This window comes from Microbulbifer mixtoriginis (SeqCode) (assembly GCF_052466715.1).
Genome location: NZ_CP174288.1, coordinates 3,842,501 through 3,955,000 on the forward strand (window position 1 = coordinate 3,842,501; position 112,500 = coordinate 3,955,000).

The following is a 112,500-nucleotide window of genomic DNA, read 5'->3' on the forward strand; positions in this document are numbered from 1 at the left end:
GGAAAATCAATTGATTGGAGCCGCCCTCCACTGCCGTCTCAGGCAGCGAGGGCGCGAACTATACGGACTATTGTGCTTCTGCGCAAGTCTTTATTCAGCTGTTACGCAGCCCTCTTATTTTGAGGGGAGTATTGAGGCCGCATCCGACCTCCCGACGATCACATTTCCGTCTCAGTTCGCACTCCCGCATAACTACCTTAAGGTCGAAAGGTACAAATCCCAAAGAGAATCCTTAGAGACTAGTGCAGCTCCCTATCCTTCGCCTTATCACCAGCAGTTTCGCTACTTCGATTGGCGGGTTTTGGGTGTACTCTGCCCCATAGCCACAAAGCCGGACCCGAAAGTGTATAAAGAACAGCCAAAGTGAGGAGAACACCAGCGGGGTCGATGGTCACAAGGCTAAACACCAGGATTACTGCAAGCATCATCACAAAGGGTACTCGACCCTTGAAATCAAGTCCCTTGAAGCTTGTATAGTGGAAATTTGAGACCATTAAAAGCCCTGCCACGGCGGTTACCAATGCGGCGATCATTGCCATACCCGCGCCGACATCGAGATCGTGTCCAGCCCAAACCATGCTGGCAACAATTGCCGCAGCTGTTGGACTGGCAAGACCAATAAATACCCCTTTATCGACGGTATCTACCTGGGTATTAAATCGGGCCAAGCGCAGGGCGGCGCAAGCCGCATATAAAAACGCGATAGCCCAGCCAAATTTGCCCAAAGAATCCAGCCCCCAGCTAAAAGCTACCAGAGCTGGAGCAAGGCCGAAAGAAACCATGTCAGAGAGGGAATCATATTGCACGCCAAAGGCACTTTGAGTGTCGGTCAGACGTGCAACCCGCCCATCCAGGCCATCCAAAACCATAGCCACAAAAATTGCGATAGCGGCAGCCTCAAAGTTTCCGCTCATACCGGCAATAATTGCGTAGAAACCGCTAAAAAGGGCTCCGGTGGTGATTAGATTGGGCAAGAGATAGACACCGCGCGCGCGCACCTTTTTGCCATTCTCTGCAACCTCTTCCTCAATGTGCTCGTCGACGGGCAGACGAATTTCCTCATTCAGACCACTAATTGGGTCTTCGGGCTGCTTATCATCCCCTTGAACGCTCATAGACTCTCCGTTAATGCATTTTGCAGCCAGCGAGTGTACGCCATTGCCCTGTGTGGGCACAGGGCAAAAAAAAACGGCGGGGTATCCCGCCGTCTTTTTAGTTAAACAGTTCTCAACCGTTGCCTTCTGTCCGATCAATAATTTTATTCGCTTTGATCCAGGGCATCATGGCACGAAGCTTGGCACCCACCTGCTCAATTTGATGTTCTGCACCAATGCGGCGCTCAGCCTTTAAGCGCGGCTGTCCAGCGAGAGATTCCAACATAAAGTCCTTTGCGAATTTCCCGGTCTGAATATCCTTCAAAACGCGCTGCATTTCTGCTTTAGTCTCATCGGTAACAATCCGCGGCCCAGTGACATAATCACCGTACTCTGCAGTATTGGAAATAGAATAGCGCATGTCAGCAATACCGCCCTGATACATCAGATCGACAATCAACTTCAGCTCATGTAGGCACTCGAAATAGGCCATCTCAGGCGCGTAACCGGCCTCAACCAGAGTTTCGAAACCAGCGGTCACCAGGGCGGAAACCCCCCCGCACAATACAGCCTGCTCTCCAAAAAGATCTGTCTCAGTCTCCTCACGGAAATTAGTTTCAATAATTCCAGAACGGCCGCCACCATTTGCACTGGCGTAGGAAAGTGCCAGTTCTTTCGCATTGCCGGAAGCATTCTGATAAACCGCAATCAGAGTTGGCACACCGCCCCCTTCAAGATAAGTGGAGCGTACAGTATGCCCGGGACCTTTTGGCGCAATCATAATGACATCTATATCTGCCGGCGGCTCAATCAGTTCGAAATGCACATTGAACCCGTGAGCAAAGGCGAGTGCCGCACCAGATTTTAAATGGGGGGCCACTTGCTCTTTGTAAATATTGGCTTGGTACTCATCCGGTGCCAGAATCATTACCACATCAGCATCTTTGACCGCACTCTCTACCTCGGCAACACGCAGGCCGGCACTCTCCGCTTTGCTCCAGGAGCCAGAACCCTTGCGCAAACCGACAACAATATTTTCTACACCGGAATCCTTGAGGTTATTGGCGTGGGCATGCCCCTGAGAACCGTAACCGATAATCGCAACATTTTTCCCGCGAATTAAAGACAGTTCACAATCTTTATCGTAATAAACTTGCATGACTAAATTCCTATTTCCTGCTATCTAAACACTTAATACTTTTTCACCGCGGGCAATTCCAGAAACCCCGGAGCGCACGACTTCCATAATGGTGTGCTCTCCCAATGCCTGTAAAAATGCATCGAGTTTTTGACCGGTACCGGCAACCTGAACCGTGTACATACTGCTGGTAACATCCACTATCTGCCCACGAAAAATATCTACACTTCGTTTGACCTCATCGCGCTGGGCTCCATTGGCGCGCACCTTTACCAGCAATAATTCCCGCTCAATGTGAGAGCCTTCCGTAAGGTCAACCAGCTTCACCACATCAATTAATTTGTTGAGGTTTTTTGTTATCTGCTCGATCTTGTGATCATCACCTATGGTCACCATGGTGAGGCGTGACAAAGTGGCGTCTTCTGTAGGCGCCACAGTCAAGCTCTCAATGTTGTAGCCGCGCTGGGAAAACAATCCCACAACTCGGGATAGCGCTCCCGGCTCGTTCTCCATCAAAACCGAAATAATTCTCCGCATTTCCCTAACCCCTATGTCCGTTCGGTTTTGCTCAGCCACATATCACGCATGGAGCCACTCGGCATGACTTGCATCGGGTAGACATGCTCAGAGGGATCGACGTAGACATCGATAAACACCGTGCGATCTTTATGCGCAAAGGCCTCTTGCAGTTTTTCATGCAAGTCTTCTCTTCGCTCAATCTTCACACCCAGGTGGCCATAGGCTTCTGCAAGCTTGACGAAGTCCGGCAGAGACTCTTCGTAGACACTGTTGGAAAGGCGCCCTTCGTACTGCATTTCCTGCCACTGCTTCACCATGCCTAGTGCCTGGTTATTGAGACACAGAATCTTAACCGGCAGATGGTATTGAGTAGCGGTGGACAATTCCTGAATACACATCTGGATACTGCCCTCACCGGTCACACAGACAACTTCTTTATCTGGGTGGGCAATCTTCACTCCCAGGGCAGAAGGCAGACCAAAACCCATGGTGCCGAGCCCGCCGGAGTTAATCCAACGGCGCGGCTTGTCGAAATGGTAATACTGGGCGGCAAACATCTGGTGTTGTCCAACATCAGAGGTCACGAAGGCATCGCCCTCGGTGATATCGTAAACCGCACGAATGACCTCCTGCGGCATGATCAGGGCGCCGTCAGTTTTGTATCGCGGAACGGTATAGAGGCCGTGACGTTCACGCCAGTCGTCTATCTGACGCCACCAGTCAACGATTGCTGACTGGTCCGGCTGTTCCTCACTGGATTTAAAGGCTTCCAGCATATCAGCCAGTACTGACTGCACAGTACCAACGATGGGAATATCGGCGACGATGGTTTTGGAAATAGAAGCCGGGTCCACATCAATATGAATAATCTTGGCTCCCGGACAAAATTTGCTGGGAGTATTGGTAACGCGGTCATCGAAACGCGCTCCCACCGCCAGAATGACATCTGCATGATGCATAGCGGTATTAGCCTCGAAGGTGCCATGCATGCCGAGCATACCGAGAAAACTTTTATCGCTACCGGGAAAAGCGCCGAGTCCCATCAAGGTATTGGTCACGGGATAATTCAAATGGCGAGCCAACTCAGTGAGCAGTTCGGAGCCATCCCCTTGAACCACACCACCGCCAGCGTAAATTACCGGTCGCCGCGCCGATAGCAACAACGCCACCGCCTTGCGAATTTGTCCACTGTGGCCCTTGCCCGCCGGAGTATAGGAGCGCATGCGCAGCTTATCCGGGTAGCGGTAGGGAAAGCGCTCGGCGGGGTTGGTTACATCCTTGGGTACATCAATCACCACAGGGCCAGGGCGGCCAGTCGTGGCTATATAGAAAGCTTTCTTAACGATCTCGGGAATATCCTCGGCGTTCTTCACCAGGAAACTGTGCTTTACGATTGGCCGCGAGCACCCAACCATATCGGTTTCCTGAAAGGCATCTTCACCGATCTTATCGCTGGGCACCTGACCCGAAATCACCACCATAGGAATCGAATCCATATAGGCGGTAGCAATTCCGGTAATCGCATTCGTGGCCCCTGGACCCGAGGTCACAAGTACAACACCCGCCTTGCCTGTTGAGCGGGCATAGCCGTCTGCAGCGTGAGTAGCACCCTGTTCATGCCGCACCAAAATGTGTTTGATGGACTTCTGCCTAAAGATGGCGTCATAGATATGCAGTGCCGAACCGCCCGGGTAGCCAAAAATCAGATCTACCCCTTCATCCTGCAGCGCGCGAACCAACATATCGCCGCCGGAAAGTAATTCCACTTGAGTCTCCTCAATTCACCTAGTTGGTAGGATAGCCATCACCAAAGAACCGCTAACCGAACGAACAACAAGAATGTTGAACGGCAATTGTAAAGGAAAATGATGACAGATATCAGCCTGTTGCGTGTTTACATGCCGATTTTTAGGATGAGATCATCGCGCGCAGTAAAACACCCAGCCTGAAACCGACACGGCGGTGTCCGAATTGCAGGCTAGCAGGCCTCCAGGGGTAGGGAGAGCCTCTCGGCGGAATTGCGGCGGAGGGGTGGTCCACCTGTGCTAGTGTCCTGGCCGCGGGTGTGCGGAGACGACTACTCGCCGAGGAAACAGTCGATTTTGCCAATCCAACATTGACTGTCAATAGACATGACTGAAAGTGTTAAGAGAGTTACAGGAAAGTCCACCGTTACCGGTACAATATGTCGGGTGAGGAAAGATACAACGATAAGGGGTAATCCAATGCGCGTCGCACTCGCAATGCTATTCTCCGGCCTGGCACTGGCCGCTCAAGCCAACGGCATCTACAAGTGGGTGGATGAGAACGGCGTGGTGCACTTTGGGGAGCAGCCACCCAGTAGCACTAAAGTTGAAGTTATAAAGAAGCCGAAGTCGGAGCGCTACAAACAATGGGAAGCGGAACAACAGGCTGCGATAGCTGCAGAAAAAGCCAACCAAGTGGCTGCCAAGCCCACTCCCGAGAGAAAAAATACCACAAAACAAGAAGTCCAGAGCCCCTCAAAAGTGGATGAGCAAGTAGCCCGCGCCCAGGCAGCTGCACGCGCACAACGCTGTGAGTCCTCCCAGAAAAACCTGAAAGCCCTGACTACCCACGCTCGGGTACGTGAAATCGACGAACAGGGCAATCACCGTATGCTGGGAGAAGATGAACGCCAGGAACGCATTACCAAGGAAAAACAGAGTATTCGCGATAACTGCTAAGCCCTAGCTTTTAAAGCTCTTTATAGGGCGTTTCGTTAAACTGCTCCAGGCTGTAACGCTCGGTGTAATAGCCGGGTTCAAACAGCCTATCTGCCCTGGGCACCGTCACCCGCGCAATACTCAGCTGCTTAACCAGATAGGGGCCATCCTGATCGGCATCGCGGATCATCAGACCGTAAAATTCGAAGGGGATCCAGTGGCGCCCTGGAGAAAGCTCAACCGCATATTGGGTGCTGCCAATGGGCGTCTGCTCATCGTTGTAGAGGGAACCACGGAAGTAAAAACGGCCCTGTTGCAATATTTCCACTTCGGCTTCCACTAGTAAATTACCCTCACCGGTAAGCGAGTCCCGCAAGTTGCCGGTATAGCTGCCCGTATCCTCTGACAGTGTAAATGCCGCTGCATCGCGCAGGCCATCGATATCCGTATCCACGATGATCTTATAAATACCCGTTGGCAGCGACTGTCCTTGGTAAGCTCCCGCCTCTATCTCCGCCTCGTAAACCAAGTCCCCGTTGCCATCTTCAAAGGTCAGTGAACCCAGCACATGTTGGTCATCCAACACCATCAGGGCGGTCAGGTCCGCTGGTACCTTGACACCATCGCTATCGGTCTGAAAGGCGAAGACACGCACGGTATCACCATACAGATAGAACTTCTGATCAGTCCACAGGGTCAAGGTGTCTCCATTGTCACTGTAGGTAGTGCGCTGGTCTGGGGCATGGGTCTGGGAAATCGGATCCTGCGAAGCGCTCTTGATCGCGCGATTTTCCGGTGGATAGCGGTGAAATTTTGCCAGATCAGAGAGCAGTGACTGGTGCAACTCGGTCTTGACCGGCCGCGCCTGGATCTCCTGCCAAACCTGAACAGATTTATCCTCGACCGGTTTCTCTTCAACCAGCGCTACCTCTTGAAGCTCGGCCCTCTGTGGCTGTGGGGCATGGAGCCCGCCAGCTTCCGCCTTGGCAACAACCGCTGTGGATACTTCCCCACCCTCACCAGTGAACCAATAAGCCACGGCTGCGGCGATAAAGACAATGGATCCCAGGATGGCTAAGCGCCCCTTGAGGCGATTGTTGCTGACGGACATGGGCTAGCTCCCGCAAAAATTACTGAGTACAGGCGGCAATTCGGCCGGCGCTGTTTTTACCAACCCCACAATTCAAACCATCGGGAATGCCATCGTAATCCGGAGACAAAATACCGCCATTGCGCTGAGCATCGTGATCGGTATAAATGCTGGCCAGATTGTAGGAGCGAGCCGTACCCTTATTGTCGTTGTCACAGGAGAAAGTGGCACTACCGTAGGCAATACCCATGAAGGTGTCGTACTGCTTGAGGTTTGACCAGAGGCTTCGTTTGCCGGAACCAGAGCAGTTCATCTGGGAAGCGAGATTAATATAACCATCATCTTCACCATTCAACAGTGCCGAGGAAACGCTTTCTGCACCGGGAAAGCCCGCGTAGCCGCCAATGGTGTAGACAGGCGCACCCAGATTAGTGCCCACGTAATTACGCACGGTATAAATATCGTTGGTCTGCATATAGCGCACCGCGGCACACTCCCTACCAAAGAAGAGGTCATTGATCACCTCGTCATACCAAGTGCCATTACAGATACGATCCACGCCCTCGGTACCGGTGATTGCTCCACCAGTGGTGAAGATCGCAGCCACTCCGCTAATCGCACTATCAAAATCCACAGTAACCGCGTTGGCATCACTCAGGCTGGCAACCTGCACTTCCTCAGAAACGGTTTTACAGCTCTTGCTGCCCCACCAAGTTGTCGAGCACTTTTTAACATCCTGTACTTCAGTATCTGTGTCGTACTGATTGTAAGCACGGTTGTAGTAAGGTGATCCTTCAACAGCGTTACCAGCGATATACATCATCTGCGCAGCGCCCTGGCTGTGGGAAATAATCCAGAAGGTATCATCGGCAGAACACTGGTTTTCGTGTTCGAACCTGTCTCCGGCTCCACTGCGAATCTGAATAATTTGCCGTGCAATTTCACCGGAGGTTTTATCGTGCCAGTAGGGCAGCTCACCCTTATCGGTAGAGTTGTACCCCACTACTCCGTAATTACCGCCGCTGACTAGCAGCTGGTCGATAAAACTGCTGTTTTTATATTCATCGAAATAAGTTTCGCTCCAATAGTCCAGTGCCGGCTGCACTAAACTCCCATCGCTCGCTGTACTGGTTGTGTGCCCCTCGACTCCATGTCCATGGACCAGGATGTAGCAGTTCTCCGCTACCGCTGCAGAAGTGCCTACCATCGCAGCAAAAAAAACAGACAGGCCTGCGCCCAGTCGTTTAGACAGTGTCATGGTTATTGACCTTTATAATTTTATAAGTGGATATTTACTGACCGCAGAGTCTCGAGGTATCCGTTTCGCAACACACTGCAGACCCCTGCAACTTATCTGCTGAGGTGGGTGCCGCAATAGGATTTATGGCGCCACAGGATGATCAAGTGCGCCACATGAGGCGACCGGTTCGTCATAATTCACATTATTGTTTTCTTAGATTGATACGCCTTTGCTATGATCGAATTAACGCCACCCGGACGGCAAAGAGTCATGAGAGACCAGAATAAAAATATGTCCGGCCATGCCGGCGTGCCTAAAATATTTGCACCCTATTTCGTTACAGCTGCTGCGCGGCTGGGTATTCCTATTGGTACTCTAATTGAGCGGCTGCCTTTCGCATTTAGCTGGAATCCCCGCGAGAACGAGCGACTGAGTTACAGCGAGTTCAATGCACTGATTGAAAATCTGGTAGCACTTTCCCCAGTTTCTTCGCCGGGACTCAGTTTCAGTCGCTTTCCTATTATCTTGTGGCTGGAAGAAACCATTATCGAGGCGCAACCCTCTCTGCGGCGGCCACGGGAAATACTGCGCCCTGCGGAAATTGTTTTATCGCAAACCCTTGCGCCGCTACTAAGATTCGAAACAAGACAAGAAAAAGAATTTGAAGTCCTCACCCTGCAATGGCGCTTAGAATTATTTAGCGAACCGGTAAATCATTTCTTTGCCGAAATGTTAATGGCCCGAATCGCAGAATTATTGCGTACGCTGAATCCCCAGTTTACTGAGGTATGCGGTGTTAAGTTGCGCAGGCCAAAACCTGAGGATGATTCTATTTATGCCCGTATATTCCAAAGCCCAGTAGAATTTGACTGTGATACCAACGCCATTATTCTTGGCTCTGAAACACTGGATTTTCCTATCCCCAGCTACCACAAGTTACTGCGTAGCCAGAGCCGCAATGTTTTAAAAACTGTTTTACACAATACGCTATCGAGTTACAACTTAGCCGCGAGCCTGCGCTCATGGCTGGAAAAACACATTCTCCGCGAGGAAGTCACCATTAAACAGGCCGCCGCTCACTTTCGCACCAGCGGCCGCACCCTGCAAAGGAGATTGAAAGAACAGGGGGTTACTTTTCAGGAGCTAAAAGACAGTGTCACCCTGGCCCTGACCAAACGTCTACTGCTGTCCTCCAGTGAATCTGTCGAGAGTATCGCAATAAAGCTGCACTTTGCCGAGCGCGCGGTATTTACCCGCTTCTTTAAAAAACACGAGGGGGTTACTCCCAGTGAGTTCCGCCGTAGTAACACCACAAGAGGTATCCTCGACGCTTAAAAGAATCATGCACGAGGCCATTAATTGGCCTGCACTTGTGCCCTTATCTTTTCGTAATCCCGCCCCAAATAAAGATACATGGCAGGCACCACAAAAAGGGTAAACAATGTGCCAATCGTCATACCCGAGGCGACGACCAGCCCCATGGCAAAACGGGCCCCACCACCGGGCCCTGAAGCAATCAGCAGTGGCACCATTGCCAGCACCAGTGATGCCGTTGTCATCAATACCGGCCGCAGACGAATAGAAGTAGCCTCCTCTATAGCGGTACGCTTATCCACTCCCCCCATTTGTAATTTATTGGCAAACTCCACAATTAGAATTCCATGCTTGGAGATAACGCCGATTAGAGTCACCAGTCCCACCTGGGTGTAGATATTAAGTGTGGTTAGACCCAAGCTTACAAAGATCATAGCGCCGCACACACTCATTGGGACAGTCACTAACATAATGAGAGGGTCGCGCCAGGACTCAAACTGGGCCGCCAGCACCAGATAAATTACTATCAGTGCGAAGAAAAAAGTTATGACTAATTCAGAACCTTCCGTTTTGAATTGACGGGATTGACCGGAGTAGTCCACAGAATACTCGGCTGGCAGTATTTGCCTCGCCGCATTTTCCAAAACGTCCAACGCTTCACCTAGGGTGACACCCGGGCGCGGCACTCCGGATATCGTAACCGCATTAAGTTGCTGGAAGCGTTTTAATTGCTGTGGTTCAACGATTTGGCGTAGATTAATCAGAGTATTAATAGGAACCAGGTCCCCGTTAATCGCCCGGATATAATATTGCTTCAACTGGGCAGGAGTCAGGCGATCAACTCGCTCGACCTGGGGGATCACCTTATAACTACGATTATCGAGTGAAAAGCGATTAACATAAGCACCGGAAAGCATTGCCCCCAGGTCACGACTGAGGTTCACCATATCCACCCCCATAGTCGCAGCCTTCTCTCGGTCTATTTCAATAACGACCTTAGGCTTATCAATTTTCAGATCGGAGTCCAGAAAAATGAACTTCCTGCTTTGCAAGGCCTTTGCCATGATTTCACTGGCAACATCGGCGAGGTTCTCCACTGGTTCTGTTGCCCCGATAACAAATTCCACCGGCAGTTGACCACCTGCAGTGGGCAAACTCGGCGGCACAACCACAGCCACTTTAAGACCAGCGATGTTGCGCACATCCTCACTGATTAGTTCCTGCATTTGTGCGGTGTCACGTTTGCGCTTTTCCCAGGGCCCTAATACAAAACCCGCCGTAGCATTATTGACACCACTGCTAAAAGTACCGGCGCCATTGAGCAGGAAAATATTTTCCACCTCAGTATAGAGATCAGCAACATCCACCAACTCCCCTGTATATTGCTCAACATAATCCAGTGTGGCATAAGCATCTGCTGTGGATATAGTGAGGACCAAACCCCGATCTTCTGTAGGCTCCAGCTCCTGCGGTGAAGTAATAAAAAGAAAATAACAGCTCACCAAAACAATCAAACCGAAAAGCAAAATAACGCTGCGTTCCTCTAATGCGTTGTGCAAGCGTTTTTCAAAACCCTTCTGTAAATTCGCAAAGCGCCGCTCCAACCAGGCCTCCAAGCGTGTCCCCCCACCGTCACGCGGCTTCAGTATCCTAGAAGCCATCATTGGTGAAAGTGTTAGCGCAACCACACCCGATAGCAGCACGGCACCGGCGAGAGAAAACGCAAACTCGATAAACAGGGTTCCGGTAAGGCCACCGAGAAAGCCAATAGGAATATACACGGCGATCAAAGTGGTAGTCATGGCTACTACTGGCCATGCTAGTTCTCGAGCCCCTACAATGGCTGCTTCGCGAGGCGTGAGCCCCTCTTCAATATGGCGGTGCACATTTTCCAAAACGATAATCGCATCATCCACGACTATGCCAATAGCCAGCACCATACTTAACAGAGTTAGCAAGTTGATGGAAAAGCCCATCAACAGCATCAGAAACATTGCACCCACTAGGGAAAGAGGAAGCGCGATGGCAGGAATCAAAACACTGCGCAAAGACCCCAGAAACAGGTAGATAACCACGATAACGATGATCACTGCCTCGACAATGGTACGCACCACCTCAGAAATAGAGTCCTGAATATACTCAGTACTGTCATAGGGAATTTCTCCCTGCATCCCCTCCGGTAGCTGGGGAAAAATTTCACTCTCCAGCTTTTCCCGTACATGCTTGATAACATCCAAGGAGTTTGCATTGGGGGCGACTTCAATAGCAATAAAAGTTGCAGACTGCCCGTTAAATGTCACCGAGCTATCGTAAGTCTCCGCTCCCAACTCAATATCCGCTACATCTCTAAGTCTTACCAATTGATCGCCGCTCGCACGCACCACCAGATTTTGAAAATCCACTTGGCGGGAAATATCCGTGTCTGCACGTATTTCTATTGCTACTCTAGAGCCCTTGGTAGCCCCCGCTGCAGAAAGGATATTGTTATTCCGCAGGGCATTGGCTACGTCTTCAGGTGTCACCTCCAACGCAGCCATTTCTTTAGGCTTCAACCAGGCACGCATAGCAAAAGTACTGTCCCCAAGCAAACGTGCACGCTGTACCCCGGCTATAGTGGCCAGCTTGGGCTGCACAACCCGAACTAAGTAATCGGTAATTTGATTGTTAGCGAGGATCTCCGAGGAAAAAGAAAGGTACATGGCAGCGGTTGTTTCCCCCTGCTGCATCTCCACACTGGAATCCTCAGACTCTTCGGGCAAGTCGCTGCGCAATTTATTTACCTTGGCAACAATTTGAGTCAGCACCTCGTTGGGGTCGTAATCAAATCGCACATAGGCATTGATGGTCGAGAGCCCCTGTACGCTGGTAGATACCATGTAATCTATGCCATCTGCCGTTGCAATCTCCTGTTCAAGCGGCGTGGTAATAAATCCCTGTACAAGATCGGAGTCTGCTCCCACATAGACAGTAGTGACTGTAATAACTGCATTCTCCAGTTCCGGATACTGGCGAATATTTAATTCAGTTATTGAGCGCAAGCCCAGTAGAAAAATAAATAAACTGACTACTGAAGCTAATACCGGTTTACGAATAAATATCTCTGTAAAATTCACCGCAACACCCAGTAGAAATTAACTGTTTTCAGGAGTGGGAGATGGGTCCTCTGGCGGCTTGTTCTCATTGTTGATTACCGCAGCCTCACCGTTGCGCAATTTGAGCAAGCCGCTGCTAGCCACCTCATCGCCCTGTAGCAATCCTTCTACAATTTCCACCAGATCACCGCGCTCCTCCCCGGTTTTAACAAAACGCTTGTTTGCGGTGACACTGTTATCAGAGGCATCCGTTTCCAACACAAAGACCGATACGCCATAGGGAGCAAACAACAGGGCCGTTCGGGGGACCGAAAGTACTCGACGGCTGGCTTCAATTTTTACAGAAACCTGGGCAAACATACCTGGACGCAGGTGCTTCTTGGGGTTTTCGAGCGTAGCCTGTATCAGGAAATTGCGGCTGGCCCTATCTACTCTGGGGTCTACCGCGGTAATTCTCCCCAGATAGGTTTTACCGGGAAAAGCATCGGTAGTCAGGCTGATTGGCATCCCCTCCTTAACCAGAGAGTATTTCTGCTCTGGCAGGGAAAAGTCGACAAAGATAGGCGTGAGCTGTTGAAGAGTGACTACCGCGTCCCCCGGGCTGACATTCTGCCCAAGATCAATACGGCGTATTCCTAGAACACCATTAAAAGGCGCCAGCACTCTACGCTGATCCACCCTGGCGCGCTGTACCTCGATATTGGCCACTACCTGATCCAAGGTGCTACGTGCACTATCGAGCTCTGCTTCGGTGGTCACACCACGCGCGGTAAGCGTTTTAATTCTTGCATAATTGCGCCTTGCCAAACGCAGCTCAGCATCCAGAACCTGCAGCTGTGCTTTCTCCGGCTCGGCGAATATTTCCACGAGAAGGTCGCCTTTGTGTACATACTGGCCGGACTTGAAGTGGATAGCACTAACCACACCCTCGGCCTCTGTCGTAACCTCAACACCATTAACGGCACGGACTGTACCAACCCCGCTTAAATCCTCTGGCCAATTTTGCACCTGCGCCTTCGCCGAGGTCACTGTAGGAGCCGGCAAACGCATATTGTCCAGAAATTGGTTCACCATGCGCTGGGCAATAAATTTATACGCAAAAATACCGCCAAAAAGTACCAGGCACCCGAGCAGCATTAGCACCATGCGTTTACTGATAATTTACCCCCGATCATTCACAACAATGCCGCGGATCAACAAGACGGGAAGTCTGACTCTGGGAGCCACCAACTGAACAGACCACCAGATTTAGTTTATAAAGAAAATCCCGTGCGTATTGTTAGACTCTCATTGGATTAGCCTGAAATGATATTTGAACGCCATGGAAGGGACGGAAGTGACGATAATGGTGGAAAGATAGGTACCTGCACCCAATTTTTGAGCGAGATAAAGAAGGAGGAAGAAAACGAAATATTCTACTCTAAGAGTCGATGAAACAGATGTATAACTACCTGTTTCATCGACAGACAAACGAATAATACCGACTAGCGGAATACCGCCCGATCACCTTCGACATCCGCGTGGATAGTGGTGCCGGGAGTAAATTTACCTGCGAGCACATCTTGCGCCAGTGGGTTTTCCAGCCAGATTTGTATCGCCCTTTTCAGTGGCCGCGCGCCATAGACCGGATCAAAGCCCACCTCAGCAAGCTTATTCAACAGGCCCTCGGAAACCTCCAGCTTCAGATCACGCTCGCTCAGACGGCGGCACAATTGTCGCAACTGAATTTCCGCAATGGAGCGCACTTCCGCCTTATCCAGCGGGTGGAATACCACTACCTCATCAATACGGTTAATAAATTCTGGGCGGAAGTGATTGCCCACCACTTCCATCACCGCATTTTTCATCTGTCGATAACGAATTTCGGCATCCAAGTCATCTCCACTCTCGGCGCTGGCAAACTTTTGGATCAGGTCCGACCCCAAGTTGGAAGTCATCACTACAACAGTATTGCGAAAGTCCACGGTGCGACCCTGGCCATCGGTCAAGCGACCATCATCCAGCACCTGCAGCAGGATATTGAATACATCCGGATGTGCCTTTTCCACTTCATCGAGCAACACCACTGAGTAGGGTTTACGGCGCACCGCCTCAGTCAGGTAGCCGCCCTCCTCGTAACCCACATACCCCGGAGGTGCGCCTATCAGGCGGGCCACTGAGTGCTTTTCCATAAATTCCGACATATCGATGCGCACCATGGCATCTTCGGTGTCGAAGAGAAATTGTGCCAGCGCCTTACAGAGCTCAGTTTTACCAACTCCGGTGGGGCCCAGAAAAAGGAAAGAGCCGTTGGGGCGATTAGGATCGGCGAGACCCGCGCGGGAGCGCCGCACCGCATTGGCGACAGCTTCCACCGCTTCACCCTGGCCTATAACACGTTTGTGAAGCTCGTCTTCCATACGCAGCAATTTTTCCCGCTCGCCCTCCAGCATTTTGGAAACCGGGATACCTGTCCAGCGAGAAACAACTTCGGCCACTTCTTCATCGGTCACCCGATTACGCAACAGGCGCGGCTCTTCACTAGCCTCATGGGTTGCAGCAGACTTCAACTGCTGTTCCAGCTGTGGGATAACACCGTACTGCAGCTCCGACATTCGGGTTAAGTCACCGGCGCGGCGCGCCGATTCCATATCCAACTTGGCCTGTTCCAGTTTCTCTTTCAGGTCGTGGCTACCCGCAAGCTGGGATTTCTCCGCTTTCCAAACTTCCTCGAGATCGGAGTATTCCTTTTCCAGCTGGTGAATTTCCTCCTCCAACTTGGCTAAGCGCTTCTGTGTGGCCTCGTCATCTTTATCTTTTTTGACTGCCTCGCGTTCGATTTTAAGTTGGATTAAACGGCGCTCCAGTTTATCCATCGATTCCGGCTTGGAATCTATTTCCATGCGGATACGACTAGCCGCTTCATCGATCAGGTCTATGGCTTTGTCCGGCAGCTGACGATCGGTAATATAACGCTGGGACAATTTGGTGGCAGCAATGATGGCCGAGTCGGTGATATCCACGCCGTGGTGCACTTCGTAGCGTTCTTTTAATCCCCGCAATATGGCAATGGTATCTTCCTCGGTGGGCTCATCCACCAGTACCTTTTGGAAGCGACGTTCAAGGGCCGCATCTTTCTCGATGTACTGGCGATATTCATCCAGGGTTGTGGCGCCAACACAGTGCAACTCACCGCGCGCTAGAGCCGGTTTAAGCATATTACCGGCATCCATAGCACCCTCAGCTTTGCCCGCCCCCACCATGGTGTGCAGCTCATCAATAAACAGAATGATCCGCCCTTCCTGCTTGGAGAGCTCATTGAGAACAGCTTTTAAGCGCTCTTCAAATTCTCCACGGAACTTGGCGCCGGCTAGCAGAGCGCCCAAGTCCAATGACAACAGACGCTTGTCTTTGAGGCCCTCGGGAACCTCACCGTTCACAATTCTCTGAGCGAGCCCCTCGACAATCGCGGTTTTTCCCACACCGGGTTCACCGATCAGTACCGGGTTGTTTTTAGTGCGGCGCTGCAATACCTGTATCGTACGACGAATTTCATCGTCGCGACCAATCACCGGATCCAGCTTGCCGGCTATCGCGCGTTCGGTCAGATCCAAGGTGTACTTATCCAATGCCTGACGTGCCTCTTCCGCATTGGGATCGTCAATTTTTTCATCACCACGCACTTTTTGTATCGCTGCCTCTAATTGTTTTAAGTCGCCATTCGCATTGAGTATTTTGGCAATTTCCCCTGCAGCAGAATCAAACGCAGCGAGTAAAACTGTCTCACTGGAAATAAAACTATCACCATTTTTTTGCGCTTTTTTATCCGTGAGGTTCATCAGGCGCATCAGCTCCTGCGACATACCCACGTCCCCAGTGGGGGAACTGATAGTTGGCAGGTTATCAAGCCTTTTTGCCAGGTCATTGCGCAGACCATTTAGATTAAATCCGGCCTGCGACAAAAATGCAGGCACGCTGCCGTTATTTTGGTTGAGCAGCGCAAGCAATAGGTGCTCTGGATAAATTTGGTTGTGATCTCTGCCAACGGCCAGAGATTGTGCATCGGCAAAAGCTGCCTGCAGCGGGTTTGTCATTCTGTCTATACGCATGAATGCAACCTCTCCTACTCGGGGATTTTGTGTAGTACTGGGTCGATAGCAGCCAAGCGGCGCCACGCTTCAGTGTAGTGTTGGGAAATAAAATAGGGGCGAGAGGAAGGTTTTCAATGATTTAAATCAATTGGTGGGAATTCCTGACGTAAATCACTAATGCGCAAAATAATTTTTTCTTAAATCTAGTTTTAAATCCACACCTGAAGCTTGATTTTTGCAAGTAAGGCCCCAATAGAAATCAAAGGAAAAAGTGGTTCACTCTGCCATAGCCTTACCCCACCTCAGGCAAAGGAAGCGAAAGCGACGTAAGACATAGAAAGCACAGTAAAAATCACTCGCCTTCCTTTACTGTGCTCTCAGCTTTCATCATCCGCCAACCAGATTAATGAAGCCATTCGTCCGGTAGTTCTTTCCCTACGGTAAGAAAAAAAACGTTCGGCTTCATTCACTGTACAATATTCTCCCCCATAAATATTTTCTATGCCAAGTTCAGCCAATTCAGCTCGCGCCAGGGCATAGATATCAGCAAGAAAGTGCAAGGGTTTCTTACTGTGGGGACGAAAACTCTGAGCAATCGCCTCGGTATGCGTGCCACTTTGCGCATGCTCGAAAAAGGCTTCTAAAACATCGACGCCCGTTTCAAAAGCTTCGGGGCCAATCGCAGGCCCCAGCCAGACTAGTAATTCTTTTGGGTCGCAATCAAGCGCAGTAACCGTGTTACGCAAAATGCCCTCGGCCAAACCGCGCCACCCCCCATGTGCTGCAGCTACCCTGGTGCCCGTCTTGTCGCAGATAAGCACCGGCAGACAGTCGGCTGTGAGAACCGCGCAAGCAGCGCCACCGCCAAGGTTAAAGCTGGCATCAGCGGTACGCACAAGTTCATCGCTCTGTGCCTCAATGACCTTGTCACTATGAATCTGCTCCAGCCACTGAGGCACCGCCGGCAGCTTCAACTCCTCCGACAACTGCTGCCGATTGGCCATTACTGCAGACTCCTCATCCCCCACATGGGCGCCGAGATTGAAGCTGCTAAAAGCTCCGGTGCTAACACCGCCATTGCGCAAGGTAGTGACGGCACGCACCCTGGCTGGCGCCGGCCAAGAGGGAGTCAGGTAATGATCGAGGGACATAGTTTTTCTGCTTTATATCGATGTTGCGGAGCGGGCCGTGACTGCACACTCCACCTCCAGTGAAGATATAGTCACAGATTTCACTCACTCCGATCCCTATTGAGGAGCTCGAGCAACTGAAGCATATCCGTTGGCATAGGAGCACACCAGTGCATATTTTCCCCGGTGCGCGGATGAACCAGAGCCAACTCTGCAGCGTGTAGGGCCTGACGGGGAAACCCCTGAAGTGCCTCAACCAGCTCCCTGTTAGCTTCGGCGGGCAATTTAGGCCTCCCACCATAAAGCGGGTCGCCGACCAATGCATGACGTATATGGGCCATATGTACCCGAATCTGGTGGGTACGCCCGGTTTCCAGCTTGCAGCGCAACAGGGTGTGGGCACGGAAGCGCTGCTGTACTTGATAGTGCGTGATGGCTTCTTTACCACCAAAATCGAGTACCGCCATTTTCAGTCGATTCTGGCGATGCCGACCGATAGGTGCGTCAACGCGACCGGGGCCGGTGATATAGCCTTGTACTAAAGCGTCATACTGCCGACTGACCGTCCGCTGCTTCAATTGGTCTACAAGGTGTACCTGTGCCGGTAAAGTCTTGGCGACAACCATCAGGCCACTGGTGTCTTTGTCCAAGCGGTGCACAATGCCAGCACGGGGAATCATCTCCTGATTTGGGCAGTGGTGCAGCAAGCCGTTTAGCAAAGTGCCATCAGGATTACCCGCAGCCGGGTGAACCACTAGGCCTGCAGGCTTATTGATCACAATGAGACTATCGTCTTCATAGACAATATTCAGGTCCAGGGCCTGGGCGCTCCAGCTTCCCTGAGCCTCCAATTCCGCGCGTAGACTAAGCTGCTCACCGCCAAATAGCTTATCCTTAGGCTTGGCAACAGCACCATTCAAGGTGAGCTGGCCGCCTTTGATCCAGGATTGCAGACGAGCGCGGGAGTAATCGGGAATTAATTCGGCTGCTGCCTGGTCTAATCTTCGACCAGCCATACTGGCCGGAACTTCAATATCGAGTTTTAGGTGGTCATTCATCAAACAATTGCAAATACTTTGGGCAGCTCCGGGACTGTGTTTAAATGTCTGGAGCGCCAGATTAATCTTGGCGGATAGTTTAATAAGGTAGAGTGTGAGAATGATAGAGCGAGGGGCTATGCAAGCCTGGAAAATGCTGTCGCTGGCCTTGGTGTCGGTATTATTGGTTGCCTGTGCCAACACCGATGACTCAGAAGAGGGGCTGCCCACTGGCAACCGCACTGAACAAGCCTTCTACGAGGCTGCCCAGCGGCAACTTCGCACTAGCCAGTGGGATCTGGCGATCAAGAACCTGCGCGCCCTGGAAGACAACTTCCCCTTCGGCAACTATGCAGAACAGGCCCAGCTGGAGCTGATCTACGCCTATTACCGCAACTATGAAAACGATGCCGCCATCGCCGCAGCGGACCGTTTTATCCGGCTGCATCCGCAACACCGCAACGTCGATTACGCCTACTACATGAAGGGACTATCCTCCTTCACCGAGGGCGCCGGCCTGTTTGAGCGCTTTATGCCTACCGACCTCACCAACCGAGATCCAGGCGCTGCTCGCGAATCCTTCGCCTACTTCTCTCAGTTGATGGCCCGCTATCCGGAAAGCCGCTACGCCGCAGATGCGCAGAAACGCATGATTCACCTGCGTAACCTGCTGGCTCGCTATGAGATCCATGTGGCCAACTACTACTTCAAGCGCGGCGCCTACCTCGCCGCCGCCAACCGTGGCCGCTATGTTGTGGAAAACTTCCAGCAGACTCCGGCCGTACCCGATGCACTCGCAGTGATGGTACAGGGCTACCACATGATGGAGATGCCGGAGCTGGAAGCCAACGCCCTGAGCGTGCTGCGCAACAACTATCCCAAGCATCCAGCGTTCAATGAAGATGGCACCTTCAACTATGACTTCTTCAAAGGCGCCAGCGGCCGCAGCCTGGTACACCGTGTTACCCTCGGGTTGTTTGAAAAGTCTGATCCCGAAGGTTTCGATAGCCGCGAGCTGTATAACCCCGAGTACAACCGCGATGAAGCCCCTCTCCCTCCGGAGCTGATGTAATACCCTTACAGAACATAAAACGGCGCCTTTCGGCGCCGTTTTATGTTCTAGTCCAGCTTACTCGCCAGCCTTCCAGCCATTGGTTATCGGGTAGCGTCGATCTCGGCCAAAACCCCGCTCTGAAATCCGCACACCCACGGCAGCCTGGCGACGCTTGTACTCATTGCGTGATACCAGGCGCACCACACGCTCCACAATGCTGCGCTCAAATCCCTGCTTAACAATTTGCTCGGCACTGAAGTCTCTGTCGACATAGAGATTCAGAATCTCATCCAACACTTCGTAGGGAGGCAGACTGTCGGTATCCGCCTGATCTGGGGCCAACTCAGCACTTGGCGGTCTTGTGATAACAGTTTCAGGAATGACTTCCGAGACCGTATTTCGATAGCGCGCCAACTCAAACACCAGTACCTTGGGCACATCTTTTAGCGCGTTGAAGCCCCCAACCATATCTCCGTAAAGAGTCGCATAACCGACTGCCATTTCACTCTTATTACCGGTGGTCAGTACCATGGCCCCCTTCTTATTGGAGATCGCCATCAGCAGTACTCCGCGAGCTCGCGCCTGCAGGTTTTCCTCGGTGGTATCTCTCGCACTACCAGCAAATTCTTCCGCCAATGCCCCCATGAAGGCATCGAAAATGGGCTCGATTCCAATTTCCCGATAATTGACGCCAAGGCGCTGTGCCTGATCGGCGGCATCGGTCTTACTCAGATCTGAAGTGTAATGGAATGGCATCATCACTGCTTCCACCCGATCTTTGCCCAGTGCATCCACGGCAATCGCCAGGGTCAAAGCCGAGTCAATGCCACCTGAGAGTCCCAGTACCACACCGTTAAAACCATTTTTATTAACATAATCGCGTACTCCCAGTACCAGCGCCTGATAAACCGATGCCAGATCCCCCATAAAAGGCGCCACCTCACCGGGTAATAGGGTTACCCTTCCACTCTGCTGGGAAACCGATACGGGCAGTAACTGCTCGGCAAATTCTTCTGCCCTGGCGCAGATCTGTCCATCGGCATCCACAGCCATTGAACCCCCATCGAAGACCAGCTCATCCTGACCACCACACCAATTCACATACACAATTGGTGTTTCCGCTACACGTGCCTGAGTGGATATCAACTCCTGTCGCTGAAGAGATTTACCGCGATGAAAGGGAGAGGCATTGATATTCAGAATCAATTTGGCCCCTGCCTCTACGGTCTGCTGTATGGGTTCCCGATGCCAGATATCCTCGCAAATGCTAAAGCCTACTGAAATACCCTTGATATCCACGACACAAGGTCGATCACCTTTGGTGAAATAACGCTTCTCATCGAATACTTGATAGTTTGGCAATTTTTGCTTGGCATACTCCGCCACCAACTCTCCGTTGACAATCAGGCCCGCCATATTAAATAGCTTGCCGTTTAGATGGCGGGGATAGCCGATCAGAATTGCACAGGGCAGTTGAACAGCTTTCAATGCTTCCAGTGCAGCCTCAACGCGAGTTTGCATACTGGGACGCAGCAGTAAATCCTCTGGAGAATAGCCACACAAAGTCAACTCGGGAAAAAGGACCAGATCGGCACCTAATTCACGGTGGGCCCTGTTAGCCACCTCAATCACTCGAGCGGTGTTACCTGGAATATCTCCTACGAGAGAATTGATTTGTGCCAGCACTAGCTGCAAAGTAGACATGGTTAAACCTCGGACAAGACAGGCCGCCATTGTAACCCCTGTGGGCTATAACGGCAGCGGTCACCATAACAACATACCGGGAAACCACCTTGAGTAGTGCCAACGACACCAGTACAACCCCCTCTTTTCAACACCATGAGCTATTGCGAATTTGCGCAATTTATCGGCTATCTATCGCCCTAGTGTTACTTGGAATTTTCTATTCAGATATAGGAGCCGGCGCCCTTGGAGATACTGCACCGCTACTTTTCTTATATACAAGCGTGGTGTATTCCCTACTTAACTTTGGCTGGTTAATTTTTTTACGCCAGCAAGCCTATCAAGTAGGTACAGGCCAAATTGGTATCATTCTGGCCTGTGATATTCTGGTTTTCCTTCTTTTAATTGAATCCAGCGGTGGCTTGAACTCCGGTCTCGGCTATCTACTGCTAATCAATTGTTCAATCGGATCTATTCTTTTAGACCGCCGAATGAGTGCCTTCTTCGCGGCGCTGGCAAGTCTCGGGGTCATCGGCCTAGAGTTGTATAATTTGATCTCAGGTAAAGGCACCAGTCAGGATATTGTCGCCGCAGGAAGCTTAGGCCTGTTGCTATTCGCCACGGTGAGCGCATTACAGTATTTGTCTGTACGTATTCGTAGTGCCAATATTCGCGCCGACCAGCAAAGCCGCCAAGCTGCACACCTTCAGCGGCTGGCACAGCAGATTATTGAGCGTATGGGCACCGGAGTACTGGTAATGGGCCCTACTGGCCAGCCCGAGCTGATAAATCAGGCAGCCCGACGGCTCTTGGGAGAGCAGTTACACGCTGAGAGCCTCGCAAGGAGCTCACTACTCCAGTCGATTCGCCAGTGGCGCGATACTAAAGGACCCGATACTTCACTGTTACAAGGGGACAATGGTAGAGAACTGCACCTAAACTTCGCGAAGCTCGAACATGAAAGCGGCAACAGTACACTGGTATTCGTAGAAGATAATCGCAAGCTAGCCGTAGCTGCACAGAAATTGAAACTTGCCTCTCTCGGACATCTCACCGCCTCCATCGCCCATGAGATTCGCAACCCTCTCTCGGCTATCAGCCATGCTGCCCAACTGTTGTCTGAGTCCTCCCAATTGGCAGAGGAAGATCACTATCTCACCGAGATCATCTGTAGGCAGAGCCAGCGGGTTAATCAGATCGTCGAAAATGTTATGCAGCTCTCGCGGCGCCGAGCTGGCGATCCGCAGGAACATGACATCAGTAGCTGGCTACAACAGTTGATCCAAGACTATAACGCCGGATCCATTGGAGCAGATCAAGTTGAGCTCGACTTACCTGAGAACCCCCTCAAAGCCAGGTTTGACTCGGCACAAATGGCCCAGGTGGTTACCAATTTAACCGACAATGCCCTGCACCATTCTCAAGTAGCCTCCGGAAAGAGACATGCCTCAATTAGTGTGTACTACAATTCTGAGCGCGGTTGTACTCAATTGGATGTGAAAGACCAAGGGCCAGGGGTTCCACAGGAACACCAAGATAAGATTTTTGAGCCCTTTTTCACCACCGGCAGCCGCGGCAGTGGTCTGGGTCTTTATATTGCCCAAGAACTCTGTGAAACCAATCAGGCCAATCTCTACCACTGCCGTAGCAAGGATGATAAGAGTTGCTTTAGAGTTGAATTTGCTCACTAAAAGAATGTGACTTGATTCTGCTCAGGAATATTTCCCAAAATGTATGAGAATATTCGTAAAGAATTTCTGACATAATCAGAATCGGCACCTTTGCCCGCAATCTCCACAAAACAAGAAAAGACAGAGAATTGATGCTACCTCTGGCCCTGGTTGTCGATGACGAACCGGATATCTGCAAACTAATCACACTCACTCTGCAGCGCATGGATGTGAACTGTCACACCGCCGCCAGCTTAGCGGAGGCAACACGCCTGCTTAAAGAGAACCACTACGATTTTTGCCTGACCGACCTGCGTCTGCCAGATGGCGATGGTCTACAGCTAGTCGAGCATATCCAGAGTGGTGTTCTTCGAGACTTGCCCACCGCAGTGATTACCGCGCACGGCAATATGGATACTGCCATTAAGGCGCTAAAGCTCGGCGCATTTGACTTTGTCAGTAAACCGGTCGATTTAGAGCGGCTGCGCAACCTTGCTCAGCTGGCCCTACGCCTGAATAGAGAGCGAGATCCACAACAGAGCAAGAGCGCGAAACAGCTGCTTTTAGGAGAAGCCCCCAATATGCGTAAGCTGCGCGAACAGATAGCCAAAGTTGCGCGCAGTGATGCCCCGGTTTATATCAGTGGCGAATCGGGCTCAGGTAAAGAACTGGCTGCCAGGGCCATTCATTCCCAGGGAGCCCGTGCCGACAAACCTTTCGTCCCCATTAACTGTGGAGCCATTCCCGCTGACCTCATGGAGAGCGAGTTTTTTGGGCATAAAAAAGGCAGTTTTACCGGCGCACATAAAGACAAAGCAGGTCTACTACAGAGCGCTCAGGGCGGGACTCTATTTCTCGACGAAGTTGCCGACCTACCTCTGGATATGCAAGTCAAGCTTTTGCGTACGATACAGGAAAAACGCATTCGGGCTATAGGCGCAAGCCAGGAAACCCCTATCGATGTACGTATCCTCAGCGCTACTCACAAGGACCTGGCCAAAGAGGTCAGCGAAGGGCGCTTTCGCAGTGACCTCTATTACCGCATCAATGTAATCGAAATATCTACGCCCCCTCTACGCGAGCGCAGTGAAGATATACCCTTATTGATCGATGCCATTATGCAGCGTATTGCCCAGAATTCAGAGATAATACCCCCAAGTATCTCTACCGATGCCATGCGAGCCCTACAGGCTTTCCCCTTCCCCGGTAATGTTCGCCAACTCGAAAATATCCTCGAACGCGCCTTTACCCTATGCGATCATCATGAAATTTGCCTTGATGACCTGCTACTGGAGAAGGATGAGCAATCACAAGATCGAGAGGCTTCCTCTACCAGCAATAAAGGTGAAACCTTAAATAGAAACCAATCGGAAGAAAACAATCGCTTTGATCCCAGCCACTACAACTCCCTAGATGAATTCCTGCAGGATATTGAAAAAGAAGCAATTGAAAGCGCACTCACCAAGACTCGCTGGAACCGTACCGCCGCAGCTCAGAAACTTGGTATCAGTTTTCGCTCACTGCGTTACCGGTTGAAGAAATTGGGGCTGGAGACTTAAGGTGGTCAAGGGATATCACACTGATCCGTGTGATATCCCTTAGACATTCTTTTTAGCCATTAACAAAGTAAAGAGTAAAAAAAGAAGAGTCTCACCAGCACTCTGAAGTATTTGATCCAGTTGCCGTCCTAGCTCCTGCTTCATCCAACTTTAGCGCAGTGCATTCACTGTCTTTACTTTGGCTCTTTCCTGCAACAGGTTGCGCAGTAAGATCAAAAGTTGCTGCCGCTAAAACACCTGTGACTGTGTAGTAACCTTTCTCAGATTCAATACTGTTTCCCTCTGTGATTGATGCTGCGACGGCACAATTATCATTATTGTAAGTGCTATAAGTTGTAAAGCAGCGCTGTAACCTATGTGCAACGTCATTTAATACGGTTTGCGCATCAGTTCGATTCCCCTCTCTTATCATTTCCATATACGAGGGGATGGCTACAACACTGATGACCCCAATAATCATAACAACAACCATCAATTCCACTAGAGTAAAACCTGAATTTAGTTTTTTAACATTCATTTTCATAAGCTACTTTCACCTAACGTATCCGTCTCCAAGAGATCCTTTCAATACCCCCAATCCGAAAACCGCCAGTAGTTCCAGCATTCCCACCAACATCTATGTATGGAGCAATAATTTTTCTTCCCGCAATAATTACATCGGAAAAACCGATAATAGCCTCGTCAACTTTTTTAGATCCACCAATGATCGACTCTCCAGCAAATCTAGGATCACCCAATGCTACTAATTCCATAATCCAGCCTGAGGCACCGGCAACACAAGGATCATCCGAAGGGATCAAAGTTGGGAAAATCAAGCGGTCATTAATCAACAGGGGTTTACTAATTACTCTCTCTCCGTTTATTGAAGAACCAGTAGAATTAAAATCCAAATACCATCCACTTTTTGTCGGCCACCAACTAGTGTCCCCATCGTTGGTAACGCTCCTAGAATTACCAGTTTCAACTATTCTTTTTTGCATCAAATCAGAACGGTCGGTGCCTGACAAAACCACCCCTTTATCCACTATCCCATAAAAGCTATGAATAATGCTTCCAGCGGTTTGATCTGTTTGGCTTACATACTTCCCTGTACCAAAGTAAACCATAATCGCCCCGTCTACTTCCGCATTAGAACCAAGTACCGGGGTAGAAGTAATTGGTTGAACCTTTCCATTTGGGTCCCTGGCAGTAAATAAGGGAGCATTACCTGAAAAAGCTAACTGCCATTTGCTGCCGGAAATGTCGAACTTCCACATATTACCCATCAAGTCCCCAGCATAAGCAGCATGCACCACTCTATTTGAGTCAATCAGTAATGAGGGACCGGCCAATCCATTATCCGTATTAGTATTTGTGGCAATTACCTGGGTATCAGCTGGGTCAGCTAAATCAATCACCAGCAACTTAGCTTTATCATTGGCTGAATTATAACCATTACCAAATATAACTTTCCAACCATCCTCTGTAGGGGCAATTATTGGTCGCCCAAGAATATTGCCAATATCAGGATTAGAACCATCAATCTCAAATAGTATGTCAGGATTCTCAGGATCAGTAATATCTAAGGCAAATAATCCTTTAGCCCCTGCGCCATAGGTTCCAACGAGAACATTCATCCACTTTGGGCTACCACTTTTATTCTTGGCAAAGTAGGCATCACTGACAAACAAAGGACCATCAACAAGATATTGATGCGGGTTATCCTCAGTACCATAATCCAGCGCTGCAACATTCTTTAATTTTGAATATATAGCACTGGGGACATATGCAAACTTTTCTGATCCATCAGATGAGTCAAAGGCATGCAGCATGCCATCATTCGAACTTACATAGAGAATTTCACTGCGGTTATTTTTTCGACCTTCAAGGTAGTCCTGATAGCTATTCCCCCCAAGATTGTCTGGAAGTGTTTTAAATTTTTGATCTTTATTACTCGCCAATACAGGGCTTGCATTTACAACATCCCCTAGTAAAACAGCCCTGTCACGTAGACCATCAACGTCTTCACCACGCACCCAGTTCAATCTTTGCTTTGCCAAATCTTCATCGTCAGTACCAATTAAGGCAGCCTTCTGACTACTGGTTAAATTTGACCAAGAAAAATTAACTGTATCAGAACCATCAAAAGTTATGATATCTCGATTATTCGTTGGAATTTTTCCCGCTGTTGAGGTACTCCAAAGAGTCGTATCAGAAAGTGTTCCATCACTCTCCAGCCTAATAGATTTTATTTCTCCACTCCAATCACCCGAGTTGAAAATAGCTTGAAAGATTGCACTGTCTGTGCTCAACCTCGTTGAGTTGGCTGCAACAGATGAAGAGGAAGCCTCTCTCTCATTTATTCTGGTAAGTAGATCGGAAAGCTGAGATGCAAATACAGTCGCATTTGCTGCATTGTAAAACCCACCCCTACTGTTAACCCCAGCGTGGAGTAAATCATCTAGCTTCGCCGCATCACTATTATTAGGGTTTGGCCAGGAAATTGCCGCACCAGATTCAATAGCATTAAAAGCGGTATCAGAGTCAACACTACCTGTCACTCCTAAACCTACACCAAAAGTTACCATATGTTGCCAGTCTGCCGGATCAGCGTCCCCACTATCGACTTTATTATCGAGACTGCCATGTAAATCATTTTCCCAGTAGTACCTGGCTATATCTGCAAGAGTATTCGAACGAGAATCCTGAAATGGATTTCCATCATTACCATCTACATTACCAAAGCTAGATATACTGCTGTAATCATTACCATAACCATCTGTCATCAAAATGGTATAGCTCGCCCTACACGCAACTTGAGCACTGGAGTCATTAGTTCCAGGTTCCCCTGCCCAAGGACCATTCCTATCCGTTCGACTGTAATAGTCACCAACTCGCTTTAAGGCACTTAAGAGTGGAGTACCCGCCTGAGGAATATCTACACCGTAAAGATTTTCAAAAAAATCTTCACGATCATCTCCAGAAAAAGCGCGTACACCACTAATAATGGTACCCGTACTAACCTGATCTACATTGCTGGTTCCTTTATTTAGGGTTCCAAAACCCACTCTGAGACCTTCTGTTTGAGAAGAAAATGCCTTACCAATTCCAGCACGGGAAAGTAATACCCGGGAACGGTAATATGAATACCAATTAGCAAAATTCTGGATCTCCTCCTCATAACTACAAGAAGTAGTCGATAGTTTACAATCCGTTCGATCTTCGCTACGAGGGAAAGTCAGACCGGATCGAATCTCTTTACGGGTATAGTTTGACGAATCAAAAAGACTACCATTACCGCTATATTGGAAGTAAGTAGCCGGATAAAAATACAAATAGCCATTGCCACAAGCATCACTTTTATGGGAGTTCTTATTCGCAGAATCCCATAGCCAGCATTTTGCACGCTGATAATTATCAACCGTTAGATTTCTCCAACCTTTTGAAGTATTTGCTGGGTTATGGTAAGCCGCCTCTGGATTTGCCGCCGGCCAAAGAGAACCATCCTCCTTCGACCATGGTTCGTAGCGTATTTCTGGATTATAATATGTCTTATTATTATGGGCAGAACGGAAATAAGCCGCCCACTTATTATCATCTTCAAACCTTGGTATCGCCTGATCACCATTAGCCCAGTAATCACAACTTGATGTATCCCCATCTGCATATGGACAGGGTACAAATTTTACAGAGGAACTATTTGTTTCCGTATTTGGAAAAACATAGACGACCCGATCCAGCTTATTAAAGTAATTAGCCACTTCAGAAGGAGTAACCTCGAACTGCATTGAACCTGAGTCATCAAGAACAAACATAATATTCGGATCAGTACCCTGCTTTAAAAATAAAGGCTGTTGAGATAGCGTTAGGGACGCAGCACTATGGGCAATTCCAAGCGTTAGTGATGCGGCAATTACAGCAGAGAAACTTTTAATTTTTCTAGATATAAATGACATAGCTATTTTTCTCATCACTACTCAATCTTTCATAGTAGATTGCAAAATCACAACCGTATTTTCAGTACCGCCGACACCTCTACTGGTTATTCGGTAATAATTGGGAGGGACACCTTTATCCACAGACTCAAGATCAATAGCACCTCCAGTTTCACCTGTATTACTTGCTTCAGTCGTCACCTTCTCCACAATATAAATTGGCTGGCTGGCTATACTCTCTAGATCAAGATCAGCCTTTACCGACACACCAGACCAGCTAAAATCCAGCCAGAATCCACTATTTTTCGAACCATCTAACTCCTCACCATATCCAACAGTATCGCCATCAAAAATTGTACTAATAGGTTTATTAAGCTCGGTTATTATATTTTCTTCAGCAACTCGAAGAGCAGACTCTGCGGCCTGAAACGCCAATTGACGATCCCGCATATTGCCTGCCATAAGTTCCTGCATACCACTCCCACGGATAGCCGCAAGGCCAATAAATGTCATTAGCAACAACATGACCAAGCCAACTAACAAAGTGGCTCCTCGCTCCTGCTTGAAAGTACTGATTTCTTTATACATAGGAGACCTTATTATAATTAGGGCACACGGCTTCTTATTGTTACAACACTTGTAAACACCTGCCGAAGACGACGATCCCCTGGGTTATTTATAACTTTACCGTCAAAAGTGTATGGCTGGGCTTCTTGTAAAACACTGTCTTCAATACTAGCCACTAGTAAATCTAAGCGAACAGTTGAAACTTTCTTCCAATCAAGAATAGAACCGATTTTTTCTGCCGTTTGATAGGCATCAATAACATCATCATCATTGATATCCAAACCATAAGTGATCTGCATATCTTCAACACCTTCGAGCAACTCTTGTTGCTCTCCATTTACTTCCCTAAATAAGCTAGGGCGCCCGGAAGTTCCATTGGCAATATAGTAAAAAGTTGATTCCAAATTAATTACTTGAGCATCTTTTCCAAAAGAATTATGTCCGTCAGTAGTCTCAGCGCCCCAAACTGCTACTTTGTTACCTGGCTCAAAAGAGGCAATATCCGAATGTTGTATTCCAATAGTTTCACTGGAGCCGGCACCAACAAAACCGGTTGCCTGAAAAACTCTCACATAGCTACAACTTGATACTACAACGATATCACCTTCACAAAATCCACTATATTTATCTTTACCTTCATCACACTCTCCACTTTCCACCCCAGTATTCTCTACAAATATCTGGGTCGGATTACTCATATCAGCTACTCCAACGCCACTACCAAAGGCACTACGAATTAAAATCGCATCAGTGCCTGCCAATGCGCCATTTGGAAACCCAGCGACATCCTTGGAAGAATCCTCACCTTCTACAGCAACATCATATCGATAACTAATCAAGTCGCTGTCATTAAGGAAATTTTTCATATCTCCGCTACCTGAATGACGCGAAGGGTTTGCACATCCAACATAGCCAGCCATTCGAATATCTTCACTCAAAAACTCTATCGCCAAACGCCCAGTTTCCTGAACTCGCGACATTGCATTTTGCGTACTAAAAGTTAGGTTACTCGATAAAAATAGTTGGGTGACACCAGCTAGAAGCACTAGACCTACGGTAATTGATACCATAAGTTCCACCAGGGAGATCCCCGATTGTTCACGCATATACATCCCTCTAAATTCTCGTCATATACTGGAAGTTACTTTTATCCGCATTACCATCTGATCCAGTGGCATCATGTTCAGCCCATTGGATGACCACAGTACAAACATTATTTGTATCACATGAAATACCACCAGAGCCCTCTGGTAATAGCTCATTAAGAGCTTGTCGCCACTCGATCAGGTCAGATTGTGCCTGATTACCACTTGCCATCGGAGGAGCATCATTAATACCTAAATTATAATCAGCCAATCTGCCACGGCTCGCTCTCATTCGATCTAATAAATCGTAAGCAAGGATATTTGCTTGAGATCGCATGTAGGCACTATGATTGTACTGAAGTGCCCTGCTCTGTAGTGCGGCCAAACCAAGTAAAGATGTTGATAAGATCAATACGGTTACCATCACTTCAATTAAACCAACACCATACTGTGCATTAAATTTTTTCATATTATTCACAGCTTGTTTTAGATATTGAAATAACACCGGAGCTAGCGAGCACAATATTATTTGCGCTATCTCCTGTACAGCCAGATGTTTTTACACTGATATTCGTCTGGACAAACCGACCTAGTGTACCCATACCCGTAAACCGCACAAACTTTGTTGCCGCATTTTGCGTAACACCAATAACAGCTTCCTCACCCTTAAAATCCCAACTGCGCAAAACACTATCAACAACAGGGTCAATAGCCTTTTCTGTCAAGGCTCCATCAACAAAAACTATCCAACCATCAGACCATTTATTTTCTCCTGCACAACTAGAGCCATTACTACTTGCACAAATTGATACATTAGTACCGCGCTTTACCGCCTCACTACGAGAATAATGAAGCGCATTAATAAAATCATCGGCTAATGCAAATGACCTGTAATTATTAATCATATCTGTAAAGCTTGGGATAGCGACCGAAACTACAATCGCGAATACTGTCATAGCTACCAACAACTCAATTAAAGTAAAGCCGCTTTGAGTCCGCTTTTTCCCATGAGTACTTATAAATCGCTTACGATGCATTATTTCCTCAATTTACTCATAACTTACGTTCACTCATCCGCCAAACATCTAGCAGTTAAAAGTCACCCAACGGTATAGTTAACAATTTAGCATCCTTACTTTCTTATCTCTATTAGCGACCGACAAGCGGCTTTTTCTGGGGGCTTAATGGTTTTCATAAGGAGAACTACTTCAAGGAGTAGAGATATGTATGAATAATAAACAAGGGTTCACATTGCTTGAATTACTGATAGTACTCACTGTATTGACGGTACTAGTGATGATCGCAACACCAAGCTTTATTCCAATGATTCAAGAGACGCGCCTAAAAGCAGTAACCGAAGAACTGTTTAATGCTGTTCAATTGACTCGTACAAATGCTATTACCCACAATCAAAGAGTAACCATGAGAAACTTCGGAAGTTGGGAATTAGGCTGGGAGATTTTTCTGGATCCTGATAATGACGGTTTACGCAGTAACGATGAACACTTAATTCTCAAAAAAGAAGCCCTGAAGGAAGTGCAAATAGCACCTAACTCGCCAGTAAAGGACTATATTTCTTTTATAAGCTCAGGTGAAAGCCGGAAAACAGGCTCGCCATTGGGGGCGTTCCAAGCTGGAACACTACATGTCTGCGCTCAGGAAGTTCAGGCCGCACAGGCTCTAATCCTATCAAGAAGTGGGCGAATGCGGATTGAAAAGGCAGATATCGGCAACTGCCCCTAAAAAGGAAGTTACAATTATCAACATTTAGAAAGGCGCTAGCGCAGCTCCTTGGGCAAAGAGAAGCGAATATTCTCCTCACACCCATCCATCTCTTCAGGCACGGTGGCACCAAGCTGTTGCAATTTGCCAATCACCTCTTGTACCAACACCTCTGGAGCCGAGGCCCCGGCGGTGATGCCAATGGATTTCTTGCCTGTGAGCCAATCGGCATCAATATCAACAGCGCCGTCGATTAATTTGGCATCGGCACCACAGCGCTCAGCCAGTTCGCGCAGGCGGTTGGAGTTGGAGCTATTGGGGCTGCCCACAACCAACACCAGATCACTCTCCAGAGAAAGTTGGCGGACAGCATCCTGGCGGTTTTGGGTGGCGTAGCAGATATCATCCTTGCGCGGACCGCGGATGTTGGGAAAGCGCTGTCGCAAGGCATCGATTACCCGGGCAGTATCGTCCATGGATAAGGTGGTCTGGGTAACATATGCGAGATTATTCTCGTCATTCACCTTTAGCTTTGCCACATCCTCCTCGTCTTCGACCAAGTAGATAGCACCACCGGCAGTGCCATCATACTGACCCATAGTGCCCTCTACTTCCGGATGTCCGGCGTGGCCGATTAGTATGCACTCGGCGCCATCACTGCTGAATTTGCTGACTTCGATATGCACCTTGGTAACCAGTGGGCAGGTGGCATCGAATACACGCAGGTTGCGATCTTCTGCTTCCCTTTGCACAGCTTTGGATACACCGTGGGCACTGAAAATAACGATAACATCATCGGGCACTTCCGACAGCTCGTCCACAAACACGGCACCGCGCTCGCGCAGGCTTTCCACCACAAACTTATTATGTACCACTTCGTGACGTACATAGATGGGCGCACCAAAGACATCTAAGGCACGGTTAACAATATCAATCGCGCGGTCGACGCCGGCACAGAAGCCACGGGGATTAGCCAGTCGGATTTGCATTTTTACTTCAGCACTCTTTCGATAATCTATTCAAAGGGTGAAAAATTGCCCTTATTGAATCGAATCCACTGCGATAATTTTTACGTGGAAGCTCAGTGTCTGCCCTGCCAGAGGGTGATTGAAGTCAACGGTTACTTCATCTTCCTCAATCTCGCGAACTACACCGGGTAATTCGCCACTTCCATTATCAAAGGAAACTACCAAGCCAGGCTCCAGCTCAATATCCGGAGCGAAGCTGTCGCGGCGCACCTTTTGCATATTGGCCGGATTACGCTGACCGAAGCCCAGCTCAGGGGGGATTTCGATTTCCGCCTCATCGCCAGCTTTGAGACCGAAGAGGGCTTTTTCAAAGCCTGGTAGCAGGCTGCCATCCCCCACACTAAAAGAAGCGGGATCGCCTTTGAAAGTGGAGTCCACCTCGGTACCGTCATCCAGCTTAAGGCTGAAGTGCAGAGTTACGCGACTGTGCTCGCCGATAACGCTATTACTCATGGTTCGTTAAACTTCCGCGTTATTTTTTGTCTTGTCGCCGTCTTTTTCTGCAAAGAAAAGCAACTCTATAACCAGCATGGCCGCGCCGATACTGATACCCATATCCGCCACATTAAACACTGGGAAATGCCAACTGCCGTAGTACACGGAAATAAAGTCCCGCACATATCCCAGCAGAATGCGATCCCACAGATTTCCGAGAGCACCACCCAAAATCAGGGCCAGGGCACAGGGTTCCCAGCGCTTTAGCGCTGGCAAACGCCACAACCAGATAATCACAACAATGCTAAACACCATTGCGATCACACCAAAAAACCAGCGCTGCCAACCACCCGCATCAGACAGGAAGCTGAAAGCTGCACCGTAGTTTTCCGCATAGGTGAACTGCAGAAAGCCCGGAATAATTTGCACCGATGGGCCGTACATAAATTCGCCCACAGCCCAGACTTTAGTGGCAACATCCAGAACCACCACAGCCAGTGCCAGCCAATACCAGCGCCAGGGGTGGCCGAATAGCAGATTAGTCTTAGGCATAGCGCCTTACCTCGCCGTCACCAGCCACATTCTCTACACAGCGGCCGCAAATATCTGGGTAATCACTGTTTTCACCCACATCTGCACGATAGTGCCAGCAACGCTCACATTTGGGGTGATCCACTTTGCTCACACCAATTTTAAGACCTTCAAGCTCGGTGCTTTCAGCACCCGCCGCATCGCTGAGAGGCTGCACTGAAGTGGAAGAGCAAATCAATACAAAACGCAGTTCATTCTCCAACTCGAGCAATTTCTCGCGCAGATCATCATTGGCATACAGAGTAACTGCCGCCTGCAGAGACCCACCAATTGCCCCAGCAGCGCGCTGCTCCTCCAATACCTTGTTTACCGCCGTTTTCACTTCGGCCATTACAGCCCAATAAGCCGCACCCTTATCAGCTTCGGCTGACAATTTGGGCAACGGATACCACTCTTCGATAAACACGCTATCGGCATTATTACCAGGAATAAACTGCCACAACTCTTCCGCAGTGAAGCTGAGGATTGGGGCAATCCAGCGCACAAATGCCTGCACAATATGGTAGAGCGCGCTCTGTGCGGAGCGACGCGCGACACTATCTTCCTTGGTGGTGTACTGGCGGTCCTTGATGATATCCAGGTAGAAGCCACCCATTTCAACCACGCAGAAGTTATGCAGCTTCTGGTAAATCTGGTGGAACTGGTAATTATCGTAGGCTGCCAGGATCTCATCCTGCAGGTGTGCAGCTTTATCCAGCGCCCAGCGATCTAGTGCCAGCAACTCTTCCTCCGGCAACAGGTCTTTTTGCGGATCGAAACCGGCTAGGTTAGATAGGAAGAAACGGGCGGTATTGCGCAGGCGGCGATAAGAATCGGCGGTGCGTTTAAGGATTTCGTCGGAAACGGCCATTTCACCACTGAAGTCGGTGGCCGATACCCACAGGCGCAGTACATCTGCACCCAACTTATTAATTACATCCAGGGGAGCAACGGTATTGCCAATAGACTTCGACATTTTGCGCCCCTGCGCATCCACGGTGAAACCGTGGGTGAGTACCTGTCTATAAGGCGCGCAACCATTAATGGCGATAGAAGTCTTCAGGGAAGATTGGAACCAGCCGCGATGCTGGTCGGACCCTTCCAGATATAGATCGGCGGGGAAGCGCAGCCCTTCGCGGCGCTCCAACACCGCGTAATGGGTCACACCTGAGTCGAACCAGACATCGAGGGTGTCGGTAACTTTCTCGTAATGTTCCGCCTCATCACCCAGAAGATCCCGAGCATCCAGATCAAACCAGACATCCATACCCTTTTCGTCAACCAGGGCCGCCACTTTATCCATCAACGCAGGAGATTCCGGATGCAGCTCGTGGGTCTCTTTGTTCACGAACAAAGCGATAGGCACCCCCCAGGTGCGCTGGCGGGAAATACACCAGTCCGGGCTGCCATTGAGCATGGAGTCGATTCGGGCCTTACCCCAGCCGGGAATCCACAATACGTCATCGGCGGCTTTTTGCGCCTGATCCAGCAGGTCATTTTGGCGCATGCTGATAAACCACTGAGGAGTCGCACGGTAGATCAGCGGTGTCTTAGTGCGCCAGCAGTGCGGGTAGCTGTGCTCCAGCTTGCCCTTGTGCAGCAGCACACCGCGCTCCTCAAGTAATGCAACAATCTTGTCGTCCACTTTATAGACATGCTCGCCAGCAAATAGCGGCACACTGTCGCGATAAACACCATTATTATCAATGTAATTGAGGGTCTCGATACCGTAACGTTTGCCTACCTGGAAATCGTCCGGACCGTGGTCTGGGGCTGTATGTACACAGCCGGTTCCAGCATCGGTAGTGACATGATCGCCCAGGACAATGGGCAGCAACTTGTCGTAGAAGGGGTGATGCACTTTCAAGTGCTCCAGGGCCGCGCCGCGAATGCGACCCACAACTTCCCCTTCGAAGCCTGCGCGGGCCAGTACCGCATCCTTTAAGGCTTCTGCGATCAACAGGCGGCGCTTGCCTGCCTGCACCACCACATATTCCAGTTCACCGTTTACGGAGACCCCCTGGCTCGAAGGTAAGGTCCAGGGTGTTGTAGTCCAGATCACCACCGACAGTGGGCCTTCTCCAGCATGGCCACCAGAGGCATCGGCTATGGCCAGATCCGCCTCTTCACTCACCGGGTAGCAAACGTCAATGGAATAGGAGACTTTATTTTGATACTCCACTTCCGCTTCCGCCAGCGCAGAACCACCCACCACACTCCAGTAGACCGGTTTGAAGCCGCGTGCAAGATGGCCATTTTTCACCACACGGCCGAGGGCGCGAATAATATCGCCCTCAAACTGGAAATCCATGGTGCGGTAGGGGTTGTCCCACTCGCCAAACACTCCCAGGCGCACAAAATCTTTCTTCTGCCCATCCACCTGCTTGGCGGCATATTCACGGCACTTCTGACGGAAAGTCTTGTGGTCCACCTTGCTGCCAGCTTTGCCAATTTTCTTCTCTACGCGGTGCTCAATCGGCAGGCCGTGGCAGTCCCAGCCAGGTACGTAGGGAGCATCGAAACCGCTCAGGGTTTTCGACTTGATAATGATGTCTTTGAGAATCTTGTTAACTGAGTGACCAATATGAATATCACCATTCGCATAGGGAGGGCCGTCGTGCAGGATAAATTGCTCGCGCCCGGCACGCGCCTCGCGAATTTTTTCGTAGAGCTTGTTGTCCTGCCATTTTTTCAGAATTGCCGGCTCACGCTGCGGCAAATTGCCGCGCATGGGAAAATCGGTCTCAGGCAGATTCAGGGTCGCTTTATAATCAGTCATTGGGTGTCTACTTCAGCTCTAGTAGAAAAATAAATTAGGTCGTCTCAGTTTATTGGTGCGGTCTAGGATTTTGTTTAAACCACTGCCGGGCATTTTCAATATCCTCGGCGATACGAGCCTTGAGAATATCCAACGAGGCAAACTTCTCCTCGTTGCGCAACTTGTGGCAGAACTCCACGGCGAGTTCTCGCCCATAGAGATTGCCATTGAAATCAAACAGGTTCACCTCCAGCAGGGGGCGCGCGCCCTCGCCCTCTACAGTGGGGCGAAATCCCACATTGGCCACGCCATCTATGTCTTGGCGCCCCGTAGCAAGCTCAGAACCATCTGTGGCAGTGGTGCGCACCGTATAAACGCCAACTAGCGGGGAGCGGTAGCGCTGCAGGCGCACATTGGCCGTGGGCGCACCCAGCTGACGACCGAGTGAACGCCCAGGCGCCACCCTGCCGGTAATCTTGTAGGGCCGCCCCAAGAGGGTTTCAGCCAGCTCAAAATCACCATTCTGCAGGGCTTCGCGAATACGGGTACTGCTCACCCTGGAGCCGCGTATTTCCATAGTCGCGGTATCTTCCACGGTAAAGCCATGCTGGGCGCCCATCGTTTGCAGGAGGCTATAGTCTCCACTGCGGTCGCAGCCAAAACGAAAATCATCGCCCACCACCAGATGGCGAATGCCCAGGCCATCGAGCAGTATCCGCTGGATAAATGCCTCAGCACTGAGGCCGCGCAGGGTATCGTTAAACTGCAGGCACAAGACTCGCTCCACACCCACATCGAACAGCGCCAGCACTTTTTCCTTAAAACGCATCAGCCTCGCGGGAGCCTGCTCGCCAGAGAAAAACTCGTGGGGCTGGGGTTCAAATATAATGGCTACGGAAGGAAGGCCCTGCTCAAACGCACTTTGTTGCAACTGGGCAATGATCGCCTGATGACCAAGATGTACGCCATCGAACGAGCCGATCGTCGCCACGCATCCTCGGTGGCGGGGGCGCAGGTTGTGCAACCCGCGAATTAGTTCGCGTTCCTGGGCCAAAACGATCTTCCCATCCTCATAAAATCGAGCCGCACAGTATAGCGGATTCCCACAGGGCGGCCAGTAGCGACTGGCCGCATACAATTCATGCCATATTGGCTTCTGTTCAAAGTTAACTGGTGGCGCGGAAGTGACGTGGGCGCAGGCCTGACACAAACAGGGTAAACAGGTAGGCCAAGCCCCCTGCGGCTACTATTACACCCATACGCCAGGCCCGTTCAAACCAGCCCCAGGCACTCCAACTTTCCCAGACGTGAAGGAGCCCCATCAGCACAGCGACCATCGCCAAATTCGCCGCTATCAACCGCAATAGGAATCGCCCCCAACCCGCCTCAGGCATGTAAACGTCATCCCGGCGCAAACCCTTGTACAGTAACCAGGCGTTGATTGCCGCCTGGCAGGCGGTAGCCAGCGCCAGTCCCATATGACCGAGTTTAAAATAATGATTCAGCGGGATAACAAACAGAAGGCTCAACACCATCTTGGCCGAAATTGCGATCAAGCCGAAACGCACCGGTGTATAGGTATCCTGACGGGCAAAATAGCCCGGCGCTAGCACTTTGATCAACATAAAAGCCAACAACCCCAAGGCGTAAGCTCGCAGGGACCAGGCCGCCATCTGCATATCTCTGGGCTGCATCTGGCCGTATTGGAATAGCGTGGTCAATAGCGGCTCAGCTAATACCACAAGGGCTACCGCCGCAGGTAGGGAGATAAGGGTAACACTGCGCAGCGCCCAGTCGAGGGTATGGCGAAAGCGGCGCGGATCTCCATCGCTGTGCAGGCGAGACAAGCTCGGCAGTATCACCGTTGCCACAGCCACACCAAACACCCCCAGCGGTAATTCGGTCAGGCGATCGGAAAAATACAACCAGGAGACGCTGCCACTGGGCAGGAATGAAGCCAGCAGCGTATCCAATACCAAACTGATTTGAGTGACAGAGACTCCAAAAATTACCGGAGCCATCAGGCGCAGAATTTTACGCACCCCCGGGTGGCTCCAATCCCACTTGGGCCTTGGCAATAACCCCTCGCGCGCCAGAAAAGGCAGCTGAAACAGCAATTGCACCACTCCGGCCAAAAGCACACCCCAAGCCAAGGCCAGTATCTCCGGATCGAACCAAGCCGTACCTATAGTTGCCGCACCAATCAACACCAGGTTCAACATAATTGGCGTCAGTGCCGGGATCGCAAAGCGATCAAAGCTGTTCAGAATAGCGCCGGTGAAACCCGCCAGTGAGATCAACATCAGGTATGGGAAGGTAATTTGCAACATGCCGGTGGCGAGCTCAAACTTTTCCCTTTCGCTGCCATCCCACCACCAGCCAAATGCAAAGATCCCCGTCACCAGAGGCGCGCACAAAACGCCAAATAAAGTAACCAACAACAAAACACCGCCGAGTGCTCCCGCGACGCGATCATTGAGCTCTCGTGCTGCAGCAATGCCCCCCTTTTGGCGGTACTCCGCCAACACCGGCACAAATGCTTGGGCAAAGGCGCCCTCAGCAAACAAGCGGCGGAAAAAGTTAGGGATTTTAAACGCCACGAAAAAAGCATCGGCGGCATCCCCAGCCCCGGCAAAGCGCGCCAGGGCCATATCCCTGGCCAGGCCGGCAACCCGGGACAACATCGTTGCGGCCCCCACCACCGAGCTGCCGCGCAGGAGTCTGGATGTACCGGTTTTTTCGACGGGCTGGTCTTGGGTGGGCGGCGACTGGGGCAACGCTGTGACTCCTGGATTTGGGCTATATCTGCTGGCCGGCAAGTCTACCGCAATTCCACAAAAGTCATTGAGGGATGGATATCTTTATGCTCCTACGACCTGGAGCCCACGAGCCTATACTAGCTGTGAATTAGTGACGCGTCCCACGGAATCGGTGGCGCGGGGAGAAGACAGGATGACCATTAACGCTTTGATTATTGCCCTGGCACTGGCGATTGTGCTTTACATTGCGATAATGCGTGGCCCCCGCCCCCAGCGTGTGCGTGTCCGCGTAGATTCGCCCCGCGACCGGCGCTACCACCGCCTGAAATAACAGGACACACCGGTTGCCATCTTTCGCCACAATTGCGCAGCGATTTGCCACCACTGCGCCACGCCAGTGCCTCCTTGGAGCTTTTTAATAGCACTCAAACGGGCCACACACAGCCCCACCGAGTAAAAGAAAGCCTCCAAGGAGAGTAAGCAATGAAAAAAACATTAATGGTTGCAGCCCTGACTTCCCTGATCGCCTCTGGTACCCAGGCGAATGAACTCAACGAATCGAAACTGACCCCGGCCAAGCAGGCCACGGTCTTTACCACGGCAGCCGTTGCCGGTGCCGCTGTAGGGGGCCCTGTCGGGTTTATCGCCGGCGCAATCGGTGGAGCCTGGCTCGGCGAACAGGTCAAGCAAGCAGAAGAGGCTGATATGCTGGCAACACAACTGACAGAGAGCCGTGCAGAGCTCAGCAACCTGGCACAGCAACTGGATGCGGCTCGACTGTCCGCGAATGATGCCAGCCAAGTGGCACTGGATTCATTACAGTTCCAGATGCTATTCACCACCGGGGAAGACGAACTCCAGACCACCCAGCTTCAACAGCTGAATGCCATGGCAGACTTCCTGAAACGCCACCCCCACCTGCAGATTCAACTCGAGGGACACGCAGACCCACGGGGCAGCGATGGTTACAACAACGTGCTCTCTGACCAACGTGCCCTAAGTGTTGAACAGGCACTGATCTCTCTGGGTATTGACGCCTCCCGTATCAGCCGTCGCGCTATGGGCTCCACCTACTCAGAGGCCCCCAAGGGCGATGTCGACGCCTACGCCATGGAGCGCCGCGTAGATATCCGATTTTCCCTACCGGAATCCATGGCCGGACACTTCTAACAACTGCTAAACAGCCGCGATGGACTACAAATCCTCGCGGCTGCGCAAGGTGACTTCAAATCGCTATTGCGCCTGTGGACTGATTAAAAGTATGGCCACAAACTCTCCTCCGTGAAAAAAAACCTGTTGTGCTTGCGGGCCATTTGCGCCCGCCTTTTTGCCAATAAGCTGCTATTTCGTGCATGATTCTCCGCCACAAAGGAAGCAGCCGGAATCAGCCATGAGTGCAACTATCGCTATTGTCGAAGACGAGCGCGCCATCGCCGAAAATTACCGCGATGCATTGCGCCGCAGCGGTTATCGAGTCGATCTCTACAGCGCAAGGATTGAAGCCATGGAAGCCTTTCGGCAGCGACTGCCAGACCTGGCGGTAATCGACGTCGGGCTCGGCAGTGAAGTGGAAGGCGGTTTTGAACTGTGCAGGGAGCTGCGCGCTATGGCCCCCAGTCTGCCAATCCTGTTTCTCACCGCCAGAGATTCCGAACTGGATATTATTTCGGGACTACGCCTCGGCGCCGACGACTATCTCACTAAGGATATCTCCCTGCCCCATATGCAGGCGCGTATCAACGCGCTACTACGCCGGGTCAGCGTACTGCGCGACCAGAGCGATGAAGGGGAGAGCCTAACCCAGGGCAAGCTGGAATTGGATATTTCCCGGTTGCATTGCCACTGGGACGGAAAGGTAGTTGATCTCACTGTCACTGAATTCTGGATTGTCCACGCTCTAGCCAAGCGCCCCGGGCATGTGAAGTCCCGCAGTCAGTTGATGGAGGCCGCTCGGGTAGTTCTGGATGACAACACCATCACCTCCCACGTAAAGAGAATCCGCAAAAAATTTCAGGCCCTGGATAATGAATTCAACGCTATAGGTACAGCCTATGGCATGGGCTATCGCTGGCAGCTCTGATTGCCTCGGCAACATAGCAGCCGGTCTACAGCTTTTTGGGGACCCGTAGATGAAACTTCGCCGACAACTCCTATTGGTGAGCCTTGTGGCGCTGGCTCTGCCCTGGGCCGGCTGTCAGTATCTCCGTCAAGTGGATGCGGCACTGGCGCAGGGCCAACTACAGGCCCTCGAGGCCACAGCTGCTGCAATTGCCGCGCGCCTTGCCAGCGCACCAGAGTTAATCGCTCCCGATCCCGCACGCCATGCTAGACCGCCTGGCAGCCAGCTCTACTTAAACCCCCTCTCCCACCCTCCAGTTGTAGATGGTTACGGGGACGATTGGCGTCCCTGGGAGCTTACCCCCCGAGAACTGCTCAATGAGCAGCACATGCCCCAGGCCCAGATCACACTCGGCCAGTATGCTGATCAGATCTACCTACTGCTAACAGTAAGTGATGAGACCCCAGCCTACCGGGACCCTCGCACAAACCTGCTCGCCGGAGGGGATACCGTTCAACTGTTTACCAATGGGCGCCATTACCTGTTGCCAGTGGCGAGCCGGGGGCCTGTCGAGGCCTTTTGGTACAATCCACGCGAAGGCAACTACCAACGCGAATTGCGCCTGCGCGGGCGCTGGACCGCTTCACCGAAGGGGTATCAACTAGAACTCAGCCTTCCCTACACACTCACACGTGGCAGCCTGTCCATTCAAATACTCGACCGCACCAGTAGCAACGGTTCCCCACCAGTTCACAGTACCAGCACCCTTCCCGCCGATGGCCTGCCGGGGCACTTAGTTGCTCCACTGCCCAAGCTGCAGGCGGAATTGGACCACTTTGCCCGCCCAGACCTGCGCTTGGCAGTCGTAGACAGCGAGGGATTCCTGCTCGCCAGTAACGGCCAACCACAGGTGGCCATTGAGGAGCAGAGCACACCGCGGCCCTGGCTGCGCAGTTGGATTTATCGCAAACTGCTTGCCAGGGAAGAGCTACCAAAGCTACCCCAAAATGAACTGCCGCTAAGCAGTGGCATTGGACGTGATACAGCCGAGCAGTGGTTTGGCGGGCCACTACAGTCGCGTATAGGAGCAGTCAGTGTGCCCGTGATAACTCGGGCTGACGAAGTCGTAGAAAGGCCTCTGCTGGGACGAGTGCTTGTGTTGCAGTCCGCTGAGGCTATGCAGTCGATGACCGATAGCGCCGCACACAGGTTATGGTTGATTAGCTGTGCGGCAGCAGCAACCGCACTACTGTTTTTGCTCGGCTACGCCAGCTGGCTATCTTGGCGCATTCGCAAGCTGCACCGCGCTGCGCGCAATGCGGTCGACAGCAGTGGCAAATTGCGTGGCAACTTTCCCCTCTCCTCTGCCAGAGACGAACTGGGCGCACTTAACCGTGCCTTTGCCAGCCTGCTGGGCGAGCTAGATCAGTACCACCAATACCTGCGAACCCTCGCCAGCAAATTGTCCCACGAGTTGCGCACACCTCTCGCGGTGGTGCGCTCTTCACTCGATAACCTCTCCACCGGCAAACTGGATGAAGACAGCCGCCGCTATGCCGAACGCGCACTGGATGGCAGTGCCCGCCTATCCGGCATCCTCAACAGCCTCTCTGCGGCTAGCAACCTGGAAGCCAGCATTCATCAGGCAGAGCGCGAGCGCTTTGACTTGGCGGACCTGCTGGAAGTTATGGTGCAGTGCTATGGCGACGCCCACCCCCGCCACCAATTTTCTCTGAAAAAGCCAAATGGAGAGCTTCGCTGTGAGGGCGCTCCGGAGCTATTGGCACAGCTTTTAGATAAGCTGGTAGACAATGCCTGTAGTTTCGCCCCAAAGCACAGTGAGATTCAGCTTGCAGTCCACAGCGAAAAGGACGGCTACCTAATCAGTGTGAGTAACGACGGTCCATTGCTACCCAATGGCTATGCACACAAGCTGTTCGATTCCCTGGTATCTGTGCGTAAGGAAGGTGACAACGCTGGGCATTTGGGCCTTGGATTGCATATCGCTAAATTGATTGCTGACTTTCACCGAGCCCGCTTGGAGGCTCGAAATCGCACAGATAATAGCGGTGTGGAGTTCAGCCTAAAACTGCCGACCCGCTAATCACGCACCAGCACTGGCAGACAAAGCGCAAGCTATCTGCCCAGATGGTTGACAAACAACCAGCTGTGGGGATAATGTCGCGTCCCGATCGGGCCCCAGGGCCTGTTAGTTACAGATTTATAGATTCCAGACAGGAGCAACCGGTGGCCAACTCACCTCAAGCGAAGAAACGCGCGCGCCAGAACGACAAGCGCCGCATGCATAACGCCAGTCTGCGCTCCATGGTGCGCACCTACATTAAGAAGGTAGTTGCGGCCATCGATGCAGGCGACGCTGAAAAAGCAAAAACTGCATACGCAGAAGCGGTTCCCGTTATCGACCGCATGGCAGACAAAGGCATTATTCACAAGAATAAAGCCGCTCGTCACAAGAGCCGCCTGAACGCTCAGGTTAAAGCTCTCGCCGCCTAATTCTTTAGGTAGCAGACACAAAAAACCCCGCAATGCGGGGTTTTTTTATGCCTGAAAGCCAGCGCTTCTGCTAGAGCAAGATAAGGTTATCTCTGTGTATCAACTCATCGTCATCACGATAGCCGAGCAACTCAACAAAGCGCTCCGATGACTGCCCGAGAATCCTGGCACTCTCACTGCTATCGTAATTTACAAGACCACGGGCGATCTCATGACCCGCACCATCAAGACAGGAAACCAGGTCTCCCCGGTGAAAACGCCCCTGCACCGCAGTCACCCCCACCGATAGCAAACTCTTACCACCATCGCGCAAGGCCCTCTCAGCACCACTATCGAGAGTGAGATTACCGCGCACCTGTAGCTGCCCGGCAAGCCAGCGCTTCCTCGCCGCCAAGGGGTCCGCCTCCGGAAGCAGGAGAGTTCCCAAATCCTCGCCTTTCCATACCCGTGTTACCACTCCCTCTCTGGCACCCCCGGCAATCACAGTGCAGGCACCGGAACGAGCCGCCAGTTGTGCCGCACGCACTTTGGTGGTCATACCTCCTCGTCCCAGACCACTGCGGGAGTCCCCCGCCATCCCCAGTAGCCTCGGATCCAGCGCCGAGGCCTCACCAACGAGCTCCGCACCGGGGTTATCGCGAGGGTCTTCGGTAAAGAGCCCATCGGCATCGGTCAAAATCAACAGGGCATCCGCCTCGACAAGGTTAGCCACCAACGCCGCCAAAGTGTCGTTATCGCCGAAACGTATTTCATCGGTTACAACGGTATCGTTTTCATTGACGATCGGCACAGCTCCCAAGGAGAGCAGTGTTCGCAATGTACTGCGCGCATTGAGGTAACGAGTGCGATTGGAGAGATCATCATGATCCAGCAAAATCTGCGCGCTGCGTATATCGAAGCGACCGAAAGCCTGCTCATAGACCTGTACCAGATGGCTCTGCCCTATCGCAGCTGCGGCCTGCAACTGATGGATCGACTCCGGTCTGCGGTTCCAGCCGAGACGATCCATACCCGCGGCTACTGCCCCAGAAGAAACCAACACCACTTCAACACCCTGCTGGCGCAATTCGGCGATCTGCGCCACCCAGGCGCAGATCGCCGAATTATTGACGCCGCGACCGTTATCAGTAAGCAGGGCACTGCCAATTTTTACCACCCAGCGCTGCCCCTTAGAAAGCCCTCTACGGGACACTGATACGGAGCCCATACTTCCTCCCTGGACACCGGCCCCTAGGGGCCTATCGAATTATCATCACATTGCCGGTAAAGAGCCGGAGCTGACAGAAATTCTGCGCGGCAGCACAGATTTTTCACCAGAAACAAACGATTCAGGAGCGATACTCAATATCGACATCGTGATCGTCATCATCCCAATCTTCGTCATCATCGACATGCCCCTTGGCAGCCCTGCGTTTGGCGCGATGGCTATCCCGAAGTTCCTCGATACGCTCGCGGGCTTCGCGCTGCATCTGACGCTGCGCCTCCAGTTCAGCCTCAGCCAATTCCGGATCGCGATCCTCCTGTTCTTGGCGCTCCTCCAGGTAATCCATCAAGCGGCCGCTAAGCACATCCGTACCCTCACCGCGAATAGCCGCCACCCGGAACACCGGCCCTTTCCAGCCCAGCGCATCCACAACCGACTGACAGCGCTCTTCCAGTTCAGCAGCAGGCACCAGGTCGGTCTTATTCAGTACCAACCAGCGCTCTCGACCCGCCAGAGTATCGCTAAAACTAGCCAGCTCACGCTCGATAGCGCGGGCGTTCTCCACTGGGTCCGAACCATCAAATGGTGCCAGGTCTACCAAATGCAGGAGCACCCGGCAGCGAGTCAAATGCTTGAGGAAACGAATACCCAGGCCTGCTCCTTGAGCCGCCCCCTCAATCAAACCCGGAATATCGGCAATCACAAAACTGCGATGCCGCTGTACCTGTACCACGCCCAGGTTTGGCACCAAGGTCGTGAAGGGATAGTTAGCCACCTTAGGCTTGGCCGCCGATACCGCCCGAATAAACGTGGATTTGCCGGCGTTGGGCAACCCCAACATTCCCACATCCGCAAGCACCTTCAACTCCAACTTCAGGCTGCGAAGCTCACCCTCGCTACCATTGGTGGTCTGGCGAGGGGCTCGGTTAGTACTCGATTTAAAGCGCGTATTACCCAAACCGTGAAAGCCCCCCTGGGCGACCAGCAGGCGCTCACCGGCCCGGGTCATATCACCAACAGCTTCACCGGTATCCACATCGATTACTGTGGTACCCACAGGCACTTTAAGAACAAGGTCTTCCCCTTTGGCCCCAGTACAGTTACGCCCACGGCCAGGCTGGCCGCTCTCAGCGGCGTAACGGGGCTGGTAGCGGTAATCTACCAGAGTGTTGAGGGAATCATCGGCCTCCAGGTAGACGGAACCGCCATCACCGCCATCACCGCCGTCCGGACCACCCTTCTCTACAAACTTTTCCCTGCGGAAACTCAGGCAGCCATTGCCGCCTTTACCCGCCTGCACAAATATGGGCGCCTCATCGACAAACTTCATAATCACTCCACCGCCACAGCGGTTGTCTCATCCGGTGCGCACATACACACACCTACCATCATATTCATCATACCAGCCGACAAGCCGCCACTCGCAGGCATCTGCCGCCCCAACTTCCCACCACCCCTCTATTAGGGCTGCCCCAACAAAAAAGCCCCGCAATAGCGGGGCTTTTTATGAAGCTAGGGCTTGCGACCGCTTAAGCAGTTTCGATAGAAACGAACTTGCGGTTGTTGGGGCCTTTAACTTCAAACTTCACAACGCCGTCCGCAGTGGCGAACAGGGTGTGGTCTTTGCCCATACCAACGTTAACACCAGCATGGAACTTGGTGCCACGTTGACGAACGATGATGTTGCCTGCCGCTACAGCTTGGCCGCCAAAGCGCTTCACGCCCAGGCGTTTACTCTCGGAATCGCGACCATTTCGCGTACTACCGCCAGCTTTCTTATGTGCCATGAGTCGTTACTCCTCTCTTATGCCTTGATGCCAGTGATTTTAACTTCGGTGTACCACTGACGGTGGCCCTGGCGCTTCATGGAGTGCTTACGACGGCGGAATTTGATGATCTTCACTTTCTCGCCGCGGCCGTGGCTTACCACTTCAGCAGATACTTTAGCGCCGTCTACAACGGGAGCGCCGATGTTGATTTTGTCGCCATCAACGACCATCAGCACTTTGTCGAAATCGATGGTTTCGCCAGTAGCTACTTCCAGCTTTTCCAGGCGAAGTACTTCGCCTTCTTCTACACGGTGTTGCTTGCCACCGCTCTCAATAACAGCGTACATATTTCTATGCTCCGGTATGGACGACACGAAGCAGCGGGAGGACTATCGAGTCACTGCTCCGCATTTCGGGAGCTTGCGCCGTGTTGTTTAACATCTATTTCGCCGGCGGCACCAACAACAGTAAAGCCGCGGAGCCCGCAATCGACGGGGCGCAGATTCTAATCAATTCGCCGGGTTGATACAATAGCGGCCCTCTGCCGCCCGAGCCTTCGGGGGCGCCTGTCTAGTCGTATTAAGGAACTCTCAAATGCTGCCTTTTCACCGGGTCGCCGCCGAAGACTTTGCCGCGGTCAACCAGCGTATTCTCGACCAACTGCACTCGGATGTCCCCCTGGTGGAAAATATAGGCCACTACTTGGTTGAAGCCGGCGGCAAACGCCTGCGACCCCTTCTGGTGCTGCTATGTGCCAGAGCCTGTAACTACCAAGATAAGGGCCATATTGATTTGGCCACCATTATCGAATTTATCCACACCGCCACCCTGCTTCACGATGATGTGGTGGACACTTCCGATATGCGCCGCGGCCGCCTTACCGCCAATGCCAAATGGGGCAATGCACCCAGCGTCCTGGTGGGAGACTTTCTATACTCCCGTGCCTTCCAGATGATGATTACCCTACAGGACATGCGCATCATGGCAATCCTCTCTGACACCACCAACACCATTGCCGAAGGTGAAGTACAGCAGCTGGTAAACGCCGGCGACCCAGAGGTCGGCGAAGAAAACTACTTCAGTGTAATTTACAAGAAAACCGGAGCGTTGTTCGAAGCGGCCTGTGAGGCCGCCGCCGTTTTGGCCGACTGTTCCGCCGAGGAACAAAATGCCCTGAAACTGTATGGACGCCATTTAGGCCTCGCATTCCAGCTGGTGGATGACGCCCTGGATTATCGAGGCAACCCGGAAGAACTAGGCAAAAATGTCGGCGACGATCTTGCGGAGGGCAAGCCCACACTGCCCCTGATCTACACCATGGCCAATGGCAGCCAAAACCAGGCGGCTCTGGTAAAGGAGGCGATTGAACAGCGCAGTGCAGCAAAGCTGGTAGAAATTGTCGAGGCTATTGAGGCCTGCGGAGCACTGGATTACACCATGGAGCGGGCCCGCGCTGCCGTGGAGGATGCCAAAACTCAGCTGGATTTCCTACCCGAGAGTGATCAAAAAACCGCACTACAACAACTAGCCAGCTTTGCCGTGGAGAGAAATGTCTAGCAAGCTCGGAGTATCGTCCTAGCCCTGGATACGAGAAGGCCAGATGCCGTAAACCAGCACCCATCAAAAAAGCCCCATAAAATGGGGCTTTTTTAATTTCAAGGCGGCAGCTCATGAAGCCTATTCAGAGCTGATCAGGAAATCAATCATGAACGAATCAGCTTTAGTAGCTCTTCGGTCTTCTCACGCATCAAAGCCTTATCCCCGCGGGACTCAACATTGAGGCGAATCACGGGTTCAGTATTGGACATGCGTAAATTAAAGCGCCACTCGGCATAAGCCACGCTCAGACCATCCACGTGCTCGACACTGAGTGCATCTACACCATACTTTTCCTCTGCAGCTTTAATAACCGCTGCCGCATCCTGCACCTTGGAGTTGATCTCACCCGAGCAAGGGAAAGCCGCCATACGTTCTCCCACCAACTGGGACAGAGTCTTACCGCTTCGGCTGACCAGCTCCGCCACCAACAACCAAGGGATCATGCCACTATCGCAATAGGCGAAGTCACGGAAATAATGGTGTGCACTCATCTCACCACCATAAATGGCATCTTCTTTGCGCATGCGCTCCTTAATAAAGGCATGACCAGTTTTGCTCTGGACTGGCTCACCCCCAGCAGCACGCACAATATCTTCCGTATTCCACAGCAGGCGCGGATCGTGAACCACTTTGGCGCCTTTGTGCTTCACCAGAAAGGCCTCGGCAAGCAGGCCGACCACATAGTAGCCCTCGATAAAATCACCGTTTTCATCGAAGAAGAAACAGCGGTCAAAATCTCCATCCCAGGCAATACCAAAGTCGGCGCCACTCTCACGCACCGCCTCTGCAGTAGAGGCACGGTTTTCCGGTAGGATTGGGTTGGGGATACCGTTGGGGAAATTCCCATCTGGCTGATGGTGAACCCGCACAAACTCAAAAGGCAAGTGAGGGGCTAGCGCATCGACAACTGCACCTGCACCACCATTGCCCGCATTCACTACCAGCTTCAAAGGCTTCAGCGCTTTACTATCAACATAACCCAATAAGTGCTCAACAAAAGCCGGCCTGTGCTCAAAGCTCTGCAGTTCACCGCGCTCTGCAACAGGAGCGAAGTAGTTCTCCTCTGCCAGGCGCTTGATTTCCAATAACCCGGTATCCCCACTAATCGGCCTACTACCCGCACGAACAAACTTCATGCCATTGTAATTCATGGGGTTATGGCTGGCGGTAACACAGATACCGCCATCAAAATCACCATGGAAAGTAGCGAAATACACTTCTTCGGTGCCGCATTCACCAATGTGGAAGACATCCGTACCAGCGTCGCGCAAACCGTTCACCAGGGCATCCGTCAGCTCACCACTGGTGAGTCGAATATCATGACCAACCACAACACGTTTCGCCCCCAGAAATTGGGCAAATGCCCGCCCCACCCGATAAGCCACTTCGGTATTCAGCTCATCAGGCACGCGGCCACGCAAATCATAGGCTTTAAAGCAGGTCAGCTCTGACACTTATTTTTTCTCCTCGGCAGCCTGTTCCGGCAGATACACACTTTCAAAGACGTGGTTAGTAGCCTCAATAAACCCTTCCACAGAGCCACAGTCAAAGCGCCGCCCCTTAAAAGCGTAAGCAAGAACACAGCCCTGGCGCGCCTGGGTCAGCAACGCATCGGTAATTTGCACTTCTCCATTTTTGCCCGGCGGGGTATCGCGGATAAGATCAAAAATATCTGGAGTGAGAATATAGCGGCCTATGATTGCCTTGTTGCTTGGCGCATCTTCAGCGGCCGGCTTTTCCACCATATCCGTTACCTGGTATAGGCCCGGCTTGATTTCATTGCCGGCAATCACACCGAATTTATGAATCTGCTCCATAGGCACTTCTTCGACGGCCACTATGCTGCAGCGAAACTGCTTGTAAAGCTGCACCATCTGAGAAAGTACGCCAAGGTCATTATTTAGACACAGGTCATCCGCCAACACTACTCCAAATGGCTCATCCCCCACCAAGCGGCGTCCCTGTAATATCGCATCGCCCAAACCACGCATTTCGCCTTGGCGGGTATAAGAAAAGCTGGCACTTTCAATTACTTTGTGGACCGACTCAAGGTAGCGCTCTTTACCGGTGCCAGCGATTTGGTGCTCCAGCTCGTAATTGGTATCAAAGTGGTCCTCAATAGCGCGCTTACCGCGCCCAGTAACGAAACCTATCTCTGTCAGGCCGGCTTCGATGGCCTCTTCTACCCCATACTGCACCAACGGCTTGTTCACCAGTGGCAACATTTCCTTCGGCATCGCCTTGGTGGCTGGCAGGAAACGGGTGCCGTAACCGGCAACCGGGAATAAACATTTTTTGAGCATTATGCTCCCCCATGAACTTAAAACGAGCGCTCCCCCGCGCCCGACGGGAACCTAACATAGCTAAAAAGAGAGTTCACTTACAAAGGATGGCGTCAAATTCCCTCAATGTGTCAGCGCTCTACACAAATGATCATATAAGATGTTGTGAAGGTAATTACTACGACAGTCACAAAAATAATTTTGACTGACTGGACAAGCGACACACAGCGCTTAGAATGCCCGCTCTTACAAAAACGCTCAACATGAGTTGCGTAACCACCCAAAGCCGGGGAGAAGATGAGTAATTTTGTTCAAAAAAGTAGCTACAACAGAGAGGAGCTACTGACCTGCTCCAGCGGAGAGATGTTTGGCCCAGGCAATGCACAATTGCCCGCCCCCAACATGCTGATGTTGGACCGTATCACCCATATATCAAAAGAGGGGGGAGCATATGATAAGGGTGAAGTCATCGCCGAGCTAGACATACACTCCGACCTCTGGTTTTTTGATTGCCACTTTCCCGGTGACCCGGTAATGCCCGGGTGCTTGGGGCTCGATGCTATGTGGCAGCTCCTAGGCTATTTTTTGGCCTGGAAGGGTAATCCCGGACATGGCCGTGCCCTCGGCTGTGGGGAGGTAAAGTTTACCGGTCAGATTTTACCTACCAGCAAGAAGGTAACCTACCACATTCAAATGTCTCGGCTTGTTGAACGAAAGCTGGTTATGGGCATTGGCGATGGCACTGTGTCGGTGGATGGGCGTGAAATCTACACTGCAAAAGACCTTCGCGTTGGTTTATTTACTCGTACTGATAACTTTTAACTTTATTAAGCTCAGGCGGGCAAAACTTTAAAGGCCTTTACTACCAAGTACTGTTGGAGATCACTATGCGTCGGGTAGTCATTACCGGGATGGGCATCACATCCTGTATCGGTACCAATACAAAAGAAGTTACCGATTCACTAAGAGCAGGCCGCAGCGGTATCCGCTTCCAGGAGGAGTACAAAGAGCTAGGCCTGCGCAGCCAAGTTGCAGGCCCTGTGGATATCGATTTCAAAGAGCATATAGACCGCAAGCAACTGCGCTTTATGGGAGATGCTGCCGCCTATGCTTACATCGCCATGCGAGAGGCAATCGAAATGTCTGGCTTGGAGGAGAAAGACATCTCCAACCCTCGAACCGGCATTGTGATGGGTTCCGGCGGCACCTCCACCCAAAATATTATTGATGCCGCACACACGCTCAAGGAAAAGGGGGTTCGCCGTGTCGGCGCCTACCGAGTTCCCCAGGTGATGAACAGCACCGTTTCAGCCTGCTTATCCACACCCTATAAAATCAAAGGTGTGAACTACAGCATCTCCTCTGCATGTGCCACAAGTGCCCACTGCATCGGCAACGGTGCCGAGCTGATTCAGATGGGCAAACAGGATATTGTCTTCGCCGGTGGCGGTGAGGAACTGGCCTGGAGTCTCACGCACCTGTTCGACGCCATGGGCGCCCTATCGAGCAAGTTTAACAACGAACCCACTAAGGCCTCACGCCCCTACGATGCCGATCGGGATGGTTTTGTTATCGCCGGTGGTGGTGGCTGTCTGATTCTGGAAGAAATGGACCATGCACTCGCCCGCGGCGCAACCATTTACGCCGAACTCACTGGCTACGGCGCAACTTCTGATGGATACGATATGGTGGCCCCGAGTGGAGAAGGCGCAGTGCGCTGCATGCAGCAAGCCCTGGCAGGTATGGATGGCAAAGGGCTGCAAGGCGGTGTGGACTACATCAACACCCACGGCACCTCAACCCCGGTCGGCGATATCGCTGAGCTAAAAGCCATGAGCGAAGTCTTTGCCGGCAAAGTGCCCGCATTTGCCTCCACCAAGTCTCTAACCGGACACTCCCTCGGCGCTGCCGGCGTGCAGGAGGCCATCTACAGTCTGCTAATGATGCAAAATAACTTTATTGCCGCTTCTGCCAATGTGGAGCACCGGGACCCAGAAGCGGAAGGGATGGATCTAGTCACTGAATTGCGCGAGTGCGAGATTAAGCGTGCCATGTCCAACAGCTTTGGTTTCGGTGGTACCAACGCGTGCCTGATTTTCGATAAAGTTTAAAGCTGTTATCTTGATCCAAATAAAAAGGGCGCCACATTGGCGCCCTTTTTACAATCGCTCTAAAGCTATTCCTGCATCTCAGCATCCAGACGCTCCAACCACAGCTCCACCTGCCTAGTGAGGCCTTGGCGCCAGCTATGCTGCTGTATGCCAAAGACATCGCGCAACTTACCACAGGCCAACACCACCCCCCGGTTCTGGTCCGGCCCGGTTTCCAGTGCGCTGAATTGTGCGAATCTGCCCTCATCGTAGAGTGACTGGGCTCGCTCCACAACCTCAAGGGCAAACTCCACCGCAGTACAGTCATCCGAGCTGCCGTAGTGATAGATCCCTCTAGCCTCAGCGCCACTGGCTAGTTGCTGCGCCACTGCCACTGCAACACGAGCCAGATCCAGGGCCGTGACCGGGTTACCGCTATTGCAGCCATCCAGTGTGACCGGCTCACCCGTCACAAAACCCCGTAACACCCGCCCCAGCAGAGCATCCGGATTGCTATCCACCATCCAGCCAAAACGCAGAACTGTCAGATTCTCAAATTCTGATAAGGCTTCCTCACAAGCCAGCCATTGCCGCCCACTGTGAGATTGAGGTGCAGCTACCTCATCCTCGTCATATTTCCTCGGTTCACCACCGGCAAAGACCGCATAGGAAGAGAGGTGAATAACATGCTGACAGGAGCACTGTGCCAATGACTCAGCAACCTCCAGGGCTTCCGGCATGCCCTGGTCATCCACGCATGCCGACGCATTAATGACAATAGAGGCGGGGCGCAACTTATCGAGTTCTGCGGGTGCGAGCAGCTGTATACGGAAACCAGCACGCTGCAGGCGTTTCTGCAGCGCGCTATCGATATCGTTTCCGGCGCGAATCAGCGCAACCCGATCCGGCTTATATCCGGTATGTAGATCAGACACAGGACAGGCCTGTTTTAGAAGGGGATATCGTCGTCAAAGCTATTATCAAAACCACCGGCAGGGCCCTGGCTTTGCTGCTGCGCAGGTTGCTGTTGGTTACTGGGAGCCTGGCGCCCCTGATTACCCTGCTGATAGCCACCTTGCTGGAAACCGCCCTGCTGTTCGTAACCGCCTTGCTGACCGCCCATCTGGCTCCCCATAGCTGCACCTGCCGCACCCATTGCGGCACCGCCCATACCCTGACCAAAACCGCCCTGCTCTCCGCGACCATCCAGCATTTGCATTTCGCTGGCAACAATCTCCGTAGTGTAGCGATCCTGACCAGTATTCTTATCCTGCCATTTACGCGTGCGCAGCGAACCTTCTACATAGACCTTTGCACCTTTACGTAAATACTCACCGGCAATCTCTGCCAAGCGGTTGAAAAATACTACGCGGTGCCATTCAGTGCGCTCCTGTTGCTGGCCAGTCTGCTTATCCTTCCAGCTCTCGCTAGTGGCTAAGCTAATGTTGGTAACCGCACCACCGCTCGGCATATATTTGGTTTCCGGGTCATTACCCAGATTGCCAATTAAGATTACTTTGTTGATACCCCTGGCCATGGCCCTCTCCTCTCTTCGACCCGGGTCCCACCCGGAGCACTAATCATTCAATATTAAATTTCAGGTACGGTTTCACTCGTACTCTGAATATGTAAGTACACAGCCACTTACAGCTGCAGACAGTGTATTTTTATACAGCAGCATACAACAGACACCCACTGTTAGTAAGCGCTACCCTCACGGATATCGGAGAGCCGCTCGCGTAGAGCCCACCAAAGCAGTATCCAAATTGCCACTACAGCAAAACCGAGCCCCGCCACCGCACTGGTGCCACCGAGTCCGTACAGATATCCGCCCAGACTGCCGCCGACAAAGGTGCCAAAAAACTGTAGCGTCGCATACAGGCCCGAAGCTGCCCCACGGGCATCCTCCGGGGCTTTGCGAGTCAACTGGGCCGGCAGTAAGGCTTCCAACAGATTGAAGCCCACAAAGAAAATACTCAGCAGCAGTACAACTGCTATTGTCCCATTCATCGGCAGTAACGCCGCGCTGCCAGCCACCAGAGCAAGCGCCGCCAGGTTCAGCGCAAGCGGCACTTTGCCAGTGCGCTCGGCCATACGCATTAAGGGCAGCATAATGATAAAGGTGCCCAGCATTAGTGGACCATAAAGCTTCCAGTGCTCATCCGCCGGCCAATCCAGTCGATCGACTAGCACCAGTGGCAATGCCACAAACAGCGCCGTCAGTAGTAAGTGAGAAAAGAAGGCCCCGCTGACCAAGCGCCAAGTCAGGCCACTACCCAATACTTTGCGGAAACCGCCATTAAATACCGCAGGGCGCTTTGCTACTTGAGGTGTTGGCACCACCCGCCATACCAGCAACATGCCGAGTACGGCCAATACTGCTGTCAGCCAGAAAATGGCCGGCAGTCCGCCAACACCCGCGAGTGCCGGGCCCAGTATTACCGCCAACATAAAGGCCACACCGATCGAGGCCCCGATCACGGCCATGGCAATGCCGCGCTTCTCATCCCGGGTCAAATCAGCCACCAGCGCCATCACTGCGGCAGCGATCGCTCCACACCCCTGTAACACCCGGCCGACAATCAGCCCATATACGGAATCTGTCTGAGCAGCGACGATACTGCCTAGGGCGAATAGCGCCAGGCCGGTATAAATTACGGGTTTTCGGCCCCAGCGATCAGACAGAAGTCCCAGCGGAATCTGCAATAAGGCCTGACTCAAACCGTAGGCACCCATGGCCAACCCCAGCAGCATCGGAGTGCTATCACGATAGCCTTCACCGTACACCGTGAGCACCGGCAGCACCATAAACAGGCCGAGCATGCGAAACACATAAAGGGAAGCCAGCCCACCCAGGGCTCGGCGCTCAATAGAATTCATGCAGCTCCCGGAACAGCGTCAAAGTGGGCGCGCATTGTACAGCGAGTGAGCGCCGGGCTGTAGTGGGAGCAGTACAACTTTCGCGGAGATCTAGCCTCGACCATAGTGGTCATCGAAACGGACTATATCGTCCTCGCCCAGGTAGCTGCCGGACTGCACCTCGATCAGCTCCAGAGGGATGGTGCCGGGATTTTCCAACCGGTGCGTAACCCCCAGGGGGATATAGGTGGATTGATTCTCGGTAACCAGCAGCTCTTCATCACCGCGGGTCACCCTTGCGGTGCCACGCACCACAATCCAGTGCTCCGCGCGGTGGTGGTGCATCTGCAGTGAAAGCTGTTGTCCAGGCTTAACCACGATGCGTTTTACCTGAAAACGCGGACCCGCATCGATAGAGTCGTAGTAGCCCCAAGGTCTATACACCTTGCGGTGTCGCTGGGCCTCGCTGCGGCCGGAGCGCTTGAGGCTCCCCACCAGTTTTTTCACCTCCTGAACCCGCTGTTTGTCAGCAATCAGCAGGGCGTCGTCGGTATCCACCACCACCAGGTCCTCTACACCGAGTAAACTGACCAAGCGACTTTCCGCACGCACCAGGCAACCGCTGCTGTCTTCCTGCAACACATCTCCTTGCAGCAGGTTGTCGTCGTCATCCCGCTCGGCAAGCTCCCACAAACCCAGCCAGGAGCCCACATCGCTCCAGCCAGCATCCATAGGCACTACCGCCGCCGACTCCGTAGGCTCCATAACCGCATAATCCACAGATTCATCGGCACAAGCGGCGAAGGCCTCTCTATCCACCCGGGTAAAGTCGAGATCTCGAGCGGCCTTCTCGTAGGCAGTGCGACAGGCACCGAGAATATCCTCTCGATGCTGGCCCAGTTCCTCCAGATAACGGGAAGCGCGGAATAGGAACATACCGCTATTCCAGGAATAACCGCCATCGGCCAGATAGGTCTCAGCTGTCTCGGCATCAGGCTTTTCAACAAATTCTGCGACTGCCCAGGCGCCAGCAGAAAGCCCTTCTCCGCGGCGGATATAACCGTAACCGGTCTCAGCTCTTGTCGGAACAATGCCAAAAGTCACCAAATGTCCCTGCTCAGCCAAGGCCCGGGCAGGCTTGAGTGCCTTCTGAAAGGCCGCCACATCGGCCACCGCGTGGTCCGCCGGCAATATCAGTAGCAGGGGATCTTCACCAGATTCAAGCGCAGCTAGGGCCGCCAGAGCGATAGCGGGTGCCGTATTGCGCACGCAGGGCTCCAGCAAAATAGATTGGGCACCGTGACCAATCTCGCGCAACTGCTCCGCTGCAGCAAAGCGATGCTCCTCATTGCACACTAAAATCGGAGCCTGTAGCTGTGCCACGCCTTCCAACCGCCTCGCGGTGGCCTGCAACATGGTTTCTTCACCTGTTAGCGGCAAAAACTGCTTTGGGTAGGTTTCCCGGGACAGTGGCCACAGGCGCGAGCCAGTGCCGCCACAAAGAATTACAGGGATCATCAGCGCTATCTGTTCATCGGTTGGTTTTTTGCGGTATACGATTTTGGCACATTGGGTCGCGAGTTTATACTCGACTGTTTTCCCGGCACCGCAGTTGTGATCGCCCCGTGCGGAGCAAGTCCGTGGCCCGGCCCAGTATTAGCAGCAATATAGGTAGAGCGTGGACACGATTTATGTGAGGGGTGCTCGCACCCACAACCTGAAAAATATCGATCTGGACATCCCCCGCGACAAGCTGATCGTGATAACCGGACTGTCTGGTTCCGGTAAATCCTCCCTGGCCTTTGACACCCTTTACGCTGAAGGCCAGCGCCGCTATGTGGAATCCCTATCCACCTATGCACGGCAATTCCTATCGATGATGGAAAAACCGGATGTGGATACTGTTGAGGGACTGTCGCCGGCCATCTCCATTGAGCAGAAGTCCACCTCCCACAACCCGCGCTCCACCGTAGGCACCATTACTGAGATTTACGACTACCTCAGGCTGCTGTTCGCCCGTGTCGGCGAACCGCGCTGCCCGGAACACGACGAACCGCTACAGGCCCAGACCGTGAGCCAGATGGTGGATCAGGTACTGACCCTGCCGGAGGGCACTAAGCTGATGCTACTGGCACCTGTAGTACGCGACCGCAAGGGCGAGCACCAGCATGTATTTGAACAGCTGCGCCGTGACGGCTTCGTTCGAGCACGTATCGATGGCGTTATCTGTGATCTGGACGACACGCCCAAGCTGGACAAGCGACGCAAGCACACCGTAGAGGTTGTGGTAGACCGCTTTAAGGTGCGCGATGACCTGCAGTTACGCCTGGCGGAGTCCTTCGAAACTGCTTTGAATCTCACCGATGGCATCGCTTCCATCAGTTTTATGGAAGGTGACCAGGAAGACCGACTTTTTTCCGCACGCCACGCCTGCCCCGTCTGTGACTATTCACTGGACGAACTGGAACCGCGCCTGTTTTCCTTCAACAACCCGGCCGGCGCCTGCCCCAGTTGCGACGGCCTGGGGGTTAAGCAGTTCTTTGACGAGGATAAGGTGATTCTCGACCCAGAGAGCAGCATCTCCGAGGGTGCTATTCGCGGTTGGGACAGACGCAACATCTACTACTATCACATGCTCGACTCCCTCGCCGAGCACTACGGCTTCGATCTGGACAAACCCTGGAAGAAACTACGCAAGGGGCACCGCAAGATCATTTTACAGGGCAGCGGCGATGAGGAAATCGACTTCAGCTATGTGAATGATCGCGGTGATATTACCGTGCGACAGCACACTTTCGAGGGCATTATTCCCAACTTCCAACGCCGTTATCGGGACACGGAATCCCAATCTGTACGCGAAGAACTGGCCAAATACCTGAGCACACAAAAATGCCCTGAGTGCCATGGCACCCGACTGCGCCGCGAGGCCCGTCATGTCTTTGTGGACAATCGTACCCTGGCACAGATTACCGAGCTGCCCGTCGGCGATGCTTTCAACTATTTTGATCACGAGCTGACCTTCAGAGGTGCCCAAAAAGAAATTGCCGATAAAATTCTTAAAGAGCTGCGCGATCGCTTTCGCTTCCTGGTAGATGTGGGACTCAACTACCTAACTCTGAATCGCAGCGCAGAAACTCTATCTGGCGGTGAGGCACAGCGGATTCGCCTGGCCAGCCAGATCGGGGCCGGCCTGGTGGGCGTAATGTATATCCTCGACGAGCCTTCTATTGGCTTACACCAACGGGACAACGAACGCCTACTTAACACTCTTACCCATCTACGCGATATCGGTAACACAGTCATTGTCGTTGAGCACGATGAGGACGCTATCCGCAGTGCCGACTTTATTGTCGATATAGGCCCCGGTGCCGGTGTTCATGGTGGCGAAGTCGTCGCGGCTGGTACCGCGGATAAAATCACCAAGTGTAAAAAATCTCTCACCGGACAGTACCTGTCCGGAAAAAAGAAAATTGCTGTACCGGAAGAGCGCTATATCCCCAACGAGGACTATATGCTGCGCCTCGAAGGTGCCAGCGGCAACAATTTGCAAAACGTAGACCTGGAAATCCCCGTAGGCCTCTTTACCTGTGTCACTGGTGTCTCAGGCTCTGGGAAATCGACCCTAATCAATACCACCCTCTACCCTCTTGCTGCCACAGCACTCAATAAAGCCACCACCTTGAAGGCCTCCCCTTATAAGTCCGTTCATGGGTTAGAGCATTTCGATAAATGTGTGGATATCGATCAGAGCCCTATCGGCCGCACCCCAAGGTCTAATCCGGCCACCTACACAGGTATTTTTACCCCGATTCGAGAGCTATTTGCCGGTACCCAGGAAGCGCGCTCACGTGGCTACAAGCCAGGCCGTTTCAGCTTTAATGTAAAAGGCGGTCGCTGTGAGGCTTGTCAGGGCGACGGTGTGATCAAAGTGGAAATGCATTTTCTACCGGATATCTATGTGCCCTGCGACACCTGTCATGGTAAACGGTACAACCGCGAAACCCTGGAAGTACATTACAAAGGTAAAAATATCCACGAAGTATTAGAAATGACAGTGGAAGATGCGCGAGAGTTTTTTGACCCCGTGCCCGCAATTGCCAAGAAATTACAAACCCTGATGGATGTCGGTCTCTCCTATATCAAACTTGGCCAGGCGGCCACCACACTTTCCGGTGGCGAAGCGCAGCGAGTAAAACTCTCTCGTGAACTGTCCAAGCGCGACACCGGCCAAACCTTATATATCCTTGATGAACCCACCACTGGCCTGCATTTTGCCGACATCCAATTATTACTGGATGTCTTACATCGCCTGCGCGATCACGGCAATACCATCGTGGTTATCGAACATAATCTCGACGTCATTAAAACTGCCGACTGGATTGTGGACCTAGGCCCAGAAGGCGGCTCCGGTGGAGGACAGATTATTGCAGCAGGGACTCCAGAGGATGTGGCAGAAATGAAAGTTTCTCATACAGGGCGTTTCCTTAAACCCATGCTTGGATAAATTGATGGCCAGAACGTTTGGCCCCCTCGGCACTTTTCTGGCAAATCTCTATTCTGCTCTTAAAAGACTCTAAGTATTTTGTCTTGCTTCAGGGGGGCTATCCCCCTGAAGCAAGAGAAGTACCTCTGTGAATTACTCGAAGGCTCCCCTTACCTTTTAAAGACCTAAACAAATGAATTTTCTCAATAAAGAAAGGCTCAACTTAATAATTGCATTATGCGCAATTTTAATTTCTATAGCCTCTTTTTATGCCACTTATCTGCAAGCCAAGGCCGCAAACAAACAAGTCCGAGTTATGACTATGCCTGTGGTTAAATTTGACCAAGGAAACTTTGATGGAGCGACACAAAAACCAACTATAATTTTCTCATTACATAACGCCGGCTCGGGACCCGCAATCCTGAAGTCTCTAGAGTTCACTTATCATGATAAGACTTACTCAGATCTTGAAGCGTTTCTAACCTCTTGCTGCCACAAAGAAGAAAAAAATTTATATCAGACGATTCACGAGCTAGAAAATAAAGGAGAAAGCACTCTCGCGGCAAGGAGTGGCTTAAACACAGTAATATTAGAACAAGCCATTATCGCTTCACATTTCTCCCTAAAATTCTTGACACTTCAAAGAACAGCCGCCAATGAACCACTTTGGACAAAGTTAAATGCGTTAAGAAATGACATTGAAGTGAAAGCATGTTTTTGCTCACCTCTGGGCGACTGCTATGAATCAAAAGGTGTACAAATTTCTTCAGAGGTGAAGTCTTGCCCTACAAGTTGAAAATGACATAGTTTAGACCTAAAGATGAGTGCAAGTCGAAGGGACTGATATTATGCGCATAGACATCAACTGTGACCTAGGTGAAGGTAGCGATCTAAAAAGCTGCATTAAAGACACGCAAATCATGCCCTTTATTTCCCGCTGCAATATCGCCTGTGGCGCTCACGCAGGAAACCGGGACATTATGCGCCTTTCCATTTTCAACGCACAAAAACATCATTTAAAAATTGGAGCACACCCCGGTTATCCAGACCGGGAAAATTTTGGAAGAAAGTCTGTCAAACTCCCAATAAATCTATTACTTGACTCATTGTTTCAACAGATCGAGCAGCTGCAATTCCTGACTACTGAAGCAGGTGTACTGCTGGATCACGTTAAACTACATGGCGCTTTATATAACGATGCCGAAGCAGATAGGTTACTCGCTAAAGAAATTATCTCACTCTTCGCCAAAGAGTATCCCTCTCTGAAAATTATCGGTTTAGCCAACGGAGCGATGGAGTCTGTGGCAATAGAGAAGCAGTGCACCTTTTATCGGGAGGGTTTTATAGATAGGCACTACTTAAACAAAGACAAATTAGCCCCACGTAATCTACCTGGCTCAGTGCTAAACAATATTGAAAACTGCCTAGAACGAGCTGTCGCATTGGCAAAGGGTACAGACTTCACCAGCTATTATGGCACACCGCTGAAATTCTCTGTGGATACGATTTGTTTACATGGTGACAACCCTGCCGCTCTAAAAATCGCAAAAGCACTAGTCAAGCACCTACAACATCATGGCCTGAACATACAATCGTGACATCCTCCAAACAAAGAAATCACTCGACTATGCTCGATTTTAGTGTTTACCCAAATGGAGATAGTGCGTTAGATATCCGTTTCAACTCAGAGCCAAGTGAAAACCTTAGCCGTTATATTATTGAGCTTAAAGAATATCTCCTTAATAAAAACCCAAATAACTTTATTGAATTAATTCCTGCCTATCAATGTCTGACTCTGATTTTTAACCCTGCTTTATTTGATAGCGAGATACTCTCACAGAAAGTTCAACAATCAATTCAAGACTTCCTTAAAGCCCCCAAAAAAAATTCACAAAAATCCCGCACTATTCGCATTCCTGTGTGCTATGAATCAATTTTTGCTCCAGACATTTTAATATTGAGCAGGCACACCGGCTTATCCAGCAAAGAAATTATTAAGCTGCATACAGCACCCTCTTATCTCGTACATATGTTGGGCTTTACTCCCGGATTTTTGTATCTCGGCGGTCTCAACCCTAGACTGGAATGTCCTCGTAAAAAAAATCCACGAGTGCGCATTCCTGCAGGAGCTGTTGGCATCGGCGGCAGCCAGACAGGAGTTTACCCACAAGCCACACCTGGAGGGTGGCAAATTATCGGCCAGACTCCCATTCAATTATTCCAACCCTATAGCAGCCATCCATTTATTGCAGATCCATTAGATATCATTAAGTTCTATTCGATCAATCAAGCAGAATTTGACGATATTCATCAGTCTATAATGTGAAACTGATCCAACTATGAGTATCTATTTTATTCGTCCAGGCCTACAAACGAGCATTCAGGACTTTGGACGCCCAGGTCTAATGCACTGTGGAATTCCCCAGGGGGGCGCAGCCGACATCCTGTCCATGCAACTTGCCAACCTGCTATTGGGCAACTGCCTTAACAACCCTGTATTTGAATTAACGTTAACTGGTCCAGTTATTAGGTTCGAATGTGATATCTCAATAGCTATCACAGGAGCACAATTCAATGTCCTGTTAAATAAAATAACTGTAGAAAATTACAAGGTCATCAAAGTTAAGCGGGGAGATATTTTAGAATTTGGTCAACTACTAAGTGGCACCAGAGCATATATTGGCTTATCCGCCAAAATTTCTACCTCCCAGGCTTTCAACAGCGTATCAACACACTTAATCAGTCACTTTGGAGGCAACAAAGGAAAGGCTATCAGTTACGAAGAACGCTTTCATTTGAAAAATATTCGCATCGCAAAATCCGCTCACATAGATCGAAGCCTACAACCCTGCTATCAATCTCGACCACTTTTGAGAGTCATCTACGGACCAGAAAAAAAGCGATTTACAAAGTTAACATTAAATAATTTTTTTAGAAAAACCTTTCAAGTATCCGCCCAGAGCAATCGTATGGGGATTCGCCTATCCCCGTCAATCATTGTAGACTCTAAAGCTATTATGGACAGTTCGGATGAAATGATTTCCTCCGGACTTTACCCAGGCAGTATTCAGATACCTAACAATGGCGAACCCATTATTTCTTTTATTGAGGGGCAAACTATCGGCGGATATCCTCGTATTGCCCATATCATTCGAGCCGACCTGCATAGATTAGGACAACTCAAGGCTCAGGATAAAATTAATTTTCAACTAGTCAATCAAGCACAGGCAAGAGAGATACTATTAAAAAAAATGAAGTATCTTGAGAACCTTAAAAATAATCTAGCACCAGAAAATAATGAGTCTTTCATCCTCTAAAGCAAGGCTTAGGTTAACGTTTTTCACTTTATGTAAGAAAAACAATTAAACTACGAAAGTCGCCCCCTTATGTAGCAGCCTAGTCACACATTGTGACTAAGCAATATTTATCCAAACCAACCAACGCGCACTCCAAAAACCATCGACACTCCCAACTTAATAAAATATTTTTCACGAAATCTGTCAGACCAATTGGTCCAGCATGACTTAGTAGTTTTAATTAGTCTTTAGCTAGACCAAAAGTCCATTATTAACTAGTCTTCTTGGGTTTTACCTAAAGCGCGATTTGGACGAGTGTCCTACTTAGCTAACTGCAAGCGTTGAAGTGACGTTATTTTCTACAACTTGTGTTCGCGATGCGGCCTGGTCCAGAGAGAAAACACCAATTACCGGAAGGGGATTAATAATGATAAAAATTCTCCGTGGTTTAACTATGGCATTTATTGCCAGCTCACTCCTTATCACCTCATATGCACAAGCAGAACCAGGTGATTACAATTTTTGGAAAACCCTCAAACACCTCTTTGACCCTCCCAACGCTGATGCACCGGTCTCTACCCAGCAAGCTCAGGGGATGTATCCTCTGACCATGCACGACCCAAGCTTTAACGATGACTTCGAGCCTAAAGATTTTAATACTTGGCAAAAAGTAGATGTTCCTGCCAGTACCGGCGCCATGTGTGGCAATGGCTCCCCCTATAAATTTTTTGTTTATCGGGTGCCCGATACCAGCAATACCATTTTTTATTTTGAAGGTGGCGGTGCCTGTTGGGACTATGAAAGCTGCTCCGGCCAGGCTGGTATTCGCGGGGCACGCAACCCTAATGGCATCCCTGATGACTATCTCAGTAATGTACACCTCTTAGATTTCACAAATTTCGATAATCTCACTACCGCAGGTGTTTCACCCCTTATTTATACTCACCATCCTTACAACCAGTATAAAACTGGCGAGTGGAACATGGTTTACGTTCCATACTGCACTGGTGATATTTATGTTGGTGATAAGACAGAGATATATAAGGATAAGACTGGACAGAATTCGGATCTAATTTGGCATCATAATGGCCTGCGCAATGTGCAGGCAGTAACCTCATGGGTAAAGAATAATTTGCAGAAACCCAAGCAAATGCTTGCCGCTGGTTGCAGTGCAGGCAGCGTAGGGGCTCTGTTAAATTACACGAAGCTTCGTGAGGATATGGATGTCGAATACGGCTATCTGATAGATGATTCCGGCCCGCTTTACAAAGCGCCTCTGGACAGTGATAACAACACTCAATACCCATCCTTACCGTTACACAACGAAGTGCTTCATTCCTGGACTACTTATACAACTGATGGGGATCCCAATGAAGAGAACCCTATTAATGCGATAAAATCTTTTACTCCAGGATTTGACAGCAATCAGTTGGCTTCGATATACCGTGCACTGTCAGATAAATTCCCTACAGATCGCCTGGGTATCACGCACTTCCTGGCGGATGGTAACTTTTCTTCATACTCCTATGAGCGCTTCTACGAAGATATTTACAACGACCCAGATGCCAACTCTCGCTTAGATAAACTGCGCCAGCGCTGGCAAAAGGACACCCATGAAAATCTAATACCACTCTTGGATCAAACCAGTAATTGGGGCTACTACTTCCCAATGTTTCGCAACCTAAATGAGAGCCACTGCACCACGATTATTGATCTTAAATACGGCGAAATCGCCGAGCATGGACTGGAGTTAAAGGATTTTCTGGACAATATCGTGAACCACAACGGTGGCGGCATGATCCGCGCCTATGAGACAGACAAAGTCTCCGACTTTGAAAACAACAGTAATTGGTTCTATGACCTAATTGGCCTGTTTATGTAACTCGTATCAGGCGTAGGGCAGTGCTGCTGCTAAAAGTACTAAAAGTAGCAGCACTGTTTATTGATTAGCTTCCGTAAACCGTTTCCCGAGCTTCCTGTAAGCGTTGTCGCAAATATTCTTGCTTATTCATTCCATTGGGGAAAGATGTCATTTGCTGAACCTCTTCAACAATAGAACGCTCTAGATCTTTATAGGTAGAGAAGCCTGGCACTTGAGTATGTGGGTCATAGCGGCTAATCACTGACTGAGCCTTTTCTCGATAAATATTAAAAAGTTCTTCTGCGCGCTGCTTGAAATCAGCTTCGTTAAGGCTATTTTTTTCTAACCAGGCTAGTTTCATCGACAGCGCTTCATAACCCGTTACTCGTTTTTCATTCTCCACCCGCTCAATCGCGTCCCAGGCCTCAGCACTGGATAAGTTCCCAAGGTCGGCAAAGTAATCTTTTAACTCCTGCTTTAACTTCTCACGATCGAGATAGGCCTTCACCCGAGGATGGTCCAGTAGTTCCACCATCTCCGTTGTATCCAGCTCTGACCAAGGTATTTTTTCAGAGATATCCTGTGCCAACCTATTATTTTCCTTTAATGGCTGCACAAACTGTTGCACTCTCGCCACACTTTCTTTGACATTAATATCGTAATGATCAATGCCGACAACAGCTAGGCTTACTGCACCGGCAAGCAATATCAGTTTTTTCATATCCAATTACCGAGCAAATTTAAATTTATATTTCGTTATGTCGGTAACTATATAAGCAGAGAAAAGCGGGGGGATGAATGGGAAGGGCGTCCCAGCTGAAGAGATATGCGCCAATATCTATTAAACAGCTGGAAAGTAAGTAAATCAGCTAAAGCGACTTATACCCAGCTCAAAGGTTGTTCATCACCTTTTTTAGCAGAACAGGGGTCTTTGGAGGTCTTTGGTGCGACATAGCCTAGCTGCTGCTCTTTAGGCAGATTTTGGGCCTCCCAGCTGGCAACCGCCTCTGCACAGAGACTGCGTTGCTCTGCAGTAATCACAACACCATTGGGCCATTTGCCCAACTCAATTGCTCGTCGCAGACTGGCAACAATTTGCGGGTTCAAATTATTTAACAACTGCTCAAAAGACATACAAAATTCTCCCGTATATACAAAAAAGGCCGGTCTATGACCGGCCTTCCGTAGCAAAATTGCTAGTGCAACTTATGCTTCAGCAGCTTCGTCTTCAACTTGTGGACGATCCACCAGTTCAACGTAAGCCATCGGTGCTTTGTCACCAGCGCGGAAACCACACTTCAGGATACGGATATATCCACCTGGACGGGCTTCGTAACGAGGACCCAGCTCATCGAACAACTTGCGCACAGCATCCTTATCACGGATACGAGCGAAAGCCAGACGACGGTTGGCAACACTGTCTTTCTTAGCCAGGGTAATCAGCGGCTCGGCGACGCGACGCAGCTCCTTGGCTTTTGGCAGTGTAGTTTTGATCAGTTCGTGCTCTACCAGAGAAGCGGTCATGTTCTTGAACATGGCCTTGCGGTGAGCGCTGGTACGGCTGAATTTACGGCCACTATAGCGATGACGCATGACTCAATTCCTTACGACCACAGTTGCTGTCTCAGCAGGTCGTTCTGGAGCGGTGTCGCGCTAAGCTGTGGCACCGCTCGGGTTCTTTCTACTAGTCGCGACATCGCCGCGACTACCAAATGCTTACAGGGGGCTTAATTTGCTATCGCCTTTAAGGCTGGCCGGTGGCCAGTTTTCCAGACGCATACCCAGTGACAAACCACGGGAAGCCAGTACATCCTTGATTTCAGTCAGAGACTTCTTGCCAAGGTTCGGAGTCTTCAGCAGCTCTACTTCAGTGCGCTGAATCAGGTCACCGATGTAGTAGATATTTTCCGCTTTCAGACAGTTAGCCGAACGTACGGTGAGTTCCAGGTCGTCAACCGGGCGCAGCAATACTGGGTCAACTTCGGGCTCTTCCGCCTTCGGTTGCGCATCTTTCTCGCCTTCCAGGTCCACAAATACTGCCAGCTGTTGCTGCAGAATAGTGGCTGCACGACGAATAGCTTCTTCTGGGTCCAGAGTACCATTGGTCTCTAGGTCCAAAACCAGCTTATCTAGATCGGTACGCTGCTCTACACGCGCGCTTTCCACGCTGTAAGATACACGGCGAACCGGGCTGTAAGATGCGTCCAGTTGCAGACGGCCAATCGCGCGGCTTTCCTCTTCCTCATCACGGCGAGCGTCGGCGGGCTGATAACCACGTCCACGCGCAACAGTGAGTCGCAGGTTGAGTTCTACATCACCTGTGATATTGGCAATCACGTGTTCAGGATTCACAATCTCGATATCGTGATCTACCTGGATATCTCCAGCGGTCACTGCACCCGGGCCCTTCTTGCTCAGGCTTAATACCGCCTGATCTTTGCCGTGCATAACAACCGCGATTTCTTTCAGGTTGAGCAAGATTTCAATAACATCTTCTTGCACGCCTTCAATCGCGCTGTACTCGTGCTCGACACCGTCGATTTCTACTTCGGTGACGGCGCAGCCCGGCATGGAGGACAGCAGGATGCGACGCAGCGCATTGCCAAGAGTGTGGCCGAAACCACGCTCCAGGGGCTCCAGAACCACTTTGGCGTGATTCGGATTGTACTCGGTGACGTCAATACGACGCGGTGTCAAAAACTCGTTGACAGCAGTCTGCATAGCCATACCTGTTTACAGTTGCATTCCTTAAAGTGGACTAATTGTTACTTGGAGTACAGTTCCACAATAAGGTTTTCGTTGATCTCTGCCGGCAGATCGACACGATCCGGAGTGCGCTTAAAAGTGCCTTCCAGTTTGCTCGCGTTTACGTCTACCCACTCGACATCGCCACGCTGGGCAGCGAGGGAAACGGAATTCTGGATACGCAGCTGCTTCTTGGCTTTCTCACGTACAGCGATAACGTCGCCTTCTTTAACTTGGAAAGAAGGGATGTTAACGGTAGTGCCGTTTACAAGAATTGCTTTGTGGGAAACCAGCTGACGCGCTTCAGAGCGAGTTGAGCCGAAGCCCATGCGGTAAACCACGTTGTCCAGACGCTGCTCGAGAAGTTGCAGCAGGTTTTCACCTGTAGCGCCCTTCAGACGTGCTGCTTCCTTATAGTAGTTACGGAACTGCTTTTCCAGTACGCCGTAGATACGACGAACTTTTTGCTTTTCACGCAGCTGGATGCCGTAGTCGGACAGACGGCCGCGACCAGCGCCATGCTGACCGGGCTTAGATTCTGCGCGACACTTGGAGTCGTGCGGACGTACACCACTCTTCAGCTGCAGGTCAGTCCCTTCACGACGGGACAGTTTACATTTTGGTCCAATATAACGTGCCATTCTATCAGCCCCCTCTTACACGCGACGTTTCTTGGGCGGACGACATCCGTTATGCGGGATAGGCGTCACGTCGGTGATGTTGGTGATTTTGTAGCCGCAGTTGTTCAGTGCGCGAACAGCGGATTCGCGACCGGGGCCAGGGCCCTTCACTTCTACGTCGAGGTTTTTCAGGCCGTATTCCTGAGCTGCAGTACCTGCGCGCTCAGCGGCAACCTGGGCTGCAAACGGGGTGCTCTTACGTGAGCCACGGAAGCCAGATCCACCTGCGGTGGCCCAGCTGAGGGTATTACCCTGGCGATCAGTGATCGTCACGATCGTGTTGTTGAACGATGCGTGGATGTGGGCAATACCGTCGACAACGGTCTTTTTGACCTTTTTGCGAACAGTAGTTTTTGGCTTAGCCATACCAGTATCCTAAATCCTGTATCAAATCCCCTCGGCGATTAGCCGGCCGGGGCATCTTGAACCGCGATTTCGCGCCTTAGTTAAGGCTTACTTGCGAATCGGCTTGCGCGGACCCTTACGGGTACGAGCATTGGTCTTGGTGCGCTGACCACGCAGCGGCAAGCTGCGACGGTGACGCAGACCGCGATAGCAACCCAGGTCCATCAAACGCTTGATGTTCATGGATACTTCACGGCGCAGGTCGCCTTCTACGGTAAGCTTTGCAACTTCACCGCGGATGGTTTCGATCTGCTCTTCAGACAGGTCGCGGATTTTGGTGGATTCAGCGATACCAACCGCTGCCAAAATAGACTTAGCCGTAGTAAGACCTACCCCATAAATGTGGGTCAGGGAGATCACGGCGTGCTTGTGGTCTGGTACATTGACACCAGCAATACGTGCCATAGAGGCGTACTCCACGTATTGGGAGCCACTGCTTTATATTAAGTATGTGACTCTACTTTGATTTCGGCGCTGACAGCGACTAAAAAACCGACGGCGCCACCAAAAAGGCGCGCAAGAATAGCTTTTCAGACACCAAATTGCAATAGCCCACGCCCACCACGGCCTCCCGCAGCGGATGTGGACGACAGTCAACGCCCCCTAGCGGAGGTCCAACCTTTAGGCTGACCTCCCACCACAAAGAAATTCTTTATGGTGTTGCCATTCATTACGGGGCTGTAACAAATAGCGAATTTTTCCAGCTTTTACAGAGGCGCCCAACGGACGCTCTCTGTAAGGGGCTGGCCCCTATTAGCCTTGACGCTGCTTGTGACGTGGCTCAGCGCTGCAGATTACCCGCAGAACGCCCTTGCGACGCACGATTTTGCAGTTACGGCAGATCTTTTTTACAGAAGCGCGTACTTTCATGACCTTACCTCAATTCAATCAAACTGCGAGCAGGTGACGCACTAGCGACGACCGTAGCCTTGCAGGTTCGCTTTTTTCATCAAGCCTTCGTACTGGTGTGACAACAGATGCGATTGTACCTGTGCCATAAAGTCCATCACTACTACTACAACGATCAGCAGTGAGGTACCCCCCAGATAGAAGGGAACGTTAAACCCAACCACCAGGAACTGCGGCAGCAGGGATACCAGTGCGATATACACAGCACCTACCAGAGTGAGTCGGGTCAACACACTATCGATATAGCGGGCTGTCTGCTCACCTGGACGAATACCAGGTACATAGGCACCAGACTTTTTCAGGTTATCTGCAACTTCATTCGGGTTGAACATCAACGCCGTATAGAAGAAACAGAAGAAACCAATCAGCAGTGCGAACAGAATAATGTTCAGCGGCTGCCCTGGCCCCAGCTGCAATGCCATCCACTGCAGAATCTGGGCACCGACACCTTCACCACCCTGTCCAAACCACTGTGCCAGCGTCGCTGGGAACAGCAGGATACTGCTGGCGAAGATCACCGGAATAACACCGGCCATATTCACCTTCAGAGGCAGGTGGCTCGCCTGCGCAGCTGGTGCTGCGGAGTAGCGACCGGCTTGTCGCCTGGCGTGGTTGATCGTAATTCGGCGCTGACCGCGCTCCATTACTACAACAAAGAACACCACAGCTAAAGCGATAACACCGATGATAAGCAGCATAAGAATATGCAACTCACCCTGTCGGGCCTGCTCGAACGCCTGTCCGATAGCGCCGGGTAACCCAGCAACGATACCGGCAAAAATCAGCATGGAAATGCCGTTGCCCACACCGCGCTCAGTGATCTGCTCACCGAGCCACATCATGAATACGGCACCGGTCACCAGCGACGTTACCGCCACAAAGTAAAAACCAAACGCAGGCTCAGATGAGTAAGCCAGATTTTGCCCTGCCAACCCAAAGGTCATGCCGATACCCTGAATCAGGGCCAACACCACCGTCAGATAACGGGTGTACTGGTTGATCTTACGCCTTCCGGCCTCCCCTTCTTTCTTCAATGCTTCCAGAGAGGGAGTCACCGCACTCATCAACTGCATAATGATGGATGCGGAGATGTAGGGCATGATGCCCAGAGCCAGAATACTCATCCTTTCCAGGGCGCCGCCTGAAAACATGTTAAACAGACCAAGGATGGTTCCCTGATTCTGATTAAACAGATTTGACAGCTTTTCCGGATCAATGCCGGGCACCGGAATATGTGTTCCCAAGCGATAAACAAGTATCGCTAGAAACAGAAAACGAAGGCGAGCCCAGAGCTCGCCCAATCCCTTGCTGTTGCCCAGGGGATTTCCACCGGATCCTGGTCGTGCCATTGGCGCCTCGATTAGTCTTCTATTTTACCGCCAGCAGCTTCGATAGCCGCCTTTGCGCCTTTGGTCACTCCCAGCCCCTTTACGGTTACAGCTTTAGTCAGCTCACCTGAGAGAAACACTTTGGCGCGTTTAATATGGCTGCCGATGATATCGGCATTCTTCAGCGCTGCCAAATCGATTACGTCACTTTCTACCTTGGCCAGCTCTGCCAGACGTACTTCTGCGGTGAAGCGAGAAACACGAGCGGTGAAACCGTACTTAGGCAGACGCTTCTGCAAAGGCATCTGACCGCCTTCGAAGCCCGGACGAACGCTGCCGCCGGAGCGCGCTTTTTGACCTTTGTGGCCGCGGCCACCGGTCTTACCTAAACCACTACCAATACCACGGCCAACGCGCTTGGCGCTGTGCTTGTGGCCTTGTGCGGGAGACAGGTCATTCAAACGCATGTTATTCCCCCTCAACCTTAACCAGGTAGTTTACTTTGTTGATCATGCCGCGCACGGAAGGAGTATCTTCCACTTCCACTGTGTGGCCGATGCGGCGCAGGCCCAGACCCGCAACGCACGCCTGATGACTTTTCAGGCGTCCGTTGATGCTTTTGGTCTGGGTGACTTTAATGGTCTTCTTAGCCATGGTCTTAACCCACCAATAACCTTAAATCTGGGCTATGATTAGCCCAGAATCTCTTCGACTGATTTACCGCGCTTGGCAGCTACATCTTCCGGGCTCTGCATTTGATCCAGAGCTTTGAAAGTTGCACGTACTACGTTCACCGGGTTGGTAGAGCCGTAGCACTTAGCCAGTACGTTGTGTACACCAGCCATTTCCAGTACGGAGCGCATGGCACCGCCGGCAATTACACCGGTACCCTGGGAGGCGGGCTGCATGTAAACCTTGGAACCGCCGTGGCGACCATTGGTAGCGTACTGGATGGTGTCACCATTCAGCTCTACCTGGATCATATTGCGGCGTGCAGCTTCCATCGCTTTCTGGATCGCAACAGGCACTTCACGCGCCTTGCCACGCCCGAAACCGACACGGCCATTGCCATCACCAACTACGGTCAGTGCGGTAAAGGCGAAGATACGACCACCTTTAACAGTCTTGGCAACGCGATTGACCTGGACCAGCTTCTCCTGCAGGCCTTCGTCGTTGCTTTTGTCTTTCTCTCTAGCCATAACTCAACCCTTAGAATTTCAGACCGGCTTCGCGGGCAGCGTCAGCCAGAGCCTTTACACGGCCATGGAACTTGAAGCCACTGCGATCGAAGGCAACTTCTTCAACACCAGCGGCTTTCGCGCGCTCAGCGATCAGTTTGCCAACCGCGGAAGCGGCGTCGACGTTACCGGTTTTACCTTCGCGCAGGTCCTTGTCCAGGGTAGAGGCAGAAGCCAATACCGCATTGCCTTCGGCAGACAGGATCTGTGCGTAAATGTGACGCGGTGTGCGGTTCACGGTGAGGCGAACGGCGCCCAGCTCACGGATCTTGGCGCGGGCACGACGTGCACGACGCAAGCGAGATGCTTTCTTAACGTTCATATCTATGCCCTATTTACTTCTTCTTGGCCTCTTTGCGATACACGCGTTCATCGGCATAACGGACACCCTTACCTTTGTAGGGCTCCGGCGGACGGAACGCACGGATCTCAGCGGCCACTTGGCCCAGCAGCTGTTTATTGCTGCTCTTAAGTACGATTTCAGTCTGGGATGGCGTTTCCGCAGTCACACCTTCCGGCAACTGATAATCGATCGGATGGGAGAAGCCCAGGGTCAGGTTAACCGCTTTACCGGCGGCTTTCGCACGATAACCAACACCCAGCAACTGCAGCTTCTTCTCGAAGCCCTTGCTTACGCCTATCACCATGTTATTGACCAGAGCACGGGTAGTACCCGCCAGCGCTTTGGCCTGTTTGGAGTTATTGCGCGCGGCAAAAGTCAGCTGGCTTTCAGCCTGGCTTACTTCTACATCACCGTGAATAACCATATCCAGGTTACCGATACCGCCTTTAACAGCGATGTTCTGACCTTTCAGGTCTACGGTAACACCTGCGGGGAGAACTACCGGACTATTTGCTACTCGAGACATTGCAACCCCCGCTTAGAATACGGTGCAAAGCACTTCGCCACCAACACCAGCCTGGCGTGCAGCGCGATCAGTCATCACACCATTAGAGGTGGAAACGATCGCGATACCCAGGCCACCGCGTACGGTAGGCAGAGCTTTTTTACCAGTGTAAGCGCGCAGGCCCGGACGGGAAACGCGATTCAGCTCGGCAATAACCGGCTTGCCCTGGAAGTATTTCAGAGCAATGGTCAGTTCCGGCTTTGCGCCTTCGCTTACATTTAAATCAGTAACGTAACCTTCGTCTTTCAGGACTTTGGCCACTGCTACTTTCAGTTTGGATGATGGCAGGGTGACTTCCGCCTTTCCGCGTGCCAGGGCATTGCGGATGCGAGTCAGCATATCTGCCAACGGATCTTGCATACTCATCTTATGAGACTCCTCAAATCTGCCTTAAACCAGCTGGTAATTACCAGCTGGACTTCACGAGGCCAGGAACATCACCACGCATCGCAGCTTCGCGAAGCTTGTTACGGCACAGGCCGAACTTGCGGTATACAGCGTGGGGGCGACCAGTAATACGACAGCGGCGTTGCTGACGTACCGGGCTTGCATCGCGCGGCATTTTCTGCAGCTTGAGTTGAGCCTCCCACTGCTCCTCTTCGGAAGCAGTGGAACTGGCGATGATCGCCTTCAGCTCTTGACGCTTTTCGGCGTACTTAGCTGCGGTTCGAGCGCGCTTGTTTTCGCGCGCAATCATGGATTTCTTCGCCATGGAATCCTCTTAACCCTTAAAAGGGAAGTTGAACGCTTTCAGCAGCGCACGACCTTGATCGTCGTTTGCGGCTGTAGTGGTAATACAAATATCCAGACCGCGGAGCTTATCTACTTTGTCGTAGTCAATTTCCGGGAAGATGATTTGTTCAGTCACGCCCATAGAGAAGTTACCGCGGCCGTCGAACTGCTTCGGGCTAATGCCACGGAAGTCGCGGATACGCGGAATCGCGATATCAACCAAACGCTCCAGGAACTCATACATGCGCTCACCGCGCAGAGTTACCTTGCAGCCGATCGGCCAACCGTCGCGAATCTTAAAGCCCGCAATAGACTTGCGCGCTTTAGTAACGATGGGCTTTTGACCAGTAATTGCTGTCATATCGTTGACAGCGTGCTCCAGCACCTTCTTATCACCAATCGCTTCACCAACACCCATGTTGATGGTGATCTTGGTGATGCGCGGCACTGCCATCACATTCTCGAGACCAAGCTCTTCTTTTAGCTTGGCCACGAGGTCCTTAGTGTAGAGCTCTTTAAGCTTTGCCATGATCTACCAACCTGCTTTTGCGTCAAGAGCCTTAGATGGCTTCGCCGCTGGATTTGAAGACGCGAATCTTAGTGCCGTCTTCCAGTACTTTAAAGCCCACCCGGTCAGCCTTCTGGGTGTTAGGGTTGAAGATGGCTACGTTGGAAGCTTGGATAGCAGCTTCTTTCTCAACGATGCCACCCGCAATACCCATCTGTGGGTTTGGCTTTTGGTGCTTTTTGATCATCTGTATGCCGGAGACAACCAGGCGGCCGTCGTTCAGTACTTTACGTACTGAACCACGTTTGCCCTTGTCACGACCGGCGATAACGATCACTTCGTCGTCACGCTTGATCTTGCGCATAACTCTTCTCCGCTCGAGGCCTAGATAACTTCGGGAGCGAGGGAGATGATCTTCATGAACTTCTCACCGCGCAATTCGCGAGTTACCGGACCAAAAATACGGGTGCCAACCGGCGCCAGTTGCTGGTTCAGCAGCACCGCTGCGTTATCGTCAAATTTAATCAGGGAACCGTCCGCGCGACGCACACCTTTTTTGGTGCGAACCACAACGGCGTTCATTACCTGACCTTTCTTCACTTTACCGCGGGGAATGGCTTCCTTAACGGTTACCTTAATAATGTCGCCCACGCCGGCATAACGACGATGGGAGCCGCCCAGCACCTTGATGCACATGACGCGGCGAGCCCCACTGTTGTCAGCTACTTCTAAGTAGGATTCCGCTTGAATCATTGTCTCTCTCCGAAACCTTTCAATTCGGCAGTCAATGCGCTAGGTGTTATACCTTCGCCGCACGCTCTACAATTTTCTGCAAAGCCCAAGATTTGCTCTTGGACAGCGGACGAGATTCCTCGATGGTTACAACATCGCCGATGCTGCAATCATTGTTCTCGTCATGTGCCTTAAGCTTTGTGGACTTGTTTACAATTTTGCCGTAGATCGGGTGCTTAACACGGCGCTCGATCAAAACGGTGATGGTTTTATCCATCTTGTCACTCACGACCTTACCGGTCAGAGTACGCTTCAGTTTTGCTTCAGCCATGATTAGTTACCTGCCTTCTCGGTCAACACAGTCTTTATGCGAGCAATGTCGCGACGAGTCTGCTTCAGCAGATGAGTCTGAGCCAGCTGACCGGTGGACTTTTGCATACGAAGCTTAAATTGAGCTTCGAGCTGGTTCAGCAGTTCCTGGTTCAGCTCTTCAACTGACTTTTCGCGTAGATCTGCAGTCTTCATTACATCACCGAACGCTTAACGAAAGTTGTTTTTACAGGCAGCTTGGCCGCAGCAAGTGCGAAAGCCTCACGAGCCAGCTCTTCGGACACACCCTCCATCTCATAGAGGACTTTGCCCGGCTGGATCTGAGCTACCCAGTATTCAACGCCACCTTTACCTTTACCCATACGGACTTCGAGGGGCTTATTGGTAATTGGCTTGTCCGGAAACACGCGAATCCAGATTTTGCCGCCACGTTTAACGTGACGAGTCATTGCGCGACGAGCCGCTTCGATCTGGCGCGCAGTAATGCGACCGCGACCGATGGCCTTGAGGCCAAACTCGCCAAAGCTCACTTTAGAGCCGCGCTGAGAAAGACCGCGGTTGCGACCCTTCTGTACCTTGCGGAATTTTGTACGCTTTGGTTGCAGCATCTGCGTACCCCTTATTTAGCAGCTTTCTTGCGGGTCTTAGCCGGCTTCTCATCGGGCATTTCGTCACCGATGACTTCGCCTTTAAAGATCCACACCTTGATACCGATGATGCCGTAGGTAGTCATCGCTTCAGCAGTGGCGTAGTCGATGTTGGCACGCAGGGTGTGCAGAGGCACACGACCTTCGCGGTACCATTCGGTACGTGCGATTTCCGCACCACCGAGACGACCACTGACTTGAATTTTGATACCTTCAGCGCCCTGACGCATAGCGTTCTGTACGGCACGCTTCATCGCGCGACGGAACATTACGCGGCGTTCCAGCTGCTGGGCAACGTTCTGGCCAACCAGAGCGGCGTCCATATCAGGCTTGCGCACTTCTTCGATGTCGATGTGCACAGGTACGCCCATCTGCGCACTTACGTCGTTGCGCAGACGTTCTACGTCTTCACCTTTTTTACCGATCACGATACCCGGACGCGCAGTGTGAATAGTCACACGAGCGGTGTTCGCCGGACGTTCGATCTCGATACGGCTCACAGAAGCGTGGGCCAGTTTTTTGCGAATAAATTCGCGAACTTTCAGATCCGTGTACAGCTTGTCTGCGTACTCGTCGCTGCCGGCATACCAAACAGAGGTATGCTTTTTAACGATACCCAGACGAATGCCGGTAGGATGTACTTTTTGTCCCATGGTTTTCTCGCCTGCTCTCTTATTTCTCGGCCACTTTCACAGTGATGTGACAAGTACGCTTAAGAATGCGATCTGCACGACCTTTCGCACGCGGTTTAATGCGCTTCATGGTCATACCTTCGTCCACAAAAATTGTGGAAACCTTCAGCTCGTCAACGTCAGCACCTTCGTTGTGCTCGGCGTTGGCAATGGCCGATTCCAGTACTTTCTTGACGATCGCCGCACCCTTTTTATTGCTAAATGCAAGAATATCCAGGGCTTCTTCAACGCCTTTGCCGCGAACCTGATCAGCTACCAGTCGCGCCTTTTGCGCCGATAGACGTGCGCCGCGTAATTTTGCTGCTACTTCCATCTTTTTAACCTCGGCTTAGCGCTTCTTCGCTTTCTTGTCCGCAGCGTGACCGCGGTAAGTGCGGGTAGCAGCGAACTCGCCCAGTTTATGGCCAACCATTTCTTCGTTAACCAAAACGGGCACGTGTTGACGACCGTTGTGAACGGCAATCGTCAGTCCAACCATTTCCGGCATAATCATGGAACGGCGGGACCAGGTTTTAATCGGTCGACGATCGTTTGCTTCAATCGCCGCCTCCACCTTCTTGATCAAGTGCAGATCAATAAAGGGACCTTTTTTTAATGAGCGTGGCACTGTCGATTCCTCTCTAGCTGCTCAGACATCGCGCGGCTTACTTGCCGCGACGACGTACAATCATCTTATCGGTGCGCTTGTTCTTGCGCGTTTTCTTACCCTTGGTCGGAACGCCCCACGGAGTAACAGGGTGACGGCCACCAGAGGTACGACCTTCACCACCACCGTGCGGGTGATCTACCGGGTTCATCGCCACACCGCGAACGGTAGGACGAACACCACGCCAGCGTGCAGCACCAGCTTTACCCAGCTTGCGCAGGCTGTGCTCGGAGTTGCTCACTTCACCCAGGGTTGCGCGGCACTCAGCGAGAACCTTGCGCATTTCGCCGGAACGCAGACGAATAGTCGCGTACTGGCCTTCACGGGCTACCAGCTGTACAGAAGCACCCGCAGAACGGGCCAACTGAGCGCCTTTACCAGGCTTCAGCTCGATACCGTGAATTACAGAACCCACCGGAACGTTGCGCAGAGGCAGGGTGTTGCCCACAGCAATCGGTGCGGCATCGCCGGACTGAATGGTGGCGCCAGCCTTAAGGCCTTTCGGTGCGATAATGTAACGACGTTCACCATCCGCGTAACAAACCAGAGCGATATGTGCGCTGCGGTTGGGATCGTACTCCAGACGCTCAACTTTAGCGGGGATACCGTCTTTGTTGCGCTTGAAGTCGATTACGCGGTAGTGCTGCTTGTGACCACCGCCGATATGACGAGTGGTGATACGACCGTTGTTGTTACGGCCACCGCTTTTACTCTTGCTCTCTAAAAGAGGAGCGTAAGGAGCACCCTTGTGCAGGTCGGGGTTAACAACCTTAACCAGGTGTCGACGGCCGGCGGAGGTCGGTTTTGTTTTTACAATTGCCATTGTAACAGTCCCCTTTACTCAGCAGCTTCAAAGTTGATGTCGCTGCCTTCGGCCAGGCGAACGTAGGCTTTTTTCCAATCGCTGCGACGGCCCATGCCGTAGCGGGTACGCTTGGTTTTACCTTTAACGTTCACGGTGCGAACCTGCTCAACAGAAACGTTAAACAGCTTTTCAACCGCGGCCTTGATCTCAGCTTTTTCGGCATCGGTGGAAACCTTGAAAACTACTTGGTTGGCGCTATCGGCCAGCACAGCAGCTTTTTCGGAAATTACCGGGCCCAGCAGTACTTTGTAGAGTCGCTCTTGGTTCATCCCAGCACCTCTTCAATTTTCTTGAGCGCAGAAACGGTAACCACGACCTTATCAAAGCGAATCAGGCTTACTGGATCGATCGCCTGCACATCACGAACATCGATTTTGTGCAAGTTGCGAGCGGCCAGGTACAGGTTTTCGCTAACCTCTTCAGTCACGATCAGCGCATCGGACAGGTCAAACTGAGCCAGTTTGCTAACCAGTTGCTTGGTCTTGGGCGCGTCCACATCGAAGGACTCAACCACTATCAAGCGCTCCTGACGAGCCAGCTCAGACAGGATGCAGCGCAGTGCAGCGCGGTACATCTTTTTGTTCAGCTTAACGCTGTGATCACGCGGGTCAGCGGCGAAAGTTACACCACCGGAGCGCCACAGCGGGCTGCGGATAGTACCGGCACGTGCGCGGCCAGTACCTTTTTGGCGCCAGGGCTTTTTACCACCACCGGAAACATCAGAACGGTTCTTCTGCGCCTTGGTACCCTGACGAGCGCCAGCCATGTAGGCGACAACTGCCTGGTGTACCAGATCTTGGTTGAACTCACGTCCGAAAGTCACTTCAGAGACAGCTACTGTGCCTTTAGCGCCTTCGGGAGTAGCGATATTCAGTTCCATATCTAATTCCCCTCAGACTTAGGCTTTTACTGCCGGACGAACGATAACGTTGCCACCGGGAGCACCGGGAACAGCGCCTTTAACCAGCAGCAGGTTGCGTTCGGCATCGACACGAACTACTTCCAGGTTCTGCACGGTTACACGCTCAGCACCCATGTGTCCGGCCATTTTCTTGCCTTTCCATACGCGGCCAGGAGTCTGGCACTGACCGATAGAACCGGGAGCGCGGTGAGACAGGGAGTTACCGTGGGTTGCGTCCTGAGTACGGAAGTTCCAGCGCTTAACGCCACCCTGGAAGCCTTTACCCTTGGAAGTGCCGGTTACGTCGATCTTCTGGCCAGCTTCAAAGCTGCTTACAGTGATTTCAGAACCGATTTCGAAAGTCTCTTCGGAAGCGTCAGTACGCAGTTCGAAAAGATTAGTGCCAGCCTCTACATTGGCTTTGGCGAAGTGGCCCGCTTCGGGCTTGGAGACACGGGAAGCCTTACGGTTACCCACTGCTACTTGAACAGCGGCATAGCCATCGGTTTCCACAGTTTTCACCTGGGTGACGCGATTCGGAGCAACCTCAACAACGGTTACCGGAATGGATACGCCATCTTCAGTGAAGACGCGAGTCATGCCGCTCTTGCGGCCGACAATACCTATAGTCATCTTATTAACCTCTCAGTGCACGGGGCTTTAACCCACTGCGGCCGCCCAATTTCAGAGCGTTACACTACCCAGACCTTTTTCGCCTGGGGTTCGGTAGTTAGTTAAAAGTGTTTAGCCGAGACTAATTTGGACCTCAACACCGGCCGCCAGATCGAGCTTCATCAGCGCGTCGACGGTTTTCTCGGTAGGCTCAACGATGTCCAGCAAACGCTTGTGAGTACGGATCTCATACTGGTCGCGAGCGTCTTTATTAACGTGCGGGGAAATCAGTACGGTGTACTTCTCTTTGCGAGTCGGCAGCGGGATAGGACCGCGAACTTGTGCGCCAGTGCGCTTAGCCGTCTCTACGATCTCCTGAGTAGACGCGTCGATCAGCTTGTGATCGAAGGCCTTCAGGCGAATTCGGATACGTTGACCCTGCATGGAATCAAACTCCAACTTATGAACTAAAGAACGTCCTTTCTCGCAACCCCGAGGGCGGGCGAAAAGGAGCGCGAATTCTACGGGGCGTGCAAGAGGCTGTCAACTGTACAGCATGATCAAATTTCAATCGGCTCAAACTACAATGGAGTACCTTAGGTAAATCGAGGGTAACGACATGACTATTGCTGCGAGATTGAGTCAATACTTGAATGACCAGTCAGTTGACTACCACCTAATACAGCATCCCCACACTCGCACCAGTCGAGAAAGCGCCCACGCTGCTCATGTGCGCGAAGACCAGGTAGCCAAGGCAATCCTGCTGCGCGATAAGGAGGGGTTCGTGATGGCGGTAATTCCCGCCAGCAGCAGCCTGGATCTACGCGCAGTGCACACTGAAACCGGCCGCAACGACCTGGAGATGGTTGCAGAAAATGAGCTGGGGACAGTCTTCCCAGACTGCGAGCTGGGCGCCCTACCCCCTGTCGGCCAGGCTTATGGCATTACTACCCTGATAGACAGTGGGCTCAGCCGCTGTGAGACGATCTTTTTTGAGGCCGGTGACCACGAAGAACTGGTAGAAATGAATGGACCACAATTCAATAAACTGTTTGCCGGGTGTCGAAGCGCTGATCTTAGTAAGGACTGGCCATAAGCAGCCCCAGAAGCAGAAAGATTTGGAATATCTGCCTAAATAAGGCGCCACAAAGAAATGTAATCCTGTGGTGCTGCTCAAGCCAGAGCCACAGGATTCTGACCAGCAAACACTACATACATTTCTCTTCCACCAACCTATCAGATTAGATAAGTACCCTACCCAGCGACTAGGCTATACCAGCAAATCGATGGGCACAGGGATATTTGTTTTAACCACCCTAAATATTTCAACAAAACGCAAAACAAATACATACCCTGAAGAGGTTTTAGTTTGTAAAGCAGGACACCTACGCTACTTAAAGCCCTGCAGAGCCACAATGAGAACACAGCAAATGCTAACACTCAAAAAGCTATACACAAGATAAAACAACCCCCAATTTAACTCTCTCCAATACGCTATCGCGAATAAATACCTCTGAAATAAAGCCTTTATAAATCTTTATCAAATTGAACAACTACAGCAACGCTCATCATAAATTACGAGGCTAAACTTGAACCTCTCCGACAACTTTTTTTACGGTTTTTCTTTGCAAACACTTATCCATAAAACCCTCCCAAGTAGCCAATTAAAATAAACACTTAACAGGCTGTATTGGCGAGAAAAAACAAAAAAATATCAGGCAAAAAAAAACCGCAGCGCGTCCGCTGCGGTTTTTTATTTAGATCAAAAGTAACTATTACTCAATGATCTTGGCAACAACGCCCGCACCTACGGTACGACCACCTTCGCGGATAGCGAAGCGCAGGCCGTCTTCCATGGCGATCGGAGCGATCAGGGTAACAACCATTTGAATGTTGTCGCCCGGCATTACCATTTCAGTGCCTTCCGGCAGCTCAACCGCACCAGTTACGTCAGTAGTACGGAAGTAGAACTGAGGACGGTAGCCTTTAAAGAACGGGGTGTGACGACCACCTTCGTCCTTGGACAGGATGTACACTTCCGCTTCAAACTTGGTGTGCGGAGTGATGGAGCCCGGCTTAGCCAGTACCTGACCACGCTCTACTTCGTCACGCTTGGTGCCACGCAGCAGCGCACCGATGTTCTCACCAGCACGACCTTCGTCGAGCAGCTTGCGGAACATTTCAACACCAGTACAGGTAGTGGTGGTGGTTTCTTTAATACCAACGATCTCAACTTCGTCGCCAGTGTTGATTACACCACGCTCTACACGACCGGTTACTACGGTACCACGACCAGAGATGGAGAATACGTCTTCGATCGGCATCAGGAACGGCTGATCTACTGCACGCTCCGGCTCAGGGATGTACTCGTCCAGAGTTTCTACCAGCTTCTTAACAGCGGTAGTACCCATTTCGTTGTCGTCTTCGCCGTTCAGGGCCATCAGAGCGGAACCAACGATGATCGGAGTGTCGTCACCTGGGAACTCGTACTGGTCCAGAAGTTCGCGAACTTCCATTTCTACCAGCTCGAGCAGCTCTTCGTCGTCTACCATGTCCGCTTTGTTCAGGAATACAACGATGTAAGGTACACCTACCTGACGGGAAAGCAGGATGTGCTCACGAGTCTGCGGCATGGGGCCGTCAGCTGCGGAACATACCAGGATAGCGCCGTCCATCTGAGCAGCACCGGTGATCATGTTCTTAACGTAGTCGGCGTGTCCCGGGCAATCTACGTGCGCGTAGTGGCGAGTCGGGGACTCGTACTCAACGTGAGAAGTAGCGATGGTGATACCGCGCTCACGCTCTTCCGGAGCATTGTCGATACCGTCAAAAGCAACAGCGTCACCGCCCCATACTTCCGCACATACGCGGGTCAGAGCAGCGGTCAGGGTGGTTTTACCGTGGTCAACGTGACCGATGGTGCCCACGTTCACGTGGGGCTTGGAACGTTCAAATTTTTCTTTTGCCATCTTTAGATGTCCTCTAGCTAAAAGTTTGCCAAAGGGGCCCCAGCTGTTGGCCCAGCCCCCTTTAAGCAGAAGTTAATTAGGCTTTGTTCTTGGCGATGATCTCATCGGCAACGTTTTTCGGCGCTTCGGCGTACTTCAGGAATTCCATGGTGTAGGTAGCACGGCCCTGAGTAGCAGAGCGCAGGTCGGTTGCGTAACCGAACATCTCTGCCAGAGGCACTTCTGCGTTTACCACCTTACCCGCGGGGTTGTCTTCCATACCCTGGATCAGGCCGCGACGACGGTTGAGGTCGCCAACTACGTCACCCATGTTCTCTTCTGGAGTTACTACTTCCACCTTCATCATCGGCTCAAGCAGTACCGCGCCGCCCACAGAGGAGAGCTTCTTGGTCGCCATAGAACCGGCGATTTTAAACGCCATTTCACTGGAGTCCACATCGTGGTAGGAACCGTCATACAGAGTCGCTTTCAGGCCTAGCAGCGGGTAGCCAGCCAGAACACCGTTTTGCATCTGCTCTTCGATACCTTTTGATACCGCAGGGATATATTCCTTAGGTACTGCACCGCCAACGATTTCGTTAACGAATTCCAGTCCTTCTGCGGACTCATCCTCAGCGGGCTCAAATTTCACCCAAACGTGACCGAACTGACCGCGACCACCAGACTGACGAACGAACTTACCTTCGATCTCAGAGGTGTTACGGATCGCTTCGCGGTAGGCCACCTGAGGCTTACCGATGTTCGCTTCTACATTAAACTCGCGACGCATACGGTCGACGATGATGTCCAGGTGCAGCTCACCCATACCAGAGATAATGGTCTGGCCAGTTTCTTCGTCGGTCTTCACGCGGAAAGACGGGTCTTCCTGGGCCAGCTTGCCGAGGGCAATACCCATTTTTTCCTGGTCAGGCTTGGACTTGGGCTCAACCGCTACGGAGATTACCGGCTCTGGGAATTCCATGCGCTCCAGAACAATTTTGTTGCTCTCGGCACACAGGGTGTCACCAGTGGTCACGTCTTTCAGACCAATCGCAGCTGCGATGTCACCCGCCAGTACTTCTTTAATCTCTTTACGATCGTTGGAGTGCATCTGCACCATACGACCAACGCGCTCTTTCTTCATTTTTACGGAGTTGTATACCGCAGTACCGCTCTCCAGCTTACCGGAGTAAACGCGGAAGAAAGTCAGAGTACCAACGAAGGGGTCGGTAGCAATTTTGAACGCCAGAGCGGCGAACGGAGCGTCATCGTCGGCTTCGCGAGTCTCAACGGTTTCGCCGTCTTCCAGAGTACCTTCGATCGCCTTTACTTCAGTCGGCGCCGGCAGGTATTCGATAACCGCGTCCAGCATGGCCTGCACGCCCTTGTTCTTGAACGCAGAGCCGCCCAGAACCGGTACGATTTCATTGGCCAGGGTACGCTGACGGATAGCTGCCTTGATCTCTTCTTCGGTCAGCTCACCCTCTTCCAGGTACTTTTCCATCAGCTCTTCGCTGGCTTCAGCGGCCGCTTCTACCAGGTACTCGCGCATTTCGTCGCACTCGTCCTGCAGCTCAGCGGGGATGTCAGCGTAGTCGAAGGTCATGCCCTGATCGGCTTCATTCCACAGAATGGCCTTCATTTTCACCAGGTCAACAACACCCTTAAACTCGTCCTCAGCACCGATGGTCATTTGCAGCGGTACGGCGTTCGCGTTCAAACGATCTTTCAGCTGGTCCACAACGTTGCGGAAGTTCGCACCGGCGCGGTCCATTTTGTTCACGAATACCATACGCGGCACGTGGTATTTGTTGGCCTGGCGCCAAACGGTTTCGGTTTGCGGCTGAACACCAGAGGAACCACACAGTACAACAACCGCGCCGTCGAGTACGCGCAAGGAGCGCTCTACTTCAATGGTGAAGTCAACGTGTCCTGGGGTGTCGATGATGTTTACGCGGTGCTGATCGAACTGCTGCTGCATGCCAGCCCAGAAACAGGTGGTTGCAGCGGAGGTGATGGTAATACCACGCTCCTGCTCCTGCTCCATCCAGTCCATGGTTGCGGCGCCTTCGTGCACCTCACCAATTTTGTGGGACAGACCAGTGTAGAAAAGTACGCGCTCAGTAGTGGTGGTTTTACCGGCGTCTACGTGGGCACAGATACCGATGTTACGGTAGCGTGCGATAGGCGTTTTACGTGCCACAGTTGTATCCTCGATATAACGGCAAAAGGCAGCCTGGAAATTTCCGTGCTGCCTTTCGGTATTAATTTCCGATGTTGGTAATCATCAGACTTAGAAGCGGTAGTGAGAGAACGCCTTGTTGGCTTCCGCCATGCGGTGTACATCTTCACGCTTCTTGACCGCGCCGCCCTTGTTCTGAGCTGCATCGATCATTTCATTGGCCAGGCGCTGAGCCATAGACTTCTCGCCGCGTTTGCGGGAGAACTCTACCAGCCAACGCATTGCCAGAGCCGTACGGCGCGAGGGGCGCACTTCTACAGGCACCTGATAGGTCGCACCACCAACACGGCGGGATTTAACTTCCACCATAGGCGCGATGTTTTCCAAAGACTCTTCAAATACTTCGATCGGGTCTTTGTTCAATTTTTCAGAAATAGTATCAAGGGCACCGTATACAATGCGCTCTGCTACTGATTTCTTGCCGCTGATCATGACGTGGTTCATGAACTTGGCTAGGGTGACGTTCCCGAACTTGGGGTCGGGCAGTACTTCGCGCTTAGCGACTACTCGTCTTCTCGGCATGGGAATTGCCTCTCTTCAGGGTTATTCTGAGACGCCGCCGTAAAACCTTACAATCCGGCGAGCTCAGCCTTACTCCGGTTGGAAACCGAAACGCAAATCGTTAAAGGCGATTAACCTTTAGGACGCTTGGCGCCGTATTTAGAACGGCCCTGCTTGCGATCGTTTACGCCGGCACAGTCAAGTGCACCGCGTACAGTGTGGTAGCGCACACCCGGCAGGTCTTTTACACGACCGCCGCGAATCAGCACCACGCTGTGCTCCTGCAGGTTGTGGCCTTCACCACCGATGTACGAAGTTACTTCGTAACCGTTGGTCAGACGCACACGGCAAACTTTGCGCAGTGCGGAGTTCGGCTTTTTCGGTGTAGTGGTGTACACGCGAGTGCAAACTCCACGACGCTGCGGGCTAGCCTGCAGAGCGGGAACGTCGCTTTTTTCGACTTTGCGTTTTCTCGGCTTACGAACCAACTGGTTGATCGTTGCCATTAAAAATCACTCCAAAAATAAAATGCCCCCACCTCTAAAAGTGAGGGCCTGTCGTCTGTGTGTAGCGCCGACCCAGAGGTCGAACGAAACACCCCACATCAGCGGGGGCCGCATTCTATAAGCGACAACCCGCCTAGTCAATCGGCGACGGAAGTAAGTGCTTACATCACAGACAGTCGCCAATATCAGATTGAGCACCGAAGTGCCCCGACTTACCCCACTCCAACATAAGGATGGAGTGGGATACGCCTTATTCACCAGAGGACTTGAGAGCCTCGGTCAGCGCCGCTTCCACCTCTGCTGCGGAAGGACCTTCGCCAAAGGTTTCTTCCAGCTGCAGGTTGCGCTTGCGCTTGCGCTCTGCGTGGTAGGCCAGACCGGTACCAGCCGGAATCAAGCGGCCCACAACTACGTTCTCTTTCAAACCGCGCAGGCTATCTTCTTTACCGGTTACCGCCGCCTCGGTCAGAACGCGGGTAGTCTCCTGGAACGAAGCCGCAGACAGGAAGGACTCAGTGGCCAGAGACGCTTTGGTAATACCCAGCAACAGGCGCTCGAACTGAGCGGGCTGTTTGCCTTCGGCGCGCAACTGCTCGTTCTCTTCGATCACGCGCTGGTATTCCACCTGGTCGCCCTTAATCAAGCTGGAATCGCCCATCTCGAGGATTTCCACCTTGCGCAGCATCTGGCGCACGATAGTCTCGATGTGCTTATCGTTAATACCTACACCCTGGAGACGGTAAACTTCCTGGATCTCGTTAGTGATGTAGCGCGCCAGTTCTTCAACGCCTTTCAGACGCAGAATATCGTGCGGGTTGGACGGGCCATCGGAGATAACCTCGCCCTTCTCTACAGTTTCACCTTCGAACACAGTCAGCTGGCGGTGCTTCGGAATCAGAACCTCGTAGTGGTCCTTACCGTTGGCCAGTGGCTTGCCGTCGCGCGGGGTGATCTGCAGACGCACCTTGCCTTTGGTCTCTTTACCGAAGGAAACGGTACCGGAGATCTCCGCCAGGATGGACGGTTCTTTCGGTTTACGCGCTTCAAACAAGTCGGCAACACGTGGCAGACCACCGGTGATGTCCTTAGTACCGCCGGATTCCTGCGGGATACGTGCGATTACGTCACCCACGTTCACCTTGTCACCATTCTTCAGGCTGAGAATTGCACGCGCCGGCAGTGCGTAGTGCGCGGGGGCATTACTGTTGGCCAGAGTCAGTTCTTCACCGTTCTCATCCAACAGAGTTACCGCCGGACGCAGGTCTTTACCTGCCGCCGGACGCTCGGCTGGATCGATAATTTCGATCGAGGACAGACCGGTAATTTCATCGGTCTGCTTGCGGATGGAGAGGCCCTCTTCCATACCGGACAGTTTCACCCAACCGGCAACCTCAGTGATGATCGGGTGGGTATGCGGATCCCACTTGGCCACAATCTGGCCACCATCAACCTCAGCACCTTCATAAACGCTGATTACAGCACCATAAGGCAGTTTGTAACGCTCGCGCTCGCGGCCGGCGCTATCGGCAATCGCCAATTCACCGGAACGGGAAACCGCTACCAGGTTGCCAGCTTCGGTCTTAACGGTCTTCACATTGTGCAGACGGACGGTACCGCCCAGCTTCACCTGGATACTGTCTGCGGCAGAAGCGCGGCTCGCAGCACCACCAATGTGGAAGGTACGCATGGTCAGCTGGGTGCCCGGCTCACCGATGGACTGTGCGGCAACAACGCCCACAGATTCACCCGGGTTGGCGCGGTGGCCTCGGGCCAGGTCGCGGCCGTAACACTGGGCACAGATACCGTGTGCAGTAGTACAGGTGATCGGGGAGCGAACCAGAACCTCATCAATACCCATGGCTTCGATGCGCTCTACCCACTTCTCGTCGATCATGGTGCCGGCGGAAACGGCGATTTCATCGCTGCCGGGCTTCAATACATCGCGAGCCACAACACGACCGAGGATACGGTCACCGAGAGATTCGATAACGTCACCACCCTCGATTACCGGCGCCATGGTCAGGCCGTCGTCAGTGCCACAATCCAGTTCGGTAATTACCACGTCCTGAGCAACGTCCACCAGGCGACGGGTCAGATAACCGGAGTTTGCGGTTTTCAGTGCGGTATCCGCCAGACCTTTACGAGCACCGTGTGTCGAGATGAAGTACTGCTGTACGGTCAGACCTTCACGGAAGTTCGCGGTAATGGCGTTCTCGATAATGGAGCCGTCTGGACGGGCCATCAGACCACGCATACCAGCAAGCTGACGAATCTGTGCTTCGGAGCCCCGTGCACCGGAGTCTGCATACATGAAAACAGAGTTGAAAGAATCCTGCTGGGTCTCTTTGCCCTCTCGGTCAATCACCCTCTCTTTCTTAATGCCCGCCATCATCGCCTGGGTCACCTTATCGTTGGTACGGGACCAAACATCGATGACCTTGTTGTATTTTTCACCCTGGGTTACCAGACCGGAGGCAAACTGGCTTTCAATTTCCTTCACTTCCGCTTCCGCGGACTCGATCAACTGAGCTTTCTCTGCCGGGATTTCGAAGTCGTTCACACCAATGGAGGAACCGGACTTGGTAGAGAAATCAAAACCGGTGTACATCAGCTGGTCGGCGAAGATAACGGTCGCCTTCAGGCCCACCTTGCGGTAGCACTCGTTCAGTACACGGGAAATAGACTTCTTCTTCATCGGCTGGTTAACCAGCTCGAAGGGCAGGCCTTCCGGGACAATATTCCACAGCAGCGCGCGGCCTACAGTGGTGTCCTGTACAGAGATGGTTTCGTGTTTCTCACCATCTTCACCCACGATATTTTCGCGGATACGCACTTTAACCTTCGCCTGTAAGCCAACCTGCTTGGCATAAAAGGCACGGCTCACCTCTTTGATATCGGAGAAGGACATACCCTCGCCTTTATCGTTGACGCGCTCGCGGGTCATCCAGTACAGGCCCAGTACCACGTCCTGGGACGGTACGATGATCGGCTCACCATTGGCGGGCGACAGGATGTTGTTGGTGGACATCATCAGCGCGCGGGATTCCAGCTGCGCTTCGATGGTCAAAGGTACGTGTACCGCCATCTGGTCGCCGTCGAAGTCGGCGTTATAGGCAGCACAAACCAGCGGATGTAGCTGGATCGCTTTACCTTCAATCAGTACCGGCTCGAACGCCTGAATACCCAGACGGTGCAGGGTCGGTGCACGGTTGAGCAGTACCGGGTGCTCGCGGATCACCTCGTCGAGGATATCCCAAACGATGGCCTCTTCGCGCTCCACCATTTTCTTGGCGGCTTTGATGGTAGTGGCCAGACCGCGAGTTTCGAGCTTGCCGAAAATAAACGGCTTGAACAGCTCCAACGCCATTTTCTTGGGCAGACCACACTGGTGCAGGCGCAGGGTCGGGCCAACCACGATCACGGAACGACCGGAGTAGTCCACACGCTTACCCAGCAGGTTCTGACGGAAGCGGCCCTGCTTACCTTTAATCATGTCCGCCAGGGACTTCAGCGGGCGCTTGTTGGAGCCGGTGATAGCGCGGCCGCGTCGGCCGTTATCCAACAGTGCATCGACAGATTCCTGCAGCATGCGCTTTTCGTTGCGCACGATAATATCCGGCGCATTCAACTCGAGCAGACGCTTCAGGCGGTTGTTACGGTTGATCACACGACGGTAGAGGTCGTTCAGATCGGAGGTCGCGAAGCGGCCACCATCCAGCGGTACCAGCGGGCGCAGATCCGGTGGCAGAACCGGCAGAGCTTTCATTACCATCCACTCCGGGTTGTTACCGGATTTGTAGAAGGCTTCCAGCAGCTTCAGGCGCTTGGACAGTTTCTTGATCTTTGTTTCGGAATTGGTCGCCGGGATCTCTTCCCGCAGGCGCTGGATCTCAACCGGCAGTTCAATATCTGCCATCAATTCCTGGATAGCCTCGGCACCCATTTTCGCTTCAAACTCATCGGCGAACTCTTCCATCGCCTCAAAATACTGCTCATCGTTCAGTAGCTGGCCGCGCTCCAGGGTGGTCATGCCGGGCTCGGTTACCACGTAGGATTCGAAGTACAGCACGCGCTCGATATCGCGCAGGGTCATATCCAGCAACAGGCCGATACGGGACGGCAGGGACTTCAGGAACCAGATATGCGCAACCGGGCTGGCCAGTTCAATATGGCCCATACGCTCACGGCGCACCTTGGCTTTGGTCACCTCAACGCCGCACTTCTCACAGATAATACCGCGGTGCTTCATGCGCTTGTACTTACCGCACAAGCACTCGTAGTCTTTAACCGGGCCGAAGATCTTGGCGCAGAACAAGCCTTCACGCTCAGGCTTGAAGGTACGGTAGTTGATGGTCTCCGGCTTCTTCACTTCGCCGTAGGACCAGGAGCGGATCATGTCCGGCGAGGCCAGACCGATACGAATCGCATCAAACTCTTCCAGGTGCTCCTGGGACTTCACCAGATTTAATAAATCTTTCAAGGCCTTTCCTCCACTAGGGGGTAGTCAACCCGGCCGTTACGCCGGGCCGGGCGGGCCGGCAACCCCACTGCTTCCAGGGTGCCGGCGCTTGTCTCAATTCACCTGCGAACAGGCTTTTGCACCAATCGGTCTTACTCGTGCTCGAGCTCGAAGTTCATACCGAGAGAGCGGATTTCCTTAACCAGTACGTTGAAGGACTCCGGCATGCCAGGCTCCATACGGTGGTCGGAATCCACGATGTTTTTGTACATCTTGGTCCGCCCTTCCACGTCGTCTGATTTGACCGTGAGCATTTCCTGCAGGGTGTATGCGGCGCCGTAGGCTTCCAGCGCCCACACTTCCATCTCCCCGAAACGCTGACCACCGAACTGTGCCTTACCACCCAGCGGCTGCTGGGTAACCAGGCTGTAGGAGCCAGTGGAACGCGCGTGCATCTTGTCGTCCACCAGGTGGTTCAGCTTCAGCATGTACATGTAGCCCACGGTAACCGGACGCTCGAAAGCATCACCGGTACGACCGTCGTGCAGAGTGATCTGGCCGGAATCGGGGATATCGGCGAGGCGCAGCAATTGCTTGATCTCGCTCTCATCGGCACCGTCGAATACCGGGGTCGCCATGGGTACACCGCGACGCAGGTTCTGCGCCATGGTCATGACTTCCTGATCGGAGAACTGATCCAGTTCTTCCTTGCGACCGCCTGTGGAGTTGTAGACCTCTTCCAGGAATCCGCGCACCTTGGCGACTTCCTGCTGCTCCTTGATCATCTTGTCGATTTTGACGCCAAGACCTTTAGCAGCCATACCCAGGTGCATTTCCAGAACCTGACCAACGTTCATCCGCGAGGGAACACCCAGTGGGTTCAGAACGATGTCTACCGGCTCACCGTTTTGGTCGTAGGGCATATCCTCAACGGGCTTGATTACAGAGATCACACCCTTGTTACCGTGGCGACCGGCCATCTTGTCGCCCGGCTGGATGCGGCGTTTGATCGCCAGGTAGACCTTAACGATTTTCAATACGCCCGGAGCCAGGTCATCGCCGGACTCCAGTTTTTTCTTCTTGTCTTCGAAGGCTTCGTCGAGCAGCTTGCGACGCTCTTTCAGCTGTACTTCTGCCTTCTCCAGCTGCTCGTTGAGACCCTCGTCTTCCATGCGCAGCTTGAACCAGTCTTCACGCGGCAGAGTAGCGAGTACTTCAGTGGTGAGCTCCTGGCCCTTGCTGATACCTTTACCACCGGCAGCCTTCTGGCCCAGCAGTGCTTGCTGCAGACGCTCAAAGGTAGCGCCTTCGACAATGCGGTACTCTTCATTCAGGTCCTTGCGAACCTCATCCAGCTGCGCCTTCTCGATATCGATGGAACGCTGATCTTTCTGCAGGCCGTCACGGGTGAACACCTGAACATCGATCACGGTACCGCGGGTGCCACTGGGCGCGCGCAGGGAAGTGTCTTTAACGTCGGAAGCTTTTTCACCGAAGATTGCACGCAGCAGCTTCTCTTCTGGGGTCAGCTGTGCTTCGCCTTTAGGAGTAACCTTACCGACCAGGATATCGCCGGCACCTACTTCCGCACCGATATATACAATGCCGGACTCGTCCAACTTATTCAGCGCAGACTCACCCACATTGGGGATATCCGCAGTGATCTCCTCACTACCCAGTTTGGTATCTCGGGCAATACAGGTCAGTTCCTGGATGTGAATAGTGGTGAAGCGGTCTTCCTGTACAACGCGCTCACTAATGAGGATGGAGTCCTCAAAGTTGTAACCATTCCAGGGCATAAAGGCGATGCGCATATTCTGGCCAAGAGCCAGCTCACCCAGATCTACAGAAGGACCATCGGCGAGGATATCGCCGCGGGTTACGCGATCACCAGTGTTAACAATCGGGCGCTGATTGATACAGGTATTCTGGTTGGAGCGGATGTATTTGGTCAGGTTATAAATATCTACACCTGCATCACCGGCTTCCACCTCAGCGTCCGCCACGCGGACTACCACACGGCTGGAATCAACACGCTCAATCACACCGCCACGCTTGGCTACCACACATACCCCGGAGTCGCGCGCTACGGTGCGCTCCATACCGGTGCCTACTAGCGGCTTTTCAGCACGCAGGGTCGGTACAGCCTGACGCTGCATGTTCGAGCCCATCAATGCACGGTTGGCGTCATCGTGCTCAAGGAACGGGATCATCGCCGCAGCGACAGAAACCACCTGCTTGGCGGAAACATCCATATACTGGATTTCACCCGGTGCCTTCAGGGTAAATTCGCCATGGTGACGCACGCTGATCAGGTCATCAATGAAGTTGCCGTTGTCATCTACTTCCGCAGACGCCTGGGCAATAATGTAATTTGCTTCATTGATCGCTGACAGGTAAGCGATTTCGTCGGTTACCTTGCCATCAACCACTTTGCGATAAGCACTCTCGAGGAAACCGTAGTGGTTAGCGCGAGCGTAAGTGGCCAGGGAGTTGATCAGACCGATGTTCGGTCCTTCCGGCGTCTCAATCGGACATACGCGGCCGTAGTGCGTCGGGTGCACGTCGCGCACCTCAAAGCCAGCGCGCTCACGGGTCAAACCACCTGGGCCCAGTGCGGAAACACGACGCTTGTGAGTCACTTCCGACAGCGGGTTGTTCTGGTCCATAAACTGGGACAGCTGCGAGGAACCGAAGAATTCCTTCACTGCAGCGGCAACCGGCTTGGCATTGATCAGGTCCTGCGGCATCAGGCCTTCGGACTCCGCCATGGACAGGCGCTCTTTGACCGCGCGCTCCACACGTACCAGACCAACGCGGAACTGGTTCTCGGCCATCTCACCAACGGAGCGCACGCGGCGGTTCCCCAGGTGATCGATATCGTCCACCATGCCCTGGCCGTTACGGATATCGATCAAGGTCTTCAGTACATCGACGATATCTTCTTTGCTCAGGGTACCTTCGCCGGTCTCGTCTTCACGGCCCAGGCGACGATTGAACTTCATGCGACCAACGGCGGACAGATCGTAGCGCTCGTCGGTGAAGAACAGGTTTTCAAACAGGGATTCCGCAGACTCCTTGGTGGGCGGCTCGCCTGGGCGCATCATGCGGTAGATCTCTACCAGCGCTTCCAGCTGAGTGCGGGAAGGCTCTGCACGCAGGGTATCGGAGATAAACGGTCCACGGTCTAGATCATTGGTGTACAGCGTTTCGAAAGTCTTAATATTGAGTGTGCGTAACTGGGCGATTACTTCAGCGGTAATCTCAGCATTACACTCAACTGCAATTTCACCAGTAGACTCATCGACAATATCGTGAGCCAGAATACGGCCAAACAGGTATTCCAGTGGCGCGTCCAGCTTTTCTACGCCGGCTTTCTCCAGCTGGCGAATATGACGCGGGGTGATACGACGCCCCTCTTCCACAATCACCTTGCCCTGGCCATCTTTAATATCAAAAGAGGCCACGTCACCGCGCAAGCGGGAGGGAATCAGTTCCAGGCTAACGCGGTCTTCCTGCAGCTCAAACTTGCTGGTCTCGAAGAACATCTCCAGCATTTCCTGGGAGCTATATCCCAGTGCACGCAACAGAATTGTCGCAGGCAGTTTGCGGCGGCGGTCGATACGAACGAATACCAAGTCCTTTGGATCGAATTCGAAGTCCAGCCAGGAGCCACGATAAGGAATTACACGCGCGGCGTACAGCAGCTTACCGGAGGAATGGGTCTTGCCTTTGTCGTGATCGAAAAATACACCCGGGGAACGGTGTAGCTGGGATACGATAACACGCTCAGTACCATTAATTACAAAGGTACCGTTGTCGGTCATGAGCGGGATTTCGCCCATGTAAACTTCCTGCTCTTTGATGTCCTTAATGGACTTATTCGCAGACTCTTTATCGTAAATAATCAGGCGCACACGTACACGCAGCGGACAGGCGTAGGTCACGCCGCGCAGAGTACATTCCTTAACATCGAAAGCGGGCTTACCCAGTGTGTAGCTCACGTACTCCAGAGCGGCATTGCCTGAATAGCTGACAATCGGAAATACGGATTTAAACGCCGCCTGCAGGCCGACATCTAAGCGATCGTCGGGGCGCTTGTCGGCCTGTGTAAAATTGCGATATGAATCCAGCTGTATCGCAAGCAGGAAGGGCACATCCATGACCTTAGGCAGTTTGCCAAAATCCTTGCGGATACGTTTTTTCTCAGTATATGAGTAAGCCATTCAAATTCCCCAGCTTGATCAGTGACAAGACTTCGTGGGACTCCATTCGGGAGCCCCTCCGGGCGAGAAGCCTCTGAACAACACAGATTGCCTGTGCTGTTCAGAAACCTCTCCGCTTGCTTTCGGGCAGCGCAACTGCGCTATGGTTAAATGAGGTTTGCCACGGTTTTATACCGCCGGCACCGCTAAAACCTCAGTACCGCAAACGGCAAAAAGGCCGGCGGACAAAAGTCCACCAGCCTTACCGCTATGTGTCGTTTTAGGCGACCAATAGCGGGAATCGCAACAACCGAATTACTTCAATTCTACAGTTGCGCCAGCTTCTTCCAGCTCTTTCTTAGCGGCTTCAGCTTCGTCTTTGGTTGCGCCTTCTTTCAGCGGGCTTGGAGCGCCGTCAACCAGTGCCTTGGCTTCTTTCAAGCCCAGGCCGGTGATGCCGCGAACAACCTTGATCACGTTCACTTTCTTGTCGCCTGCAGAAGTCAGAACTACGTCGAAAGAGTCTTTCTCTTCAGCGGCAGCTTCGCCACCAGCCGGGCCGGCTACAACTGCTGCTGCAGCAGTTACACCGAACTTCTCTTCCATTGCTTCGATCAGCTCAACAACGTCTTTAACAGACATTTCGGCAACAGCGTTGATGATATCTTCTTTAGTCAGAGACATGAGTCATTACCTGAATTGGTTTGAGCAGTAGCTGCTCGTATTTCGTTTTGAAACCGCGATTCGCTCAAGCGAATACAATTACGCAGCTTCCTGCTCTTTTTGGTCGCGAACGGCCGCAATAGTGCGGACCAGCTTGCCAGCAGATGCTTCTTTCAACACGCTCATCAGCTTGGCGATCGCCTCGTCGTAAGTCGGCAGGCTTGCCAACAATGCGACGTCGGTGATCGCGCCTTCGAAGGCAGCACCTTTCAGTTCCAGCTTGTCATTGCCCTTGGCGAACTGGCTCAGGATGCGCGCGCCGGCACCTGGGTGTTCGTTAGAGAATGCAATGATGCTAGGACCTACGAATTTGTCAGTCAGACATTCGTAATCGGTTCCTGCCAGAGCGCGACGCGCCAGAGTATTGCGGACGACTTTCAACCAAACGCCGTTCTCGCGAGCCTCTTTGCGCAGGGCAGTCATGTCATTTACGGTAACGCCGCGGGAATCCGCAACTACCGCAGACAGAGCACCCTCAGCAGCTTGCTGGACATCTGCGACAATCGCTTTCTTGTCTTCGAGTCCAATAGCCATAGTGTCACTCCTGGATTTGAAAAAAACCGGGCTCAAAGCCCGATCCGTTCCGGTGCATAAAGCTCAAATCCAGTAAAAATACTGGTTTGGGCGACACCGTCTGCGTAGGCTCAAACCTCTCAACGGCTAACCTGGCCGAGATTTGGATTAAGCCAGACACGTTAAACCTCAACGCATCTGGCACCTACGGTCTTTGACGGCCCACATTTCTGCCTAAGCATCAAGTGGACCCCAAAGTTCGATTTACTATGCGCCAACAGTGTCAGCGCACAGCTTCAATTAGATGTTCAGGGAAGACTGGTCGATAACCAGACCTGGGCCCATAGTGGTGCTCAGGGTGATCTTCTTCAGGTACACACCTTTTGCAGAAGCCGGCTTGGCCTTCTTCAGGTCTGCTACCAGAGCTTCCAGGTTCTCTTTCAGCAAGTTCGCATCGAAAGCAACTTTGCCGATACCACCGTGGATGATGCCGCCTTTGTCAGCGCGGAAACGCACCTGACCAGCTTTGGCATTTTTAACTGCGGTAGCAACGTCTGGAGTTACAGTGCCAGTCTTCGGGTTCGGCATCAGGCCGCGCGGGCCGAGGATTTGACCCAGCTGACCTACAACGCGCATCGCATCGGGAGAAGCGATTACTACGTCGAAGTCCATCTTGCCCGCTTTAACGTCGGCAGCCAGCTCGTCCATACCGATCAGGTCAGCGCCCGCTTCTTTAGCGGCATCAGCGTTTGCACCCTGGGTGAAAACAGCTACGCGAACTTCTTTACCAGTACCGTGCGGCAGAGTGGTCGCACCGCGAACAGCCTGGTCGGATTTACGCGGATCGATGCCCAGGTTTACAGAAGCGTCTACAGTCTCTGCAAACTTAACGTTGGACAGCTCTTTCAGCAGAGCTACGGCTTCTTCGATGCCGTATGCTTTACCAGCTTCAACTTTCTCAGCGATTACGCGCTGACGCTTGCTCAATTTAGCCACTTAGAGACCCTCCACTTCGATACCGGCACTGCGTGCGGAACCGGCGATTGTGCGCACGGCCGCGTCCATATCGGATGCAGTCAGGTCAGCCTTTTTCATTTCTACGATCTCTTCGATCTGAGCGCGGGTAACCTTACCGACCTTGTCGGTATTCGGGCGACCGGAACCACTCTTGATCTTGGCGGCCTTGCGCAGCAGTACTGCGGCGGGCGGAGATTTCATGATGAAGGTGAAGGAGCGATCGCTGTATACAGAGATCACAACCGGCACCGGCAGACCCGGCTCAAGGCTTTGAGTCTGGGCGTTGAACGCCTTACAGAATTCCATGATGTTCACGCCGTGCTGACCCAGTGCAGGACCAACGGGCGGACTTGGGTTGGCCTGACCGGCCTTAACTTGCAGCTTGATATAAGCTTCTACTTTCTTAGCCATTACAGCTCTCCTCTAGATGGGTGGTAACGCCAGCCACAACTTACCTCTCGGCAGAGAGCTGGCTCCCCGCCCCAAAAAACAAAATATATTTTCCGGGGACGCGAAAACCCCCTTCCACCTTGCGGCGAAAGAGGGCAAAAAATTTACACTGGAATCAGGTCTTTTCTACCTGACTAAACTCCAGTTCAACGGGGGTGGAGCGCCCGAAGATCAATACGGCCACGCGCAGGCGGCTCTTCTCGTAGTTGACCTCTTCGACCACACCGTTGAAATCATTAAACGGACCATCGATAACCCGAACCATTTCACCTGGCTCAAATAGGGTCTTGGGCTTGGGCTTATCGGCGGAATCGTCGATTCGATTCAGGATAGCCTGCGCTTCGCGGTCAGTGATCGGGGCCGGCCTATCCGCCTTGCCTCCGATAAAACCGAGCACTCGAGGAGTTTCTTTTACCAAGTGCCAAGTATCGTCATTCAGTTCCATTTCCACCAGGACATAACCGGGGAAGAACTTGCGCTCACTCTTGCGCTTTTGCCCTGCTCGCATCTCCACCACTTCTTCGGTGGGAACCAGCACTTCACCAAACAGGTGATCCATTTCGTGCAGCTCAATTCGCTCCTTGAGAGAGCTAGCTACACGCTTCTCATAGCCCGAGTAAGCCTGGACCACATACCAATGCTTTGACATGTATCAACCTTTAGCCGATGAGTTTGGATGCCGCCCAACCTAAAGCGGAGTCCAGCGCCCAGAGAATTAGCGCCATAATCAACACAAAAACCACCACAATCACAGTCGTCTGGGTGGCCTCTTGACGAGTCGGCCAAACCACGCGCCTGACTTCCGTTTGCGCTTCGCGCAACAGTTGCCAGAGTGCATTACCCTTCGCAGTATTCACCGCGACAACCAGGGCAGCCAGGCAGATTGCAGTCACTGCCAGCACGCGGTAAATCAGGGGGAATTCGGCATAATAAGAATTGCCCGCTACAGCACCACCAACCAGCAGTACTATTAGCAGCCATTTCAGGCCGTCAAGACGAAAGGTTTTCGCTTCTGCTTTAGCATTCATATATGAAGCCCTTAGCGCACTACAGATAAGCCCTTAGTGCTCAAAAACACAAAAGCCCCACTGACAAGTAGGGTCTTGCGACACCCCTAAACTTATTTCAAGTGGAGTGTTTAAAATGGCAGGCCAGGAGGGACTCGAACCCCCAACACCCGGTTTTGGAGACCGGTGCTCTACCAATTGAACTACTGGCCTGTACAGCTTGGATGCCTTAGCACCCGAAGATAAAGAGGGCTACAGACCACCCTCTCATCTACTGCGCCGCCAGGGAACCCTGGCGACACGAAGATCAAAGATTACTCAATGATCTTAGCAACAACGCCCGCACCTACGGTACGACCACCTTCGCGGATAGCGAAGCGCAGGCCGTCTTCCATGGCGATCGGAGCGATCAGGGTAACAACCATTTGAATGTTGTCGCCCGGCATTACCATTTCAGTGCCTTCCGGCAGCTCAACCGCACCAGTTACGTCGGTAGTACGGAAGTAGAACTGAGGACGGTAGCCTTTAAAGAACGGGGTGTGACGACCACCTTCGTCCTTGGACAGGATGTACACTTCCGCTTCGAACTTGGTGTGCGGAGTGATGGAGCCCGGCTTAGCCAGTACCTGACCACGCTCTACTTCGTCACGCTTGGTGCCACGCAGCAGCGCACCGATGTTCTCACCAGCACGACCTTCGTCGAGCAGCTTGCGGAACATTTCAACACCAGTACAGGTAGTAGTAGTGGTTTCTTTAATACCAACGATCTCAACTTCGTCGCCAGTGTTGATTACACCACGCTCTACACGACCGGTTACTACGGTACCACGGCCAGAGATGGAGAATACGTCTTCGATCGGCATCAGGAACGGCTGATCTACTGCACGCTCCGGCTCAGGAATGTACTCGTCCAGAGTTTCTACCAGCTTCTTAACAGCGGTAGTACCCATTTCGTTGTCGTCTTCGCCGTTCAGGGCCATCAGAGCGGAACCAACGATGATCGGAGTGTCGTCACCTGGGAACTCGTACTGGTCCAGAAGTTCGCGAACTTCCATTTCTACCAGCTCGAGCAGCTCTTCGTCGTCTACCATGTCCGCTTTGTTCAGGAATACAACGATGTAAGGTACACCTACCTGACGGGAAAGCAGGATGTGCTCACGAGTCTGCGGCATGGGGCCGTCAGCTGCGGAACATACCAGGATAGCGCCGTCCATCTGAGCAGCACCGGTGATCATGTTCTTAACGTAGTCGGCGTGTCCCGGGCAGTCTACGTGCGCGTAGTGGCGAGTCGGGGACTCGTACTCAACGTGAGAAGTAGCGATGGTGATACCGCGCTCACGCTCTTCCGGAGCATTGTCGATACCGTCAAAAGCAACAGCGTCACCGCCCCATACTTCCGCACATACGCGGGTCAGAGCAGCGGTCAGGGTGGTTTTACCGTGGTCAACGTGACCGATGGTGCCCACGTTCACGTGGGGCTTGGAACGTTCAAACTTTTCTTTTGCCATTGCAGCCTCCTAATATAGATGAGCCGCTAACGGCACCACCCACGTACAGAACATGCGCATCCGACCCGGAAAAGCCCGACCCCGGACACAAACAACCGCAAGAGCTTTCACCCTTGCGGCTATTGAAAAATGGAGCTCATGGGCGGATTTGAACCGCCGACCTCACCCTTACCAAGGGTGTGCTCTACCCCTGAGCTACATGAGCAAATCAACGCCTTCCTAGGCGACCACAAGGCTTGCCATTTTGGAGAGCATTCCAGCCGAACCCATAGTTGGAGCGGGCAGCGGGAATCGAACCCGCATCATCAGCTTGGAAGGCTGAGGTTCTACCATTGAACTATGCCCGCTTGCGGGAGCCTCCAGACAAAACTACCTGTCTTGCCGGCAACACCTTACGGTGTAAAAAATGGTGCAGGGGGGTGGATTCGAACCACCGAAGCTTTCGCGTCAGATTTACAGTCTGATCCCTTTGGCCACTCGGGAACCCCTGCCTCAATGCGGGGTGCATTTTCTACACCTTCCGCCGCGCTGTCAACATTTTTTTCTTTAAATTTCACAGACTTAGCTGAAAAATCTAATGTCGAGCAGCGCCGGGATAAAAATGGAGCTGGCGAGAGGAGTCGAACCCCCGACCGGCTGATTACAAGTCAGCTGCTCTACCAACTGAGCTACGCCAGCCCTATCCCGTCCATTGCCGAAGTTGAATAGTCACCCTCGTCAATGGAGGCGGGATTCTATGGGAAGTTATCCCGACACGCAACACCCTTTTTGCAGAAAAATCAGAATTTTTATGTCGCCTGTTGCCACATATAGAAAAATGCGGCGAACCTTGTTTCGCGGCTGGGGACCTAGACCTCTAGCCCAACCCCATCAACCGGACACTTCTGCACAAAGATTACGGCGACGATCCAGCTCGGGATGCTCTTGCTGCAACTGCAACCAAAAATCCGGGGCTAAACTATCTGAGGCGCCTGGCGCCAATACGATCCAGCGTTCGGCGTGGGTCTGAGGCTCCTCGCGGAATTGAGCCCGTATGCCTTTCTCAATCAACTCACTTGTCAGAGATTCAGCACGCGAACGCTCGCTGAAAATGCCAAAGGAAATACCATCAGCCAACGCACCTTTGGGGATCACATAACTATCTATTCCCTGTGCCTGCAATTCTCGTAAACGGTTGTAGGCTTCTCGCCTGGAATTCAATGGTGGCAGAAAAACCCAGTAACGCATCTGCCCTTGCATCTCCACATCTCGCAATACGGCAGAAACCTGCAGGGACTTTAAGCGCTGTACTATCGCCTCTCCAAGCGACTCCTCCGCAAATGGGCCAAGCAAAGTGCAGAGCTGCTCAGTAGAGCTTGCCTTTGCTGGCGACATGGGAGCCATCGGCAGAGGAGACAGCTCCTGCGGAGATATTTCATTGACCAGGGCAATACTCTGGACCTGTACCTCCGCCCTTTTATCGGCAACCCTTATTCTCTCTTTATCAGAGGTTGAAGTACCAACAAACCAAGCAAAGACGCCGAAATTCAACAGTATTAAGAAAAGAGCTATCCAGCGCATAGGGTGTTATTTGTTTCAGGGATTACTTAACGCCAAGCCATCCATTACCAGCTCAGGAACCAAATGGTGCTCCCGCTGATAAAGAGCTGACAGCACTGGGGCATCGCCGCCTGTCAACCACAACAGCGGTTCTTCAGCACAGTATCCACGCAACTCATCCAGTGCACGATCGATGGCACCAAGCACCATAAGCAGGAGGCCTCGGTTTATGGCTTCATCGGTACTACGGCCTGCACCGAGGGACTCCGTTAGAGCAATATCCTGCGCACTTTTAGCCGCATGAGTATCCAGATACAAAGAACGTTGCATAAGGCCGACACCAGGGACAATGTAGCCCCCTAAGTGACGCCCGCTATTGTCGACCAAATCCAGAGTGACCGCGCTGCCACAGTCGACAATTAGGGCCGCCCGCCGCTCTCGATCATAGGCAGCCAGCATAGCCAGCCAGCGATCAGTGCCGAGCAGGCGGTGATTATCATAACCACAGGCTACCCCAGCGCACTCCAGCAGTACCTGAGAAAACTCCACCTCAAGTGAAAACAACTCCTGAATATGCCCGATCAGCGTCTCCGCAACTTGCGGTCCGGCCACATTGACCACGCGTACTCTCCGCGGATCCAACAGATCCCACCCATCGGGCAAATGCCCATCGCGCAGATCAGCAGTCATAAAGCTACCCCTGGCGCTCACCTGTAATTCATCTAACAGGCGCCACTTGCCCCGGGTATTACCGATATCCAGTTCGAGAATCAAACCTGCCCCCGTAAAGAAATCTCACCACCATGGAAGTGTTGCACTTGCCCGTCCATATTTAACTTCAAAGCACCCTTTTCACTAACGCCAACTGCAACTCCGCGCCAGGTTTGACTACCTGCCTGCAGAGTAACCTTTTGCCCAGCAAACTGATCCAGCTTCATCCAGGCTTCACGGTAAGCAACAAAACCTTGTTCGGTATAGCTGTATAAAAGCGGTAGCAGCTCAGTCAGAATCGCTGCCACCAATTGATTGCGAGATATTCCGGGCTTCACTTGTTGCAAGTCTGCCCATGGCTGATCTATTGCCGTGGCAATCTCACTTCGCAGGCCACTATTTAAGCCAATACCAATCACCACAGCACAGCGATCCGTAAGATCGCCTTTAAGCTCCAGTAAAACACCAGATAACTTTCGACCGCGACACCAAACATCATTTGGCCATTTGAGGCGAACATCTGGCACCGAAAAGCGCTCCAATGCCCGGGCAATAGCCACCCCAACGGCGAGGCTCAACCCTTCGAGGCATTGCACCCCCCCATTGAACTCCCACCCAATGGATAGGCTGATGCCCGTTCCATAGGGGCTTACCCATTGCCGACCACGACGACCGCGGCCGGCACTCTGCCGCTCGGAGAGCAGTGCAACCCCGTGCCCACTCCCTTCCTCCATAAGTGAAAGCAACTGGGTATTGGTGGAGTCGACCTCATCAAATAGTATCAACTCTCGCAATAGTACCCCGGCTTGCTCACCCAATGTGCTGTAAATTTTTTCTGCGGACAGGAGCTCCAAACCACCAGGCAAGCGGTAGCCTTGCCCCTTAATAGACTCCAAAGCCAATCCGTACTGCTCTAGCTTCTGTAACTGCTTCCAAACCGCAGCCCGGCTTACTCCTAGAGCCAATCCGAGCGCCTCGCCAGAGTGCGTCTCGCCATCAGCCAATAATTCCAAAACTGGGCGCAATGGTTCCAGTGGACTTTTCTTAATAGTGTCTAGCAAGGTAATTAACTTTTTATATAGCGACGGAAATAACGGTGCCCTAAGCTGGTCAGCACTTCATAACCTATGGTGCCAGCGTATTCAGCCACCTCATCTACCGTCAGGTCTTTATTCAGTATCTCAATTGACTGGAGGGATTCCCGCTCCTCTTGAGAGAGAGCAGAAATATCAAACGTTGTGGAATCCATGGAAATCCGGCCAATTATCGGCAGTTGGCGGCCATAGGCCCAGCCACAACCACGCCCTCCCTGAGCCCGGATTATCCCATCGGCATATCCACCACGGGCTACCGCCAACCAGCTGCCCGCTGCTATTTGTTGGGTAGCTCCATAGCCTACCCATTGTTCACGACTGACAAATCGCTTTTGCACGATAGGCAGACTGAGTGCCACAGCTGAGCGCATAGGATTTGTGGCCCCGGGTATTGGATTGACGCCATAAAGCGCAGAGCCCGGCCGCGCAATATCAAAGTGATACTCTTCACCTAGGAAAATACCCGATGAATTGGCGAGACTCAGCTGAACCTCAGGGCACAGGGCCCTCAACCTTTCCCCAGCCGCTTTAAAGCTACGCAACTGAATATTGTTTTGTGGATGCTGGGGTTCATCCGCACAGGCAAGGTGGCTCAGCAAAATACGAATATCTGCCGAGCGCAACAACTGACTATCTCTTAGCAGTAGGTCAAACTCTTCGGGAGACATACCCAGGCGAGTCATACCCGAATCTATCTTTAGCGCACAAGGCGCCTTAATCCCCTCACTAACGGAAATATCCACCCAGTTGCGCAACTGCTCTAGTGTGAAAAGTGTCGGCATTAATCCTGCGCGTGCACATTCCAGCTCTGCCCCGGTGCGCACCCCAGTCAAGATAACAATGCGAACGCTATCACCCAGCTCTTTACGCAGGCGCTCCCCTTCCGTTTGCGTTGCCACAAAAAAGTCTCGGCAACCCTGTCTATACAGAGCCGGCACTACCTGATTCATACCAAGGCCATAGGCATCCGCTTTGACTACTGCGCCACAGCGAGTACCCGCTGCCAGTCGCTTAGTCAGATCCAGGTAGTTGTCAGCAATGGACTGCAAATTGATACTCAGCAGACCCTCGCGAAAATCGTTCATGCCATTACAACTCTCAGTTCACCAGCTAGGTTGCCCCAAGTAAGCTTTCACGCCGTAAAGCACGGGCACCTATTAATATACACAGCCCGACCAAAGAAAGGGTGACCAGGGAACCAGCTATCACCAGGGAGACAGAAACGGACTCCCCAGCCATTAATGCACTCAACCACTGCTGCTGCCCGATAAGTGGAGTCAACTGCCACAAGGGCGAGTCCAGTTCAATATTGGACAATTTCAATACAATTAACAGTGTGACAGGTAGAGCCTGTAAAATACTCAGCTGAATCTGGGCATCTTTAAAGGAACGGGAACGCAGAGATAGCAGAATCTGTAATACCGCAACCAGAAGTGCTAAGGGCAGTAAAATAAGACTTATCGCCATCAGTTCATTGATGCCAGCTGAAAAGCGGACACCAATCTCAGCCAAGGGAAGCAAGCTCAGTGAAACAGTTAAAACTGCCAGAGAAAGAAGTGCACCAAACCAACCAATACTGGTAACGGCTACAGCTTTCGCCACCACAAGTTGCCAGCTGTTTATAGGCTGCTGTAATAATACCTCAATGGTCATGCGCTCACGCTCCCCAGCAGAAGTATCAATAGAGGGGGCCGCACTACACACTAGCAGTGCCATTATCAGTAACAAGGGAACCATCAGTCCCCAAATTGCCAATCCTCGACTGGACGGCGTACTGACATCCCGCACCTCAAGCTGCCACGGTGCTAAAACCTGAGTTGCTAAACCTCTGGCCGCTAAACGCTGCCGCACAATCACCTGCTGAAATAGCGCCAACTGCTGCTGCACCAGCTGTGCAGCACGCCCCGCAGTCTGATCGGCACTATTTACATACAGATAAATCTTAGGAGACAACAGGCTTCGATAATCTTCAGTAAAGTTTTGCTCTATTCGCAGAACCACATCATATGTATCTGCTAAAAGCGCTTGAGGAGCCCCTTCTTGCAAGCGCTCAATTCTCAAGTCCCCTGTCTGTAACTGCTCCTCCAACAGCGGCGCATACTCAGCCCCAATAATAGCTACATCAAAGGAGGTATCAGACATTACTTTCAAAGATAAAGCGCCACTACTAATGATCAGCACAGGGAACATTAAGGTGAAACCTAGCGTGATCATTAGGGCGCGTCGATCACGCCAAACTTCGCGTAACTCTTTAAAAAGTAATGCTCGCATCTGCAGAGAAAATAGATCTTTAAAAATCATCCTACCGGCTCACCGCATTTGTCTTTTTCTAACAAATTCCCATAGACAAGCTCCACAAAGCTATCCTCAAGGCTTGCGGAGCCAGTCTGTTGTATAAGTTCATCCGGGGTCCCGTTCCCCACTATCGAACCTCCCGCCAAGACTAGCACTCTGTCGGATAGCTCAAGCACTTCAGCCATAATATGGCTGGAAAATAAAACAGCAGTTCCCTCTGCCCTCAAGCGCAAAAGCGTCTTACGTAACAGGCGAGCAGCAAGTATATCCAACCCCCGGGTTGGCTCATCAAGCACCAAGTGACTCGGACGATGCACCAATGCTCTAGCGAGAGAAACTTTCATTCGCTCTCCCTGAGAAAACCCCTTGGTTCGGCGATTCCACAGGTTCGATAGCTCTAATTCTTCCTTAACCGATTGCAGTGCAAATTCTAATTCTGACCCAGTCAGCCCTTGAGCACAGGCAAAAAACGATAAATATTCTGCAACAGTGAGTCGCTCATAAAGCCCCTCCCTATCACCTACAATACCAAGCTGTCTACGAGCACCTTTAGGATTTTCACAAGGGTCTATATCACCAACAAAAACTTTACCGCTATCTGCCTTCAAAAGACCGGCAATAATTCGCAGGCACGTGGTCTTTCCTGCACCGTTAGCACCAAGCAAGGCCGTTATCTGGCTATTCGGCACAGAAAAGCTAAGATTGTGCAGTATAGAAACCCCAGAAAATTGCTTATTTACCCCTTCAACCTTAATCACGGTGCATTCTCCCCAAGCTTTCCACTCGCAGTGGTAGTCGTTACACCCTGCATTATCTCTGGCCCATAAATTCCACTCACAAACGGTGGCCTGTTGATTTCATCAACACAGGTCATTGCCAATTCTTTCCCTGAGGAGTTCAGGAACTCTTCGATTAATCTCGGCACACAACCTCTCATGGAATTAATATGACCACCGCTAGTAATGATTAAATGCTGTTTATTGGTCAAGTAGCCAAGTTGTTTTTCGGCATACCTTGGAGGTGTTATTGGATCGGCTTCCCCAGAAATTAGTAACACCGGGTGCTCTCGATGTTGTGGTTTTGCATAGTAGCGATCGGCTACAGGCCAAACTTCACAACCACGTTCAAATATCTCAAGAAAAGCATTTCCCGCAAAAGACCCATTAGTATCAGCTAAAACCTCCTCCTCACTGATACGGGATAATTCTTCCGCACAAGCAATAGAAAGCGTTAAGCCAAGGGACATACCTAAAGCTGACTCGGGAAATAAACCAGTAATACCCGCAAGCGGATAATAATTCCCCAAGCCAGCCTGCTGAATAGCAAAGGGTAATTGTGCAGCAGCTTCTGGAGAGTAAAGGGCGGCACGTATGGTATTTTGTAGCACCCAACGAGACATTAAGTGCTTCATTGGCTTTCCTGTCACAGGATCAGGGAAATCCATGGATTTAGACTCATCCCATTGACTTAATAATTTATCCAATACCTCCCTCCAGTTTCCAAACTTAGAGCAGCTAAACTCTAAGCTGCAATCACGCATCAGTATTTGAATAGCGTCTTCCGCAGCTGCCGCACTCAGAAAGACTTTAGTATCGATAGGTGCAACCGCATCGAGCACCAATGTTTTCAAACTGTTCGGATGCCACTGTTGATAAAGAAGCGCTGTTCGGGTCCCCCAAGATCCCCCCCAAAGAGATATTTGCTTGTGATTAAAATACTTTCGTACCTTTTCCAGGTCCTCAACCGCTTGTCGACTACTCAATGAATTAGCAAAATTAGCCTGCTGTAGATAACACTGCTCCAATTCTTTGGAAATCAGTGATAAATCCATTGGTGTATGCCGATCTATACCACAACCAAATGACCGAGAGTGCCCGGTTCCCCTCCGATCAACCATGACTATTGCCCGCTTCTGATTAATTTTTCGGAATGTGTGCAATAGCGGAATCAGACCACTCGCGGCCTGACCTGGACCACCAGCGAGAAGATATAAAGGTTCTCGCAGCGTCTCATCTAGAGCCGGTGAAACAAATACTGCTAAATTTACCTTGCTATCTCCGTGCCCCACTGAAATTCGCTCGCACCTTAATGGGTGCCGCCAACCATCCAAATAGCATTCCTGCGTATTAGGCAATTCCTTTGCAGTTATTACCGGCGCTAATAACAAGACGCTTAATATGGCGATAGCAGTTCGAAGACTGTTTACCCCTAACACGTTATTATTCTCCTTAACCTATGGTGCCAAGCATCGCAGTGTATCCAACTTCCAACATCTCTGTCCCCAGCCACTCAATCTCGAAGAATTGCATTAGCACCCATCTGCTCTGAGTGGTAAGGTTTAAGTTTTAGCTTGCCCATGACTGCACCCATGAGCTTTTCAGACCGTGAAAAACACTTAATTCGAGCCGCTTTTGCCTGGGGCCAGATCACCCAGCAGGAGGGCTATACACTTTCTGACCTTGAAATTGAGAAGTCTGTACTTTTCCGTCGCTTACTTGGTGGCCGGCCAGCACTGGCTTTTCCTCCCCCTCTGCGCCACGGTTTTCCCTGGTATGAAGTTATTGAGGGGCGTGCTGAGCATATCGTCAGTGCTTCTGAAGCATCACCCGAGTGCAGTATCATCGCGCCAGGATGTAAAATTGGTGAAACTTGCATACTGATTGATGGCGCTTTTTGGCGAGTGGTTGAAACCATTTCTGAGCGTGAAGAATATATCGTTGAGTGGGGACAATACCCCATGCAATGGCGATTAAAAAAACACTGGGAAGTCAATTATGAGATGACCCAACAACTACACAGCTTCCGCAGAGACAACCCCACCGCCAAAGTCTCCTTTGACAATTACCTTAGCCAAAGAGACTATCGAGAATTCCGTATTGATGACGATCAAACTGTCTGGTTATGTGAGTGGCAGCTTAGCCGTATAAGCCTCCCTGGCTGGGTTTGGGTAGGTACCTTACTATCCCCAACCGACACAGATTTTGCTCCTGTCGACGAAGACTCTCTCGGCCCTATAGTCTTTGGAGAACCAGGAAAGGAAGCCGGTATCGCCTGGCTCCGTATAGAAGAAGCTGGCGCCGAAGCTCGTTTTGTCAGGCTCAATGGCACACATGATTACCAATCCCTCTCCAATGCCTGTGCAACCCACCTGAAGGGCTTGTTACATAGCCTGCAGGAGACACAGGAGGATATTGAGATAATAGACTGCCAGGCAGGTACAGTTATTCGGCACTTTACTCTTCCCTCAGCTCTTGTTCCTCTCGATGAATTACGCTTGAAAGAAATGCAGTATGATCTAGTTCCGGACAATGCCTATGAGCAGGTAAATTAATTCAAGTTGTAAGTACTTTCTGAAGCCCCTCTCTAGGGGCTTTTTACTATCCCCCTTTTACACACACCCAAACATCCTTCCAAGTTACCCACAACACCAAGGCATATTTCTGTTTCCTGCTGATGACCATTCCATTAACAGGCTGTTACTAACAGAATCCATGGATAGAGCTGTGCATAACTCAGGGATATCCACGCTCAGGCCCCTGTTTCCGCGGGGCTCTTTTCAACGGGTAAAAAAACACCAGCCATTTATCCACTTTCCACCGCTTGGCGTTATTAACAGAAAGTCTGGATAGACTTGTGCATAACTGCGGTATATCCGCGCCAGGCCCCGTGGTTGCACAGGTTCATTAAAACGTGCAAAAAATCACCGGTATTTTTATTGGTATTTCTGCGCCGTTTTTTTCAGCGCAATGATTTTTCTAGGTTAAAGAGCACTTTTTAATTTCAGATGTTTTTTTGGTGGTGCTTGAGGTGCAGATTAAATAAAGCGCGCTATTTTTTTGTATCTTCATTTTTTCCTTATAGAAAAATTTAAGAAAGCGCTTTATTTATAGGAGGGAAGGCTCCTCGGAGCTTTTTAGAGCCTGCGCTTTTTTCATTGCCTTTTAGCGAGTTGGATTTTTCGGCGGGAGTGTTGCGAGTAAAAATTCGATTGGGCTTTTTATTTTTCTGTATTTTGAATTTTATTTTTTATTCTCTGTTTTTATTTTTTGATGCATTCAATATTTTTTTGCACATAAAAAAGGGCCACCCTATTGGGTGGCCCTTTCGGATTAGAAGCCTGACGATGACCTACTCTCACATGGGGAAGCCCCACACTACCATCGGCGATGTTGCGTTTCACTTCTGAGTTCGGCAAGGGATCAGGTGGTTCCACAACTCTATTGTCGTCAGGCAAACTGGCTTGGGTTGGCGTTGGTCTTATAAGCAATTTTGCTTGGCCTGCCGTGTTATCGCTGTTTGCCTCGGTCTGTTGACCGGCGATAACCCCAAATAAGTTGGTAAAACAATCTGTAGTAATACACCGCAAGCGATCATTGTGTGTCTTTCATTCCACAATCCGCTAGCTTAGCTAGTCGTTAGTAACCATCTCTGTTGTATGGTCAAGCCGCACGGGCAATTAGTACTGGTTAGCTCAACGCCTCACAACGCTTCCACACCCAGCCTATCAACGTGGTAGTCTTCCACGGCCCTTTAGGACTCTCAAGGAGTCAGGGAAATCTAATCTTGAAGGAGGCTTCCCGCTTAGATGCTTTCAGCGGTTATCCCGTCCGAACATAGCTACCGGGCAATGCCACTGGCGTGACAACCCGAACACCAGAGGTTCGTTCACTCCGGTCCTCTCGTACTAGGAGCAACTCTTCTCAAATTTCCAACGCCCACGGCAGATAGGGACCGAACTGTCTCACGACGTTCTAAACCCAGCTCGCGTACCACTTTAAATGGCGAACAGCCATACCCTTGGGACCGGCTTCAGCCCCAGGATGTGATGAGCCGACATCGAGGTGCCAAACACCGCCGTCGATGTGAACTCTTGGGCGGTATCAGCCTGTTATCCCCGGAGTACCTTTTATCCGTTGAGCGATGGCCCTTCCATACAGAACCACCGGATCACTATGACCTACTTTCGTACCTGCTCGACATGTCTGTCTCGCAGTCAAGCGCACTTATACCATTATGCTCATTGCATGATTTCCGACCATGCTGAGTGCACCTTCGTACTCCTCCGTTACTCTTTGGGAGGAGACCGCCCCAGTCAAACTACCCACCATACACTGTCCTCGATCCGGATAACGGACCAGAGTTAGAACCTCAAACATACCAGGGTGGTATTTCAAGGACGGCTCCACAGTAACTAGCGTTACTGCTTCAAAGCCTCCCACCTATCCTACACAAGTAGGCTCAAAGTTCAGTGCAAAGCTGTAGTAAAGGTTCACGGGGTCTTTCCGTCTAGCCGCGGGTACACTGCATCTTAACAGCGATTTCAATTTCACTGAGTCTCTGGTGGAGACAGCGTGGCCATCGTTACGCCATTCGTGCAGGTCGGAACTTACCCGACAAGGAATTTCGCTACCTTAGGACCGTTATAGTTACGGCCGCCGTTTACCGGGGCTTCGATCAAGAGCTTCGCCGAAGCTAACCCCATCAATTAACCTTCCGGCACCGGGCAGGCGTCACACCCTATACGTCCTCTTACGAGTTTGCAGAGTGCTATGTTTTTAATAAACAGTCGCAGCCACCTGGTCACTTCGACCGGCCTCAGCTTAGGGAGCAAGTCCCATCACCAAAACCGGCGTACCTTCTCCCGAAGTTACGGTACCATTTTGCCTAGTTCCTTCACCAGAGTTCTCTCAAGCGCCTTGGTATTCTCTACCTGACCACCTGTGTCGGTTTAGAGTACGATTCACTATTGCCTGAAGCTTAGAAGTTTTTCCTGGAAGCAGGGCATCAACCACTTCACCCACAAGTGGGCTTCGTCATCAGTTCTCAGCCTTAGGGACCCGGATTTGCCTAAGTCCCCAGCCTACAACCTTAAACATGGACAACCAATCGCCATGCCGGCCTAGCCTTCTCCGTCACTCCGTCGCAGCAATAGCGAGTACAGGAATATTAACCTGTTTCCCATCGACTACGGCTTTCGCCCTCGCCTTAGGGGTCGACTAACCCTGTCCCGATTAGCGTTGGACAGGAACCCTTGGTCTTCCGGCGGGGAGGTTTTTCACCTCCCTTGTCGTTACTCATGTCAGCATTCGCACTTGTGATACCTCCAGCAGACCTCCCGATCCACCTTCAACGGCTTACACAACGCTCCTCTACCATGCTCCTAAGAGCATCCGCAGCTTCGGTTACCAGTTTTAGCCCCGGTATATCTTCCGCGCAGGCCGACTCGACTAGTGAGCTATTACGCTTTCTTTAAAGGATGGCTGCTTCTAAGCCAACCTCCTAGCTGTCTGGGCCTTCCCACATCGTTTCCCACTTAACTGGTATTTGGGACCTTAGCTGGCGGTCTGGGTTGTTTCCCTTTCCACGACGGACGTTAGCACCCGCCGTGTGTCTCCCGCGATTGCACTCCTCGGTATTCGGAGTTTGCATGGGGTTGGTAAGTCGGGATGACCCCCTAGCCCAAACAGTGCTCTACCCCCGAGGGTGAGACGCGAGGCGCTACCTAAATAGCTTTCGAGGAGAACCAGCTATCTCCCGGCTTGATTAGCCTTTCACTCCGATCCACAGGTCATCCCCTAATTTTTCAACATTAGTGGGTTCGGTCCTCCAGTTGATGTTACTCAACCTTCAACCTGCCCATGGATAGATCGCCGGGTTTCGGGTCTATTGCCTGCAA

106 protein-coding genes, 5 tRNA genes and 2 rRNA genes (1 of these 113 running past the window's edge) are annotated in these 112,500 nt (G+C 51.8%); 22 read left to right on the forward strand and 91 right to left on the reverse strand.

From position 1 onward, the window contains the following. Positions 1-239 precede the first annotated feature (239 nt). The 4 genes from pssA to ACJJH9_RS17135 all read right to left on the reverse strand — a co-directional run bounded on the left by pssA (position 240) and on the right by ACJJH9_RS17135 (position 4,517). Positions 240-1,115 (reverse strand): CDP-diacylglycerol--serine O-phosphatidyltransferase, encoded by an 876-nt coding sequence (gene pssA, locus ACJJH9_RS17120; RefSeq protein ID WP_444903789.1) that lies wholly within the window; start codon positions 1,113-1,115, stop codon positions 240-242. 112 nt (positions 1,116-1,227) lie between these two features. After that, positions 1,228-2,253, reverse strand: coding sequence for a ketol-acid reductoisomerase (gene ilvC, locus ACJJH9_RS17125; protein WP_444891386.1), 1,026 nt, complete (start codon positions 2,251-2,253; stop codon positions 1,228-1,230). Between the two features lie 24 nt (positions 2,254-2,277). Continuing rightward, entirely contained in the window at positions 2,278-2,769 is a 492-nt protein-coding gene (gene ilvN, locus ACJJH9_RS17130) for an acetolactate synthase small subunit (protein ID WP_252084471.1), read from the reverse strand. 11 nt (positions 2,770-2,780) lie between these two features. Then, complete coding sequence (locus tag ACJJH9_RS17135; protein ID WP_444923487.1) at positions 2,781-4,517, reverse strand: acetolactate synthase 3 large subunit; 1,737 nt, start codon at positions 4,515-4,517, stop codon at positions 2,781-2,783. 459 nt (positions 4,518-4,976) lie between these two features. Here ACJJH9_RS17135 and ACJJH9_RS17140 point away from each other — a divergent pair, with 459 nt between their 5' ends. Then, positions 4,977-5,456 (forward strand): DUF4124 domain-containing protein, encoded by a 480-nt coding sequence (locus tag ACJJH9_RS17140; protein ID WP_444899114.1) that lies wholly within the window; start codon positions 4,977-4,979, stop codon positions 5,454-5,456. A gap of 10 nt (positions 5,457-5,466) precedes the next feature. Here ACJJH9_RS17140 and ACJJH9_RS17145 read toward each other — a convergent pair whose 3' ends face one another. Together ACJJH9_RS17145 and ACJJH9_RS17150 are read right to left on the reverse strand one after the other, a co-directional pair. After that, positions 5,467-6,546: a hypothetical protein gene (locus tag ACJJH9_RS17145; RefSeq protein WP_444923488.1), complete on the reverse strand. Its 1,080-nt coding sequence runs from the start codon at positions 6,544-6,546 to the stop codon at positions 5,467-5,469. Between the two features lie 19 nt (positions 6,547-6,565). After that, positions 6,566-7,783 (reverse strand): hypothetical protein, encoded by a 1,218-nt coding sequence (locus ACJJH9_RS17150; protein WP_444923489.1) that lies wholly within the window; start codon positions 7,781-7,783, stop codon positions 6,566-6,568. Positions 7,784-8,035: 252 nt separating this feature from the next. Here ACJJH9_RS17150 and ACJJH9_RS17155 point away from each other — a divergent pair, with 252 nt between their 5' ends. Further along, positions 8,036-9,100 carry an AraC family transcriptional regulator gene (locus ACJJH9_RS17155; RefSeq protein ID WP_252084466.1) on the forward strand — a complete coding sequence of 355 codons (1,065 nt, stop codon included), beginning with the start codon at positions 8,036-8,038 and terminating at the stop codon, positions 9,098-9,100. Between the two features lie 20 nt (positions 9,101-9,120). Here the strand turns inward: ACJJH9_RS17155 and ACJJH9_RS17160 are convergent, their stop codons facing one another. The 5 genes from ACJJH9_RS17160 to rluD form a co-directional block, all read right to left on the reverse strand. Continuing rightward, positions 9,121-12,192, reverse strand: coding sequence for an efflux RND transporter permease subunit (locus ACJJH9_RS17160; protein WP_444923490.1), 3,072 nt, complete (start codon positions 12,190-12,192; stop codon positions 9,121-9,123). Between the two features lie 18 nt (positions 12,193-12,210). Continuing rightward, entirely contained in the window at positions 12,211-13,308 is a 1,098-nt protein-coding gene (locus tag ACJJH9_RS17165; RefSeq protein WP_444887986.1) for an efflux RND transporter periplasmic adaptor subunit, read from the reverse strand. 347 nt (positions 13,309-13,655) lie between these two features. Then, positions 13,656-16,259 carry an ATP-dependent chaperone ClpB gene (clpB, locus tag ACJJH9_RS17170; RefSeq protein ID WP_252084463.1) on the reverse strand — a complete coding sequence of 868 codons (2,604 nt, stop codon included), beginning with the start codon at positions 16,257-16,259 and terminating at the stop codon, positions 13,656-13,658. 359 nt (positions 16,260-16,618) lie between these two features. Then, positions 16,619-17,392 carry a peptidoglycan editing factor PgeF gene (gene pgeF / locus ACJJH9_RS17175; protein WP_444923491.1) on the reverse strand — a complete coding sequence of 258 codons (774 nt, stop codon included), beginning with the start codon at positions 17,390-17,392 and terminating at the stop codon, positions 16,619-16,621. An 80-nt stretch (positions 17,393-17,472) separates the two neighbouring features. Continuing rightward, positions 17,473-18,429 carry a 23S rRNA pseudouridine(1911/1915/1917) synthase RluD gene (gene rluD / locus ACJJH9_RS17180; protein WP_444887984.1) on the reverse strand — a complete coding sequence of 319 codons (957 nt, stop codon included), beginning with the start codon at positions 18,427-18,429 and terminating at the stop codon, positions 17,473-17,475. A 118-nt stretch (positions 18,430-18,547) separates the two neighbouring features. On the opposite strand from rluD, the gene ACJJH9_RS17185 reads away from it, so the two are divergent. Then, positions 18,548-19,480 (forward strand): outer membrane protein assembly factor BamD, encoded by a 933-nt coding sequence (locus ACJJH9_RS17185; protein ID WP_444883721.1) that lies wholly within the window; start codon positions 18,548-18,550, stop codon positions 19,478-19,480. A 57-nt stretch (positions 19,481-19,537) separates the two neighbouring features. Here the strand turns inward: ACJJH9_RS17185 and ACJJH9_RS17190 are convergent, their stop codons facing one another. Then, the gene (locus ACJJH9_RS17190) at positions 19,538-21,166 is read right to left on the reverse strand and encodes an NAD+ synthase (RefSeq protein WP_444923492.1); all 1,629 of its coding nucleotides are present in this window, start codon (positions 21,164-21,166) and stop codon (positions 19,538-19,540) included. Between the two features lie 89 nt (positions 21,167-21,255). On the opposite strand from ACJJH9_RS17190, the gene ACJJH9_RS17195 reads away from it, so the two are divergent. Next, entirely contained in the window at positions 21,256-22,836 is a 1,581-nt protein-coding gene (locus ACJJH9_RS17195) for a sensor histidine kinase (protein ID WP_444923493.1), read from the forward strand. A 131-nt stretch (positions 22,837-22,967) separates the two neighbouring features. Then, positions 22,968-24,374 carry a sigma-54-dependent transcriptional regulator gene (locus tag ACJJH9_RS17200; protein WP_444923494.1) on the forward strand — a complete coding sequence of 469 codons (1,407 nt, stop codon included), beginning with the start codon at positions 22,968-22,970 and terminating at the stop codon, positions 24,372-24,374. A 91-nt stretch (positions 24,375-24,465) separates the two neighbouring features. Here the strand turns inward: ACJJH9_RS17200 and ACJJH9_RS17205 are convergent, their stop codons facing one another. From ACJJH9_RS17205 to ACJJH9_RS17230, 6 genes are read right to left on the reverse strand one after another with little or no spacing between them, the layout of a single operon-like run. After that, entirely contained in the window at positions 24,466-24,897 is a 432-nt protein-coding gene (locus ACJJH9_RS17205; protein WP_444923495.1) for a type IV pilin protein, read from the reverse strand. A gap of 13 nt (positions 24,898-24,910) precedes the next feature. Further along, positions 24,911-28,324, reverse strand: coding sequence for a pilus assembly protein (locus ACJJH9_RS17210; RefSeq protein WP_444925232.1), 3,414 nt, complete (start codon positions 28,322-28,324; stop codon positions 24,911-24,913). A 6-nt stretch (positions 28,325-28,330) separates the two neighbouring features. After that, positions 28,331-28,876 carry a pilus assembly PilX family protein gene (locus ACJJH9_RS17215; RefSeq protein WP_444923496.1) on the reverse strand — a complete coding sequence of 182 codons (546 nt, stop codon included), beginning with the start codon at positions 28,874-28,876 and terminating at the stop codon, positions 28,331-28,333. A gap of 17 nt (positions 28,877-28,893) precedes the next feature. Further along, entirely contained in the window at positions 28,894-29,961 is a 1,068-nt protein-coding gene (locus ACJJH9_RS17220) for a PilW family protein (RefSeq protein ID WP_444923497.1), read from the reverse strand. Between the two features lie 10 nt (positions 29,962-29,971). Then, on the reverse strand, positions 29,972-30,409 hold the full coding sequence (gene pilV / locus ACJJH9_RS17225) for a type IV pilus modification protein PilV (protein WP_252084453.1): 438 nt from the start codon (positions 30,407-30,409) through the stop codon (positions 29,972-29,974). Between the two features lies 1 nt (position 30,410). Next, positions 30,411-30,977, reverse strand: coding sequence for a GspH/FimT family pseudopilin (locus ACJJH9_RS17230; RefSeq protein WP_444891397.1), 567 nt, complete (start codon positions 30,975-30,977; stop codon positions 30,411-30,413). Positions 30,978-31,167: 190 nt separating this feature from the next. Between ACJJH9_RS17230 and ACJJH9_RS17235 the strand changes: the two genes are divergently transcribed. Beyond that, positions 31,168-31,683 carry a GspH/FimT family pseudopilin gene (locus ACJJH9_RS17235; RefSeq protein ID WP_444923498.1) on the forward strand — a complete coding sequence of 172 codons (516 nt, stop codon included), beginning with the start codon at positions 31,168-31,170 and terminating at the stop codon, positions 31,681-31,683. 35 nt (positions 31,684-31,718) lie between these two features. On the opposite strand, the gene ispH is transcribed toward ACJJH9_RS17235, so the two are convergent. The 6 genes from ispH to murJ form a co-directional block, all read right to left on the reverse strand. After that, on the reverse strand, positions 31,719-32,651 hold the full coding sequence (gene ispH, locus ACJJH9_RS17240) for a 4-hydroxy-3-methylbut-2-enyl diphosphate reductase (RefSeq protein WP_444923499.1): 933 nt from the start codon (positions 32,649-32,651) through the stop codon (positions 31,719-31,721). A gap of 51 nt (positions 32,652-32,702) precedes the next feature. Continuing rightward, positions 32,703-33,143 (reverse strand): FKBP-type peptidyl-prolyl cis-trans isomerase, encoded by a 441-nt coding sequence (locus tag ACJJH9_RS17245; protein WP_252084449.1) that lies wholly within the window; start codon positions 33,141-33,143, stop codon positions 32,703-32,705. A gap of 6 nt (positions 33,144-33,149) precedes the next feature. Continuing rightward, positions 33,150-33,677, reverse strand: a complete 528-nt coding sequence (gene lspA, locus ACJJH9_RS17250) for a signal peptidase II (RefSeq protein ID WP_252084448.1) — start codon at positions 33,675-33,677, stop codon at positions 33,150-33,152. Further along, on the reverse strand, positions 33,670-36,474 hold the full coding sequence (gene ileS / locus ACJJH9_RS17255) for an isoleucine--tRNA ligase (protein ID WP_444923500.1): 2,805 nt from the start codon (positions 36,472-36,474) through the stop codon (positions 33,670-33,672). Before ileS ends, lspA begins: the two co-directional genes overlap by 8 nt. Positions 36,475-36,523: 49 nt before the next feature. Continuing rightward, positions 36,524-37,507 carry a bifunctional riboflavin kinase/FAD synthetase gene (ribF, locus tag ACJJH9_RS17260; protein ID WP_444923501.1) on the reverse strand — a complete coding sequence of 328 codons (984 nt, stop codon included), beginning with the start codon at positions 37,505-37,507 and terminating at the stop codon, positions 36,524-36,526. A 112-nt stretch (positions 37,508-37,619) separates the two neighbouring features. Continuing rightward, positions 37,620-39,230, reverse strand: coding sequence for a murein biosynthesis integral membrane protein MurJ (murJ, locus tag ACJJH9_RS17265; protein WP_444923502.1), 1,611 nt, complete (start codon positions 39,228-39,230; stop codon positions 37,620-37,622). Between the two features lie 4 nt (positions 39,231-39,234). On the opposite strand from murJ, the gene ACJJH9_RS17270 reads away from it, so the two are divergent. The 5 genes from ACJJH9_RS17270 (at position 39,235) to rpsT (ending at position 43,785) form a co-directional block, all read left to right on the forward strand. Continuing rightward, on the forward strand, positions 39,235-39,543 hold the full coding sequence (locus ACJJH9_RS17270) for a hypothetical protein (protein ID WP_444923503.1): 309 nt from the start codon (positions 39,235-39,237) through the stop codon (positions 39,541-39,543). A 152-nt stretch (positions 39,544-39,695) separates the two neighbouring features. After that, the gene (locus ACJJH9_RS17275; RefSeq protein WP_252084444.1) at positions 39,696-40,382 is read left to right on the forward strand and encodes an OmpA family protein; all 687 of its coding nucleotides are present in this window, start codon (positions 39,696-39,698) and stop codon (positions 40,380-40,382) included. A 220-nt stretch (positions 40,383-40,602) separates the two neighbouring features. Further along, positions 40,603-41,292, forward strand: a complete 690-nt coding sequence (gene pdsR / locus ACJJH9_RS17280; protein WP_444923504.1) for a proteobacterial dedicated sortase system response regulator — start codon at positions 40,603-40,605, stop codon at positions 41,290-41,292. Between the two features lie 49 nt (positions 41,293-41,341). Next, positions 41,342-43,375, forward strand: a complete 2,034-nt coding sequence (locus ACJJH9_RS17285; protein WP_444923505.1) for an ATP-binding protein — start codon at positions 41,342-41,344, stop codon at positions 43,373-43,375. A 143-nt stretch (positions 43,376-43,518) separates the two neighbouring features. Continuing rightward, positions 43,519-43,785 (forward strand): 30S ribosomal protein S20, encoded by a 267-nt coding sequence (rpsT, locus tag ACJJH9_RS17290; protein WP_020411431.1) that lies wholly within the window; start codon positions 43,519-43,521, stop codon positions 43,783-43,785. Positions 43,786-43,855: 70 nt separating this feature from the next. Here rpsT and proB read toward each other — a convergent pair whose 3' ends face one another. From proB to rplU, 4 genes are all read right to left on the reverse strand, one after another. Continuing rightward, the gene (gene proB, locus ACJJH9_RS17295; RefSeq protein ID WP_444923506.1) at positions 43,856-44,992 is read right to left on the reverse strand and encodes a glutamate 5-kinase; all 1,137 of its coding nucleotides are present in this window, start codon (positions 44,990-44,992) and stop codon (positions 43,856-43,858) included. A 121-nt stretch (positions 44,993-45,113) separates the two neighbouring features. Next, on the reverse strand, positions 45,114-46,319 hold the full coding sequence (gene cgtA, locus ACJJH9_RS17300) for an Obg family GTPase CgtA (protein ID WP_444899127.1): 1,206 nt from the start codon (positions 46,317-46,319) through the stop codon (positions 45,114-45,116). A 199-nt stretch (positions 46,320-46,518) separates the two neighbouring features. Further along, positions 46,519-46,776, reverse strand: a complete 258-nt coding sequence (gene rpmA, locus ACJJH9_RS17305) for a 50S ribosomal protein L27 (RefSeq protein WP_067086922.1) — start codon at positions 46,774-46,776, stop codon at positions 46,519-46,521. Between the two features lie 17 nt (positions 46,777-46,793). Further along, on the reverse strand, positions 46,794-47,105 hold the full coding sequence (rplU, locus tag ACJJH9_RS17310; RefSeq protein ID WP_252084438.1) for a 50S ribosomal protein L21: 312 nt from the start codon (positions 47,103-47,105) through the stop codon (positions 46,794-46,796). A gap of 247 nt (positions 47,106-47,352) precedes the next feature. Between rplU and ispB the strand changes: the two genes are divergently transcribed. Next, the gene (gene ispB, locus ACJJH9_RS17315; protein WP_444923507.1) at positions 47,353-48,315 is read left to right on the forward strand and encodes an octaprenyl diphosphate synthase; all 963 of its coding nucleotides are present in this window, start codon (positions 47,353-47,355) and stop codon (positions 48,313-48,315) included. A gap of 146 nt (positions 48,316-48,461) precedes the next feature. Here the strand turns inward: ispB and ACJJH9_RS17320 are convergent, their stop codons facing one another. Together ACJJH9_RS17320 and galU are read right to left on the reverse strand one after the other, a co-directional pair. After that, entirely contained in the window at positions 48,462-49,811 is a 1,350-nt protein-coding gene (locus ACJJH9_RS17320) for a phosphohexomutase domain-containing protein (RefSeq protein WP_444923508.1), read from the reverse strand. Next, positions 49,812-50,660 (reverse strand): UTP--glucose-1-phosphate uridylyltransferase GalU, encoded by an 849-nt coding sequence (gene galU / locus ACJJH9_RS17325; protein ID WP_444923509.1) that lies wholly within the window; start codon positions 50,658-50,660, stop codon positions 49,812-49,814. 276 nt (positions 50,661-50,936) lie between these two features. On the opposite strand from galU, the gene fabA reads away from it, so the two are divergent. Together fabA and fabB are read left to right on the forward strand one after the other, a co-directional pair. Continuing rightward, a complete protein-coding gene (gene fabA / locus ACJJH9_RS17330) occupies positions 50,937-51,461 on the forward strand; it encodes a 3-hydroxyacyl-[acyl-carrier-protein] dehydratase FabA (protein ID WP_444923510.1) in 525 nt (174 codons plus the stop codon). A gap of 65 nt (positions 51,462-51,526) precedes the next feature. Next, positions 51,527-52,750 carry a beta-ketoacyl-ACP synthase I gene (fabB, locus tag ACJJH9_RS17335; protein ID WP_444923511.1) on the forward strand — a complete coding sequence of 408 codons (1,224 nt, stop codon included), beginning with the start codon at positions 51,527-51,529 and terminating at the stop codon, positions 52,748-52,750. Positions 52,751-52,815: 65 nt separating this feature from the next. Here the strand turns inward: fabB and ACJJH9_RS17340 are convergent, their stop codons facing one another. From ACJJH9_RS17340 to ACJJH9_RS17355, 4 genes are all read right to left on the reverse strand, one after another. Beyond that, positions 52,816-53,664, reverse strand: a complete 849-nt coding sequence (locus tag ACJJH9_RS17340; protein ID WP_444923512.1) for a sugar nucleotide-binding protein — start codon at positions 53,662-53,664, stop codon at positions 52,816-52,818. A gap of 14 nt (positions 53,665-53,678) precedes the next feature. Next, complete coding sequence (ssb, locus tag ACJJH9_RS17345) at positions 53,679-54,266, reverse strand: single-stranded DNA-binding protein (protein WP_444883695.1); 588 nt, start codon at positions 54,264-54,266, stop codon at positions 53,679-53,681. Positions 54,267-54,427: 161 nt separating this feature from the next. After that, positions 54,428-55,609 (reverse strand): MFS transporter, encoded by a 1,182-nt coding sequence (locus ACJJH9_RS17350; protein ID WP_444923513.1) that lies wholly within the window; start codon positions 55,607-55,609, stop codon positions 54,428-54,430. A gap of 90 nt (positions 55,610-55,699) precedes the next feature. After that, positions 55,700-57,106, reverse strand: coding sequence for a mannose-1-phosphate guanylyltransferase/mannose-6-phosphate isomerase (locus tag ACJJH9_RS17355; RefSeq protein WP_444923514.1), 1,407 nt, complete (start codon positions 57,104-57,106; stop codon positions 55,700-55,702). 160 nt (positions 57,107-57,266) lie between these two features. Between ACJJH9_RS17355 and uvrA the strand changes: the two genes are divergently transcribed. The 6 genes from uvrA to ACJJH9_RS17385 all read left to right on the forward strand — a co-directional run bounded on the left by uvrA (position 57,267) and on the right by ACJJH9_RS17385 (position 65,249). Then, positions 57,267-60,092 (forward strand): excinuclease ABC subunit UvrA, encoded by a 2,826-nt coding sequence (gene uvrA / locus ACJJH9_RS17360; protein ID WP_444923515.1) that lies wholly within the window; start codon positions 57,267-57,269, stop codon positions 60,090-60,092. A 172-nt stretch (positions 60,093-60,264) separates the two neighbouring features. Next, positions 60,265-60,867: a hypothetical protein gene (locus ACJJH9_RS17365; RefSeq protein ID WP_444923516.1), complete on the forward strand. Its 603-nt coding sequence runs from the start codon at positions 60,265-60,267 to the stop codon at positions 60,865-60,867. A gap of 52 nt (positions 60,868-60,919) precedes the next feature. Then, positions 60,920-61,669 (forward strand): 5-oxoprolinase subunit PxpA, encoded by a 750-nt coding sequence (gene pxpA, locus ACJJH9_RS17370; protein WP_444923517.1) that lies wholly within the window; start codon positions 60,920-60,922, stop codon positions 61,667-61,669. A 29-nt stretch (positions 61,670-61,698) separates the two neighbouring features. Further along, a complete protein-coding gene (gene pxpB / locus ACJJH9_RS17375) occupies positions 61,699-62,397 on the forward strand; it encodes a 5-oxoprolinase subunit PxpB (RefSeq protein WP_444923518.1) in 699 nt (232 codons plus the stop codon). A 13-nt stretch (positions 62,398-62,410) separates the two neighbouring features. Further along, complete coding sequence (locus ACJJH9_RS17380) at positions 62,411-63,388, forward strand: 5-oxoprolinase subunit C family protein (protein ID WP_444923519.1); 978 nt, start codon at positions 62,411-62,413, stop codon at positions 63,386-63,388. Positions 63,389-63,794: 406 nt separating this feature from the next. Further along, a complete protein-coding gene (locus ACJJH9_RS17385; RefSeq protein WP_444923520.1) occupies positions 63,795-65,249 on the forward strand; it encodes a pectin acetylesterase-family hydrolase in 1,455 nt (484 codons plus the stop codon). A gap of 64 nt (positions 65,250-65,313) precedes the next feature. Here ACJJH9_RS17385 and ACJJH9_RS17390 read toward each other — a convergent pair whose 3' ends face one another. The 30 genes from ACJJH9_RS17390 to rpsJ all read right to left on the reverse strand — a co-directional run bounded on the left by ACJJH9_RS17390 (position 65,314) and on the right by rpsJ (position 80,550). Next, a complete protein-coding gene (locus tag ACJJH9_RS17390; RefSeq protein WP_444923521.1) occupies positions 65,314-65,949 on the reverse strand; it encodes a hypothetical protein in 636 nt (211 codons plus the stop codon). Between the two features lie 158 nt (positions 65,950-66,107). Then, positions 66,108-66,362 (reverse strand): YeaC family protein, encoded by a 255-nt coding sequence (locus ACJJH9_RS17395; protein WP_444887953.1) that lies wholly within the window; start codon positions 66,360-66,362, stop codon positions 66,108-66,110. 72 nt (positions 66,363-66,434) lie between these two features. Beyond that, the gene (rplQ, locus tag ACJJH9_RS17400) at positions 66,435-66,821 is read right to left on the reverse strand and encodes a 50S ribosomal protein L17 (protein WP_152451171.1); all 387 of its coding nucleotides are present in this window, start codon (positions 66,819-66,821) and stop codon (positions 66,435-66,437) included. 123 nt (positions 66,822-66,944) lie between these two features. Continuing rightward, positions 66,945-67,949, reverse strand: a complete 1,005-nt coding sequence (locus ACJJH9_RS17405) for a DNA-directed RNA polymerase subunit alpha (protein WP_252084420.1) — start codon at positions 67,947-67,949, stop codon at positions 66,945-66,947. A 44-nt stretch (positions 67,950-67,993) separates the two neighbouring features. Continuing rightward, positions 67,994-68,614 carry a 30S ribosomal protein S4 gene (gene rpsD / locus ACJJH9_RS17410; protein ID WP_108731669.1) on the reverse strand — a complete coding sequence of 207 codons (621 nt, stop codon included), beginning with the start codon at positions 68,612-68,614 and terminating at the stop codon, positions 67,994-67,996. A gap of 15 nt (positions 68,615-68,629) precedes the next feature. Further along, complete coding sequence (rpsK, locus tag ACJJH9_RS17415; protein WP_020411406.1) at positions 68,630-69,019, reverse strand: 30S ribosomal protein S11; 390 nt, start codon at positions 69,017-69,019, stop codon at positions 68,630-68,632. A gap of 87 nt (positions 69,020-69,106) precedes the next feature. Then, positions 69,107-69,463, reverse strand: a complete 357-nt coding sequence (gene rpsM, locus ACJJH9_RS17420) for a 30S ribosomal protein S13 (RefSeq protein WP_152451165.1) — start codon at positions 69,461-69,463, stop codon at positions 69,107-69,109. A gap of 348 nt (positions 69,464-69,811) precedes the next feature. Beyond that, the gene (gene rpmJ, locus ACJJH9_RS17425; RefSeq protein ID WP_010133825.1) at positions 69,812-69,928 is read right to left on the reverse strand and encodes a 50S ribosomal protein L36; all 117 of its coding nucleotides are present in this window, start codon (positions 69,926-69,928) and stop codon (positions 69,812-69,814) included. 41 nt (positions 69,929-69,969) lie between these two features. Continuing rightward, a complete protein-coding gene (secY, locus tag ACJJH9_RS17430) occupies positions 69,970-71,316 on the reverse strand; it encodes a preprotein translocase subunit SecY (RefSeq protein ID WP_444883684.1) in 1,347 nt (448 codons plus the stop codon). An 11-nt stretch (positions 71,317-71,327) separates the two neighbouring features. Further along, positions 71,328-71,762 (reverse strand): 50S ribosomal protein L15, encoded by a 435-nt coding sequence (rplO, locus tag ACJJH9_RS17435; protein ID WP_020411403.1) that lies wholly within the window; start codon positions 71,760-71,762, stop codon positions 71,328-71,330. Position 71,763: 1 nt separating this feature from the next. Continuing rightward, positions 71,764-71,949: a 50S ribosomal protein L30 gene (rpmD, locus tag ACJJH9_RS17440; RefSeq protein WP_020411402.1), complete on the reverse strand. Its 186-nt coding sequence runs from the start codon at positions 71,947-71,949 to the stop codon at positions 71,764-71,766. A 38-nt stretch (positions 71,950-71,987) separates the two neighbouring features. After that, positions 71,988-72,494, reverse strand: a complete 507-nt coding sequence (gene rpsE, locus ACJJH9_RS17445) for a 30S ribosomal protein S5 (RefSeq protein ID WP_252084418.1) — start codon at positions 72,492-72,494, stop codon at positions 71,988-71,990. Positions 72,495-72,504: 10 nt separating this feature from the next. Continuing rightward, on the reverse strand, positions 72,505-72,855 hold the full coding sequence (gene rplR / locus ACJJH9_RS17450) for a 50S ribosomal protein L18 (protein WP_252084417.1): 351 nt from the start codon (positions 72,853-72,855) through the stop codon (positions 72,505-72,507). Between the two features lie 13 nt (positions 72,856-72,868). Beyond that, positions 72,869-73,402 carry a 50S ribosomal protein L6 gene (gene rplF, locus ACJJH9_RS17455; protein WP_252084416.1) on the reverse strand — a complete coding sequence of 178 codons (534 nt, stop codon included), beginning with the start codon at positions 73,400-73,402 and terminating at the stop codon, positions 72,869-72,871. 12 nt (positions 73,403-73,414) lie between these two features. Then, positions 73,415-73,807, reverse strand: coding sequence for a 30S ribosomal protein S8 (rpsH, locus tag ACJJH9_RS17460; protein WP_252084415.1), 393 nt, complete (start codon positions 73,805-73,807; stop codon positions 73,415-73,417). Positions 73,808-73,847: 40 nt separating this feature from the next. Beyond that, entirely contained in the window at positions 73,848-74,153 is a 306-nt protein-coding gene (rpsN, locus tag ACJJH9_RS17465) for a 30S ribosomal protein S14 (protein WP_020411397.1), read from the reverse strand. 9 nt (positions 74,154-74,162) lie between these two features. After that, positions 74,163-74,702 (reverse strand): 50S ribosomal protein L5, encoded by a 540-nt coding sequence (gene rplE / locus ACJJH9_RS17470; RefSeq protein WP_020411396.1) that lies wholly within the window; start codon positions 74,700-74,702, stop codon positions 74,163-74,165. A gap of 31 nt (positions 74,703-74,733) precedes the next feature. After that, positions 74,734-75,045 carry a 50S ribosomal protein L24 gene (gene rplX / locus ACJJH9_RS17475; RefSeq protein ID WP_444923522.1) on the reverse strand — a complete coding sequence of 104 codons (312 nt, stop codon included), beginning with the start codon at positions 75,043-75,045 and terminating at the stop codon, positions 74,734-74,736. A gap of 20 nt (positions 75,046-75,065) precedes the next feature. Then, on the reverse strand, positions 75,066-75,434 hold the full coding sequence (gene rplN / locus ACJJH9_RS17480) for a 50S ribosomal protein L14 (protein ID WP_067151032.1): 369 nt from the start codon (positions 75,432-75,434) through the stop codon (positions 75,066-75,068). Between the two features lie 46 nt (positions 75,435-75,480). Further along, positions 75,481-75,744, reverse strand: a complete 264-nt coding sequence (rpsQ, locus tag ACJJH9_RS17485) for a 30S ribosomal protein S17 (protein WP_108731660.1) — start codon at positions 75,742-75,744, stop codon at positions 75,481-75,483. Between the two features lie 2 nt (positions 75,745-75,746). Beyond that, positions 75,747-75,938 carry a 50S ribosomal protein L29 gene (gene rpmC, locus ACJJH9_RS17490; RefSeq protein ID WP_020411392.1) on the reverse strand — a complete coding sequence of 64 codons (192 nt, stop codon included), beginning with the start codon at positions 75,936-75,938 and terminating at the stop codon, positions 75,747-75,749. Continuing rightward, a complete protein-coding gene (gene rplP, locus ACJJH9_RS17495; RefSeq protein WP_020411391.1) occupies positions 75,938-76,351 on the reverse strand; it encodes a 50S ribosomal protein L16 in 414 nt (137 codons plus the stop codon). The genes rpmC and rplP overlap by 1 nt, the downstream gene beginning before the upstream one ends. 11 nt (positions 76,352-76,362) lie before the next feature. After that, positions 76,363-77,043, reverse strand: a complete 681-nt coding sequence (rpsC, locus tag ACJJH9_RS17500; RefSeq protein ID WP_444887952.1) for a 30S ribosomal protein S3 — start codon at positions 77,041-77,043, stop codon at positions 76,363-76,365. 19 nt (positions 77,044-77,062) lie between these two features. Next, positions 77,063-77,395, reverse strand: a complete 333-nt coding sequence (rplV, locus tag ACJJH9_RS17505; protein WP_020411389.1) for a 50S ribosomal protein L22 — start codon at positions 77,393-77,395, stop codon at positions 77,063-77,065. A 15-nt stretch (positions 77,396-77,410) separates the two neighbouring features. Then, a complete protein-coding gene (rpsS, locus tag ACJJH9_RS17510; RefSeq protein WP_020411388.1) occupies positions 77,411-77,689 on the reverse strand; it encodes a 30S ribosomal protein S19 in 279 nt (92 codons plus the stop codon). A 37-nt stretch (positions 77,690-77,726) separates the two neighbouring features. Beyond that, positions 77,727-78,551, reverse strand: a complete 825-nt coding sequence (rplB, locus tag ACJJH9_RS17515; protein ID WP_020411387.1) for a 50S ribosomal protein L2 — start codon at positions 78,549-78,551, stop codon at positions 77,727-77,729. 14 nt (positions 78,552-78,565) lie between these two features. Continuing rightward, positions 78,566-78,862, reverse strand: a complete 297-nt coding sequence (rplW, locus tag ACJJH9_RS17520) for a 50S ribosomal protein L23 (RefSeq protein ID WP_152451143.1) — start codon at positions 78,860-78,862, stop codon at positions 78,566-78,568. Continuing rightward, positions 78,859-79,473, reverse strand: coding sequence for a 50S ribosomal protein L4 (gene rplD, locus ACJJH9_RS17525; RefSeq protein WP_252084413.1), 615 nt, complete (start codon positions 79,471-79,473; stop codon positions 78,859-78,861). Before rplD ends, rplW begins: the two co-directional genes overlap by 4 nt. 18 nt (positions 79,474-79,491) lie before the next feature. Next, positions 79,492-80,127 carry a 50S ribosomal protein L3 gene (rplC, locus tag ACJJH9_RS17530; RefSeq protein ID WP_252084412.1) on the reverse strand — a complete coding sequence of 212 codons (636 nt, stop codon included), beginning with the start codon at positions 80,125-80,127 and terminating at the stop codon, positions 79,492-79,494. Between the two features lie 111 nt (positions 80,128-80,238). Next, positions 80,239-80,550, reverse strand: coding sequence for a 30S ribosomal protein S10 (gene rpsJ, locus ACJJH9_RS17535; RefSeq protein ID WP_010133849.1), 312 nt, complete (start codon positions 80,548-80,550; stop codon positions 80,239-80,241). Between the two features lie 175 nt (positions 80,551-80,725). Between rpsJ and ACJJH9_RS17540 the strand changes: the two genes are divergently transcribed. After that, positions 80,726-81,202: an aminoacyl-tRNA deacylase gene (locus ACJJH9_RS17540; protein WP_444923523.1), complete on the forward strand. Its 477-nt coding sequence runs from the start codon at positions 80,726-80,728 to the stop codon at positions 81,200-81,202. Between the two features lie 679 nt (positions 81,203-81,881). Here ACJJH9_RS17540 and tuf (ACJJH9_RS17545) read toward each other — a convergent pair. From tuf (ACJJH9_RS17545) to ACJJH9_RS17665, 25 genes are all read right to left on the reverse strand, one after another. Then, on the reverse strand, positions 81,882-83,075 hold the full coding sequence (gene tuf, locus ACJJH9_RS17545) for an elongation factor Tu (protein ID WP_252084404.1): 1,194 nt from the start codon (positions 83,073-83,075) through the stop codon (positions 81,882-81,884). 76 nt (positions 83,076-83,151) lie between these two features. After that, a complete protein-coding gene (gene fusA / locus ACJJH9_RS17550; protein WP_444883680.1) occupies positions 83,152-85,257 on the reverse strand; it encodes an elongation factor G in 2,106 nt (701 codons plus the stop codon). A 90-nt stretch (positions 85,258-85,347) separates the two neighbouring features. Further along, complete coding sequence (gene rpsG / locus ACJJH9_RS17555; RefSeq protein ID WP_143729448.1) at positions 85,348-85,818, reverse strand: 30S ribosomal protein S7; 471 nt, start codon at positions 85,816-85,818, stop codon at positions 85,348-85,350. A 110-nt stretch (positions 85,819-85,928) separates the two neighbouring features. After that, a complete protein-coding gene (gene rpsL, locus ACJJH9_RS17560) occupies positions 85,929-86,303 on the reverse strand; it encodes a 30S ribosomal protein S12 (protein ID WP_067150990.1) in 375 nt (124 codons plus the stop codon). 250 nt (positions 86,304-86,553) lie between these two features. After that, positions 86,554-90,783, reverse strand: a complete 4,230-nt coding sequence (rpoC, locus tag ACJJH9_RS17565) for a DNA-directed RNA polymerase subunit beta' (protein WP_444891418.1) — start codon at positions 90,781-90,783, stop codon at positions 86,554-86,556. A gap of 131 nt (positions 90,784-90,914) precedes the next feature. Then, entirely contained in the window at positions 90,915-94,988 is a 4,074-nt protein-coding gene (rpoB, locus tag ACJJH9_RS17570) for a DNA-directed RNA polymerase subunit beta (RefSeq protein ID WP_444887950.1), read from the reverse strand. A 294-nt stretch (positions 94,989-95,282) separates the two neighbouring features. Then, positions 95,283-95,651: a 50S ribosomal protein L7/L12 gene (gene rplL / locus ACJJH9_RS17575; RefSeq protein WP_252084407.1), complete on the reverse strand. Its 369-nt coding sequence runs from the start codon at positions 95,649-95,651 to the stop codon at positions 95,283-95,285. A 78-nt stretch (positions 95,652-95,729) separates the two neighbouring features. Continuing rightward, entirely contained in the window at positions 95,730-96,224 is a 495-nt protein-coding gene (gene rplJ, locus ACJJH9_RS17580) for a 50S ribosomal protein L10 (protein ID WP_020411124.1), read from the reverse strand. A 279-nt stretch (positions 96,225-96,503) separates the two neighbouring features. Then, positions 96,504-97,199 (reverse strand): 50S ribosomal protein L1, encoded by a 696-nt coding sequence (gene rplA, locus ACJJH9_RS17585; protein ID WP_152451120.1) that lies wholly within the window; start codon positions 97,197-97,199, stop codon positions 96,504-96,506. After that, positions 97,200-97,631 carry a 50S ribosomal protein L11 gene (gene rplK, locus ACJJH9_RS17590; protein ID WP_152451118.1) on the reverse strand — a complete coding sequence of 144 codons (432 nt, stop codon included), beginning with the start codon at positions 97,629-97,631 and terminating at the stop codon, positions 97,200-97,202. Positions 97,632-97,785: 154 nt separating this feature from the next. Continuing rightward, positions 97,786-98,319 (reverse strand): transcription termination/antitermination protein NusG, encoded by a 534-nt coding sequence (gene nusG, locus ACJJH9_RS17595; protein WP_252084405.1) that lies wholly within the window; start codon positions 98,317-98,319, stop codon positions 97,786-97,788. Positions 98,320-98,329: 10 nt separating this feature from the next. Next, on the reverse strand, positions 98,330-98,698 hold the full coding sequence (secE, locus tag ACJJH9_RS17600) for a preprotein translocase subunit SecE (RefSeq protein WP_152451114.1): 369 nt from the start codon (positions 98,696-98,698) through the stop codon (positions 98,330-98,332). Between the two features lie 116 nt (positions 98,699-98,814). Next, positions 98,815-98,890: transfer RNA gene (locus ACJJH9_RS17605), tRNA-Trp, on the reverse strand. A 101-nt stretch (positions 98,891-98,991) separates the two neighbouring features. Continuing rightward, positions 98,992-100,185 carry an elongation factor Tu gene (gene tuf, locus ACJJH9_RS17610; RefSeq protein ID WP_252084404.1) on the reverse strand — a complete coding sequence of 398 codons (1,194 nt, stop codon included), beginning with the start codon at positions 100,183-100,185 and terminating at the stop codon, positions 98,992-98,994. A gap of 130 nt (positions 100,186-100,315) precedes the next feature. Further along, positions 100,316-100,390, reverse strand: a tRNA-Thr gene (locus ACJJH9_RS17615). Between the two features lie 68 nt (positions 100,391-100,458). Further along, positions 100,459-100,532: transfer RNA gene (locus ACJJH9_RS17620), tRNA-Gly, on the reverse strand. A gap of 60 nt (positions 100,533-100,592) precedes the next feature. Next, positions 100,593-100,676: transfer RNA gene (locus ACJJH9_RS17625), tRNA-Tyr, on the reverse strand. Positions 100,677-100,787: 111 nt separating this feature from the next. Then, positions 100,788-100,863: transfer RNA gene (locus tag ACJJH9_RS17630), tRNA-Thr, on the reverse strand. 192 nt (positions 100,864-101,055) lie between these two features. Continuing rightward, complete coding sequence (locus ACJJH9_RS17635; protein ID WP_444923524.1) at positions 101,056-101,745, reverse strand: SPOR domain-containing protein; 690 nt, start codon at positions 101,743-101,745, stop codon at positions 101,056-101,058. A 15-nt stretch (positions 101,746-101,760) separates the two neighbouring features. Next, a complete protein-coding gene (locus ACJJH9_RS17640; protein ID WP_444923525.1) occupies positions 101,761-102,498 on the reverse strand; it encodes a type III pantothenate kinase in 738 nt (245 codons plus the stop codon). After that, positions 102,495-103,496, reverse strand: coding sequence for a bifunctional biotin--[acetyl-CoA-carboxylase] ligase/biotin operon repressor BirA (gene birA / locus ACJJH9_RS17645; RefSeq protein WP_444923526.1), 1,002 nt, complete (start codon positions 103,494-103,496; stop codon positions 102,495-102,497). The genes ACJJH9_RS17640 and birA overlap by 4 nt, the downstream gene beginning before the upstream one ends. 5 nt (positions 103,497-103,501) lie before the next feature. Beyond that, entirely contained in the window at positions 103,502-104,614 is a 1,113-nt protein-coding gene (gene alr, locus ACJJH9_RS17650; RefSeq protein WP_444923527.1) for an alanine racemase, read from the reverse strand. Between the two features lie 25 nt (positions 104,615-104,639). Next, the gene (locus tag ACJJH9_RS17655; RefSeq protein ID WP_444923528.1) at positions 104,640-105,830 is read right to left on the reverse strand and encodes an ABC transporter permease; all 1,191 of its coding nucleotides are present in this window, start codon (positions 105,828-105,830) and stop codon (positions 104,640-104,642) included. Next, positions 105,827-106,582, reverse strand: a complete 756-nt coding sequence (locus ACJJH9_RS17660; protein WP_444923529.1) for an ABC transporter ATP-binding protein — start codon at positions 106,580-106,582, stop codon at positions 105,827-105,829. Before ACJJH9_RS17660 ends, ACJJH9_RS17655 begins: the two co-directional genes overlap by 4 nt. Then, positions 106,579-108,039: an alpha/beta hydrolase gene (locus ACJJH9_RS17665; protein WP_444923530.1), complete on the reverse strand. Its 1,461-nt coding sequence runs from the start codon at positions 108,037-108,039 to the stop codon at positions 106,579-106,581. Before ACJJH9_RS17665 ends, ACJJH9_RS17660 begins: the two co-directional genes overlap by 4 nt. 153 nt (positions 108,040-108,192) lie before the next feature. On the opposite strand from ACJJH9_RS17665, the gene ACJJH9_RS17670 reads away from it, so the two are divergent. Next, on the forward strand, positions 108,193-109,155 hold the full coding sequence (locus ACJJH9_RS17670) for a hypothetical protein (RefSeq protein WP_444903754.1): 963 nt from the start codon (positions 108,193-108,195) through the stop codon (positions 109,153-109,155). A gap of 784 nt (positions 109,156-109,939) precedes the next feature. Here the strand turns inward: ACJJH9_RS17670 and rrf are convergent. Beyond that, positions 109,940-110,055 (reverse strand): 5S ribosomal RNA (gene rrf / locus ACJJH9_RS17675). A gap of 204 nt (positions 110,056-110,259) precedes the next feature. Further along, positions 110,260-112,500: ribosomal RNA gene (locus ACJJH9_RS17680) — 23S ribosomal RNA — on the reverse strand (it continues 640 nt past the right edge of the window).

Bases quoted from the DNA above. Each gene is read 5' to 3' on its own strand.
- pssA (WP_444903789.1), bottom strand. From the start codon at position 1,115: ATGAGCGTTCAAGGGGATGATAAGCAGCCCGAAGACCCAATTAGTGGT.
- ilvC (WP_444891386.1), bottom strand. From the start codon at position 2,253: ATGCAAGTTTATTACGATAAAGATTGTGAACTGTCTTTAATTCGCGGG.
- ilvN (WP_252084471.1), bottom strand. From the start codon at position 2,769: ATGCGGAGAATTATTTCGGTTTTGATGGAGAACGAGCCGGGAGCGCTA.
- ACJJH9_RS17140 (WP_444899114.1), top strand. From the start codon at position 4,977: ATGCGCGTCGCACTCGCAATGCTATTCTCCGGCCTGGCACTGGCCGCT.
- ACJJH9_RS17145 (WP_444923488.1), bottom strand. From the start codon at position 6,546: ATGTCCGTCAGCAACAATCGCCTCAAGGGGCGCTTAGCCATCCTGGGA.
- ACJJH9_RS17150 (WP_444923489.1), bottom strand. From the start codon at position 7,783: ATGACACTGTCTAAACGACTGGGCGCAGGCCTGTCTGTTTTTTTTGCT.
- ACJJH9_RS17155 (WP_252084466.1), top strand. From the start codon at position 8,036: ATGAGAGACCAGAATAAAAATATGTCCGGCCATGCCGGCGTGCCTAAA.
- ACJJH9_RS17165 (WP_444887986.1), bottom strand. From the start codon at position 13,308: ATGCTGCTCGGGTGCCTGGTACTTTTTGGCGGTATTTTTGCGTATAAA.
- clpB (WP_252084463.1), bottom strand. From the start codon at position 16,259: ATGCGTATAGACAGAATGACAAACCCGCTGCAGGCAGCTTTTGCCGAT.
- pgeF (WP_444923491.1), bottom strand. From the start codon at position 17,392: ATGTCCCTCGATCATTACCTGACTCCCTCTTGGCCGGCGCCAGCCAGG.
- rluD (WP_444887984.1), bottom strand. From the start codon at position 18,429: ATGAATGACCACCTAAAACTCGATATTGAAGTTCCGGCCAGTATGGCT.
- ACJJH9_RS17185 (WP_444883721.1), top strand. From the start codon at position 18,548: ATGCAAGCCTGGAAAATGCTGTCGCTGGCCTTGGTGTCGGTATTATTG.
- ACJJH9_RS17190 (WP_444923492.1), bottom strand. From the start codon at position 21,166: ATGTCTACTTTGCAGCTAGTGCTGGCACAAATCAATTCTCTCGTAGGA.
- ACJJH9_RS17200 (WP_444923494.1), top strand. From the start codon at position 22,968: ATGCTACCTCTGGCCCTGGTTGTCGATGACGAACCGGATATCTGCAAA.
- ACJJH9_RS17205 (WP_444923495.1), bottom strand. From the start codon at position 24,897: ATGAAAATGAATGTTAAAAAACTAAATTCAGGTTTTACTCTAGTGGAA.
- ACJJH9_RS17210 (WP_444925232.1), bottom strand. From the start codon at position 28,324: ATGAGAAAAATAGCTATGTCATTTATATCTAGAAAAATTAAAAGTTTC.
- ACJJH9_RS17215 (WP_444923496.1), bottom strand. From the start codon at position 28,876: ATGTATAAAGAAATCAGTACTTTCAAGCAGGAGCGAGGAGCCACTTTG.
- ACJJH9_RS17220 (WP_444923497.1), bottom strand. From the start codon at position 29,961: ATGCGTGAACAATCGGGGATCTCCCTGGTGGAACTTATGGTATCAATT.
- pilV (WP_252084453.1), bottom strand. From the start codon at position 30,409: ATGAAAAAATTTAATGCACAGTATGGTGTTGGTTTAATTGAAGTGATG.
- ACJJH9_RS17230 (WP_444891397.1), bottom strand. From the start codon at position 30,977: ATGCATCGTAAGCGATTTATAAGTACTCATGGGAAAAAGCGGACTCAA.
- ACJJH9_RS17235 (WP_444923498.1), top strand. From the start codon at position 31,168: ATGAATAATAAACAAGGGTTCACATTGCTTGAATTACTGATAGTACTC.
- ispH (WP_444923499.1), bottom strand. From the start codon at position 32,651: ATGCAAATCCGACTGGCTAATCCCCGTGGCTTCTGTGCCGGCGTCGAC.
- ACJJH9_RS17245 (WP_252084449.1), bottom strand. From the start codon at position 33,143: ATGAGTAATAGCGTTATCGGCGAGCACAGTCGCGTAACTCTGCACTTC.
- lspA (WP_252084448.1), bottom strand. From the start codon at position 33,677: ATGCCTAAGACTAATCTGCTATTCGGCCACCCCTGGCGCTGGTATTGG.
- ileS (WP_444923500.1), bottom strand. From the start codon at position 36,474: ATGACTGATTATAAAGCGACCCTGAATCTGCCTGAGACCGATTTTCCC.
- ACJJH9_RS17275 (WP_252084444.1), top strand. From the start codon at position 39,696: ATGAAAAAAACATTAATGGTTGCAGCCCTGACTTCCCTGATCGCCTCT.
- pdsR (WP_444923504.1), top strand. From the start codon at position 40,603: ATGAGTGCAACTATCGCTATTGTCGAAGACGAGCGCGCCATCGCCGAA.
- ACJJH9_RS17285 (WP_444923505.1), top strand. From the start codon at position 41,342: ATGAAACTTCGCCGACAACTCCTATTGGTGAGCCTTGTGGCGCTGGCT.
- proB (WP_444923506.1), bottom strand. From the start codon at position 44,992: ATGGGCTCCGTATCAGTGTCCCGTAGAGGGCTTTCTAAGGGGCAGCGC.
- cgtA (WP_444899127.1), bottom strand. From the start codon at position 46,319: ATGAAGTTTGTCGATGAGGCGCCCATATTTGTGCAGGCGGGTAAAGGC.
- rpmA (WP_067086922.1), bottom strand. From the start codon at position 46,776: ATGGCACATAAGAAAGCTGGCGGTAGTACGCGAAATGGTCGCGATTCC.
- rplU (WP_252084438.1), bottom strand. From the start codon at position 47,105: ATGTACGCTGTTATTGAGAGCGGTGGCAAGCAACACCGTGTAGAAGAA.
- ispB (WP_444923507.1), top strand. From the start codon at position 47,353: ATGCTGCCTTTTCACCGGGTCGCCGCCGAAGACTTTGCCGCGGTCAAC.
- galU (WP_444923509.1), bottom strand. From the start codon at position 50,660: ATGCTCAAAAAATGTTTATTCCCGGTTGCCGGTTACGGCACCCGTTTC.
- fabA (WP_444923510.1), top strand. From the start codon at position 50,937: ATGAGTAATTTTGTTCAAAAAAGTAGCTACAACAGAGAGGAGCTACTG.
- fabB (WP_444923511.1), top strand. From the start codon at position 51,527: ATGCGTCGGGTAGTCATTACCGGGATGGGCATCACATCCTGTATCGGT.
- ssb (WP_444883695.1), bottom strand. From the start codon at position 54,266: ATGGCCAGGGGTATCAACAAAGTAATCTTAATTGGCAATCTGGGTAAT.
- ACJJH9_RS17350 (WP_444923513.1), bottom strand. From the start codon at position 55,609: ATGAATTCTATTGAGCGCCGAGCCCTGGGTGGGCTGGCTTCCCTTTAT.
- ACJJH9_RS17355 (WP_444923514.1), bottom strand. From the start codon at position 57,106: ATGATCCCTGTAATTCTTTGTGGCGGCACTGGCTCGCGCCTGTGGCCA.
- ACJJH9_RS17365 (WP_444923516.1), top strand. From the start codon at position 60,265: ATGAATTTTCTCAATAAAGAAAGGCTCAACTTAATAATTGCATTATGC.
- pxpA (WP_444923517.1), top strand. From the start codon at position 60,920: ATGCGCATAGACATCAACTGTGACCTAGGTGAAGGTAGCGATCTAAAA.
- pxpB (WP_444923518.1), top strand. From the start codon at position 61,699: ATGCTCGATTTTAGTGTTTACCCAAATGGAGATAGTGCGTTAGATATC.
- ACJJH9_RS17380 (WP_444923519.1), top strand. From the start codon at position 62,411: ATGAGTATCTATTTTATTCGTCCAGGCCTACAAACGAGCATTCAGGAC.
- ACJJH9_RS17385 (WP_444923520.1), top strand. From the start codon at position 63,795: ATGATAAAAATTCTCCGTGGTTTAACTATGGCATTTATTGCCAGCTCA.
- ACJJH9_RS17390 (WP_444923521.1), bottom strand. From the start codon at position 65,949: ATGAAAAAACTGATATTGCTTGCCGGTGCAGTAAGCCTAGCTGTTGTC.
- ACJJH9_RS17395 (WP_444887953.1), bottom strand. From the start codon at position 66,362: ATGTCTTTTGAGCAGTTGTTAAATAATTTGAACCCGCAAATTGTTGCC.
- rplQ (WP_152451171.1), bottom strand. From the start codon at position 66,821: ATGCGTCATCGCTATAGTGGCCGTAAATTCAGCCGTACCAGCGCTCAC.
- ACJJH9_RS17405 (WP_252084420.1), bottom strand. From the start codon at position 67,949: ATGCAGACTGCTGTCAACGAGTTTTTGACACCGCGTCGTATTGACGTC.
- rpsD (WP_108731669.1), bottom strand. From the start codon at position 68,614: ATGGCACGTTATATTGGACCAAAATGTAAACTGTCCCGTCGTGAAGGG.
- rpsK (WP_020411406.1), bottom strand. From the start codon at position 69,019: ATGGCTAAGCCAAAAACTACTGTTCGCAAAAAGGTCAAAAAGACCGTT.
- rpsM (WP_152451165.1), bottom strand. From the start codon at position 69,463: ATGGCACGTATTGCTGGTGTCAATGTACCAGACCACAAGCACGCCGTG.
- rpmJ (WP_010133825.1), bottom strand. From the start codon at position 69,928: ATGAAAGTACGCGCTTCTGTAAAAAAGATCTGCCGTAACTGCAAAATC.
- secY (WP_444883684.1), bottom strand. From the start codon at position 71,316: ATGGCACGACCAGGATCCGGTGGAAATCCCCTGGGCAACAGCAAGGGA.
- rplO (WP_020411403.1), bottom strand. From the start codon at position 71,762: ATGCGTTTGAATGACCTGTCTCCCGCACAAGGCCACAAGCACAGCGCC.
- rpmD (WP_020411402.1), bottom strand. From the start codon at position 71,949: ATGGCTAAGAAGACCATTAAAGTCACCCAGACCAAAAGCATCAACGGA.
- rpsE (WP_252084418.1), bottom strand. From the start codon at position 72,494: ATGGCTAGAGAGAAAGACAAAAGCAACGACGAAGGCCTGCAGGAGAAG.
- rplR (WP_252084417.1), bottom strand. From the start codon at position 72,855: ATGAACGTTAAGAAAGCATCTCGCTTGCGTCGTGCACGTCGTGCCCGC.
- rplF (WP_252084416.1), bottom strand. From the start codon at position 73,402: ATGTCTCGAGTAGCAAATAGTCCGGTAGTTCTCCCCGCAGGTGTTACC.
- rpsH (WP_252084415.1), bottom strand. From the start codon at position 73,807: ATGAGTATGCAAGATCCGTTGGCAGATATGCTGACTCGCATCCGCAAT.
- rpsN (WP_020411397.1), bottom strand. From the start codon at position 74,153: ATGGCGAAGAAATCCATGATTGCGCGCGAAAACAAGCGCGCTCGAACC.
- rplE (WP_020411396.1), bottom strand. From the start codon at position 74,702: ATGGCAAAGCTTAAAGAGCTCTACACTAAGGACCTCGTGGCCAAGCTA.
- rplX (WP_444923522.1), bottom strand. From the start codon at position 75,045: ATGCGCAAGATCAAGCGTGACGACGAAGTGATCGTTATCGCCGGTCGT.
- rplN (WP_067151032.1), bottom strand. From the start codon at position 75,434: ATGATTCAAGCGGAATCCTACTTAGAAGTAGCTGACAACAGTGGGGCT.
- rpsQ (WP_108731660.1), bottom strand. From the start codon at position 75,744: ATGGCTGAAGCAAAACTGAAGCGTACTCTGACCGGTAAGGTCGTGAGT.
- rpmC (WP_020411392.1), bottom strand. From the start codon at position 75,938: ATGAAGACTGCAGATCTACGCGAAAAGTCAGTTGAAGAGCTGAACCAG.
- rplP (WP_020411391.1), bottom strand. From the start codon at position 76,351: ATGCTGCAACCAAAGCGTACAAAATTCCGCAAGGTACAGAAGGGTCGC.
- rpsC (WP_444887952.1), bottom strand. From the start codon at position 77,043: ATGGGACAAAAAGTACATCCTACCGGCATTCGTCTGGGTATCGTTAAA.
- rplV (WP_020411389.1), bottom strand. From the start codon at position 77,395: ATGGAAGTAGCAGCAAAATTACGCGGCGCACGTCTATCGGCGCAAAAG.
- rplB (WP_020411387.1), bottom strand. From the start codon at position 78,551: ATGGCAATTGTAAAAACAAAACCGACCTCCGCCGGCCGTCGACACCTG.
- rplW (WP_152451143.1), bottom strand. From the start codon at position 78,862: ATGAACCAAGAGCGACTCTACAAAGTACTGCTGGGCCCGGTAATTTCC.
- rplD (WP_252084413.1), bottom strand. From the start codon at position 79,473: ATGGAACTGAATATCGCTACTCCCGAAGGCGCTAAAGGCACAGTAGCT.
- rplC (WP_252084412.1), bottom strand. From the start codon at position 80,127: ATGACTATAGGTATTGTCGGCCGCAAGAGCGGCATGACTCGCGTCTTC.
- rpsJ (WP_010133849.1), bottom strand. From the start codon at position 80,550: ATGCAGGGTCAACGTATCCGAATTCGCCTGAAGGCCTTCGATCACAAG.
- ACJJH9_RS17540 (WP_444923523.1), top strand. From the start codon at position 80,726: ATGACTATTGCTGCGAGATTGAGTCAATACTTGAATGACCAGTCAGTT.
- tuf (WP_252084404.1), bottom strand. From the start codon at position 83,075: ATGGCAAAAGAAAAATTTGAACGTTCCAAGCCCCACGTGAACGTGGGC.
- rpsG (WP_143729448.1), bottom strand. From the start codon at position 85,818: ATGCCGAGAAGACGAGTAGTCGCTAAGCGCGAAGTACTGCCCGACCCC.
- rpsL (WP_067150990.1), bottom strand. From the start codon at position 86,303: ATGGCAACGATCAACCAGTTGGTTCGTAAGCCGAGAAAACGCAAAGTC.
- rpoB (WP_444887950.1), bottom strand. From the start codon at position 94,988: ATGGCTTACTCATATACTGAGAAAAAACGTATCCGCAAGGATTTTGGC.
- rplL (WP_252084407.1), bottom strand. From the start codon at position 95,651: ATGTCTCTGACTAAAGAAGATATCATCAACGCTGTTGCCGAAATGTCT.
- rplJ (WP_020411124.1), bottom strand. From the start codon at position 96,224: ATGGCTATTGGACTCGAAGACAAGAAAGCGATTGTCGCAGATGTCCAG.
- rplK (WP_152451118.1), bottom strand. From the start codon at position 97,631: ATGGCTAAGAAAGTAGAAGCTTATATCAAGCTGCAAGTTAAGGCCGGT.
- nusG (WP_252084405.1), bottom strand. From the start codon at position 98,319: ATGTCAAAGCATTGGTATGTGGTCCAGGCTTACTCGGGCTATGAGAAG.
- secE (WP_152451114.1), bottom strand. From the start codon at position 98,698: ATGAATGCTAAAGCAGAAGCGAAAACCTTTCGTCTTGACGGCCTGAAA.
- tuf (WP_252084404.1), bottom strand. From the start codon at position 100,185: ATGGCAAAAGAAAAGTTTGAACGTTCCAAGCCCCACGTGAACGTGGGC.
- ACJJH9_RS17635 (WP_444923524.1), bottom strand. From the start codon at position 101,745: ATGCGCTGGATAGCTCTTTTCTTAATACTGTTGAATTTCGGCGTCTTT.
- alr (WP_444923527.1), bottom strand. From the start codon at position 104,614: ATGAACGATTTTCGCGAGGGTCTGCTGAGTATCAATTTGCAGTCCATT.
- ACJJH9_RS17655 (WP_444923528.1), bottom strand. From the start codon at position 105,830: ATGATTTTTAAAGATCTATTTTCTCTGCAGATGCGAGCATTACTTTTT.
- ACJJH9_RS17670 (WP_444903754.1), top strand. From the start codon at position 108,193: ATGAGCTTTTCAGACCGTGAAAAACACTTAATTCGAGCCGCTTTTGCC.